Below are 115,343 nucleotides of genomic sequence, written 5' to 3' on the forward strand. Positions count from 1 at the left end.
GAAGTCACCCGGTTCGGGCAGGTCCTCTTCACGTGCCACGAACTGCCAGACGTAAGGCCACATGCGCTCGCGTTCGAGCTTCGCGAATTCCTCGCTGGTGTAGCGCTCGGCGGGGATCGGGTCCGAGCCGCGATAGGTATAGCTCTCCTCGGTCAGGAAATCCGGAACCGTGCGTGAATCGAGAGCCATCAAACCGTTCCAGTCGATGCCTTCGCTGCGCGCACTTCCGTAAGTCGGTTCGGGATCTCTCTCCGCCATTTTCCGTTGTTTCCTTGCGTCAGGCAATCTTCACAAGCTTGCGACCCTTCACCCCACCGTGGAAACCGGCGAGCGCGGCAGCGGGTACGGTCTCGAAGCCTTCCGAAACATCGAGCCATTCGCGAATGCGCCCCTCGATCAGCCAGCGGGCGAGACGCTCGCGCCCCTCCTCCCACAAGTCGACGTGATCGAAATAGAAGAAGCCGCGCATCGTCAGCGAACTCATCGCCATGTAGATGTGGTTGTAGATAGGCTCCGGCTTTGCGCCGTAATGCGCAGTGCCACCGCAGATCAGCACCTGTCCGTAGTGCCGCATGTTGACGAGCGCAGCATCAAGCAGCGGTCCGCCGACATTGTCGAAGAACAGGTCCACGCCTCCGGGGCAGGCCCGGGCGATCTGGCCGGCCAAGTCGTCCGCCTTGTAGTCGACCATGGCATCGAACCCGTTTTCGAGCGCGGCAGCGCACTTCTCCGGCCCCCCGGCGATGCCCACCGGACGCGCGCCGAATATGGGGACCAGTTGCCCGGCAATCGAGCCAATCCCGCCCGAAGCGCCCGAGACCAGAACGGTATCGCCGGGACGCGGCCGGGTGAAACGGGCCAGTCCCAGCCAGGCGCAAACCCCGCTCATTCCCAGCGTCACGAGGCCACTGGCCGTGGCCACGCCATCGGGAATGCGCTGGAGCGGCACGCCCATGTGGTCCGTCCCGTCACTGAGCGAATAGTCCGCCCAGTCGAGGAAGCCGGTCACGCGCGTGCCTTCGGGCCAATCGGCATTGCGGCTTTCGACGACCGTTCCGGCAATCCCCCCCCCGCATTGTCGTGCCGGGGGCGAGCGGATCGAACTTGCCCGGCATGCCGCGCACCCAGGCGTGGTTCATGGCATCGGGCGAAAAGTACTCGGCCCGCACCAGCACCTGCCCTTCGCCGACTTCGGGCACGTCCCCCTCGCCGCGCTCGAAGTGGCCGCGCACCAGCGCCATGCCGCCAGCGGTATCGTCGTTGGGCTTGCCCACCTGCCAGAGGCGGTTCGTGACATTGCGCATCGCTGCCTCCTAGCGATCAGGGCAGCGTGTGCATGCCGCCTTCAAGCATCATGGTCTGGCCGGTGATGTAGTCCGACCCCGGGCTCGCGAGGAACACCGCAAGCGGTCCGGCATCGCGTTCGGGATCGCCGAGCCGACGCATCGGGATCTTCTCCTTCAGGGCCTCGACGAATTCGGGCCGAGCCTGCTTCCACTTGTCGAAGGCACGCGTTTCCAGCGCGGGATTGATGATATTGACGTTGATCCCGTACTGCCCCCACTCACGCGCGGCGGTGCGGGAAAGGGCACGGATCGCCTCCTTGGTGGCGTTGTAGCAGGTATTGCCCTCGAACCCGATCTGGCCCGAACTTGACGCAAAGTTGATGACCTTGCCCCAGCCGGCCTTCTTCATGTGCGGGAAGCAGGCCTTCATGAACCACAGGCTGGCCGTCGCGCCGGTGCGGAAAGTATATTCCCACTCGTCCTCGTCGGTATCCTCGCAGGCGACGAAGACGGTCGAGGGCTGGGGATCGGCCTCGGTGCCGAACCCTTGCGAATTGTTGACGAGGATATGGACGGTGCCGAAGGTTTCGACCGCCTTGTCGACGCAGGCCATGACCTCGTCCCGGTGCCCGACATCGCAGGCGACCCCAATCGCGGTCCCGCCGGCATCGACGATTTCCCGGGCCACGCGTTCGACCGTAGCGGGCGTGCGCGAAGCCACCACGACTTTAGCCCCGGCGGCGCCATAGGCGAGCGCGATAGCCCGTCCAATTCCGCGTCCCGCGCCAGTGACGATCGCAACCTTGTCCTGAAGAACCTTGCCTTCCATCGCTTCCCTTCCCATTGCTGCGCGGCATCGACGTGCCACGCTTGCTTTTCGTGCCGGTTTCAGGAGCAGATTGCTCTTGCCCTGTACTGGACGATACTATCCTATATTATAGTTTGGCGATCTACCCTATTGGCCCCGACAGCCGAGCAGGCCATAAAGAGGAGACACGACGATAGTGACGAAAAAAAAGGACATTTTGAGTGCCTGAGGTAGCTCTGGTCGATCGGATCGGCGAATATGCGACGGATCGCAGGGGCCGGAAACTGAGCAAAAATCGTCTGCTGCGACGTGCGATGATCATGCGCCAGACGCTCCTTCTTGTCGCAGAACGCGGGTACGATGCCGTCACTGTCGACGAACTGGCCGCAGCCGGCGGCGTCACCAAGAAGACGCTTTACGACATCTACGGCAGCAAACAGGCTCTGGTCGCGCAGGCGGTTGCCCTGCGCCTCGACACGCTGATCGGCAATTTCGAGGAGATGCTGTCGGGCGACGGGCTTGCCCGCCTGATCACCATTGTCGAACAGACCTGCCGCGCCGTGCTCGACACTCCCGAGCTGTCGCGCGCGCTGGCGCCACGGCTCGTCAGTTCCGCCGACGAATTCCACCTGACGGCCTTCTTCGAACGCCTCCACCGCCAGGCCATTGCCCAGATGAAGGCGGAGAAGCTCATTCAGCCCTGGGTCAACGTGGACTTCACCGCGCGCTCGATGATGTTCGACCAGATCGCGGTGCAGAACATGTGGGCTGGCGGCAATATCAGGGACGAAGACTATACGGGCTTCGCGCTGCTGGGCGCGCTGCGCATCGTCACGCCGCTGGCGCGTGCTTCGCTTCGCAAGGATCTCGTCGAAAATGTCCGCAAGCTCCAGTCCGAGCTGAGCTACGGACAGGAGCTTGCGGCAGAGAACTGACGGGCGGCGGGGCCCAAGGGAGGAGTAACCCCGCCTTGCGCCATCAGAATTCGATGCCGAACGAAGCGCCGAAGACGCGTGGCTCGCGCGGCACCGCGTAGTGCCAGAGGTTCGGGTAAGCTGCGACCGCAAAGGAGAACGAAGGCCCGCGATCATCCAGAACATTGCGCACGAAGCCCGTCACGCGCGCTTTGGCGCCCGTTTCATTCATCGGGAAGACCGCCGAGATGCTCAGATCGACGAGGTTCTGCGGATCGGACCGGACGCGCGGGTCATTGCGGGGCACAATGAACGGCACGTCGCTCGCCCCCTCCGTCAAGAGCTGACCGTAGAGCGCCGGATCGGGCGCGATCTGCTGGTCGTAAGCCGCGATGTAACGATAGCCCGCCGACAGGGTCACATCGACCTGCCCGACCGGAATCGTGTAGTCGCCATTGACCGAAACCGTCCATTTCGGGGCGAAGATCGGATCGACGGCCGAATAATCGAGCGGGCGCAGGAACACGCTGCCATCCGCCTGGGTTATCGGCTGGCCAATGATGAAGCCCTTGAACTTGCTGTCGGTATAACCGAGCGCCGCACGCAGGTTGAGGCGGTCGATCGGCTCGATGGCCAGATCCGCCTCGATGCCCTTGATCTTGGCCCCGGCGGCATTGACCACGATCGTCTCGTTGCCCTGGGCATTGGCCGCAGTGATGACGCTGCTTTGCTGGATGTCCTTGTAGTCGGTGTAGAAGGCGGCAACGTTGAAGGTCATCCGGCCGTCCCACCACTTGGTCTTGGCGCCCACTTCGAAGCTGTCGACCGTTTCGGGGTCGTAGGGCGTGCTGGCCGAGAACGGTGTGCCGGCGCGGCCGCTGAAACCACCGGAGCGATAGCCGCGCGACCAGGTGCCATAAAGCATGACCGCGTCATTCGGACGCCAGTCGAGCGTCACCTTTGGCGTGAACTTGCTCCAGCTTTCGCTGACCGGATCGGTCAGGATCAACGGGAAACGATAGCGCTTCCTGTCATGCGTATAGCGCCCGCCGCCCGAAAGACGGACAGTGTCGAGAAGCTGCCAGTTGAAATCGACAAAGCCCGCGTAGCTTTCCGAATGACCGATCGCGTGAATGCCACCCGCTGGCGCACCGAAGACAGTCGTCGTCTGGTCCAGCTCGTAATCGCTCTCGAAGTAATAGAGACCCGCAACATAGTCGAAGCCGTTGAACAGGTCGCCGGCGAAGCGCAGCTCCTGGCTGAACTGCTTGTAGGTCTGCGGGCGGTCGGCGATGAACAGGCCGTTGGTGCCGATGTCGAAAACGACATGCTCGCGGCTCTTGCGGTAGGACGTCACCGAGGTGATGTCGACCGGCCCGGTGTTCCAGTCCACATTGAGCGTGGCCGCCTTGGCCTTGTAAAAACCGGGAGAATCGATGCCCTTGTAGACGGTGTAGATGTCATCGGTCAGGTTGCCGCCGCAGGCGCCCGCTGGCACGAAATTGCAGAAGGCATCGCCCGGGATCATCGTCGAGCCCATGTAGGATTCGAACTTCTGGTCCTGCTTTTCGAGCGTCAGGATCATGTCCAGCGAGCTGTTCGGCCTGAAGCGGATCGCCGCACCGTAATTCTCGGTATTGCTCGCGCCCAGGTTCTGGCGGGTCAGGTAGTGCTTCTGGTAGCCATCGGTCTGCTGGTGGAACTCGAACAGCTTCACACCCAGCTTGTCTTCGATCAGGGGGACGTTCAGCACGCCCTTGAATCCGAAGGTCCCGTAGCTGGACACGCTTGCCTCGCCCTTGCCGCTGAAGGTCATTGTCGGCTTGGTGCGCTGGATGGTGATGACGCCGGCAATCGTGTTGCGGCCGAACAGGGTGCCTTGTGGACCGCGCAGGACTTCGATGGAATCGATGTCGAAGAAGTCGAGGTACTGACCGGTCGATGTGCCGATATAGACATCGTCGACATAGATGCCGACGGCCGGATCGAAGCTCTTTTCGACGTCGGCAAAGGCGATGCCGCGGATCGAAATGTTGGCGGCCGAAGAACCGGTCGGCTGCTGCGTGATCAGCAGGTTGGGCGCGGTGCCCTGCAGATCGCCGATATCGAGCGTGCCCTTGGCCTCGAGCTGGGCGGGCTGGATCGCAGTGATCGCCACAGGCGTATTCTGCAACGTTTCGCTGCGACGGCGCGCCGTCACGATTATGGCGCCCAGTTCCCCGCCTGTACTGGCTTCCGAGGTCTTCGCCTGATCCCCGGCTTGATCTTGCGCGGCGGCGGGCGCAGCCCATGCGATCGCCGCAAGGGCCGCTGCTCCCGAAAGGGTTGCACGGCGAGATTTCGAGATTGTGCCAATCATCATGCCACTCCTCTTCCCATGAATTTTCTATGTTCTTCGCCCGATCGTATGTGCCGGACCGTAGAACTCTAACGCAGTTTATTTTTGATTGCGATTGTGCAATTCATGCCAGCCACCGGAAACTTGCTCATCTATTCATTTCGATAGTGGAGCCGGACGGCATCTTGAGGTTCCATCACCTCTCGTGCGCGAATTATAAAATATAATATTTTCAGTCACTTAATTTTAAGTGCAAAAAGCGCCGGATCAACGCAAGAGGAGAGATTGATGTCTGGCAGCATTTATGACGAAGTCGAAAAGGTCATCGATTTCGAGTCTGCACGCGTCGGACCGCGTTCCGATTTTCCTCCCCTCCCCGAAATTCCGGGTGGCCGCTACACCAGCCCGGACTTCCACGATTTGGAACGCGAGCACGTGCTTTCGAAAAGCTGGGTCTGTGCCGGACGCGACGAGGACTTGCGCAAGCCGGGCGACTATCGCCTGTGGGACCGGCTAGGCGTGCCGCTGCTCCTGATCCGCGGGAAGGACGACAAGCTGCGGGCCTTCTACAATACGTGCCGCCACCGCGGCGCGCCGGTGGTGCGAGACAGCAGCGGCAACACCAGACTTTTGCGCTGTCAGTACCACAGCTGGTCCTACGGCCTCGACGGCAAGCTCAAGGGCGTTCCCGATGAGCGCGACTTTCCCTGCCTCAACAAGGCCGATCGCGGCCTGATCGAAGCCTCCTGCGACACCTGGGGCGGCTGGGTATTCGTCAATCTCGATCGCGACGCACAGCCCCTGATGGACTACCTGGGCCCTATCGTGTCCGAACTCGATTGCGTGGGGATGGAAAAGCTGCGCACCATCCACGTGCAGGACTACCCGATCGCCTGCAACTGGAAGGTGGCGATGGACGCCTTCCTGGAAGTCTATCACATCAACACCATCCACCCGACCAATGCCGGCATCATGCTGGACAGCAAGGCGGCCGCGATGGGACTGTTGGAAGGCGGCCATTCGCGCATGGCGACACGCAAGAGAATGAACGAGGGCCTCAACTTCGTGGAATTCGAGGGCGCGCCTGACATCCCCTCGATGCCGGACTTCTACCGCCTCAACAACGTCGCCTACATGATGTTCCCCAACCTGATCACGCCGGTCGAGCCCACCGGCTTTCCCATCCTGCTCTTCTGGCCGGACGGGGTCGGTCACTGCACGATGCAGGCTATCTACGTCGCGCCGGACTGGGGCGAAGGCGAGCGTCCCGCCTTCTGGGATCGCTTCCTGCCGATCTTCCACGATGTCCTGCAGGAAGACATGATGAACCTCGGCCCCATCCAGCGCAGCCTGGAATCCGGGGGCTTCACCGGCATGATGATCAATTACCAGGAGCGCCGGATCTACTGGTTCCACGAAGAAGTGGACCGGTGCATCGGCCCCGGACGCGTGCCTGCGGGGCTGGCGGTCGAACAACTTCTGGAACCTTTCGTCGAGCAGCCGCTCAGCGAAGCCGCGGAGTGAAGGGAATGGGCATGAAGCGCGCTTTTTTCCAACAGGCCTATTTCGTCCGCAGCATCGACGAGGCAGCCCGCAAGTGGTCCGACGCCTTCGGTGCCGGCCCCTTCTGCATGGTGCGCCATCACCACTGCGACGAGTTCACCTATCGCGGCACAGCCGAGGAGGCGGACGTTTCCTATGCTTTCGGCTACCTTGGCGACCAGATGATCCAGTTCATCGAACAGCACGACGACCATAACTCGATCTATCGCGACATGTTCGCCAAGGGCGAGGAAGGCTTTCACCATGTCGCCTATCTCGTGTCCGACTTTGCGGCGGAGCGCCAGCGCTGGCTCGACATGGGCTTCGAACTTGCGACCGAACTCTACGCTGACGAGGTGAACGCAGCCTACTTCGATACGCGCGCGCTCAATGGCGTGTTCACCGAAATCCACGGCGACCCGCCGCACATCATGGGCCTCTTCGCCCACTGGAAACGGCTGCACGACGCGCGCAATGCGGACACGCCCGCGAGTTACGAAATGGAAGACCTCTCCTTCTTCCAGCGCGCGCCGCTGCTGCCCAAGCACGAGCCCGCCAGGGCCTGACTCCGGCAAACCTGCACATTGGGCGCCGGGTACCGGACGCTTGGCCGTCCGGCACCCGGCGTTCGTCATGCGCAGCACTCGCGCAGCTTGACCGGGCCTGACGCTGCAGGCCGGGCAGACAATCTTGAACCTTGTGCTTTCCCTGCCTCGCCCTTATTGTATCCCAGGAATACACAAAGTTACTGCCCGGACCAATGGGGGCAGACCAACGCAAGAACACAAGACAAGTAACAGGAGCCTGCCTGATGTCAGAAACCGAAAACGAAGCCGATACCGTCACCTTCACCGTCGATCACGGCATCGCATGGGTCTATTTTTCACGTCCCGCGAAGCGCAACGCGATGAGCCCCAAGCTCAACCGCCGCATGATGGCGGTGCTGGATGAACTGGAGTTCCGCGAGGACGTGGGCGTGGTCGTATTGGGCGGCGAAGGCTCGGCGTGGTCGGCCGGCATGGATCTCAAGGAATACTTTCGCGAAACCGAAGCGAACGGCCTGCGCGGTGTGCGCAAGTCGCAGAGCGAGAGCTACGGCTGGTTCCGCCGCCTGCGCTGGTTCCAGAAGCCGACGATCGCGATGGTCAACGGTTGGTGCTTCGGTGGCGGTTTCGGCCCGCTCTTCGGGTGCGACCTGGCGATCACCGCCGACGAGGCGAAGTTCGGCCTTTCCGAAATCAACTGGGGCATCCTGCCAGGTGGCGGCGTGACCAAGGTCGTGGTCGACCTTCTGCCGATGCGCGATGCCATGTGGCTGACCCTGACCGGGGAACTGATCGACGGCAAGCAGGCCGCGGCGATGCGCCTCGTCAATGAGAGCGTGCCGCTGGACCGCCTCAAGGCGCGCACCGAGGACGTCGCGCGCATGCTGCTCGAAAAGAACCCGGTCACGCTCAAGTTCGCCAAGGATGCGGTGCGCCGCGTCGGGCTGATGACCTACGACGAAGCCGAAGATTATCTCGTGCGCATGCAGGAAGCCTGCAACTTCCATGACAAGACCGAAGGCCGCAAGGAAGGCATTCGCCAGTTCATCGACGAGAAGAGCTACAAGCCAGGCCTCGGCGCCTACGACAAGTCCCGGGCAGCGGCAGCGACCGAGGGCTGACGAACCTCTCTCCGGTCGGGACCTGGCGCACCATCCTCTCGCCAATTGGCCGCCAAACGGACCGGAACTGCGTCTTGGGCGGGACTTCGATCCCTGACCACATCCCGTCCGGCGCATACTGAAAGGCCCTGCCCGGCGATGCGGGCAGGGCCTATTATCTTGCGGTCCGGGGCAAAGGGGCCGCCTGGCGGATCAGCCCGAATTCAAAGCATCCAGTGCTACCACGCCTTCACCTTCGGGCAGCACCAACACGGGATTGAGGTCGATTTCCCTTAGCGCAGGCGACCCGCGCACGATCGCAGACAGCGCCTCCAGGGTGTGCGCCAGAACTTCGAGATCGGCGCGGGGCCATGGTCTCCACCAGCAACCCATCGAGGACCGCCGGCTGCGGAATGGCCAGAACCGCCGCATCGATTCCTTCCGGGAGAGCCGAAAGGTCAGGCACGCAGGGACGTGCGTCGATCTCACCGCGCTCGGGATTGACGAGGTGGATTTCGCCGGAGAACCCGCGCTGCTCGAGGTTCGTCAGCACCGATGCCCCCAGAGACCCCGGCCGGTCGGACGCGCCGACGATTGCCACGCTGCGCGGATTCATGAGCCGGTCGGTCCCGGCCCGGTCTAGCGCAAGTGACTGTAATTCTGCGGTCGTGGACATCTGCTTCTCCCAGTTGGGCCGTATTCCTCACCCACTATGTGACGGGACCACGCATATTGCATCCATGTGATACATAGTCCGCAAGACTGGGTCGCGCCCTCGCTAACCAGCCACCCGTGAAGGCGGGAGATCGATTTCGTGCAATCGGACAGGCTCAAGCCATCGCAGCCCTTGCCCTATATGTATCTCAGGCATACGTATAGAGGTGCCACACGGCCACAGAGTCAATGCCTTACGCTGACGGAGCGAAACTCTCCGTCCGTCAGGACGCCAATCCAAGGAGAGCGATCGTGAAAACCGATTTCAAGCTGCTGGTGAACGGAAAACTGATCGACGGTGTCTCAACCTTCGATGTCATCAATCCCGCAACCGAAGAAGCCTTCGCCCAGTGCCCGCGCGCCGACGAGGCGTTGCTCAATCAGGCTGTCGCGGCAGCCAAGGCGGCCTTCCCCGCCTGGTCGGCCCTCACCGCGGATGAACGCGGCGCCTACATCAACCGCCTTGCCGACGCCATCGAAGCGCGCATCGATGAATTCGCCCGTCTGCTCACCGCCGAACAGGGCAAGCCACTCGACCAGGCCACTTATGAGATTGGCGGCAGCATCTACACGCTACGCGCTTTCGCGGCGATGCGCCTGCCCGACCAGACCCTGCGCGATGAGAACGGCAATACCGTGATAGAACACCGTACGCCGCTTGGTGTCTGCGCTTCGATTACGCCCTGGAACTTCCCCGTGATCCTGCTGGCCAACAAGATTGGCCCGTGCCTGATCGCCGGCAACACCATGGTCTCCAAGCCAGCACCAACCACACCGCTCACCACCCTGCTGTTGGGTGAAGTCGCAGCCGGGATCCTGCCGCCCGGCGTCTTCAATGTCGTATGCGACCAGAACGAGCTCGGCCCGCTGATCACCGGCCATCCGGATATCGCCAAGGTCGCATTCACCGGTTCGACCGCGACGGGCAAGAAGGTCATGGCCTCGGCAGCGGAAGGCATAAAGCGCGTCACTCTGGAACTCGGCGGCAACGACGCCGCAATCGTGCTCGACGACGTGCCGGCCAAGATCGCCGCGCAGAAGGTCTATGCCGGGGCAATGGCCAATGCCGGCCAGATCTGCGTCGCAATCAAGCGCGCCTATGTGCCCGAAGCGATGTACGAAGAATTCTGCACGGAGATTGCCGGCCTCGCCGAAACGGCCGTGGTCGATGACGGGTCGAAGCAGGGATCGACCATCGGCCCGATCCAGAACCGCATGCAGTACGAAAAGGTCCGCGACCTGATCGAGGATGCCAAGACCCGAGGCCGGGTCATCGCTGGCGGCGAGATGCCGGATCGCAAGGGCTACTTCATCCCGCCCACGGTCGTTGCCGATCTCGACGAGGACGCACCGCTCGTGCGCGAGGAACAGTTCGGCCCGGTCCTGCCGGTCCTGAAGTATGCCGACATCGACGATGTCATCGCCCGCGCCAACGATTCCCCGTATGGCCTTGGCGGCACCGTCTGGGGCATGGATCAACAGCGGGCGTTGGACGTCGCGCGTCGCATCGATGCCGGTACGGTCTGGGTCAACCAGCACCTTGCGATCGATCCGAACATTCCGTTCCGCGGATCGAAGCAGTCCGGTCTGGGTTCCGAACACGGCCTTGCCGGCCTGATGGAGTACACCCAGGCGCATGTCATCAATGCCGTGCCCCTCGCCGCCGAACCGGCCTGAGCGGCAGTCTCAGTCGATTGATAACTGACGCAAGGGGATGGACCTGTCCGGCCCCTTCGCGCTTTTCGGCATTTCGCTGCACATTGTCTTGCCGAAAAGCGCCACTTCGCAAATGCGAATCTGTACACACTTGTGAATTCGTGGCAGGCAGGACCTCGAAAGAGGAGCTGCCTGATGACCATTGCCACCACCCATGTCGGAAGCCTGCCGCGCGGCGACGAACTGACCCCGCTGCTACTCGCGCGCGACAAGGGCGAACCTTACGACTCCGCCGAATTCGACCGTCTGGTGCAGGATGCCGTCGACGAAGCCGTGCGCCGGCAGGTGGCAAGCGGCGTCAGCTGGGTCAGCGACGGCGAACTCGGGAAGGTCGGCTATTCGACCTACATGATCGAACGTCTCGAAGGTTTCGGTGGCCACATCGACCGCAAGCCTGCCGCCGATCTCGCCGAGCACCCGGAGCTGTCCCGCAAGCTGTCCGCGATCATGGGCAGCCAGGAGTTCACCCGCGCCTCGTGCATTGGCCCCGTACGGCTGCGGACTCTCGACCCGCTGCACGAAGACACTCGCCGTTTCCGCCATGCGCTCGACAAGCACGGCCAAGGCGTGCGCGGCTTCCTGAACGCCGCCTCGCCCGGCCTCATCACCGCCTTCCAGGTCAACCGACACTACCCGAGCCACGAGGCCTATCTCGCCGATCTTGTCGACGCCATGCGCCCTGAGTACGAGGCCATCGTCGCTGCCGGTTTCGACCTTCAGCTCGATTGCCCCGACCTCGCGATGTCGCGCCATACCGGCTATCAGGACCAGGACGAAGACACGTTCCTGCGCACAGCCGCCGCCAATGTCGAGGCACTCAACGCGGCAACGGCCAACATCGCTCCCGAGCGGCTGCGCATGCACATCTGCTGGGGCAACTACGAAGGCCCGCACGACCACGACATTCCACTCGAGAAGGTTGTCGATACCGTGATCGCCGCGCGCCCCGCGACAGTGCTGTTCGAAGCCGCCAACCCGCGCCACGAGCACGAATGGACGGTATGGCGCGATGCCAGGCTGCCCGACTGGAAGGTACTGGCGCCCGGCCTGATCGACACCTGCTCCAACTATGTCGAACATCCCGAGCTCATCGCCCAGCGGATCGAACGTTTCGCCGCTTTCGTCGGCAAGGACCGAGTCGTGGCAAGCACCGATTGTGGCTTCGGCACATTCGCCGGCTACGGCAAGATCGATCCCGGCGTGACCTGGAAAAAGCTGCGCGCCTTGCGCGAGGGTGCCGACATCGCGGAGGCCCGCCTGTGAGCGAAGCGCTTTCGCCCGATGAGATCCGTGCGATCGAACATGACTGCGCAAAGCTGGTAGCCCGCTATGCCAACCGCAACGATGCCGCGGACTGGGAGGCGATAGCAGCACTTTATGCCCCCGATGGGCGCATGGCGCGTCCCACGGCGCCGGACGACTGGGTCACGGGACGCGACGCCATCTTGGCTGCTTTCAAGGCCCGTCCCCCGCGCGTTACCCGTCACATCTGTTCCAACGTCGTGATCACCGTTGTTGACGCGGACACCGCTCTGGGCGAGAGCGCAATGCTGCTCTTCACCGGCGAAGGCGCGCCAAAGGTCGGATCTTTCCTCGACCGGTTCGTGCGTTTGCCCGATGGCTGGCATTTTGCCGAAAGGCGCGGGTTACTGACGTTCTGAGGGGACAATGGCGATAGCGGGGGCACCGGCAAGCACTTCACCGACGGTCAAGTCGGCGATGCGTACGCTCGACATCATCGAATATGTCGTCGCCAATCCCGACGGCGTCGTGGCCCAGGAAATCGCACAGGCGCTTGCCATTCCCGTGAGCAGCCTGTCCTATCTGCTGGCGACGCTGGTGGAGCGCGACTATCTCTCGCGCACCGGGCGCCTCTATCAACCCGGCGCCGGGCTTGAACGCCTGCGCTCAAGCCCGCGCAAGCTGCCGCTGGTCGAGCGCGTGCGCCCACTGGTACGTTCGCTGCGGGTACGCTCCAACGAAACGGCGAGCTTCTTCCTCCAGCGCGACTGGTTTCTGGAAGCGGCGATCACAGAGACCGCAGAACATACGCTACGCTACTCGATCGGGGTCGGCACCCGCACGCCGCTGCATTGCCTTGCAGCGGGCAAGGCAATGCTCGCCGCGCTCGATGCGGAAACCCTCGATCGCTATTTCCGCGAATCCTCGCGTGAGCGTTATACGGGTGCGACTATCACCGAAGAGGTCGCGCTGCGCCGCGAGATCGACATGGCGCGAGAACTCGGCTTCGCGATAACCCGCGAGGAAATGACCCCCGGCATCTGCGGCGTGGGCACGGTCCTGCGTGAAGAAGGCAAACCGGTGGGATCGCTGGCCATTGCCATCCCGACCGTGCGCTGGTCGCCGAAAGTCGAAGAGGCGAGCTGCAAGGTGCTCATCTCCGTGGCCGAGAGCTTCTCCAGCTAGATTCCAAAAGCACGAAAGAGCCCGGGTCTGCTTCTGCAGGCGAATGCGCCGTGCAGACAGGGCTGCGTTACAGACAAGAAGACAGGGCCGGGACAATGCCCCGACCCTGTCTGACTATCCAGTCGATCCTGGCCTCCTGCGCGCCACCGATGAACGCGCCGGGGGCCGGTTTCGATCACCGGTGAAGTACGGCTTCAGCCAGCCGTCTTCGTACGCCAGCCTTCGGCGTAAGAGTCGCGGGCCACTTCCGAGTAGGGAACCGGTGCAACGGTTGCGCGGATCTCGGTCTGGACGTGGCGTTCGACGGTCGGCTTGCGGGTACCGCCGTTCGGCTCACCCCACAGCAGCGAAACCTGGGTGCCCGGCTCTGCTACCGATTCATCGACCATCGCCAGAGCGAGGAAACGGCCTTCGTTCTGGGTGTAACCGATCCAGGTCGACAGGCCGACCTGCTTGCCGTCCACCAGCACGCTGTCATATGGGTGCATCGCGTAGACTGCGCTCGGGAAGTCCATGTACTTGGCGCGATCGCCCTTGGTCAGCATCGAACTGATCACGCGCATCACGTCCTCGTTGTCGAGTGCGAGGGTGACCTTGCGACGCTTGGGCTGGTCCTTCATCTTTTCCAGCGCTTCGCGGCCGATGAAGTCATGGTCGAACTTGACCATGATGCCGTAACCCAGCTCCCAGGGGTTGAGGTAGTAGTCCTCGATGTTGTCGGAGACGAAGCTGCCGCCGATCGAGGTCATGCCGCCGTAGGACTTGGACGAGAGCCACTCGCGGTATTCGCGCATGGACTCGCCGGTGTAGATGGCCGGCAGAGGAGACGGGATCCAGCCCGATTCCAGGGTGTTCGAGCTGTAGGTGCGACCGCCCGAGGGAAGCAGCCCGAAGTCCGTGCCGGCTTCGAGCAGGGCGTTGCGCACGGTATCATAGTCCTTCCAGGGACCGAAAAGCTCGTAACCCGGCTGACCGGCCATGCCGTGGCGCAGAGCGCGCACTTCGACGCCGTTGATCCGGATCGGTGCCATGTGGAAGAACTTGAGATCGGGCGGGGTCTCGCCCATCGCCTTTTCCAGCACCTTCATGGCGTTCGGGCCCTGCAGCTGGAAGCGGTAGTTGCGGCGGTAGCCCTGCTGGTCCAGCGGACGTGCGGCGGTGCGCTCGTCGCGCTCGACCTTGACGTCCCACTTGCCCGAGGCCGCGTGGAATTCAACCCACTCGATCGTCGGCGCGCGACCGACCAGCTCGAACTTCTCTTCTTCAAGATAGAACAGGATAACGTCGCCGATGACGTAACCTTCCGGGGTGACCGGAGCGAACTGCTTGGCGCGGTTGGGGACGAAACCCTTGAAGCTGTTCGGGGCTAGGTAGGACAGCATCTTGAATGCGTCGGGGCCCGTCACCAGCAGGTCGACCATGTGGAAGCTCTGGTTGAAGAGGACCGCGGTCTCCGCCCACGCACGCTGTTCATCGCGCCAGTTCGAATATTCACCCGGAACGCCCGGATAGACGTTGGGGCCGGTCTGCTGATTGCGCAGGAAGTCGACCATGTCGCCCTTCTCTTCGATCAGCTGCTGGAGGCTCTTCTCAGTCATTATATTCTGCCTTTCAGTACTTTGGTCAGGTTCTTTTCAGGTTGCAGGTCCTTCGATGCGAGCCATTCGCGAATGGCCGCATTGAAAGCGGCGGGCCTTTCGGCAGGCGCCATGTGGCCGGCCTCCGGCACGATGGAGAGCGGGCAGTCGCCAATGGCTGCCGCAATCTCGCGGTGCTGTTCGACCGGCGACCAGGCATCGTCCGATCCAACGATCAGCGAAACCGGACAGGCGATTTCAGTGAGTACATCGGTGACGTCCGGACGGTTCAGCAGCGCCTCGATCTGCGCCTCGAACACATCCTGCCCCGCGTCCAGACACATCGCGCGCAGTTCGCCGAGAAGCACTTTGTCGCTGCGCATTGCGGGGCCGACCATCGGCGGCAACCAGTCATCGACGAGCGCGGCGAAGCCCTGCTCCCGCCCTAAATCGCGCAAGGCGTAACGCTTCTCGCGCTCACCCGGGCGCGGCGGGTGAATACCGGTATCGGCAAGCACCAGTCGCGTCACACGTTCGGGCGCCTTGCGCACGATCTCAAGTGCGATGCGCGCGCCCATCGAGTGCCCAAGGACGGCGCAGCGCGAAGGCATCCGTTCCAGCGCGTAATCGGCCATCGCGCCGATGCGATCCGCACCGCCATAGAAGCCGTCGATGCTCTTGCTTCCGGCGAATTCCGCAAGCTGCCCGGCAAACATACGTCCATCGCACAAGAGCCCCGGCAGGATCACGAGGGTTTCGGCTTCGGATTCGATGTTTGAATTCGCATTCATGAATTTTCATCTATCCGAATCTTATTCGAGGCGCTAGAGAGAATTCAGCAATCGGTTCTCGAAAAGCCCATCCCCATTTCCGGCTCGCCGAAATGCGGACAGGTTGGGCGCGGGGGAGAAGGAAGTGAACATGACCACCCCAATCATCCATCCGAACTGGGCACGCCCGCCGCTCAACATGGTCGACGGCTATTCGCTGGAGATCACGGCCAAGGACGTGGAGAGCCTGCGCGCTGCCGCGCCCGGGATCCTGCCTGACACCCCGATAGCCCTGACCTTTCTGCCGGGAGAGGATTTCGATGCCCGCGTCGCTGCGGCACGCACGGTGCGCGAACTCGGATTCGAGCCGATGCCCCACTTTTCCGCACGGCGCATTACCTCGCGCGATGAGTTCGAGCGCTACCTCGCGGCCGTGACCCGCGAAGCCGGCGTAAAGCGCAGTTTCGTCATCGCCGGCGATCCTTCCGAACCCGAAGGTCCCTTTGCCGACAGTGCCGCCCTGATCGCCACCGGCGAATTCGAGCGGAACGGAATTACGGCCATCGGCATTGGCGGCCACCCCGAAGGGCATCCCAACATGTCGAACGAGGAATGCTGGCAGGTCCTCGAGGACAAGTGCAAGGCCATTGCCGCGCGCGGCATGGCCCCATTGATCGTCACCCAGTTCGCCTTCGACGCCGACGCGGTGCTCTCCTGGCTCAAGGAACTGCGTGAGCGCGGCATCGAAGCACCGGTGCGCCTGGGCGTCCCCGGCCCGGCGGGTATCAAGACACTGATGCGCTTCGCGGCGCGCTGCGGCGTCGGTGCTTCGGCCTCCGTCATGGCAAAGTACGGCATTTCCATCACCAGGCTCATCGGATCGGCCGGTCCGGACAAGCTGGTGAAAGCGCTCGAACAGGGACTGGGCAAGGAGCACGGCCCCGTCCGCCTGCACTTCTACCCCTTCGGCGGCCTCGAAAAGACGGTCGCATGGATCAACGAGTTCGCGCGCAAGAACTGACGCGGCACTCCATAAAGAGAGGAACCTTCTGAGGTGTCTGAGATCTACACCCTGCGCCTGCAATGCAACGACGCGCCCGGACTTGTCGCCAAGGTCGCGACTTATCTTGCCGAACGCGGCTGCAACATCGTGGACGCCCAGGAATTTCACGACCGGCCCGCGGGTCGTTTCTTCATGCGTGTCGAGTTCGAGCCCGGAAAACCCGGTTCTCTGGACGCGCTTAAAGCCGGCTTCGTACCGATTGCCGAGGCCGCGGGTATGGATTGGAGCCTGCGCGACAAGGCGCGACCCAAGAAGGTCATGCTCATGGTTTCCAAGTGGGACCATTGCCTGGGCGACCTGCTCTACCGTCAGCGTATCGGTGAACTGCCGATGGACGTGGTCGGCATCATTTCGAACCATCCGCGCGAAGTCCTGCATACTTCGCTGATCAATGGCCTGCCCTACACGCACTTGCCGGTCACCAAGGAGACCAAGCCGCAACAGGAAGCGCAGATCCGCGAACTGGTTGAAGAGAGCGGCGCGGAACTGGTGGTTCTGGCACGCTACATGCAGATCCTCTCGGACGAGATGGCAGGGTTCCTCTCCGGCCGCTGCATCAATATCCATCACTCCTTCCTGCCCGGATTCAAGGGGGCCAAGCCCTATCACCAGGCATTCGACCGCGGCGTGAAGATGATCGGTGCGACCGCTCATTACGTGACCGCCGATCTCGACGAAGGCCCGATCATCCATCAGGATGTGGAGTCCATCAGCCACGCCGACATGCCCGAGGAACTGGTACGCCGGGGCCGCGACATCGAACGGCGCGTTCTCGCCGAAGCGGTTCGTCTGCACCTCGACGACCGGGTCTTCGCCAATGGCGCCCGCACCGTCGTATTCCGCGACTAGGCTGCATCAGCAGCGAAAGGACAGTTTCCATGCGCGAAGCGACAGACATCGCCACATATCTGGCGGACCTTGAGGACATTCCCGGCACGCAAGTATTCACTGCGCAGCGTGCCCGCCAGGGCTATCACCTCAACCAGTGCGCCATGAGCCTGATGAAGCCGGAGAACCGCGAACGGTTCAAGGCAGACGAGCGGGCCTACATCGATGAATGGCCGATGAGCGAAGAGCAGAAAGAGGCCCTGCTTGCCCGCGATTACAACCGACTGCTCAATCTGGGCGGCAATATCTACTTTCTCGCCAAGGTCTTCTCCACCGACGGCATCAGCGTTGTCCAGGGCGTTTCGACGATGACCGGCATGAGCGTCGAGGAATACCAGGCGATGATGATGGCAGGCGGGCGCTCCCCTGTGGGGCAGCGCTCGATCCGGGAGAACAACTGATGGCACGCATTACCCACGGCATTGGCTGCAGCCACATTCCGGTGCTCGGTTATGCCCATGATCACGGCAAGGACGGCGACGACTACTTCAAGCCAGCCTTCGCCGGGTTCGACTGGACCCGCGAATGGATCACGGCACCGGACAGCCGTCCGGATGTCGTCATCCTGGTCTACAACGACCATGCCAGCGCCTTCGACATGAAAGTCATCCCGACTTTCGCCATCGGCTGCGGCGAAAGCTTCACTCCGGCCGACGAAGGCTTCGGTCCGCGTCCCGTGCCGGTGGTCGAAGGGCACCCCGACCTAGCCTGGCACATCGCGCAGAGCCTCGTCCTCGACGAGTTCGACACGACCATCATCAATGAGATGGAAGTGGACCACGGCCTGACCGTGCCGCTCACGATGATGTTCGGCGATGTCGAGAAATGGCCCGTGAAAGTGATCCCGCTGGCCGTCAATGTCGTGACCTATCCGCCGCCATCGGGCAATCGCTGCTGGGCGCTGGGTGAAGCGATCTCGCGCGCGGTTTCAAGTTTCCCTCAAGACCTCAAGGTCCAGATCTGGGGCACGGGCGGCATGAGCCACCAGTTGCAGGGGCCGCGCGCCGGCCTGATCAACAAGGAATGGGACAACCGCTTTCTCGACGGACTGACCGGGGAAGGACAGGACCTGCGCCATGTCCCCCACATCGAGTACCTGCGCGAGACCGGCTCGGAAGGGATCGAAATGGTCATGTGGCTGATCATGCGCGGCGCCCTTGGCAAGAGCACCCGGGCCCTGCATCGCCATTACCACGTGCCGGTCAGCAATACGGCCCTCGGCCACATTGTCCTCGAACCCGTCGATCCTACGGTGCCGCCTAGCCGCACCCTCGAAGGCGGCAGCCCGATCGCGCAGAAGATGATCGCCTGATCGATCGACCTGCTCGGCTGCTCCTTCACGAAAGACTATGGTGGCCGTGCGACGAACACCCGGATGAACGGACATCTGGCAGCCGTGCGCCGCCAGATGTCCGTTCCTGTTTGCAGGCCAGAAGGGCTTGGAACTTCTTAACTGTAGGGCATTGCCATAACGGGAAGAAATGAGGGCGCTGTTGCCCAGAGATCCGGCTCACGCACTTCTCCCGCAAAGCGCGCCTTGGCGAGGCATTCCTCCCATTCAAGGGCAGGCACACTATCGGCAACGATGCCGCAACCGACATCAAGACGTCCGCTGTAGCCCTCGCCGGCGCCGGTCACGTCCATGGTCCTGATCGCGACGTTGAACATTGCCCGGTTCTTGCCGAGAACGCCGAGGGCCCCCGTGTAGAGGCCGCGACCGAAGGTTTCGACGCGCGCGATGACTTCGCTGGCCCTGATCTTCGGTGCCCCAACGATCGATCCGCAGGGAAAAAGCGCCTTGAGGATGTCCATGGCTCCGACGCCCGCTCTCACGCGGCTGCGCACCGTCGATGTCATCTGCCAGACCGATGGATACCCCTCGATATCGAAGAGCGCCGGGCAGCGCACGCTACCCGGCTCGCTCACGCGCGACATGTCGTTGCGCAGGAGATCGAGGATCATCAGGTTCTCGGCGCGGTCCTTGGGACTGCCAAGCAGTTCGTCATGCAATTGCCGATCCCGAACCGGATCAAGATGGCGCGGCCGTGTGCCTTTCATCGGTCGGGCCTGCAGCTGATTTCCTTCAAACCGAAAGAAGAGTTCGGGCGAAAAGGACAGCACATGGCGCTCTCCAGTGGCGATCATGGCACCCAGCGGCGCCTTTGCGCGTGAACGAATGCGGCAATAGGTCGCCAGCGGATCGCGCAATGCCGTGCGCGTGGGGAACGTCAGGTTGGCCTGGTAGATCTCGCCAGACGCGATACTTTCGAGCACAGAGCGGGCACCTGCCTCAAAGTCGCGCTGCGTTACCAGCGATTCCAGCCGTGTTCCGCCCGCGAGGGGACATTCATGCAAGGATGCACCGAGCGGCAACGGGCCAGAGGTTTGCCGGCCAAATACGCCGAACCAGAGCAAAGGTGCGGGTCTGCCGGATGATTCAACGAAGTCGGCGCGGACCGCGAAACGATCGAAGGCAGGCGCTGCGCCGTAGGAGAGGAACCCTGCCAGGGTCCTTCCCCGGGCAATCAGCGCGTCGATCCGTAAAAGGGCGCTTTCGACCTGATCGATCCGGTCGCAGAACACTTCCTCCTCCAGGTCGGTGAGAATCGTCGCCTTGTCCCTGGCCTGATCGTCGAGCAGGACGAAGGGGCGGCCAAGCCCGAATTCCGTCAGTAGAGTGTGCTGAATATCCGCGACCTGCCCCGCCCCGATGGACCATCCTTCGGGGTAGGTCCGGCCGCTCAGGTCCACCGCACCACCCGCGTCGAGGCCAGACCGTTGAGAAGGGCAGCCGGCTTCTGAACGCAAACCTCGACCCGTACGACGAGATCGCTTTCAAGGCACCGTTCGGCCAATCTCGCCGCGAACGTCTCGATAAGGCAGATTCGCTCACAGGCGAGGTCCTGCGCATGTTCGACTATCCGGTTGTAATCGATCGTCTCTGTCAGGATGTCCTCACGCGGAGTGACGATGTCGGCAACGACGCCAATAATCAATGTCTGCTTGCGACCGATCTCATGCGAATGCACGCCAATATCGGCGGCGACACGCAAGTCGTTGACCGCAATTTGCGAAACGCAGTTCAGGCCTGCGTCCTTTCCGATGCTTGTCAGATCCATTTGCAGGTTCATCTTCACCCCTTTCTCCGGCACTTCGATCCGTCAGACTGAAAGCCTGTGCCGCGCTTCACCGAGGCTCAGAGCAGCGGCCTTAGCCGTATTCGACAGGAGGCAGGCAATCGTCATCGGACCGACTCCGCCCGGCACCGGAGTGACCGCACGCGCATGCTGCACTTCATCGAAAGCGACATCGCCCATGAGGCCGGTCGTACCATCGGGAAGGGCAACGCGCGTGATACCGACATCGATGATGACCGCGCCTTCCTTGACCCAGAAGCCCTTTACCAGTCCCGGCGCACCGGCAGCTGCCACGACAATGTCAGCCTTGCGCACGATCTCCGACAGACCCCGCGTCTCGATGTGGGTGACAGTAACGGTAGCCTCGCGCTCCAGCAGCAACATCGCCACCGGCTTGCCGACGATGTTGGACTTGCCGATCACCACCGCATCGAGCCCACGGTAGTCGGAGATGACGGTGTCGAGCAACATCATGACACCCAAGGGCGTGCATGGGACAAGCCCGCCGGTCCCGGTCGAAAGCCGACCGACGTTGACCGGATGAAACCCGTCAACATCCTTGTCCGGTGTGATCGCGTCGAGCACGAGGCCCGCATCGATGTGATCCGGAAGCGGCAATTGGACGAGAATTCCATGGACGGTCGGATCGCTATTAAGGTCTTCGATCAGGGCAAGCAGATCCGCTTCATCCGTCGCGGCCGGAAGTCGATGTTCGGTCGAACGCATGCCGACCTTACGGCATTCGCGGACCTTGCGCCCGACATAGACTTCGCTGGCCGGGTCATTGCCCACCAGAACGACCGCCAGCCCAGGCGCCTGGCCCAGCCTTTCGGTCAGTCCCCTCACCGTCTCTGCGGTCTGCTCCGAAACGCTGCGTGCGAGCGCCTTGCCGTCGATCAGCGCGCTCACTGTTCGCTCGCCGGCGCGAGATTACCTTCGGTCTTGCGATCGGGATTACGGGCGTGCGGAACCCCAGTTCGGACGATCTTCATTGTTTCCTCTCGCCAATCGCGAATGTCAGGCCCAGTGCGTCGCTATAAGACCTTTTTTCCAATATACGAATTTTCATGTCTATGAAATAGAGACCTTGATAATTCTGCGCGACGCGCTCAGCATCGCGGGGCGAGGACGCAAACCGCTCATCTTGACGCCGCGGCGGCGAATGGTCATCGTTCGATGCAAACGACGCAAAGCGTCTCAGGGTGGGGCTCGAAACTCATTGCAAGTTGAAGACAATAGCCGGTCCGACGAGACTGACCTCGACAATTCCTTCGGTTATCAACTCAAGATGCTCCAGGTCGATGTCGATGCGCGCGCACGCGAAGCACTCGCGGAATTCGACATTTCGCCAGCCAGGGTCACGGCGATGATCGTGATCAACAAGAATGCCGGCTGCACCCAGACTGCGCTGGGCGAGGCGCTGTCGATCAATCGCGCCAGTGCCATGAAACTGGTCAATATCCTCGAGGCTCGTGGGTTCGTAACACGAGCGGCAGCGCCCGATTCCCGGGCCAATGCACTCTACCTCACGAGGCTCGGCGATGCGACGCTGCGCAAGATGACTGCAGCTCTGGAAGAAGCCGACCGTGATGTCCTCTCCCCGTTGAGCCCAGCGGAACAGGAAGTTTTCCGCGCGTACATGCAACGCGTCCGCAAGGGTCTCGCCGACTGCCGCAGGGGGACTAACGAGAGCTCTGACGAAGGCTGACGCCCCGGACAGGCAGGATGACCGGGGCGTGCCACCACCACAGATCGGACACTGCCAAAGGCTGGTGGGTGCTCCGTCGAGCAGGATGGTTTTGGTTTCGACGAAGGCGTTCAGGCCTTCCGGCCCACCTTCGCGACCGTTGTCCCGTCCTCCGCCTGCTTCAGTATGAAGGCGATCTGCTGCTCACTGAACCTGGACTTCTTCATGCCGCGAATCTCCTGACTGGCACTGGCCAAACCTAACCGGGAAATTCTCAGAATGTTCGGACCAGTTTGCCGGGCCCAGGTCAGTCGCCATTGTACAATGAGGGCAAGATCTATCACTAACGGTCGTGATTATATTGACAGTGCTGCAAACCTATGCGCTAGGCTGGCTGGAAGCGAGAAACCACGCAGCGGACCGGCCATGACGCAAGACATTCCCGAGATTGAGCCGGATGAGGCAACGGGTACCCATGCGGATATCCTGCATCGTCTGCTCAAGCTCTCGAACAAGCTGCTCGCGCCTTTCTCGATGCACCTCGAGCAGCAGTACAAGATCAGCGTCAACGAGTTTCGGCTGCTCATGTTGATCGGCCGCTATCCCGGCTGCGCCAGCCACGAACTTGCGGACATGACCGGAGTGAGCGCAATGAGCGTCTCTCGTGCCGTCTTCGCGCTGGAACGCAACGACCGTATCCGCGTCGAACGCGACCCGCAGAACAAGCGGCGCAAACGCCTGACCCTGACCGAAGAGGGCGAACGGCTGTTCCGGATCATGGAGCCGCAGAGCGGCCAGGTCGCGGACTATCTCATGTCCAATCTGCTGCCCCACGAAGTCGCCATGTTCGACCACATTCTCAAGATCCTGATCGACACGCTGGAGGCAACCGACGAGGATGGCAATTCGCTGTTCCTCGAACGCACCCGCCCGCAGGAAAATGGCGAATAGCAGCCCTCCCCCGCTCGCGGATAGCTGGCCTTAGCCCGGCATATTGGTCCGGCCATTGCGGGCATGAACTGCCAAATCGGCCTCAACTGCAGATCAATGCTGCCCTCACCGTCCGTAGTTGGGGGGGGAATGTTCGCCCCCATCTGGATAGGTACCACTGTGCGCGTTCAACTCTAGCCGCTCAGCCGCTCCAAGGCCGGCGCCTCAGGAAGGCTGCTCGGTCGTGATGCCCGCCAGCGAGGATCCGAGGGAAGCCGGACCTGACTATCAGCGAGCAGGTCGCTTCGGCACAAAGTTTAGCGCACGATTGCGCGGATCACAGGATCGGCCTGCATGGGGGTAGCGTCAGGAGTTAGAGGGAATCACGATGTCGCCCTTGCATAACGTTCGCGCTTGGCGGCAACGGCACGGCGCGCTTCCTCGACCGCGCGCTCTTCTGTCGCGAATAGCAGGCTGTCGAGTACAGTGGAAAGATGCGCGCGCATCGACGCCCGCGCTGCGCGGGGATCGCGGGCACGCAGTGCATCGAGCACGGCAGTGTGCTCATCGACGACAGGCTTGATGTTGGCGCTGCGGGCCTTTTCGTGAAGCAGCGAGGCTTCGGGCGACGTGGCCCGCAAATTCCACAAGCGTTCCACGATCTCGATCAGCGCTGCATTGCGAGTAGCCGCTGCGATCGCGACATGGAATTGACGATCGGCCCTTTCAGTGCCTTTGGGATCCAGGTTTTCCCGCGCAATCTCCTCCACCAGTCGCTCAAGCCCGGCAAGTTCCTCATCGGTGATCTGAGCGGCGGCGAGCGCGGCGCATTCGGCTTCGACCAACAGCCGGGCTTCGGTAAGTTCGAAAGCGGAGATATTGAAACCTGGCTTCTCTTCGTCGCCCGGCAGCCGCACCACATATGCGCCCGAACCTACCCGCACTTCGACCAGACCCTGAACCTCGAGCGCGATGATCGCCTCGCGCACAGTGGGACGACTGACGTTGTGGAGCGCAGACAGCTCTCGCTCGGCAGGAAGACGGTCACCGACGCGGTATTTCCCTTGCGCCAGATCGACGAGTAGTTCGCGAGCAAGATCCTGATAGAGTCGCTCTTTCACACCGTCCGACATCGCTTTTTCGTCTTCCTTACCAATTGAAGAATTATGACAGACCAATAAAACAAGGTCAATCCAACATAGGGACCTTTGCAGATATTTGCGAGCAGGCACCGCATATAACGTATGCCTGCGACATCGCCATCTGCCGGAGCCTCAATGGCATGACCCCGAAAACCGCGCCCCACCTATGCACAAAAGGAATGGACGGCGCTACGCGAAATGGGTGCATACTTGAGGCAAGCCTCCAGCTTCGTGCGCGCGTCCGCATCGGTCGACGGCACATCGATGGGCTTCAGAACGAAGATTATTGCAACCAAGTAAGTCGCCATCTCCGTCTTTGTCGGCAAGCACGGATTTACGCAGGTCCTCGAACCTTCCCTTAGGCTAGCAGAACGCACCCTTTGCGAGCTTGAAATGCCTGCAGGATGGGACGTCAGTGAACGATCTGGCGATTTTCAACGCAACGGTAAACCAAGTGGCTTGACTGGTCTTACCAAAACAATCTAATCGGCTAGTCAACCGTATCAAGGTTCTTAGGGAGATGAGTTCGTGAGGCATTCTGCAATTCTTGGCGTGACAACTGGGCGTCACGCCATCGTGGCCGGCTCACTGGCTGGATTACTGGTCGCCGCACCCGCGCTCGCGCAGGACTTGAATTCGGCTGATGCAGCCGATGTGGCCCAGGATGCCGGCGTCATCATCGTCACCGCACAAAAGCGCACGCAAGACATTCTTCAAGTCCCGGCCGCCGTCTCGGCAATCAGCGAAAAGACGCTCGATGCGGCGCAGGTCAAGGATTTCACCGACATCACCAATGTCGCCCCGTCGGTTACGGTGGCCAGCGCGGGCAACTCGGCTTCGTCGACCGTGTCGCTGCGCGGCGTCGGCACGCTGTCGTTCTCCACCAGCGTCGAGCCGTCGGTTTCGATCGTTGTGGATGACGTCGCCCTGCTTCAGCAGGGTCAGGCATTCGGCAAGCTCAATGACATTGCCCGTATCGAAGTGCTGCGCGGACCGCAGGATTCGCTATTCGGCAAGAACGCTTCAGCTGGCGTGATCAACATCGTGACCAAGGATCCGACGAGCACGTTGAGTGGCTTTGTCGAAGGCTTGATGACCGACGACAACGAAGTGCGCGTGAACGGCAACCTGTCCGGTCCCATCGGTGACAGCGCAGGCTTCCGCGTCAACGCCTTCTACGGCGATCGCAAGGGCTATATTCGCAACCTGACCAACAACTCCTGGCTCAACGGCGAGGAAAGCTACGGTTTCCGCGGCAAGGTCAACTACGACAGCGGCATTCTGTCTGTCCAGCTGATCGGTGACTACAGCAACACCAAGTCGAGCGGCAACCAGCCGACCTACTACTACGTCGCTCCCGGCACTCTTCAGAACGGTCGCCCGATTAATTTGGGCGGGGTCGTCCCCGGCATGGCCAACACCGAAGTCACGGTGAACGATGACCAGCTTTCGAATACGGAACAGTGGATGGCATCGGCCAAGATCGGACTCGATCTCGGTTTTGCTTCGCTGACCTCGATCAGCAGTTACCAGGACTGGAAGCTGGACACCACGACGGACCTCGACTTCACCCCATCATTCGTCATCCGCCAGGGCGGCCCGTACCATGCGAAGCAGTACGCGCAGGAACTGCGCCTGACTTCGGCCGATACCGGTTCGTTCGACTACCTTGTGGGTCTCTATTACGCGGACGGCGAGACGGATCGCCAGTTCGCGCGCGATACCGCTTCGTTCCTGACTTTCCTGCGCCGCAACTGGGATTCGACCGCTTCGACGCGGACGCTGGCGGCCTTCGCGCAGCTCGGCTACGATCTCTCGGAACAGACCAAACTGACCGTCGGCGGACGCATCAACAACGAGAAGGTAGGTGTCTTCTACCGCGACAACATCCCGGCCACCCCGATTGTCTACGAGGGGCAGGCGAAAGATACCGCCGTCACGGGTAAAGCGTCATTGCAGCACTTCATCACCGACGAACTGATGACCTATGCCTCGATTGCGACCGGTTACAAGGGTCAGGCCTACGACATCTCGTCCGGGTTCAACCAGTCGCGCATCGACAACCTGGTGAAGCCGGAAAACTCGGTTGCTTACGAAGTCGGCGTAAAGGGCCGGTTCTGGGATAATCGCGGCTCGTTCGGCCTCACCGGCTTCTGGACCGATTACGACGACTTCCAGGCCCAGAATGTCGAATTCGTGGGAGGCGCAATCCAGCCGGTTCTTCGCAATGTCGGCAAGTTGCGCACCAAGGGTATCGAGTTCGAAGGAACGTTGCGCCCCGTGGACGGCCTCTCGCTTTTTGCATCGGCAGCCTATGTCGATGCGAAGATCCGCAAGTTCCCGAACGCGACCTGCTATCCGGGCCAGACGGCTGCTCAAGGCTGCGTCGGCGGTTCGCAGGATCTTGCCGGCGCCGGCTTGGCCAACTCGCCGAAGTTCAAGTACAACATCGGCGGCAACTTCGAAACGCCGCTGGGCAATTCGCCCATCAGCGTCTTCACTTCGGCCAACTATGTCTGGCAGGACGACGTGAACTTCGCGCTCGACGGCAACCCGCTGACCGTGCAAAAAGCTTACGGCATCGCCAATGCCACCATCGGCCTGCGCGAAACCGAGAACCGCAACTGGGAAGTCTCGCTGTTCGTCAACAACCTGTTCGACAAGTCCTATGCCGCGGTGCTGACCGACTATTCGGACAATGGCTATACCGGCACGGCGATCGTGCAGCAGGTGCCCCGCAATTACAGCCGCTATGTCGGCATCAAGTTGCGCTTCGGATTTGGCGGCGACCGCTAACGCCGTCCGGCAACCTGAAAGTCCCCGGGGTCGGCGCAATCGCGCCGGCCCCTTTTCTTATGCAATAGGCCGGGCCTTGGCCAGCGGCTCCAGCGCGCCGCGGGTCTTCACGCACAATGCTGGCAAAAATTCGTTCTGAAAGAGGCTGTGTCCTGTGATCGGCACTGCCTCGCCCCAACCGCGATGGCGATCGCACCAGCCAAATGGCCCGCACGTTCCATTCCAATGGAAGCAGCGCAGCAATAGCCGTTGGCACAATGAACCTGGCGGCGCGACAGACCGGAAATTGTCCGACTTCAGTCCGTCATTACGGATAACGGCCCGGGTTCTCATGTCGTCGACCTAGGCGGCCCCACAAGCGATAACGTTACGTCTGCGGGGGGTGTGCCGCGGAAGGAGAAGCGCCGTTACCGAATTTCGGCATCGGTGGATCAGGCGGGACCTCGCGTGAATCCCGTTCAATGGGCGGAACGCCGGTGGTCGATATATACCGATCCAACAGCCTGCGCGTGAGCGCGTCGCGCGTCCCGGCATATCGGCGATCATCGATCAGGTTAACGAGCTCCGCGGGATCCTTCTTGCGGTCGTAAAGCTCGGATTGGCCTTTCGGGCGCGAAATGAGCTTGTAGGCCGGAGTGGTGATCGCCGCCGCGCGCGTAACGGTCTGTGGGAAGTCGTTCTGGACTTCGTGCTTGGCCGTGTAGAGATTCGGCGGCCCTTCCATCCGGGGCTCGAATGCTTGCGGCTCGAAGATGTCGTAGCCGGATTCGGTGAAAGCAGCGCGTTCGGGATCCCCTGCAGCTCCGCCGAGTTGGGGCAGCAGGCTGCGGGCGAAGATCGCCTGCTTCGGCTTCACCGCGCCAAGATCGAGGAAGGTCGGCATGATGTCGAACAGCTCGGTCATCTCGGGAACGACATGACCTTGCGCACCGCCCGGCATGCGGATCACCAGTGGCACCCGCGTCAGGCAGCTTTCCAGCCCGCCAGGCCACTTCTCGACCATTCCGTAGTCCCCTGCGTAATCGCCATGATCCGAACTTGCGACGAGAACGGTATCACTGGCGCGCCCGGTTCGTTCGAGTGCTTCCATCAATTGCCCAAGCAGCCAATCGGCATAGCTCACCTGCCCGTAATAAGTGGCACGCACACGCCGGAACACAGCATCGCCAACTTCGTCGAGGTGATAGGCCTTCCTGACGGCTTCCTGATACTCCGGCTTTTTCGCCAGCCCGGGAGGAGCCAGATCGGGTAGGTCACCGGGCTTGTACATGTCGGCAAAGCCCTGAGGCGCAAAGTAAGGCGGGTGCGGCGAACCGATCGCCAGGAAAATGCAGAATGGCCGCTCCTGCTCACGCCGCTCCAGAATCTTTAGGGCCGACTGCAACAACCTGTAATCGTTCGTCTGGCGTGGATCGGGCTTGGCATCGATGAGCATCGTATTCGGGGCATCAAGATCGAACGGAGTATTCCCTCCCCCGCCTTGCCACGGAAAATCCAGCCAGTTCGTCAGACTCAGCGGGAAGCTTGCCTCCGCCAAGGCGTCATTCTTGCCGATCAGATATGTGTCGTAACCCGATTCCTTGAGATAGCGCAGCATGTTCGGTTCATCGGGCCTGATGAAGTAGTAGAGGCTACGATGCCCGGTGTTGGCCACGGGCAGCCCGGTCAAGAGGCTGCATCGCGAAGCACCGCAGACCGGGTACTGGACATGACAGTCCGCAAAGCGTGTCCCCTGTCGTGCAAGGAGATCGAAATTGGGCGTCTTGCAGACCGGGTTGCCATAGCTCGACAGGGCGTCAGCCCGGCATTCGTCCGTCATGAACAGGATCAGATTGGGGCGCGATCCGGCGGTCGGGCGTACTGCCTGAGCCAGCACCTTGGGGGCACCGAAGATCGCAGATGCGCCCGCGATCCCAGCAATCCCATCGCGAATGACCGACCGACGGTCGACCTTGCGTGCCGACATTCTCTCTTCCAATCCAATATCAGATTTTTGGCCTGGCCAATCTGGGCAGATGTGCGCTAGAGTCAATAGCGAACGACGAAATTTCCGGGTCGTAATGCTCAGGTTGGAGACCCATGCGATGCGCGCCAGACACCTCGCCACAATTCTCGCAGGGCTAATCTTAGGGTCCACTGCCGTCTCGGCCAAACCTGCAATCGACCCGGCGCCTGCAGCGATCGTGCGCACACAGAGCGGCGCGCTGTCCGGCAAGGACCGCCCGTCAGGCATTCGCACGTATCTGGGCATACCCTATGCAGCAGCGCCGGTGCGTGACTTGCGCTGGCGCGCGCCCCAGCCCGCTCCTGTCTGGTCAGGCATTCGATCGGCTGCGGAATTCGGTCCCCAGTGCTTCCAACCCCTGCGCAATGCAACAGCGAACTCGTATGCCGGTGCGGAAACGATGTCCGAGGACTGCCTTTATCTCAACGTGTGGACCAAACCCGGGACCAAAAAAGCACCGGTCATTGTCTACATTCATGGCGGGGCATTCTACACCGGTGCCGGGAGCTTTCCGATCTACGATGGCGAAACCATCGCTGAGCACGGAGCGGTTTTCGTCAACCTCAATTACCGCGTAGGACCGCTCGGCTTCCTTGCCCTTCCCGAACTCAGCGCTGAGTCCGCGCACGGCGCATCGGGAAACTATGGCCTTCTTGACCAGATCGCCGCGCTTCAGTGGATCAAGCGCAACATATCGGAATTCGGCGGTGATCCAGACAACATCATGATCGTCGGCCAATCGGCGGGTTCGATGTCCGTACTCACGCTTCAGGCCAGCCCGCTGGCCAAGGGACTGTTCCAGCGTGCAGTCGGTATGAGCGGGGCGATGATCGCAGGAGCGATCACCATGCCGTCACTCGCCGAGGCCGAAGAAGCGGGAAGCAAGCTCGAGGGGGTCTGGAAGGCGGCCAACCTGTTACAGTTGCGGGCAATGCCCGCTGATCGCCTCGTCGTGCCGCGGGTGCCCGGGGGGCCCAGCACTGGCCCCGCGATCGACGGATATGTCCTCCCCGCGCCGATCACCGAGATCTTCAAGCGCGGTCAGCAGGCCGACGTCCCCCTGATGCTCGGCTTCACGCGCGATGAAGCGCTCGGCGGCATGGGGCCGGTAGAGGGACTAACCGAATACATGGCCAAGGCGCAGGCACAATACGGCGACCGCGCGACGAAGTTTCTCGAGCTTTATCGGGCTACGAACGACGCCGAGGCGAAAGCACAGTCCCGGCTCGCAGACCGCGACAATACGGTTGCACTGGGCATGTTCGCGTGGGCATCCCTGCAGAAGGCGCACGGTCATGCGCCGGTATTCGCGTATGAGTTCGCCCGCCCCCATTCCTTTGCGCCTGGCGTTGTATTCTCGGACCTCGATCCGGCCAGCGCCGGCGCCTATCATACCTCGGAAGTTCCCTTCTGGCTCGGCACGCTCGACAGTTTCAATCGCTACCGCCATACCCGCGACTGGACCGCGAAGGACCGGCAAATCGGCGAAAAGATGGTCACGGCCCTGATCGCCTTTGCGCGGACCGGATCACCGAACGCACCCGGCGCTGTTTTCCCCCAATTCGATGCAGGCATGCCCCGGCTAACGATGATTGCGGACGATCTGCGTCCGGCGCCGTGGCCGGCCAGAGAGCGACTGCTTTTCTTCGACACCAGCAACACCATTTCCAACCCTTGAAGCTGCTTGGGCCAGCCATGGGCAGGTCGGGACAGTGCATCGGTGACGCTTGCCCGCGGGCTTATCGCGGCCTCGGGCGCACGCCCCGCTGGAGAAGGATACCGGCGCTTGCCACGTGGCAAGTCCTGTAAGATGAAGCCGATTGCCCCGAAGGGCGCCGGCCCCGTGTGTCGGGACGTTCTGCGCTGACGGTGTCGCCTTAGCTCCCCAAGGCGGTCGACGCCGGCCCCGATAGCGATCCGGACGACGCGGCAGACGCACTTGCCTGGAAGCCGAATCGGCTGTCCGCAGTCCTTTGACGCCCGATCGTATAAGGCATACCCACGTTTGCCGACTGATAGTTTGCGAGGGGCAACGCGAGCCGGTCATATGGACTGTGCAACCGCCATCGACAGATCCGCAGGAGCGCTCGAAGCGACAGCTGCGTCCAATCTGAGCCGCTCCCTTTGATCGCGCTCCGCGCAGCCTAATCTGCCATACGTGGCTCAGCCCAGTTCGGCCCTTCCGTTCGAACCGTCCGGGGACTTCGGAGAAGACCGCAGAAGGCCCCAGAGGACGCACGCCCCTACCAGGTCCAGGCAACCGAGCGCTACGAACAGGGGGGCGTACCCGAACTGGTCGGCGCTCTGGCCAATGAGGAAGGTGAACAGCATGCCCCCGATCCAGGCGATGGAACCGGCCATGCCGCTGGCGGTTCCCACAGCTCGCGTGTCGAATATATCCGCGCACAAGGTGATGAGCGCACCGTTCAACATCTGGTGGGCGAAGCCGCCGACGCAGAAGAGAGCGATCGCAAGCCCCGGGGAACCGGCGAGACCAATGCAGGCCGGCCCGATCATACACAGGGCGCCGACGGTCATCGTCACCTTGCGCGACGCAATCATTCCCGCCCCACGCCGCATCAGCGCATTGGGCAGAATACCGGCGGCCAGTGAACCGAAGTCGGCTGCCAAGAAGGGAAGCCAAGCCCAGAGCGCGATATCGCGCAAGTTCAACCCCCAGACCGAGACGAGATAGAGCGGGATGAAGAAATTGAAGGTCTGCCATGCCGGTTCGGCCAGAAACCTCGGTACGGCGATTGCCCAGAAACCGCGGCTTCGGAGAACTGCACCGCGCGTTGCCGGACGCACTTCTCCCTCGATGCCCTGTTCGTTCTTCTTCAGCTCTTCCAGCTCACCGGGCGTTATCGCGGGATGGTCTTCCGGCTTGCGGTAACCGAACCACCACAACAAGGCCCATGCGACGCTGAGACCGCCGGTAATCAGGAACGCTTCCTGCCAACCCCACCACAGGATGCAAAAGGCGACAAGCGGTGGCGCCAGCATCGAACCCACGCTTGTGCCCATCTGGAAGCAGCTGGTTGCCAGTGGGCGCTGGTGCGCGGGAAACCATTCGGAAGTCACTTTCGCCCCTGCAGGAATGGCTGCGGCTTCAGTGGCGCCAAGTGCTGCGCGGAATGCCGCCAGACTCGGCCAGCCTGTGGCTAAGGCATGCCCCATATTGGCCAGAGCCCACCCCATCGCGAAGATGAAGAAGCCAAGCCGTGTTCCCAGTGAGTCCAGCAAGGCCCCAGCCACTGTCTGCATGGCGGTATAGCTCGCCTGGAACGCCAGCACGACCCAGCTATACTGCTCCGTCGTCATGCCGAACTCATCTTTGAGCGTCGGCGCTGCGACGGAGAGCGTGGAGCGCGCCAGATAATTCATGATCGTACCCAGCGTGACCAGCCCGATCATCCACCAGCGCAGCTTACCCTTGAAGATGGCCATGATTTCCTACTTCCAATGCCAGAGAATTAGGCGCTTGGGCGCACTTCAATGGTCGAGACGATTGCATCGCCCTTGCGTGGCACGAACTGCAGATCGAGCGCGTTTCCAGTGACATCCACCGTGACCGTGCGAGCAACCAGCGTGGATGGCGCCCCTGCTTCCCTGGCCACATCCAAGCCGGCAAGAACGGTCTTTCCGTTGGCTTTCACATCGAAGACGCGCTCCCCCGGAGCAACCCTGGGCTCAACGAAACGCAGCGTTATGCTGTAGCGGCCCGGTTCGACCGGGAGACGATAACTGAAGTCGCCTTCTCGGAACGTGGCAAGCTGCGCATGCTCCTCATCGGGCACTATGGGTGCCAGAACAGCAGGTCGTCCACGCGGATGCTGGTCGGTCGACCCGGCGCTTCCACCCTTGAAGAACGTATCCGATCCGTAACCCCTTGCAGCGACAAGCGCGCCGCTATCGATATAATAGCCGCTGGCTCTCGAAGCATCGAGGTTCCAGGTAACGGCATCGCGCACGTCCTTGTCGGCAAAGCTTCCCACTGCCTCGACCCGGTTCGTGCCTGCACTCAGCCGCACGTCGGACCAGACACAGACCAGGTTGTCGCACTCGCCCTGCTCACCCAGCTCCTTGCCGTTCAGGAACAGCTTGGTGCGAGGGGCGTTGCTGTAGACGCTGATGTCGGTCGTGGGATAGGCCCGCTGAACGTAGCGGCGGCCATTCACATGAACGGTGGGCTGGCCTGACCAGTGCGCGCGGTAGTAATAGAACGCGTCCTTGCGGGTTCGTCCATCATAGCTGACCAGACCCTTGGTGTTGATGTCCTTGGCATCTCCTTCCGTTCGGGTGACCGTCGCGAAATCGAATGCGTTCCACAGCCAACTGGCGAACAGGTACGGTCGCTTCTCCAGGATCGGCCAAGTTTTCTCATGCAACCAGGATTGGTATTCCTCCGGCTGGTCGTGCCCACCCATGTCGAAGGGGCCACCAAGCGGGTTATCCGTATGGATCGAAAGCGCTCCACCCGCCCCGTATTCCGTGATCGCCTGAGGCTGCGAGGGCCGTTTTGCATGCAAGGCATCGAAATGCGGCCCCACTTCCTCGGGCTTGCCGTAGTACCATCCGAAATAACGGTTGCCCCCTGAGACTGGAACGGCATTGGCGACTATCGGCACATCCGGCATTCCACGGTCTTCACAGCACGTGGCAAGGGTCGAGGCGCGATCCGGGTCTTCATTGCGCACAATGGCCGCGAGCTCTTCCAGCATCGGGGTGGGGTCGCTCGGACTTACCTTCAGACCACGGCCGAGAAAATCCGGGCGCATCGGCCCGAAATCGACTTCGTTGGCGATGCCCCAGAGTGCGACCGAGGGATGGTTGTAATTCTGGCGGATCAGTTCGACCAATTGCTGCCGGGCCTGAGCCATGATCTCGGGCGGCGCGGCGCCCTGCGCCTTGTCCAGCGTCCAGGCCGTGACAAGCGCGATCTCGTCCCAGAGAACGAGGCCATATCGATCTGCAAGGTCATGAATGGGCTCGCCATGCTGATAGTGCGTCAGCCTGATGGTGTTCGCGCCCATGTCGCGTATGGTCGCAATACGATCGGCAATCTGCGATTTTGTCATCGCCCAGCCGGCTTCCATGCTGTCCTGGTGGAGCCCCACGCCGTGGAGCGCCACGTGCTCTCCATTTATGAAGAAGCCCTTGTCAGGATCGATCCGGAACTGCCGGATCCCAAGGGGCTGTTCGGTACGGTCAAGCAACCGTCCCTTGCCATCGCGCAGTTCGGTCTCCAGCGAATAGAGATAGGGGTCTTTCGTCCCCTGCCAAAGGTGCGCATCGGGCACCGTGAGTTCCTGGGAGACCTCTACCCTTCCACCGCTTTGCAAAAGGATCGGTGAAACCGAGCGAGCGGCAATCTTGCCGTCCGTGGCAACGAGCCGCGTCACGACACTGCCTTGCAGCGGCCCCGTACGCTCACTGGCAAGTTTGGCCACCACGGAGACCGTAGCCGTGCGGGACGCGATGCTCTTCGTCCGGGCATAGATCCCGGGTCCGCCAAAATCGTCCATGCTAAAGTGCGCAGCATCGGTAACAATCAACCGCACGGGCCGATAGAGACCGCCCTGGACGAAGAAATCCCCTGCCAGTGGGAGTGTATCCGCGGTCGCATTGCCCGACTGAGGCTCACTATTGTCTACCCGGACCGCCAGATAATTGCGGCCTCCCTTGTCGATCGCATCGGTAGCATCGAAGCGGAAACGCGAGAACCCGCCGGCATGAGCACCCAATCGCTTGCCGTTGAGCCACACTTCGGCTGTGCGGCTTGCCGCATCAAATTCGAGCCAAATTCTCTTGTCGGGTCCTGCCGCCGGAGGAACAAAGGAGAGGCGATACCACGCCACGCCCATATACTTGTCGAGCTGACGGCCCGAGGAACCGGCCACATGGGCGGCGGCATCATAATCGCCCACCCTGTTCCATGTGTGCGGAACCGTGACATTCGACCAGTCTCGATCGTCAAACTCGGGCGATTGTGCGGGAATGTCTCCCTTGCGAAAGCGCCATCCGTCCCCGAGTTCGACGACAGTACGATTGCCTTGGGCTTGCTGCGCTGGAGACGCAGCCACCGCCGGTGTTGTCGAAGGAAACAGGCAGGCTCCGGCAAGGGCCATCCAGGCCAGGCTATCGTGTTTAATCAAGACCATCTCCCTCGTCTCGTTTCTCTCGTACAGGCAGTGCGATCCGGTCCCGCTGGATCGGGGGGTTACTGCGGCACCGCTACCGGGGGATTCGGCTCGTTGCGCCCATATGGCGCCGATTGATGAAACTGCGGAATCGCCCCAGGATGCATGACACACCAGCCGGCGAGTGCATGGCCAGCCAACGCGGCATCGAGCACAGATCCACCGCCGATGCGCGCAGCCAGATAGCCGGCATTGAAGGCATCCCCTGCACCGCTCGTGTCGACAGGCGACACCGTCTTGGGCACCGGACAGGAATTCCCATCGGGCAAAAGGCATCCCCGCGCGCCCAACTTCACGATCACTTCTTCGCAGCCGAGCCCTTGCCAATGCACGGCCACTTCACCTTCGTCTCGCGCAGAACACAGCTCTGCCTCGTCGTCGAACGTCGGCAGCCCGATATTGGCGAGCGCAATGGCCTGGTCACGCCAGTACTGCGCGGCATAGCGCGATTCCCAAAGGACGGGCCGATAGTTGCTGTCGAAAGCAACAAGCCCCCCCTTCTCTCGCACCGCCTTCGCCAGAAGAATCAGGTCCCTGCGGCCCTGTGGCGGAAGGATCGCCATCGAGATCAGCGAGAAATAGAAAAGATCGGCAGCTTCGGCCTTGGCGATTGCCTCTTCGATCTCGGAAATCTCGAACATGGCCCGCGCTGCGCTGCTGTCTCGCCAATAGGTGAAGCTGCGCTCACCTTCATCGTTGGTCGAGATCGCGTAGATCCCGGGCCGACGCGTAGGGTGGGTCACGACAAGGCCGCAATCGATCCCTTCGCTCTCCCAGGCACGACGCAGGTCCTCACTGAACGGACAACTGCCCAGTGCAGTCATGTAGGACACCCGATGCCCGGACCGTGCCAGATGCACAGCCGTGTTGAGAGTGTCCCCCCCAAATCCCATGCGCCAGCCGTCTCCTCCTCCCGGATTGCGCGAGAGTTCCAGCATGCATTCGCCGAGGCAGACGATCCTGCGCACTTCAGTCATTCCCGACCAGCGACCTTACCAGTTCCACATCGTGCCATCCTCCAGCCGTGCGACCGGCAGGTAAGCTGGCTTGTAGGGATACTTCGCGGCGAGTTCCTCGTCGATGTCCACGCCATGCCCCGGGGTTTCGCCGACAAACAGTTCGCCCTTGTCGAAACGGTAATCGTGCGGGAAGACCTCGTCCGTTTCCTCGGTGTGGCGCATGTACTCCTGGATGCCGAAGTTGGGGACCCAGGTGTCGAAATGCAGCGCACATCCCATGGTAACCGGCGACAGGTCGGTGGCACCGTGGCAGCCGGTGCGGATCTGGTAAAGAGATGCCAGGTCTGCGATCCGACGCAAGTGCGTGATCCCGCCTGCCCCGACTACCGTCGTACGGATATAATCGATGAGCTGGTTCTGGATGAGGTCCTTGGCATCCCAGATCGTATTGAAGATCTCTCCCACGGCCAGTGGGGTAACGGTATGCTGACGGACGAGCTTGAAGGCTTCCTGGTTCTCGGCCGGAGTGCAATCTTCCAGCCAGAAAAGCTGGTAAGGCTCCAGCATCTTGCCAAGATTGGCCGCCTCCTGCGGCGTATAACGGTGATGACCGTCGTGCAGCAGATGGTGATCGAAGCCGTAAGTCTTGCGCAGCTCCTCGAAGAGCTTGGGCACATAGTTCAACGCCTTGCGCGTATCCCAGCCGGTCACCGACGGAAGCGCTGCGTCGGCCGGTTCGTAGTAGAGCTTCCCGCGGCCGACCCCATAGGCATCCTTGATGCCGGGAACTCCGGTTTGCGCGCGTATCGCCTTGTAGCCCATGTCGATATAGTGGCCGACCGCCTCAACTGTCTCACCAATATCGGAACCATTGGCATGACCATAGACCATCACGCCATCGCGACTGCGCCCGCCCAGCAGTTGATACAGAGGCATCCCGGCCATCTTGGCCTTGATATCCCATAGCGCCATGTCGACCGCCGCAATCGCCCGCATGGTAACCGGCCCGCGTCGCCAGTATGCTCCGCGGTACAGGTATTGCCAGATATCCTCGATCCTGCGTGGATCCATGCCGATCAGGCATGGAATGACGTGATCCTCGAGATACGCAACGACAGCAGTCTCACGTCCATTGAGGGTGCCGTCCCCGATTCCGTAAACGCCTTGGTCCGTGAATATCTTAAGCGTAACGAAGTTCCGTCCCGGGCACGTCACTATTACCCTGGCAGACTCAATTCTCATGATGGCCACTTCCCTCGGCACGGTAGACTGGTATGAACCCGATTTCTTGACATCGACACATTGGTCTGTCAATAGGATTATAACTGGTTTGACCAATATTCGAGATGGCGATATGGGCGAAATCCAGGATCGTCCCCTTCAGGGAAGCCACCTCATGATTCCTCATGTTGCATTGAGCCTGGGCGGCCCCACTCTCAACGGCTTCATTGCCACACTGGAAAACCCATTTATGGCGAACGAAGGACAGGCATGAATAGAGCGCGCCAGGCAATGACATACCGCCACATTGATGCACCATTTGTACGGTGAATGACATGACCAGAACACTCGAATTGCATCCCGACCGGTTGCTGCCTGCCGATCCGTCCACTCGCGCAATCGCCCGAGAGCTTTATCAAAGCATCGCTTCACTGCCGATTATCAGCCCACACGGGCATACGGACCCACGCTGGTTTGCCGCGAATGAGGCTTTTGGCAACGCCACGGATCTGCTCCTTGCCCCTGATCACTACGTGTTCCGGATGCTCTATTCACAAGGTGTGGGCCTGCAAGATCTTGGCATTGGCAAGTCTGATGCCGATCCGCGCGAGGCCTGGCGTCTCTTTGCTGAACGATACCACCTGTTCCGTGGGACGCCTTCGCGCATATGGCTTGACTGGGTCTTCGCAGAAGCATTCGACATCGACGTGATCCTCGATGCGCGGACCAGCGATCTGTACTTCGACACGATCACCGCCAAACTGGCCACGGATGCCTTTCGGCCCCGGGCGCTTTTCGAACGTTTCAACATCGAAGTCATCGCGACCACGGAAGGGCCGCTAGATCGGCTCGAACACCATCAGGCCATTCGCGATTCGGGCTGGTCTGGGCGCGTCATCACCGCCTATCGTCCCGACCCCGTCGTCGATCCTCAGTTCGAAGGCTTTCACGACAACCTGGCCAAGTTGTCGGAACTGACCGATGAGGATTGCCATTCCTGGACAGGATATCTCGCTGCGCACCGCAAGCGCCGGGCATTCTTTGCGAAAATGGGCGCGACGAGCACCGATCATGGACATCCGACTGCACAAACCGCTGACCTGTCGGCTGATGAAGCGCAAGCCCTGTTTGCGCGCGTTACAAGGAAGGACTGCAGTCCGGCAGACGCCGAGCTCTTCCGCGCACAGATGTTAACCGAGATGGCGGCCATGAGCGTGGAAGACGGGCTCGTCATGCAACTCCACCCCGGGGCCTATCGCAATCACAATCGAGCCCTATTCGAGGGTTTCGGACGGGACAAGGGTGCGGACATTCCTTCGCGTACCGAGTACGTGTCCGCCCTCAAACCCCTTCTCGACCGCTTCGGCAACCGGTCGGACTTCACGCTTATCGTCTTCACCCTGGACGAAAGCGTCTATTCGCGCGAACTGGCACCTCTGGCAGGACATTATCCGTGCCTGCGACTGGGCCCGGCCTGGTGGTTCCACGACAGCCCAGAGGGCATGCGACGCTTCCGCAAGGCGACGACGGAGACGGCCGGTTTCTACAATACCGTCGGCTTCAACGACGATACACGCGCTTTTCTCTCCATACCGGCCCGGCACGATCTTGCCCGCCGCATGGATTGCGGCTTCCTCGCTGAACTGGTGGCGGAGCATCGCATGAACGACTGGGAGGCGGCTGAACTGGCTCAGGACCTTGCCTACAATCTCGCCAAGAAGGCCTACAAGCTGTGAACCTCCATCCAGAAAGAGCTTGTCGCTCCACGCTGCAGCATATTCGCGTCGAGGATCGCTTCGGATACGATCGGGATGCGCAGGCGACAGGGATCGTCCATTTCGGAATCGGCGCATTCCACCGTGCGCATCAAGCCTGGTATACTGACAGGGCCATGGATGCCGGCGACAGCGACTGGATGATCCTTGGTGTCTCGCTGCGATCAGCCGGCGTTTCGCTGGAAATGAATCCTCAGGACGGCCTCTACACTGTTACCGAGCGCTCAGGAACGAGCATGAAGTCACGCCTTGTCGGCGCAGTGCGAGACGTGCTCCTGGCGGCTGGCGAGAGCGACCGATTGATCCGGCAACTCGCATCGCCCCAAACCCGTATCGTTACATTCACCGTTACCGAAAAGGGATATTGCCAGACTCAGGAGGGCACTCTCGATTTCGCACTTGCGGACGCTACCAGCTTCTATCCCTATCTCACCGCCGCCATGCGGATCCGCCATGCTACAGGCGGTGAGGGGCTTACCCTGCTCAGCTGCGACAATCTCTCGCACAATGGCCGGCAATTGAAGCGCCTTATGCGCCAATATCTCGAAGCCCGGGCGCCTGATCTGCTTGCCTGGTTCGATAACGAATGCCGCTGCCCTTCGACCATGGTCGACCGCATCGTACCTGCCTCCACCGATACCGACAAAGTGGAGCTTGCTGACCGCATTGGCGTGGAAGATCGCGCGGCCGTCTTCACGGAGCCATTCAGTCAGTGGGTCATCGAAGACGATTTTGCGAGCGGACGCCCGCGTTGGGAGAACGTCGGCGCGCAATTGGTCGCGGATGTGTCATCGTTCGAGACGGCAAAACTGCGCATGCTGAACGGTGCCCACTCTGCGCTGGCCTATTTGGGCCTGCGAGCGGGGCACGAATACGTTCATGAAGCGATCGATGATCCGAACCTCCGTCCAATTGTCGAAAGGCTCATGCGGGATGAAGCCGCACCGACGATTTGCGCATCTCCTGGCCAGGACCTGGCCGCTTATGCATCCTCGCTGCTCGACCGCTTTGCCAACTCTGCCCTCAAGCACCGCCTAATCCAGATCGCCATGGACGGCAGTCAGAAGATCCCGCAACGCTGGCTCGCAACGCTTGAAGCCAATCGTGAACTGGATCGTCCCTGCCCCTCACTCATTGCATCGCTCAAGGCGTGGTTCGATCACCTGCGCGGACAAAACGGCAAAGTCGAAGATCCATTGTCGGAACGACTGACCGAGCTTGCAAAGGACAGTTCGAACACAGCCCTGGCGCTATCGCTATTCGGATCTCGAGGTCTCTTGGCTGGTACCTGGAATATCTCGGACGACGAAGTAAGGCATCGGTTAGGTGATGCCAGCGACTCTCCGACAATCGCTCGGATTTCTTGAAGCGCTTGGTTCGCCGGCACCTGCGCCTGTTGATCGGACCATCAATCTTTCAGCCCGGCCGCCGTTGCAAGCTTGCGGCGGCCGGACGCAATGTTTGGACCAGTTAGACAGTTACCTGGTCGATGCCTCCAGCGCCTTGTCCAGCACTTCGACGAAGTGATCGACATTGTCCCTGGTGAAAATCAGCGGCGGGCGGATCTTGAGGATATTGTGATCCTCACCACAGGCGCTGATGAGGACACCGTCATCCCGCATCGCATTCACAACGCTGGCGGTGAGCGCACCGCTGCTGATCTGCATTGCCTTCTCGGCGTTGATGTCTGCAGCGACGAAGAGTCCCGCTCCACGGACGTGCCCCATGCACTCATGGCGTGAACGAAGCGCTGAGACCTTCTCCAGAAGATAGGCTCCGACCTCTCGCGCGTTGTCCATGATCTTGTCGCGCCGGATGACTTGCAGCACCGCTACTGCTGCTGCGCAAGACACGGTGTTGCCCGCAAACGTATTGAAATAACGCGAACTTCTCCCGAATTTCTCTACGACATCGTGTCGCGTCAGCAGGCCAGCGATTGGCTGTCCGTTACCCATCGGCTTGCCCAGGGTGACAATATCGGGATCGACTCCATGCCGCTGGAAGCCCCACATATGGTTGCCGGTGCGACCAAATCCGGGCTGGACTTCATCGGCGACGAAAATGCCGCCGGCGTCACGGATCGCTTCGACTGCCCCCTTCAGGAAGCCTGGCTCTTCCGGCAGGATACCGTCGCTGGTGAAAATGGAGTCCACGATCAGCATGGCAGGCTTTATGCCGTGGCGCTTGAGATCGGCGATCGCCGCCTCGACGTCACGCCGGAAACGATCGGCTACATTCGGACCGCTTCGATAAGCAGCAGGAGCCTTTACGGTGCGGACGTGGGCGCCAAGAGGAACGGCTTCGCCCAGTGTCGGCGAGAACTGCGATACGGTGTCCGTGATGCCGTGGTAGGCTGTCTCAGTGATGATAATGCCAGTGCCGCCGGTGCGAACCTTCGCGATGCGATAGGCAAGATCGTTTGCTTCGCTTCCCGAGCACGTCAGCATCATGTGCGATAGGTCGCCGCTGACGGTTGAGAGCAGTCCGTCGGCAAGTTCCAGTATGGTTTCGTGCAGGTAGCGCGTATTCGTGCAGAGCGTCGCGACCTGCTTCGTTATCGCCTCGACCACGTCGGGATGACAGTGGCCCAGCGACACGACGTTGTTGTACGTGTCGAGATAGCGGCGGCCATCGGGATCATAGAGCCAAACACCCTCGCCTCGTACAAAATGAAGAGGCTTCTGATACATAAGCCGATAGGCCGGACCCAGCAGGCGATCACGCTGCTCGATCATGCTGGCTTGATGCGCGGTCAGTTCGGCGCGCCCCGGGATGAATGCATTGACGGACGACATATCCACGATCGTCATTATTGAACTCCTGATGAGCAGAATTGCAGCAACTTTTGGCTGCCCTCGTTGCGAGAGAAGCTGGCTATATGCGTCAACCCCGTCCAGGCGAGGTCGTTGTTCCGCATGATGTAGGAACGGTTTTCCGGATAGCGCTCGGCGCGCCACTCCGTGATCAGAACGGTGACGACCAAACGAGCGACAATGAGATCGAAGATGACCTCCAGCTCCGCATTTCCCAGCGGGAGCAACTCATGATAGGCGCCGATCATCTCTGCGGCGCTGCGCATGGGATCGTCGCCATTGCCAAGCTGATAGGCGGCGGCGGTCGCAATTTCGCCAACGAGCGGTCCATAGACCACGTCGCCGAAATCGATGACTGCGACGACCTCGTCGTTCTGGACCGGATCGACCAGGACATTGCCAAGATTGAAATCGTTATGGATGACCTGCGCTCGAAGCGAAGCCAGCTTTGGCAGTGTGGTCGCTTCGTAGTGCGTCATGAACTCCTGAACCAGGGCGCGGCGCTCAGGATCGGATATCTTTTCGATCATGCCATTAAGACGATGCGCCGACGCAACGTTCCACAGCAGATCGTGTTGGGCTGCCGGGTGGCTGAAACCTTGGAGTGCCAGATCGAGCCGCGCAAGACATCGCCCAAGCTCCTGACGCTGTGTTGTCGAACGCACGGATGAACTGATCGGCATTCCCGGCAAGAAGGTCAACATGCGCAAGGTCGTTGCCCGTCCATCCGCCAACTCGATCGGCGTTTCATAGACGCCGTCGACAGTTTTTACCGGATGGGGCACATTTAGCGTCGGTGCAGTCCGGCGAAGATGATCGAGGACGCACGTCTGGAGGTTTACGATTTCCGGGGACTCAGCCGGATTGGACACCTTCAGAAGATACTGGCTGCCATCTACGGCATCCATCCGAAAATTGCGATCGCGCTCACCGGTGAGTTCGTGGGCTTTCAGGTCTTGTCCATAGATGCGCTGGGCCAATGATTCCGCATCGGCCACCGTGAGTTGCGGCGGCTGGGTCGTGAGCGTAGGATCAATGAGCATCTTTTTACCTATGTTTTTAAGCGAAGAAGCGGTCAGCAGGCCGACTTTCCGCGCTTTCGCTGACTGACCCGTAACTAGGTCGAGACGCACCCTAAGATGTGCTGAATTCGTGCTGTCAGCCGATGGGATCAGCCAAGGATCAAAGCCTGCCGGGACATTTTTTCGACTGGCAATCAATCGGCCAATTGGATGCGGTCAAGAAAGCCCCGCTCACCAAGATCGAAGCTGCGGACGACGAAGTAACTGAAATATCGATCGACCAGCCCGCTCTCCTCGACGATTTTCATAATCGTTTCGGAATAGTGCGTCACCGACCGCGTCACGAACTTGAGGATGTAGTCGCAGTCACCACTAACGCGCGCGCATTCGCAAAGCTCATCGATCGTTTTCAGCTTCTGCTCGAACCGCGACACAGTCGACCTGCTCCGGTCCTGAAGCGTGATCTCAACGAACACAGTCACCAATTCGGCGATCTTGGCAACATTGAGCCGAGCCCTGTATCCGACGATATAGCCGGCTCGCTCCAACCGACCGACGCGCGCCAAGCAAGGACTTGGTGAAAGGCCCACTTTTTCTGCAAGACGCGAATTGGTCATGCGACCGTTCTTCTCGAGTTCGGTCATGATCTGCAGATCAATCGGATCCAATCTCACTGGCCCCTCCCTGGATGATGCGCGTCGGGCGTGTCCTCAAAGTCCCAACAAGGCTGGCAATTCGCTGAAATCCTCGATGCGGGTGAAACCATAACGATCCGTTGGCGGCTCGTGTCCGCGGTCTACGAAAATCTTGGCGCCAAATCCCAGATCGTGGGCTGTCATCAAGTCGTAGCGGGGGCTGGAGGAGACATGCATCATGTCTTCGGGACCGCAGCCCAACCGATCGAGCATATATTCGAACGGCTTCATCAGGGGCTTATAGGCACCGGCTTCTTCAGCCGTCAGCACCGCGTGGAAAGGCACGCCGATGTTACGCGCGCTGTGCGGGATGAGATCGACCATGCTGTTGGAAAGGATGACGAGAGGATACTCCTCCGCAATCCGACCCAACGGACCGGGAACGTCAGCATGAGGCTGCCATGTCGGCACGGCTGCATATAGCGCCTCGATATCTCTCATCTCGTACGAGATGCCGTGCTTGCGACACGCACGATCGATCGAGTTGTCAATGACATCGAAAAAGGGCTTCCAGGCACCCAGTACCTCGTCGAGGCGATAGGCGCGGAAGGAGTCGATGAAGCTGTCCATCAGGGAGGGGGCGACCCGGTCAGAGAATATCTCGCGCGCAGTGGGCCCCATGATGAAGTTGATCATGGTGCCATAGCAGTCGAAGCTGATGAATTTAGGTCTGAACATTTGCCTTCGAACCTTGGTTGCGATTGTCTGAGAAGGCTAATGCTAATTCGCGATCAGCAGGGAATGATGCTGTCATCGCCATAATGCGTGGAATATTCTCGTCCAGCAGAGCCACTCCGCCGAATGTCAGGAGGCAATCGACAATGGCCCATTACGAATCGGCATTCCGGACACAATGAAGAGCGAATAGCTTTGCATTCCCAGATCGGCTTGCCAGAGTTCTTCCAGGATGCGTGCCGGCCCGTCATAGCCTGCCGCAACAATCTTCATGAGATAGTCGAACTTCCCGTTGACCATGTGAAACTCGACAACTTCCCGATGGCGGACAACTGCCTTTTCAAATCTTTCCGCGTCGGCCCGTCTGTGATTTTTCAGGATAATCTGGACATAGGCCGTCACGAAATCGCCGAGTTTTGCGAGATCGAACTGCGCTTCATATCCTATGATGATCCCCGCTGTTTCCAACCTCTTTACGCGCGCAAGGCAAGGACTCGGTGACAGGCCAACAGCCTCGGCCAGCTGCACGTTCGTGATCCGGCCTTCTTCTTGAAGTCTGCGAATGATCTTCAGGTCGATCCGGTCGAGTTGCATCGCGTGTACTTCCGTCATCTGCGCTTGATCAGGATACTCGATGTTTCATCCCGCGTTTTCAGGTCGCCAAATTCTGCCATAGCATTATCAAGCATCGAGCAGGATCAGGGACAGTACCGGTATTATAGACCTCGTAGCACTGGGTACAGATACGATCGAAACGCCCAGGACGATGGAAATGTCAGGCTTGCCGGTCATCAGCACTAATCTCCGCAAGGTTTGCCAAACCAGTACGATACCGTGCAGCATAAAATCCTCCCTTCGCAGCGCGATTGAAAGCGTTTTGTCATGCTTGCGCTGTCACCGGCAGCAGAAAATGCGGCAGAATTTCTGGTAGGATGATCGACACATGCTGCCGATGGTAACGAGAAGCAGACCGTCATCACGTGACGCAATGGAGAAAGATAGTGGGAAAGCTCGATCGGCTAGACTTCAAGATACTATCCTATCTTCAGAAGAATGGCCGCGCCACGAACGTTCGGCTGGCCGATGCGATCGGTCTTTCAGCCAGTCCTTGCCTCAGTCGCCTGAAAAATCTCGAGGAATTGGGATATATCAAGTCCTACGGTGCCCGCGTTGATCTCGACAGGCTGGGTGACTATCTGATGGTCTTCACGGAAGTCACTTTAACAGATCACCGCATCGCAGATTTTGAACGCTTTCTCAACTGCGTGCGAAAGATCCCGGAAGTCGTTGAATGTCATCACGTTAGTGGCGGATACGATTACCTTCTCAAAATCATCACGCGAAGCGTTAGCCATTATCAGCGGATCATTGAGGTTCTTCTCGAAAAGGACTCGGTAATAGAGAAATATTTCAGCTACATCGTTCTCGATTCCCCGATCGTTCGAGACGGTTATCCTATTGACCAAATCTTCGGTTGCGTCAGCGACTGATTGAAAACTGTAGCGAACCTCCTGATTTCACCGTGCTCGCAACGGTACCGTTCAGTGGCTGCACGGAAGGAACCTTTGTACGGGGCGGGCAGTGCCATGGAACCGATCGCACCAAACATGAAAGCAATGGGAACTCAGACCATTGGGAAATTTTGGTCCTGCGCGCAGCTTGATGCGCAAGCAGTGTTTCAGCTCACAGCTGTCCGGGGCAAGAGTTCGCCGACGCCGACGCCGTCGGCGGGATGACCTGCGGGCAATTTCGTGAGCGTCTCACCCAGCCTCACGTGCGGGTTCATACCAGAGATCGTGCCGTTCTCGATGAGCCTGGCGATGACCCCCCGGTTGCCGCAGCCTTCATCGGAGCCAGCGAACAATGCGTTCTCCCGGTTGAGCGCCAGCAGGCGGATCGAGCGTACGGGTGCTGACCGTGTAGACCCGTGAATGTCAGAACCGGCAGATATCCCTCCCGCAAAACGCTGCTTGCGGGACCGGTCTTCCCTCACGCCTATCGCCATCTCAATTGGGAGAATTGGCCTGTCCTTGCTCCGACGACGCCCTGCAAATCCCGACGACCATGGTCGCGACGTTCTATCGGCGCCCCTATATCTGCGCCGGCAACGCAACTCACAAGGAACTGGGCGGAACGGAAACTGATATCCCCAAAGCTCATCGCCTGCCGATCCGCGGGTCGTACATGTCCGGGTTTGCGTCCGCCTACCCTTCGACAGATCGGACCTCGGGACAGCAAAGAAGGGTCGCCCGCAGCGGCCATCCATCGCCACGACAGTGCCGCCTGCATGTCATACATCGATCCGATCGCAGATCTCTGGTCGCCAAGTGGGCGCTGCGCTGCTATCGCCATATGTCCCTGCATCCTGAAACGGATTCTGCGGCCTTGCGTGCTACGTTCACGCGCGAGGACGAATTTCTTCGAGCGTAGCTTAAGGTGTTTAAAAAGATGGCATTCGACAGGGGAAATCGCGGCAATGGTCGCGACCGGTTTGGTGGCGGTGATGATCGCTGGGGCGGTGGCAATGATCGCTTCGGCGGTGGCGGGGATCGCTTCGGCGGCGGCCAGCGTGGCGGTTTTGGTGGATCACGCGGTGGCGGTTTTGGCGGCGGCGGTTCGCGTGGTGGCCCAGGCCAGGTTGTCGGTCAGGGTCGTGGCACCGTGAAATTCTTCAACCCGGACAAGGGCTTCGGCTTCATCCAGCTTGAGAGTGGCGGCGACGATGCCTTCGTGCACATCAGTGCCGTGCAGTCCGCCGGTCTTGAAACGCTGGCTGAAGGCCAGCAGCTGGAATTCCAGTTGGTCGAGCGCAACGGCAAGGTTTCCGCGTCGGATTTGTCCATCGTCGGTGAGGTCATCGTCGCCGAACGTCGCGAACGGGCCCCGGCTCCACGGCAGTCGACTGGCGAGAAGGCTACCGGCACGGTCAAGTTCTTCAACGGCGCCAAGGGCTTTGGCTTTATTGTGCGTGATGATGGCCAGCCCGACGCGTTCGTACACATCAGCGCCGTCGAACGCTCCGGTCTGCATGGGCTCTCCGAAGGCGATCAACTTGAATTCGAGATCGAGATCGATCGGCGCGGCAAGGCGTCTGCCGTAAATCTGGTCCAGCGTTGACGGACTTTGCCATGGCTGCCGCAGGCGGCCATGGCCTCGCCTCGGCTTTCCCGGATCGCATCGCGATCGGTAACGGAAAGCATGTGCCTTATGTTGAAGGCCGTGATCCTGACCGCATTCGACCGGCCGCGGGCGGGCCGGCTTTGTCTTGGAACTGATGCCCGGCCACATCACTTGAACCACAGACCCGGGTTGGTTCAACTCTTGCCTGAAAGGTAGCTCCTCAGCGGCCTTGTCAGGTGACTGATCTGATAACCTAGCCTTGTCCTGACGGATCCATCGTCATGGAAAAGCTAATGAGACGACAACGGATTGCATGACTAACGACGATCACAGCGGCGACAACGACTCTCCTCTTCTCGACCTTCACAAGGGTTCGGTCCAGCGGTTCATCGCGCGCGCCAAAAGTCAGGGCGTCGTCACGGTCAAGGAATTGAATGCCGCTCTGCCGCAGGACCAGATGACCACCGATCAGATCGAGGACATCATGGCCGCGATCTCGGAAATGGGCGTCAAGATCATCGAGAACGATGCTGATGACGATGAAGAAGGCGAGCATGAAGATGGCGTAGAGGCCGTCGATGGTCGCGATGACGAGTCCGGTTCGGACTCCGAGTTCGGCGAAGGCAACTTTCGGCGCCGTCCCGGCGAGACCCGCAAGACCGACTCGCTTGCGCGTTCCGACGACCCGGTCCGCATGTACCTGCAGGAAATGGGCGCCGCCGAGATGCTCAGCCGCGAGGGTGAAGCGGCCATCGCCAAGCGTATCGAAGCTGGCCGCGACATGATGATCATGGGGCTCTGCGAAAGCCCGATGACCTTCCATGCGATCATCGGGTGGTCCGAAGCGCTCAACAACGGCGACATGCAGCTTCGCGAGATACTCGATCTCGACGCGATGCTCTCCAAAGAGCCCCAGCCGGAAAATCTGGGCGAAGACAGTGAAGGCGACGGCGAGATTTCCGCAGCCACCGCTGGTCCTTCCTTCAAGGAAGATGACGATTCCGGCGAGGACAGCTCGGATGAAGTCGACGAGGACGGCAATCCGATCCCCAAGCGCAGGGGTGAGGACGATGAGGAAGATGACAACATTCTCTCCCTCGGCCAGATGGAAGCAGCGCTTACGCCGGAAGCGCTGGAAAAGTTCGCACTCATCACCGAACTGTTCCGCACCTTCGAACGTCTGCAGAGCGAGCGGCTCGACGCTCTGGCGTTGGGTATCAATTTCCCGGCCGCGAAAGAAGACCAGTACCTGCAACTGCGCGAGGAACTGACCGCGCAAGTGGAATCGGTGCAGTTCCACGCGACCAAGATCGAGTATCTGATCGACAACCTCTACGCCTTCAACCGCCGCCTGACGACGCTGGGCGGGCAGATGCTGCGTCTGGCCGAGCGCCACAAAGTGAAGCGCGCCGATTTCCTCGAAGCCTACACGGGCAGGGAACTCGACGACATCTGGGTCGCGGAAGTGGCCAAGAAGGACAAGAAGTGGGCTGCCTTCGCCGAGAACGAGGCTGAGCCTGCCGAGCGCATCCGGCTGGAAGTCTCGGACATCGCAACCGCTACCGGCATGGCGCTTCCCGAGTTTCGCCGCATCGTCAACATGGTCCAGAAGGCGGAGCGTGAAGCGCGCATTGCCAAGAAGGAGATGGTCGAGGCGAACCTGCGTCTGGTGATCTCGATCGCCAAGAAATACACCAACCGCGGCCTGCAGTTCCTCGACCTCATCCAGGAAGGCAACATCGGCCTGATGAAGGCGGTCGACAAGTTCCAGTACCGCCGCGGCTACAAGTTCTCCACCTACGCGACCTGGTGGATCAGGCAGGCGATCACGCGATCGATCGCAGATCAGGCCCGCACGATCCGCATCCCCGTCCACATGATCGAGACGATCAACAAGCTGGTGCGCACGAGCCGCCAGTTCCTCCATGACCAGGGCCGCGAGCCCACGCCGGAGGAAATGGCAGAGAAACTGTCGATGCCGCTTGAGAAAGTGAAGCGGGTTCTGAAAATTGCCAAGGAGCCCATCTCGCTCGAAACGCCGATCGGCGACGAGGAAGACAGCAGCCTGGGCAACTTCATCCAGGACGAGAACGCCGTCATACCGGTGGACGCGGCAATCCAGGCCAACCTGAAGGAAATGATCACTCGCACGCTGGCATCGCTAACGCCTCGTGAGGAGCGTGTGCTGCGCATGCGTTTCGGCATCGGCATGCCAACAGATCACACGCTGGAAGAAGTCGGCCAGCAGTTCTCGGTTACCCGCGAACGCATCCGCCAGATCGAGGCGAAAGCGCTCCGCAAGCTCAAGCACCCAAGCCGTTCACGCATCATGCGAGCGTTCCTGGATTAGGCTCGGGCCGCCAGGCATCGCGCCTAATCCTGGCCGATCACTGCCGATGCGTTACAATACGGGGCATCGGCAGCTAGGCGCTCAAATTTCCCCTTCGGCAGCAATCGAACCGTTCCTATCAGCGGCCGGTTTAAGTCGAGAGCTGCTCGAACTGGACGGTCGCCTCATGGTGAACAGAAGTCGGCCTCGGAACGCCGTCAATGGGTCGAAAGCAACATCGGCCTGCCTTCGTTCTCGCGCTGCCAACGTTGCGGTTCTCCGTCGACGCCACCCAGCGGCGGCCTGCCCGGTCGGCAGCACCCCATTTCTGGGGTAGGACTTGCGCTTCACTTTCGCGTGAGCCAGCTTTGCTGGCGTCGGCCAGTCCGGCTATTGCCTACCCGATCGCATTCGAAACGTTCGACGATGTTGCCATCCATCTTCCACGGTTCATCGATCACATCTGCAGTCAACGCCGGTTGCGTTCCGCCTTGGGTTACAAGAGCCCAGAACAGTTCGAGGAGTTACACGCCAAATCAAGTGTCGAAACTGCAGCCTGATGACTGCCCGACCCCAGGGCCTCACTCCGCCCCGACATCCTGCTCATGGCTGAATGCGGTCGGAGGCTTCTTTGCCAAGTTAGCCAAACGCCGGCTGAAGCACGGCGTTTTTCATTCGCTGGTCGATTTTCAGGCCGCCATAAGCCGCTTCATCGCCGAGCATAGCCGCGACAACCCAAGAGCCCTTCCAATGGACCGCGGACCGCGACGAAATCATCACCGCGGTCAGGCATGGCCACTAGGTGCTAGACTTAAACATATGTAATATCTCATTTAATGCTGCATACCTTTGGCGTAACACTTGTCGTCCACTTATCCCACATATTGCATGATTAGATTTTGTGTGGGATAAACCCTCATGCCGACCGTCCGCCCCTTTTCCGCCGAGCAGTCGCGGCTGCTGGTCAACCTTCGCCAGCGCTACGAGGTGTGGCGCGACGCCGAGCGTGAACTCGCGCGCTTGCCCTATGACCTGCGCCGCAAGACCGTGAACGGCCGGGACTATCTCTACCGGATCTTCGACCGCGGCGGCAACGGAAAGAGCCTGGGTCCGATGGACGAGGCAAACACGCACCAATTCGAAGAGTACCATGCTGCCAAGACAGCCCTGAAGGCGCGCATTGCCGGTCTGCGGCCTGCTCTCGCCGAAAGCGCCGCGCTGTACCGTGCGCTACGCTTGCCGCTGCTCTCCAGTGATGCCGGTCCGATCCTGCGAGAATGCGATCGCCGCGAACTCCTCGATGGCACGCTGATGGTTGTCGGGACAAATGCCATTGCTGCCTACATGGTCGAAGCCAACGGAATGATTGCCCTGCCCGACGAGACCGAGGATTTTGATCTTGCCTGGGTGCGCGAAGCCGATTGCGCGAATGAGGACTTGGTGTGGTCGATGCTCAAAGCCGTGGACTCGACCTTCACGATCAATACCGAACGCGACTTCCAGGCCCGAAACGCCAAGGCCTACGAAGTCGAGCTGCTGGTGGCCCCTTCCCGCTATACTGCACTGGGCAATACCGACAGGCCAAGGCCGATGCCGCTTCCCGAACAGGAATGGCTCCTCCTCGGCAGGCCGGTCGACCAGGTCGTGGGCTGCCGGGACGGTTCGCCAGCCCGTATCGTTGCGCCCGATCCGCGATGGTTCGCGCTACACAAGCTCTGGATGTCGATGCAAGCCAAGCGCAATCCTCTCAAGCGTCCGAAAGACGAAGCCCAAGGCTATGCGCTGCTCGAAGCGGTGAAGATTGCCATGCCGCACTATCCGCTCGATGAAGCATTCCGATCGGAGATTCCAAACGAACTTGAGCCGATGATGCAGGCTTGGGAGCAGCGCAACACACCTATGACGAGGCCCGCATCGGATTGGTAAAGCAGGGTCTTTGTGCGCGTGGAACATCATGCACGATCACGCTGATCTGGGCTACTCTGGAAACCGTGGGGCGGGCCCACGAAAGTGCCCTTTCGCGAATTAACCTACCATAGGGCCACCCCGCTTTCGGCAGCCCGGGGGAAAGGTCGTTAAACCGATTACGGTGGTAATCATGACGGTTCGCGTCACCGAGCGAGTTGTCGCAATGACCGATTCGCCATCAATCATCTTCCCGATTCCAGACGCGTCCGCGCCATTCATCGGGCGCATCGGCATCCTCCGATGCCCCTTGCTGCTTGCTGCCTGTCAAACGAACTGAGGATTTGACCCCGCATTGCCTCAAGCAGAATGTTACCGGTAGGATTGCTGTCCCGAGGGGGATGGAGGCTGTTCCGTCATCCAGTCTCGGGGATGCCGGATGGGCAGGCGGATCAGCATGACGAGTTAGCGTCCGCGCTCGTGGTGTAATTTCTGGTGTAGATTGAGGTCGATGCAGGGAAAGGAAATGCTTCAGGCAGAGGAGGTGGCCGCGATCGATGCGGCTGCATGAACTGGGCTGGGGAGCCAAGCGGCTTTCGAAGGAGTTTGGCTGCGCGCGCAACACCGTCCGCCGCTATCTTCGTGCGGGTGGTGCGGCCCCCTTCAACAAGCCGACGCGCAAGACAGCATTCGACGGGCTCGATAACTGCCTGCGCGAACGTTTCTTCCGGCATGGCGGCAATGCCGACGTCGTGCGTCAGGAGCTGGCCAGCGAGCACGGGATCGTGATTGGCCTGCGGTCGGTCGAGCTTCGGGTTCAGCGCTGACGCCGGGAGTTGAAGGCGCAGAAGCGGGCGACGGTACGCTTCGAAACGCCTCCGGGCCATCAACTGCAAATCGATTTTCGCGAGGCCCGGGTCTGGATCGGCGACGAACGGATCCGCCTGCATATTGAGGTGTTGGCATCATGGTGTTGGGCCGGATCGTGCACACGGCGATTGGCCCGGCCGGGACGAGGCTCTCAAGTCGCAGTGCAAGCGGCACATCGCGCTGGCACGTACGATGGCATCTGGCGGCTACCGTCAGATCCTGTCCAATAGCACCATTGGCTGATCGCGATTCGCACGGACTCAGATTTCCGCACTGAGCGAGGGCATGATCAGCTTTCCGCTTCCGGTCGAGACAATCGATTTTGCGGTTTCGATGGTCTGGCGCCCTCGGATGGAAGCGGATGTCATTCACCGTTGGTTGCGAACCTGCTTGCGTTGGGCCTGCGGGCAATAACCGCCCGCAGAGCTGCCGCTTACCATCAACGATTTCTGCCCTGTTAGCTGCCAGCCGTTCATCTTGAATGCGCAGCTCCTTAATGGAACCAGACGCTTGTATTTCTTCTGATTTTCGCGAACTTCACTCACACGGAATTTAGGATCAAATCGGCGGCCCTTTCCGCGATCATGATGATAGTGGCGTTGGGATCTCCGGTAGTGATGCGAGGCATGACTGAACCGTCAACCACGCGTAACCCTTCGGTACCGTGTACCCTCAAGCGATCATCCACCACGGCAAGGTCGTCACGGCCCATTTTGCATGTGCCGACCGCCTCATAGTTCACGTTGCAGGTGCGGCGGAAAAACCTGTCTAGATCGGTATTGTTCTCACAAGCCTCTCCAGGCGTCAGTTCTTGTCCTCGGAACGGCGCGAAAGCCGGTTGATCGAGAATTTCGCGCACCTTGCGCACCCCGCGCCGCAAGGCATCTCGGTCGCGTTCATCGGCGAGATAGTTGGCGTCGATGATCGGCTGGTCCGCCGGATTGGCGGAACGCAGACGCAGCTCGCCGCGACTTTCAGGTCGAGTCAGGATGACGAGGTTAGTGAAACCATGTCCCTTCACAAGGTTCCCATCCTCTCCGAACAGGAGCGGGAGGAAGTAATACTTGAGATCGAGTTCGCCGTGTCCCGGCGCGCCTGAGCGCAAATAGGCAACGACGTCCGTACCACTATTAGCCAGTGGCCCGCTCCTGGTCGCCAGATATTGCATCAGGGCAGACGCCACCCGAATTGGGCTGGTGGCAAGCTTGTAGTCCGATACGGGTACGGGGCTCGTCATCTGGACTTGCGTGCCGATATGATCGTGCAGGTTTTGCCCCACGCCTTTGAGATCAGCAACGATGCGTATGCCGAGCCGGTTAAGGTGATCGCCATCGCCTATGCCCGAAAGCATCAGCAACTGAGGGGATTGGAATGTGCCGCCGCTGGAGATGACCTCACGGCGGGCGTGAACCTGGCGTAACTTTCCTCCTTGCAGGTATTCCACACCGATCACCTTGCATCCATCGAAGACAAGGCGCGTTGCCCGTGCCCGGGTGAGGATCGTCAGGTTGGCTCGTTTGCGGACTGGCTTGAGATAGGCGACCGCTGTGCTCATTCGGCGACCATCTCGGATCGTATGTTCGGCAGGTCCAAAGCCTTCGGGCGCAGAACCGTTGTGGTCATCGCTATAGGGGTAGCCTGCTTGCAGCGCCGCCTCGATCCAGGCCTTCTGACCAGGATTCTCGACCTTGGAGCGCGTTACCGGTAACGGGCCACTGCCGCCATGAAACTGGTTCGCGCCATGCTCGTTGCATTCGGCACGACGGAAATAGGGCAGAACGTGCTCATAAGACCAGCCCTCGTTACCGAGGCTGGCCCAAAGGTCGAAGATTTCCGGGCTTCCACGACTGTAGCACATGCCGTTGATCGAGCTGCTGCCGCCCAACACCTTGCCCCGCGCATCGTGCAAGACCCGATTGTCGAGATGCTTTTGCGGTGCCGTCTGATAGCGCCAGCAAACCGACTCGTTCTGTAGCAGCGGGAAGAATCCGGCAGGGATGTGAATGAGCGGATTGATGTCGCGCCCGCCCGCCTCGAGGAGGAGAACCTTGAAGTCGGGATCGGCTGAAAGTCGGTTGGCCAAGACACATCCGGCCGAGCCGGCGCCCACAATGATGTAATCGAATTCCATGTCTGTCGGCATGAATGCCTTCCTTTAGAGTCCGCAGGGCCTCCACAGGAGGCAATGGCTGGCTGGCGAACGGGCTGGGAGCCCGTCAGACTCCTTGGGGCAACCGGGCAATGGCCTTTATCTCAACCAGCGAACCCGGATAGCCGAGGCTTGCTGCGCCAATGGCCGTCCAGCAGCAGCTTGCGCCTGCCAAAAAGGCCGACTTGGCGACTGAGAACTCTTCCATGTGTTGCGGGTAGTCGACGTGGAAGCTCATCAGATCAACGATGTCGGCGGGCCTACAGCCATTCTGCTTCAATGTCTCGGCAAGCCCGGCAAATGCCAGGGCGAACTGGCGCGACGCGGTTTCAGGTACACTGCCATCCGCTTCCAAGCCTATCTGCCCTGAACAATACAGAAGGCCATTGGCAGCCTGCGCTTCGCAATAACCGTAGCTTTCGCCCATATCCACGTCGGTCATACATTCCTCCTTGTTGCCGAGACTGTCCCTCAGCCCAGACGCAAGAGCGAAGGATACGAAGGCTTCAGAAGCCACTCCACTAAACGCTACATAATGTCTTGTTTAATGTCGAGGCCTATGTCACAAATCCACTCGAACAAGAACGCGGCTCAAGAGAGCTGATCGACCGAGGGGGAAAATCGGGAATGCGAGTTGGACAGTTTTCACGCAGCATGTTTCTGGCTGGCGCAGCCTTGAGCTTGCCGTCGGGGATCGCCGTAGCAAAGGAAACCGCCTCAGCCGGCGACACCGAAAATTCGAGCCCCGCGCAGTTGGGAGAGATCGTCGTGACGGCACGCCGCACAAGCGAAAATCTCCAGAACACTCCGGTTTCCGTCACCGCAATGTCAGGCGAAATGCTCGACAAACTCAATGTCCGTGACGTCGTCTCGACGGCGCAATTCACGCCAAACCTGATGATCGGGCAGCAACCTGCCTCGATCACCGCCGCCTCGGTTTATATTCGCGGCATCGGCAATGCCTCACCCAGCGCAGTCTCCGAGCAAGGCGTGGGCATCTATTTGGACGGCGTCTATATAGCGCGTTCGGCGGGCGCGGTATTCGACCTCGTCGATCTGGAACGCATCGAAGTTCTGCGCGGACCACAAGGAACCCTGTTCGGCCGAAATAGCGTCGGAGGTGCGGTGCAGTTGGTGAGCCGCAAGCCCTCCGACAACCTCGGTTTCGAGGGTAAGGCCGGTTATGGCACCTTCAACGACTGGTATGCGCGTGGCCGCCTCGATACGGGCGCAATCGGCAACACGCCCTTCAAGGCTTCGCTCACCTACATGCACCGCCAACGCGACGGGTATTTCGACAACACTCTTGCCCCTTCGAAACGAGACCCGGGCTCGCTCAACAGCGATGCGGTAACCGCGGCGGTCGAGGGTGATTTCGGAGATCTCACCGCGAATTACAGCTTCGACTACAACACAAGACTGGGCGTACCGGCGTTCTTCCAGGTCATCGCCGCGACAGACGACGTGCGCAACTATTTCAGCTCTTCCGAAGCTTTCGGAGGGGCACCGTTTCAGATCGGGACTTCCACCTTGCGCCGGGCGCAGCAGCAGGCAGCTCTGGACCTGAGCGGGAACCCGACCTTCGCTGTCAGAGCCAAGGTCTATGGCCATGCACTGACGCTCAACTACGAAGTCAGCTCAATGCTCACGATCAAGTCGATCTCGGCCTATCGAGCCTACCGGCAAGACGGCGCCAACGGTTTGTCTGGCAATGGCGAACTTGAAGGCTTCACGATCAGCCCGATCGTGTTCTACGATGGCAGCGTTGTGCCGACCGGTGTGCAGTCGGTCACACCTTATGACGGATATACCACGCAGCGCCAGCACCAGTATTCGCAGGAACTTCAGACGCTGGGACAGGCCGGATCGTTCAAGTATGTCGCAGGCTTGTTCTATTTCGGCGAAAAGTCGTCCGAGGCGAACTATCAGGAGCTGACCTATGTTTTGCCTGGCGGCGAGGCGGGCGTGAACCTGTTCCCGCTTCAGGCATTTCATGGCAAGGCGCGTTCTTATGCTGCTTTCGGACAGCTCAGCTATGCACCGGGCAACGGAGCCTTCGAACTTACCGGTGGCCTGCGTTACACACACGACAAGAAGTGGCTGACACTCGCCGGTGACGTACAGCCCAACCTTAGTGGGCAGGTTTCCTACAATAATCTCTCCTGGCTGATTTCGACCAGTTACAAGTTTGCCTCTGACCTCATGGGCTATGCCCGCGTATCGAGTGGCTACCGCTCGGGAGGCATCAATCCTTCGGCCTCCGAAATCAATATCTTCGCGCCAGAGAAGGCCATTTCCTATGAAGCCGGCGTGAAGTCGGAATGGTTCGACCGGCGATTGCGCACCAACCTTTCGGTCTTCTACGTCGATTACAAGGAACTACAGATCAACCAGTTCCTTGCGGGCACCGGCGGGGCAACTTCAGTGATCGTCAACGCGGGTCGAGTGGCGTATCGCGGCGTCGAGGCGGAACTCACCGCAATTCCCGTTGGTGGCCTCACGCTGGATGGTTCGGTCGGCTACACATCGCCGAAATTCAAGGCCTACGATTATCTGGATCCTTTGACCGATACGGTGATCGATGTCGCTTCGGAAGCGCGCATGGCCCAGTCGGCCAAGGTGAACGCCCATATCGGCGCTCAGTACGAATACGGCCTCAGCTTCGGCAACCTCGTCCTGCGGGCGGACTATTCTTATCGCAGCACCGAGTACTGGTTCCCGTTAGACCGCCTGAACCCGTTCAACCGCGACATTCGTTCACGGCCCGACCATAACCTGCGCGCGCGGATTGCGCTCAACGACATTGAGGTCGGGTCAGGCAAGCTCGACCTAGGCGTCTGGGGCGACAACCTGACGAACGACCACAACATCGACTTTGGCATCGACTTCGGCAGCCTCGGCTATGGCAGCGCATCCTTCAAGAAGAAGCGTACCTTCGGCGTGGACGCGAAGTTCACCTTCTGATGCCGGGAGAAGGTGCCGGGATCTGTTCTCCTACATGATCCCAGCACCTGACGGCCCCTGCCACCTCAGGCCTCGCAACCTCCAATCAACAGGTCAACAAGTTGGACCAGATATTCATCCGAAGGCATGTCCTTGGCGAACCCGATCAGGCCCGCGATCGTGGTGAACAGCGTCGAGACCACCAGGCTAGTATCAAGGCCCTGCCGGATTTGCCCCGCTGCCTGCGCAGCGCGCAGCGGCTCGGTCATTCTCTCGGAGATCGACATCCACTGACGATGAGTTTCTTCGTTGAGAAACCCAGGCCCCATATGCGCGATCATGCCATTGATTGCGATCTCATCGGGCCGAGCCGAAAAGTCACGGAATGCAACAGCAATCGCGTGGAGGTGCTCGCGCCAGTCCGCGCGCGGTTCAACCTTAAAGATCGCGTTGTGCTCGCTCAGCGCCTCGGCGATCAGGGCTTCACGGGTTGGCCAGCGCGCATAAAGCGTGGATCGCGCCACCCCGGAACGTTCCGCAACCTCAAGCATGGTGAATTCACCGGAACCATCCTTGATCAATTGCAGGACAGTGTCGGCAACGATCTGCCTCACCTTCTCCGTGCGGCCGCCAGGTCGAATGTTTCCTCGTGTCATACCGTTCCCTTATCGGGTCGCAAACGGATGCTTCAAGTGCCAATTTTCCAAAATCACCAGCCAAATACGGCAGAAAGAAAATGCCTCCTGGCTACATATGACAAAATGAAAGCTGCCCATGCCTCCTGTACCTGACTGCATTGGCGAAAAACATCTCTCGCAGGAGCCTTGGGGCCTTCTTCTCATTATTTCAGTTATGGGGTTTCTTCTTATTGGAGGAATGCTTACCTCGCTCAGCGTCTATTCTTCCGTCATGCAGCCGGACTTTCATTGGAGCGAAGCAGCCATGGGCGCCGGGCCCGTCGCGCTATTGCTTGGCATGAGTACCGGCAACCTGATGATCGCTGGCGTGATGCAACGCCTCGGAATTCGCAGCGCCTATATCATTGGAGTAGGCGTGGCTGCGTTTGGCTGGATTTCCGCCGGGTTCGTTCAGGGCTTGGTGCAATTCATGTCAGCGATGGCACTTGCAGGCTTCGGCATTGGCATGGCCACGATTGTGCCGGGCATTGCCCTGATTTCGCAAACATTTCACAAGCGCAAGGGCCTTGCCATGGCCCTCTTCATAGGCGCTTGCGGCTTTGCCAGCGCGACCATGCCGATGCTCAGCAGCGAACTCATCGGTGCACTGGGTTGGCACAGGACCTTCTGGGCGATGGGTGTTGTGACCGCGCTCGCCTGCCTCTTCCTGCTGAGGAAGTGGCCGCGAGGCATCAAGGACGAGCCTGGCGACAGCGCTGCGCAGGACCACGCGCAGAAGCGAGGTCTTGGTCGCAAAGAGACCTTCAGGCTTCCCGCATACTGGATGCTGGCTTTCGCTCTCACGCTGAGCCAGCTTTGCATGAACGGTGTGCTCTTCAATACCATCGCATTCCTTCGCAAAGGTGGCTTCGACCAGGCTACGGCGGTACGCATCTATGGCATTGCTAATTTCATGAGCCTGCCAGGGCTGATGATTGGCGGTTATGTTTCCGACAAAGTGAACGCACGCCTTCTGCTGCCCATCATCCTGCTGCTTCAGGCCATCGGCACCGCTGGGTTGCTCGGCATCGGATCGCCCATCTGGAATCCCTATGCCGTCGTCGTGTTTGCTCTCATCTGGGGCGGGGTCGCCGGCCTGCCCGCCCAAGCCGGATCGATGCTTCTCGGCGAGATCATCGGCCAACGCGCCTACACCGCAATGCTTGGCGTGGTCTTCACCATCAATGGCTTCGTGGGTGCAATGGCCCCTGCGCTGGTCGGCTGGGCCTATGAGAAGACTCATGGTTACGCCTGGCCGATCTCAATGCTCGCCCTGTTTTGCCTGCTCGCAGCTGCGGCCTCCCTGTTCTGCCGTTCAGGCCATGAACCGAACGGGACCACTTTCGCGGCGCCCGCACATTGAACTCCAGATTTCCGGGATCACATTTCATGCAGACCAAGGAAGCATTTGAAAGAGGCGAAGTGCCCGTTTGCCTGAGCGGCTGGACGCAGCCTCAAGGGCTCGCGAAACCATGGCCGAAGCTCAGCGAGGATATCACCGCCGATGTCGCCGTAATCGGAGCCGGTCTTGCCGGTTCCTCGCTCACCCTTCATCTTGCCGAAGCAGGCGTCAAGGTTGCCGTTCTGGAAGCACGCCAGCCCGGCTGGGGCGCATCCGGACGTAACGCAGGTCATGTTCTTCCGATCCTGCGTGACATGAAGGTCTATGAACGGTTCTCGGATGGTGGCGCGCGCTTCCTTGACTTGTTTCGACAGCATCATACGATCCCGTTTGACCTCTCTGCCAAGTACGGCATTGACTGCGATGCGGCTCGCTCCGGCTACATAAACGGGATGAAAACCCGGCGAGCATTCAATGCCTTCCTGCGCGCATTTGCGTACCTGGAAGAACGCGGTCTGCAAAAGCTGACGAAAGTCTCCGGAGCGGAAATGCAACGCAGGACAGGTTCGAAAGCCTATCCCTACGGCGTGATTTTCGAGAACGGGGGACGAGTCAATCCCTACCTCTTCACGAACGGCATGATCGCAGCCGCAGCGAGGCTTGGTGCCAGAATTTTCGGTGAAACGCCGGCAATAGCAATGGAACGTTGCGACGAACGCTGGCGCGTGAAGAGCGCGCAGGCGAGCGTCCTTGCTGACAGGGTCATATTCTGCACCAATGCCTATCCCACTGATATCGAACCTGCATTCCGCAATGCGTTTTATCCGCTGACGGCCTACGGCATGACTACGAAGCAACTGCCCGCTGAAGCCCTGGACCTGATCCTGCCTGGTGGCGAAGCATTTGCGCAGGCGCCCGTGGATCTCAACCCTATGGTTAGAGACCGCCATGGCCGCCTTATCCTCTCCTCAATTCCCAAGGTTGGCGGCGCGCGAGATGCGAGATGGCATTTCCAGAGCCAATTACGCTGGCTCCATCGTACCTGGCCTGAGACGCGAGGCATGAACATCGAGATGGACGATTACTGGACAGGCAGGGTGGCGATGCGAAAAGCCCAATTCCCGGGTGTGTTCGACCTAGGCATGGGTATCTTCGGCCTCATGTACTTCAATGCCTGGGGTAATGTGATGGCTCCTCTAATGGGCAAGATTTTCGCAGGCGCCATCGCCAAGGACGACATGACATCGCTGCCTTTCCCGATCGAACGACCCGAACCGATAAGATTTCAAAGAAAATACGAAATCCTCATTCGACATCTACTTTTACCTACCGCACGCACAGCCCAGCACTCAGGAATAATCTAGGCTGGACAAACCGGTATAATAATTATCATCGTAAATATCGGTGAAATTCGCGATAATATCAGGCGCTTGAATCCATCATCATTTGAAATTTCAAATAACGTCTCAACATCTGAAATCATGGATTATTGGAATGACAAGCAATTTGAATCCCGAACTCGGAAATCCGCAAACTTCCGTAATCATTACCGGCGGAGCGTCCGGTATCGGACTTGCCTCGGCGCGTGCACTTACAGCTGTAGGTCGTGCGGTGGCTATCTGGGATATCGATCCTGAAGCCCTCAATCGCGCTGCCGCGCTTGTCCGCGACGAAAGCGGTGCCGCCTGCCACACCGAATATGTGGATATGCGTAAAATAGAGAGTTTTAACGATGCGCTCGATCGCAGTCGCGCCGCATTGCCTCCCTTGGGTGGCCTCGTCCATTGCGCGGGCATTGTCGATACCGGCTCTTTGGAAGGCATCACACCCGAGAGCTGGCAGGCAGGGATAGATATTCATTTGCGGGCGCTTGCCTTCTTGACACAGGCAATAGCGGGCGATCTGGCCAAGACCCCTGGTTCAGCGATCGTGGCCATAACCTCGATCAATGCTACACTTGGAAACGCGGTCAACCCGATCTACTCAGCGGCTAAAGGCGGTATGCTCTCCTTGGTCCGCTCGCTGGCCGACAGGCTCGCTCGCGACGGGATCAGAATCAATTCAGTCTCGCCGGGGCAGATCATGACCCCCATGATCCGCGATGCCGTCAGCAATCTTGAAAGAGGTCATTTCGAACGCCGAATTCTTCTGGAACGCTTGGGTGAACCTGAGGAGATTGGCAGGGTTGTGCGCTTTCTCCTGTCGAACGAGGCCAGCTACATTACCGCAGCCGAGCTCGTGGTCGACGGCGGGAACATTTCATCGCAGCGCGCATAAGATTCAAGGACCAGGCCAGTGCTTAGCCCCCCAGCAATGCTGCCGTTCGCTCCTTAGCGGCAAGGTCTGAGATCGACGGCCTAAGGTAAAACTTTGCCGCAATCCATGTCGCGGGGGAGGATAGGCGGAGTAAACACTCGCGAATGGGGGCGTAGGGCAACCTAGCGCGGGAAAACGGGTCGTGCCTCTCTGAATTCGCACTGTGTGCCCACAGCGCCTAGTCTGCAGAGGTAGGTGCTGCAACGTTGGAGAGGCTTGTGTGTGCTAATCAGCCATCAGTTCAGCGGGTCGAGCAATCCGCTACCGGCTGTGCCGAGAGCCAACGCAAACCAAGCAACGACACCTGACAGGCAGATTACCTTCGCCGTTTTTTCGCCTTTGGATTTCGCGAAAATTACCTTCCATTCGCAGTAAGCCGAAGCCTGTCAATCACTGGTTTGACTTCTGATCCCACTGGATCGAATCCGGATATCACGTTGGGGATAGGGGATTTCGATCCCTTCGCTCCTGAACTGCCTGGCGATCTCGAACTTCAGTTCCGACGCCGTCCCTGCGCCTGTCGTCACATCCGCCACGAAGCAATAGAGCCAGAAATCGATCGAACTTTCGCCGAATTCAGCAAATGAGACGAACGGTTCAGGGGCCGTGAGGACAAGCGGATTGGCACAGGCAATTTCCAGGAGGAGCGATTTGACCCGATCGACGTCGGCTTCATAAGTCACCCCGATGGGCACCATGATGCGTGTCGGGGCGCCGCTGAAGCTCAGATTCTTCACGCTTCCTGTGATAAACTGTGAGTTGGGTATGATGATATGATGGCGGTCGAACGTCTCAATCAGTGTCGAGCGCACGGCGATCTTTCGCACGATCCCCGAATGCTCGCCGACCTCGACCCAATCGCCTTCCTTGATCGGACGCTCAAAGAGCAGGATCACGCCGCTTGTAAAATTCTCGACGACCGATTGCAGGCCGAATCCGAGCCCGACGGACAAGGCGCCGGCGACGAAGGCGAGACTTGAAAGGTCCAGACCGGTCGACACAAACGCGACCAGAGCCGCGAGGATCACGCCAAGATAGCCAATCCCGGTGACGATCGCCGCCTGGCCACCCCGGTCGAGACCGAACTCGGGCAGAATGGAGGAACTCAAGAAGCGCTGCGCCGAGCGGGTCACGAAATAGCCGACGATGAAGACGAAGACGAAGGTAATTGCATCGCCCGCGGAGACGCGGATATCGCCGAAGGTTACTCCGGTGCGCATCAACGTAATTGCATCGTTGATCTGCTGCCATCGATAGCCCCAGATCAAGGCTATCGCGATCAGGCTTCCTGCCAACAGAAGCAATCCGGTAAGAAGCGGAATGAAATGCAGGACCTTCCGATAGGCGTACAAGGGGCCGGCAACCAGCGCTGCAAGGATCATCCTGATCGAACGGTGCAAATAGATCGCAATGGCAATGACCGCGAGCGAAGCGAGCGCAGAACCGAATATGTCCCGAGCCAGCATGAGGTAGCCGGCCAGGGCGGTCAAGACGGTGGCGAGCGACAGCAGTTTCAGCGCACGGGAAAGCGGAGTGGAAAAGTCGAACGCGACGTCCTGGCCAACTGATCCGAGGGGCGCGGCCAATTGACGTTCGTCCGCCCCCTTCTTTTGCGCAATGTGGATAAGGTTGGCCAAATGCCAGATCAGAATGCCGCCCATGATCGTCAACAAGGCGGTAAGCAGGTCGGTGATCGGCTTGGTGACAAGCGTCATTTCCTCGAACCAGGAAAGTATGACTGTTGCCCCCAGAATGGCGCCTGCATAGCGGACAGTGCCAAGCATCCGTCTCGCGGTGACCTGAGACGTGCTCACGAGCCGCAATTCCTCGAACGGCGAAGTCAGCACCGAGCTTCCGATCCAATGTGCAATGGCAAGGATCACAGCCGCAAACGCCAAGGCAATGCAAAATCGCAAGAGAGACTGAAGATCGAGGAATGGAGAGGCCAGCGCCACGATCGCCAGTTCGATCAAAACCGTCATGATCCCGAACAGCGCGGCTGATGAAAGGTCCAGCGCCAGGTTCATGCCCAATTTCGAGGCCAGACCGTTCGCTTCGCCGATCGCCCGCCTTATGCGAGTCCCGATTCCGCGCCAGAGCCGGAAGATCAGCACCGGGCCGAGGACGGCCAGCAACATGGCGACGACCAAAGGTGGCAGGAGCGATGAGATCCCTTTCGTACGCGCAGTCGCGCCTATCACCTTGGCGCTCGCCGCCAATCCATGGCCAATGTCGCGAAAGGAACCAATCCAGAGTGCAGGATCGACAGGCGTACCGGAGCGGCGCATCGTGTGTTCATGGTTGAGGGCTGCAATGCGCGCGTCGAGCTCCGCCACCAGCGCTCCGGCTTGCGCCTGGGCTTCGCGCATCCGCAATGTGGGCGCCATCACCTTCCCGAGACGATCGTCAAGGATCTCGCGCTGCTTGGTCACAGCACCCGGTTCGCTCTTGCCCTCTGCGGGTACAGGACCAAGCGAAGCGATCTGGGCCTCCAGGATCCTTTGCTCGATGGTCGCGCCGTCTGCCAGTGAGAGGGCCGTGTTCCGATCGGCGGCCAGACTGGCGCGAAGCGCCTCCAGTTGCCGCATCATTTCGTAGGAGTGCGTGAGCGTGCCATTGGTGAGCACGCTCTGCGCTTCGGCGGCATCCTTCGCGAACCGTTCAAGGAACGGCGTGCTGGCCGCTTGTGCGAGCGCCAATTTGGGCATGGCGAGGAGTAGGAACAAACAGAGGAGTACGTCGATGCCAGTCCATCTTCGGTGGCGCAATTGCCTGGCCTGGCCCCATCTGACGCACTCCCCTGTGCGTTGTCGCAGCCATATCCCCCGCATGGATCGACGGCTCCGCCAAATCACCTCAACACGGGTCGGAACGACCCGGACCCCATCGCATTTGGATGCCCCAAGATCATCCTCAATCCTTGAACAGGCTCGAGCTGTCCTGCGAATTCTGCTTCGACGTCGCGGCCTTGGCGCAGAACTCTGCCGTGTCGTGGCTGTGCAATCCCATAAAGACACCTGTCGCCATCCCGAGGTGTCCGATCAGTCTCTTTCGAAGCTTGTCCCTGTCCTCGTCACTGGCCTGATCTTCTCCGGTCAGGAAGCCCTCCTGAAGCACTTTGCCGAGCTTGGCCGGATCGAGTTCGAGCTCGTCACACATGATCGATGCCGCAGAATAATAGCCGAGATAGACGAACAGGCCGCGCTGACTGGGATCCCAATTGTCCGCCAATTCCTTGTCCAACGCGGTGAGCGCTGCTTCCTCCTGGGTGGGCGCGGGTTCAGCCTGATCTTGGGCCAGCGCAATGGATGGATATGCCAGCGCCAGGCCGAGAATGGTCGGCAAAATGGTAATTTTCATCACACACGCTCCCCCTGGTCAGTAACGAAACTCTCTCGAGGTCCAATAAGCGGAATACCCCTTGTTGCGCTCGTAACAGACGCGCTGAGCAGGGTAGCAGGTTATGTCGCGCGAAGGTGAGAAGCTCGCATCGCCGCGCCCTCCATATCCATAATTGGAACCGCTGCCGCAGGAACTGTCCGGAACGGAGACAATTGAATCGTACCTCCCGTCGCGCGTTGTAACCGCGACGCACTGATCGTCGTGCTTGTTCCACCAGTACGCCCAGCGGCTGTATGTTCCGGTGCCCGAGGACTTGAACTTGTATCCGCGCTTGCCCATCTGTCGTTCGCCCGAAGATGCCTTAATGCCTATCAGGTCGCGCAGCTCGTAAGGTGTCGTGCGCGAAGAACCGGAAGGATAGTAATCGTCGCGGTCCTTGTCCTTCTTCTTGGAGGTGGTAATGGCAAGTGCGCCGATAAGGGCTGCAGCGCCCACGACCGCTACTGCCGTTCCATTGCCGCCTCCTGACTTTCCGCAATCCTTGTTCGACGCCTTGTCGATCGCTTCGTAGCGTCCATCGAACGTCGTGACCGTGATGCACTGGCTCTTGGACTTGTTCCACCAGTAGGTCCACTTGCGGTCCGTGCCGCTCTTCGTGCTGATGTTTTCGTAGCCGCGATCCTGCAGCAGCCCTTCCCCGGAACTGGAGCGGGCACCGACGACGTCGCTCACGTCCGAAGGCGTTTTAGCCTGGGCTCCAGGGGTCATTGCAACAGCGATCAGCACGGTCCCGGCCAAGAAGGCCGTTCCACGCAATGTTGCCTTGTCTTTCATCGCCTTCGTCCTTTCTTCCCAATCCGAATTCGATGCGAACTGCTGCGCGCCGGAACCGTCAGAACGTCGGCATGCGCCGATCCGAGGGCACGCAAAGCAACTCGGTTCCGATTACGACCAATGCCGCGACGCGACAGCCGCGTCCCATCTGAATGGGTCGACTGCCTTCAGACCTTGTTCTTGAAATGATGTGGCGTCTCTTATCGGCACTGACGCCTGCTTCGGGGGCAGTATGCTCGCGCGTGGCTGACACGAGCCTGGCAAGCGCGGCCACGTTGATCCGTCGCGACCGCTGCAATCTCCCCAGGATAAATTCCTGCCTGCATCGCAAAACATAACAGCCTCCGGCCAATTGACCCCGACTCGTCTGCGAACCCGTGTTGTTATTGAATCTCCACTTTTCGGGAGATCGCTCGCCTCAACTGGGCGAATTGCATTGCGAATTTGTCCCGCGCTCACCGACCGGTTACGCCTCGATGGTCGGCTTGCCGTAGAGACCTATTTTCCTTGCCCTTAGTTTTACGGTACAGAATACCGTCCACTTGATACAGTATGTTAATGCGATTCGATAGCTTGTATGTGTTAAAAAATGGACGTAATGATCCTCGCCGATGTCGAGACCTTGGACGAGTCCTGAAGTCAAGTCGATCGCCGTGCATGATCTTCTCTAAATAATATTGCACTGCGGCAATAATCAATTTCTGATCCAGGTCGTGAAACGAAGCGTCAGCCGATAATCTCCGGCATTCCCGTTGCATGTTATGAAGCAACATTGGGGAGTTGGTCATGAAAAGCCTGTTTCTTCTGACTGCAATTTCGACCCTGTCCATCACGCTCGCGTCGGGATCGGCGGTCCTGGCCCAGTCGACGCCTCCGGGCTTGAGCGACCTGGTGGGCGCCAGGGGCGCCGGCGGAGAATCCCAGTTGGAGGCACGCGGCTACCAGCACGTCAGCACGCAAACCGGCACCGATCGCAAATGGAGCTATTGGTGGAATCCGCGGCTGCAGCAATGCATCTCGGTATCGACGGTGGATGGCCACTATGCCTCGATTGTTTCGACCCTCCCCGCCGACTGCGGGCGCTCGGGCGGTTCTGACGCCGGGCATAACGACGTCCCACAGGTCATGGTCGGAAGGAACGGACAAGGCGAAGTCATCTTCAAGGGCAACAATTGTGTCGCCTACTACGACGCCTACGGGCGCCGCAGCAAAGCCTTGCCTGCCTGTTCCGGCGGCCAGATAAGCCATGCTGACGAAGCCATGATGCGCTATCGACGCGAACAGGGAATGGATGGTCCTGCGGCGGATCACAGCCCGGACCATCCCGGCCACGGAGCAGGCGTCATCAGGTTGACTTGCTTCGGTGAAGGGCACCGCCCCCAGGCCCGGACATATCCCATCCTGCGCTGGGATCGTCGCGATCACGAATTCGACACCGACTATGCGACGATCATGTCGAAGCGCGAATTCGACACCATGGTCCAGATCGACATTCGCGGGAGCACCGGGAACATCTGGCTTCCCAAGAGCCTGATACCACCGGTCCATTCCGGCGGTGACCATGGCTGGTGGGAACTGCGCAACCTGGCGGTCACGGGATCGCAAATCACCGGGAGTTACAAGCTCAACGGTCTCAACAAGCCGAAAGTCACGATCGACCGCAGACGCGATCGCATCAGCATCAAGGGGCAGCGCGATTTCAAGGGAACGTGCGAGGCCAGTGGCGGCTGACGGACGAGCGTCAAGCCGACAAGGCTATGGGCCAAAGCAGGGCCCGGCACTCGCGTCACAATAACTACATTGCAGGTCAAGGGTCGCACCGCAGATTCGAAATTGAAATCTTGTTTTGGAGAGAGCGATGTATTTTCCCGCACCGTGCAAAAATCGCCATCCAGTTCGATCCCGTTCGGTCGGAGCCGCGGCTACGCTTTCCATTGCGGTGACGTTATCGGGATGGGGCCATGCACTGGCTAGCCAGCCCCCCACACAGATAGGCCCCGACGATCTCGCATTCTCGGTCTCCAACATGGACACCAGCATCGATCCGCGGAAAGATTTCTATCTCTTTGCGGCAGGTGGCTGGCTCAAGCGCGTCCCACGCCCCGAGGATCGCGCATCGTACAGTTTCCCGGTGATCCAGGGAAAACGGATCAAGGATCAACTCAAGGCCATTATCGCCGCCGCGGAGCGGGACGCCCCGACAGCGCCAAAGGGCACGTCCGCACAATTGGTCGGCGATTTCTACAAGGCCTTTATGGATGTCGACCGTCGGCGCGAAGAGGGCATGAAGCCGTTGCAGGAGGAATTCGCCAAAGTTGACGCGATATCCTCGATTGCCGACCTTGCTCGATATTCAGCCTATGCCGCAAAAACGGATGGCATCGCACTGCTGATAAGCTACGGCCCCTCGCCGGACCTTGCCGACAGTTCGCGCTACGCCATCTATGGCGGCCCCGGTTCGACAGCGCTCAAGGATGAGCGCGACGTCTACCGTTCGGACGAATCCGCGCCGCGCCGCATCGCCTACCGCAAATATGTCCACGAAATGCTGAGCACGGCTGGCTATGCGCCGACCGAGGCCGATCGCGTGACCAAGCTTGTGCTGGATATCGAGACCGAACTGGACAAAGCGCAACTCTCGCCTGCGGACAAGCGCGATTTCAACAAGCTGAACAATCGCATGGCGCTGGCACAAGCGCAGGCATTACTGCCCCAGATCGATGTAAAGACCTATTTCTCCGAGCTTGGCATCCCCGAACCGAAAGACGTCATCGTCACCGAACCGACTTATTTCACGGCGGTATCGAACATGCTCAAGCAGCGGCCGCTGCAGGATTTCAAGGACTACGCAAAGTTCCGGCTGATCAAGCAGTTTTCCGATTTCCTGTCCCCCGATTTCGATGAACCCAAGCGGGCGCTCAATCAGGCGTTCACCGGTGTTGCAACTTTGCGCCCACTCGACGAACGCGGGATCGCGCAAGTGCAGGGAGGGCTTGGCCAGCCACTCAGCCAACTCTATGTGCACGCCTATTACGACGAGGATACGCGCAGGAAGACCAGTGAACTTATCACGTACATTATGGCCGCGATGGAAAAGCGCATCCCTACGCGTGACTGGCTTTCCGATAAAACCAAAGTCGCGGCTCTGGAGAAACTGAAGGCATTCAACAACAAGGTTGGCTATCCGGACGAATGGATCGACTATTCGAGCGTGAAAATCGTCCCGGACAACCCGGTTGCCAATGCCAAGGCGATCATATCGTTCGGCCTGAAGCGCGAACTGGCCAAGCTCGGCGGCCCGGTCAAAAGTGACGATTTCAATGGCGAAAGCACTCTACCGATAGCGATGAACGCCGCTTACCAGATTTTTGAGAACGGCTTCCAGATCACCGCTGCCATTTCGCAGGCCCCCGCGTTCGAGCCGAATGCCGATCCCGCAGTCCGCTTTTGTCGGTTCGGCGCGTTGATTGGCCATGAAACGACCCATGGCTTCGACAGCACAGGCCGACAGTTCGATGCCAAAGGCAATCTGCGTAATTGGTGGACTCTGGAGGACACTAAGGCGTTCGTGACCGAGGCGCAGAAACTGGTCGACCAGACCGCGCATACCGAGCTTGCGCCGGGCCACGCCAATGACGGCAAGCTATGGGTGGGCGAGAACATGGCCGACGTCGGGGGCATCAAGCTCGGGTATACCGCTCTGATGGATTACCTGAAGGACCATCCGCAGGAAAACGTGAAAATAGACGGCTACACCCAGCAGCAGCGCTGCTTCATCGCGTGGGCGCAGCTATGGGCCGAAAACGCGACCGAAGCTTATCTGATCAATGTTGCCAAGAGCGCCGACCATCCGCCGAACATCTACCGCACCGTCGCACCGCTCCAGCATTTCGACGCCTTTTACGAGGCGTTTGGGATCAAGGAGGGCGACCCGATGTGGCTGCCGCCGGAGAAACGAGTCAATACCTGGTAGCCCCGCAGTGACTGGCCCACCGTGGATGTCGCAGCGATCCGCGCCAGCACCGGCCTGTCTCAAGGTGCGTTCGCGCGCAGCATTGGCGTGGCCAAGGGCACGCTGCTAAACTGGGAGCGGGGCCGCCGACGGCCCACTGGGCCTGCCCAGGTGCTGCTGGCAATGATCGCTAAGAAGCCTTCGCTGGTAAGCGAACTGCTGCGCTAGGCCAAGTCTTCCACCGGACATGTTCGGAACCAAAGGCAGTTCCAAAGGGTAGCCGATGAGACAGGCTGAACCGTCAGGATGGTTCGAACTGTGCTGATGCGTTTTACCTGTGGCCATCATGGCCATAGGAGATCTGTCATGGGATTATCAGAATTTGATCCCGCCATTCGCGAACGCGTTTCGTGGAACGCTGGGCGCAAAGTGGGACCCAAGCGTGCACTCAAACCCCGGCAGATCTAGGCGGTGCGCTTCTTCCTCGATCAACATCGACGCATTCGGGATCGGGCCCTCTTCGATCTCGCGATCGATAGCAAGCTACGCGGTTGCGACCTGGTAAGGATGAAGATCGGCGATATCGTCTGTGATCGCAAAATTCGAAACCGCGCTACCGTGGTTCAGCAAAAGACCGGAAGGCCCGTCCAGTTCGAGCTGATGGACGATGCTCGCGCAAGCCTTCCCAAATGGCTTGAACTCCGGCGCGGCTCTTTGGAAGATTTTTGTCTTCCCCCGTCGCACAAACCACGCCGCCCACATTAGCACGCGGCAGTATGCTCGCCTCGTTGACGAATGGGTCACAGGAATTGGCTTGCCCTGCGAGGACTACGGCACGCATTCTCTGAGAAGGACCAGGGCGTCCATCATTTACAGGGCCACAGGCAATCTCCGGGCGGTTCAGATCCTGCTTAGCCATACGAAGATCGAAAGCACGGTCAGATACCTAGGCGTCGATGTGGAAAACGCATTGGTTTTGGCAGAGGGCACCGAAATCTAACATCTTCTGGCTCCCCGTTTAGGCGGGGAGCCAAGTCCCTTCTGCTATCTATAAGCCGCCGGGAATTGCGACCTTCTGTACAGCGCCTACCGGCCCAGATTCCCTATACGCAGGGGATAGCGGGTGTTCCGCTCCTGGGAAATGAGAAACGACAGCTGAATGGCGACAAGGGGTCGTATTTGTTGTGAATGACCACCGGGTTCTGGGACATGGTGCTCAGTCAGTTTCGGAGTACCAAAGTAGCTATGGCTGACGTAAACTGTCGTCCAGGCACCGTCCGATGTCGCCGACAGCCTTACCATTCCCAGGCAGAATTCGATCCTCCGATAGCTGCCAATCACTAGTGCCACCTGCTGGCACGCGGAGAGGATCGCCTTATCGGTGTAAGGCGCCTTTCTGCTTCCCATGCGCCTGAATTGGGCAAGCCTGCTGCATTCTGCTGGATGGACGTTGGAAAACGGAATGATTAAGCCATAAGACAACATTGGCCTGCGCCACATGCTGACAAGATCGTAAGGTAGTTATACCAGCGCCTTGTAAAGGCTGAAGATGCTGGTTGCGGTGAGAAGGCCTCCGACGAGCGCGAGAAGCAGCTTCGCCGGGATCTTCTTCGCGATGATAGCGCCAAGCGGGGCTGCTAGAAGTCCGCCGAGGATGAGGCCGATCGAGGCGATGGTGAAGGCCTGAAGGCCCAGCGTCAGAATGAAGGTGAGCGACACGGTCACCGTCAGGAAGAATTCCGCTGTGTTGACTGTCCCGATCGTTGTGCGCGGCTCAGTGCCCTGGACCAGCAGGTTCGAGGTCACGACCGGCCCCCATCCGCCGCCGCCTGCGGCATCCAGAAATCCCCCCAGGAGGCCCAGTGGCCCTACGAAGCGGGCGGGCTTGTGCTCATGGTGGTGGCTCATTTCCCAGGCGCGCCACAGCAGGTAAAGCCCGATGCCGGTGAGGTAAGCCATAACGAAAGGTTTGGCGATCCCCGCATCGATATTGGTCAGGAGATAGGCCCCCGCCACGCCGCCAGCGACACCGGGCAACGCGAGGCGAGCAAAGAGCGTCCAGTTCACGTTGCGATGGAAGATGTGACTGATCGCCGACGCTGCCGTGGTGAAGGTCTCCACCAGATGTACGCTGGCCGACGCGCGCGCCGGGGCTAGCCCGATGACGCTGACCAGCAGCGTGTTCGTAATGACGCCGAAAGCCATGCCCAACGCGCCGTCGATGAGTTGAGCGCCGAAGCCGACCCCGATGAACGGAATCAAGGCTTCCAGATGGTCTGTCGTGAGTTCGGGAACAGAAAACACGTGCGATCCTTTCGCGATCAGAATTCGATTTTGAGGGTGAAGCCCCAAGTGCGGGGATCGCCGGGCTGGCCGACGATGAGACCGGTGTTGCCCGAGGGCACGGCAAGCTGTTCAAAGTAGCGGACGTCGAAAGCGTTGCGGACCCAGCCGTAGATGTCGAAGCCCGCGGCCGTGCGGAAACCGGCCCGCAGGTTGGTCAGCGCATAGCCCTCGACCCAGGTATTGGCCGACGGCGTGGGGTTGGACGAAAAGGCGCTGCGATAACTACCGTCGACACCAAAGTAGACTTCACCATCCTGGCCGAGCAGGGTTTGCGGGGTGTTCGCTTCCGCGCCGTATGAGAACGACCACTTCGAAACGCCGGGCAGGCGCTGGCCCGAAATGTCGCAGTTTGCGGGACTGTTGCTGCCGCCCGACATTTCGGGCGGGCAAGGTGCGTCGTTGAACTTGCGATAGGTCGCATCGGTAAAGGCGCCGTTGGCATATGCATTGAAGCGCTCGCTGGGGCGGACCGATAAGTCCCACTCGACGCCCTGCGTGCGGACCTTGCGCGCATTGGCGAGATAGCCGCGCAGGACCCCGAGCTGCCCGTTGGAGACGAGCGCCTGATAGTTGCCGATCTCCGTGCGGAACGCGGAGAGGTTCAAGGTCGCCTTGCGGTCCCACAACTGTACTTTGATCCCGGCTTCGTAGTTGTTCACCGTTTCCGGCTTCACCGTGGCGGCGGCGAGCAGCGGATTGCCGTCCGTATTGGCGGGTACGCCGTTGAGGTTGATGCCGCCCGACTTGAATGACTTGGCATAAGTCGCATAGGCAAGGACATCAGCGGCTAGCTTGTAGCTGAGCGTCAGGTCATAGCTGAAGTTCCAATCGGAGAATTTAGTCTCGAAGCGCTGCGGGGCAAGGACGCCGCGCTGCGCCGCGATCCACGGATCGTTCGCATAAGGCCCGGAGAACTGCACGAGCTGGCGCGTGCCGTCAGAGGCGGTGCCGGTCACGACCGAATCGTATAGGCCCTTCTTCTGGTCGTAGTTCACGCGAAAGCCGGGTTGCACGGTGAAGGCGTCGGTCACTTTCCAGCTGATCTGCCCGAACAGCGCCGCGCTCGTGTTGTAGAGACGGATGTCGTTTTCGGCCGTCAACCTGTCGAGTACGATGGGGTTGTTCGACAACGCACTGCTGGGATTGAGCAGCCATTTGCTGGCCGCCGGGCCCTGCTCCTGAAGGCCCTGTGTACGGACTTTCTGGTGAAAGCCGAACAGGCCGACGACAAAGTCCACTTTGTCGCCCGATTGGGCAAAGCGCAGTTCCTGCGTGAACTGGTCCTGCCTGGAAGGGTTGTTCGATGCCGTCGTGATCGGCAGGCCCGTGAAGTCGCGGTCGTTGGCAGGCCTCCAGTCCCAGAAGCGCCATGCCGTGACCGAAGTGAGCGTGCCGAGCCCGGCATCCCATTTGATCCGCAAGTTGACGCCGCCAATCCTGTTGCCCGCATTGAGGTTCGCATCGAGGTCGGTGAGCCGATCGAACGCGTTGGTGCTCGGCACCGTATAGTTCTGTGCGGTGGCGAGCGACGCGAACTGGCGATTCACCGCGCGCTGCGTGGCGCCGGTGCGGACATAGATCTGGGCACAACATTCTGGGTTCTGTGTGCTGAAATCCCCTTGCAGCGTCACGTCGAGAGCATCGCTGGGACGCCACAGAAACTGGCCGCGCAGGCCGAGGTTGTCCTGCTCGTTGACCCAGTTGTCGGTCGTGACGTTGTAGATTGTTCCACGCCGGCTGGTCGCGGAAAGCGCCACGCGTGCAGCTAGCATGTCCGAAAGCGGACCCGATACTGCCGCCTTGGCCTGCTTGAAGCCGAGGTTGCCGATCGAGACCTCCGCACGGCCTTCAAAATCGAAGGTCGGCTGGCGCGTCGTGATGTTGATCGCGCCAGCGCTGGTGTTCTTGCCGTAAAGCGTGCCCTGCGGCCCGCGCAGCACTTCGATCTGTGCGACATCAAGGAAATCGAACGTGGCCGAGGCGACGCGCGAGTAATAGACGTCGTCGACATAGATGCCGACACCTTGTTCGATGCCATCGTTGGTGAGGCCGAACGGCGCGCCGATGCCGCGTATATTGACGGCCGTGTTGCGTGGGTTCGAAGAATAGAACTGCAGGGTCGGCGTCAGCTGCTGGAGGCGGCCGACGTTGAAGGTCCCGGTATTGTCGATGTGCTCGCCCCCGATCACTGAGATCGCGAGCGGCACGTCCTGCGAAGTCTCGGCGCGGCGGCGCGCCGAGACGACGATTTCTTCGTGATCCGACTGACCGGTGCCGACCGAGGTCTGGTGTTTATCCGCGGTGCCGGCGGCAAGGGCCGGCATGGATATGAAAACGGTTGAGGCGAGCAGGACGCCCGCCAGTCGTGAATATTTGCGCATGATGCTTCCCTGGATGAAAGGGATGCGTCCGGTGGTCCGGTCAGCACCAGGCTTGTTCTGATTTGTTAGAAATAAACGGATTCGAGAACGTGGCAGTCAGACGAAGCGGTGTTTTTCCGTCACTTCCATCTGCACGAGCTTGCCTTGGTGAACAGTCAGTTGGATGCCGCCGAACCGGATTTGCGCAAGCGCTTCGCGAACGAGATGAAGTGGATCGGATTCTGCAAATTGCGCTTGCCTGCCGGTTCGATCATCTTTGCCTTCAGTCATAGGCCCCTCTGAGTTGGTCAATGGCGATGAACGATCAGCCATGGCCATCATATATTCACTACCATTTTAGTAGACAATAGGCTTGCGATGAAATTTTTGTTTGCTGCGGCGAAGCGATAGGAAGAGGTCTGGCGCCGCGCTCCGCTCACTCGGCGCCGTAGGCGGGTTCCAGCACGATGGGGTCGGCAAGTGTGATCCGGTCGAGGACAGCGGCGGTTTCGTCGCGGACTTGCAGCATCAGGCTGCGCAGGCGACAATTGCTCTCTTCCACGCAGTTCTTGCACTTCTCGTGCGAGAACCGACTGGCGCAAGGCACCAGTGCCAACGATCCGCGCATGATCCTGACGATGTCGCCATAGCGGATGTCGACCGGAGAAAGAGCAAGAGCGTAACCGCCATCCTTACCGCGCTGGGCGAGGACAACGCCCTCCCGCCCTAGCTCAGACAGGATAACTGTCAGGAACTTGGCGGGAATGTTTTGCTTCTCCACTATTTCAGAGAGCGGAACCAGGCCTTCGCCATAGCGATCCGCCAGATGCTGCAAGGCTCGGATCGTATAACGGGTTTTCTGGGAGAGCATCGCTCATTGTCGATCGAAGCGATGCGGAATTCAATACCCGATGGCCACGGTAGGTGGAGCGAAGCGGACTCGGAGGGCGATTATGACGCCGTCTTAATGTCAGGGGGACGATATCGGAGCGAGCGGTGCGGACAGCCGTTTTGTCGGGCCGAAGCCCGTTGACGGGACCCGCACCGACGATTGGAGAACTATCTCGCCCTAGCATTCCCAAATGCGACAGATCGCATCCGGCCCGTCTCGCGCCTGCGGCATGGAGAAGCTGACATTCCGGGCTTCGGGAGCGGAAATCGAAGCCTGAACGGCCCGGAAGGGTCGGCGATGGCCCCCAATTTCCTCCGGACTAATCTCAGGGTATGCGGTCAACCACATCTCGAGGAAACCCTGCGGCGAGATGATCGATCAGCGCGCGCACGGCTGGAGGCAATCCCCGGCGTGTCGTGAAGACCAGATGCACGTTTCCTTGAAGCCCGCGCCAGGCAGGCAGCACATGGACAAGCTTGCCCGCAAGCAATGCCTCGCGGCAGACATGATCGGGCAGGATAGCGACACCAAGTCCATCAATGGCTGCCTCTCGCACCGCCGCCATGTCCGTGCAGGCCATTCGAGGCTCGACCCGGAAGACATGCTCCCTGCCGTCCTCGGTCTCCAGATGCCATTCCAGATCGTCTGCCGCGTCATCGGTCGCCAGTGTTGGAATTGTCGCCAGTTGAGCTACTTCAGAAACTTGGCTTGCCAGTTGAGGACAGGCGACGAGGATACGGGTTGATCTCCCGAGCGAGCGCATAGTTAGGGCGGCATCACTGTTGAGTGTTGCGCGCACCCGCAGGGCCAGATCGATCCGCTCTTCGATAAGGTCCACTGCGCGGTCCGTTGCCACGAGTTGCAACCGCACCTTGGGATAGCGGGCGAGGAAAGAGGATATCAGGCCCGATATCGGCCCGATCATGCCGGTGGGGCAACTGAAGCGTATGCGGCCATGAGGTTCAGCCTGCGCCTGCAAGACGAGTGCCTCCGCCTGCTCCGCCTCGACCAATATGGCCCGGCAACGCTCATAGAAAGCGAGCCCTGTATCCGTTACACGGAAGCGGCGGGTCGAGCGCTCGATCAGGCGGAGGCCAACGCGTTCCTCCAGACCTGCGATGCGGCGGCTCAGCTTGGACTTGGGCTCCCGCAATGCGCGCCCCGCCGCCGCAAAGCCGCCATGGGCCACCACTTCGGCAAAATAGGCATAGTCGTTCAGATCGATACGCATCATCGTTCCTCCTACGGAACGCTAAGTGCCATATCTGCTCACTACACGCACCATCGTTCTGAGAGCATCTCATAAGGGCAACGGCGCTTCGCCGAAACCCGAAGGAGAAAGACAATGACGGACAAGTTCAACAACAAGGTGGTGGTCGTGACCGGCGGCACGAGCGGCATCGGACTGGCGACGGCGAAGGCTTTCGCTGAGGAAGGCGCCTCGGTCTTCATCACTGGGCGACGACAGGAGGCACTGGATGCTGCAGTGAAGGCGATCGGCGGCCGTGTGACGGGTGTACAGGGCGACATGGCGAGCCTGGCCGATATCGACCGGCTCTATGATGTCGTCCAGCAGAAGCATGCGCAGATCGACGTCGTGTTCGCCAACGCGGGCGGTGGCGAGATGCTTCCGCTTGGTTCGATCACCGAAGAGCATTATCAAAGTACCTTCGACACCAATGTGAAGGGCGTCCTGTTCACGGTGCAAAAGGCGCTGCCGCTGTTGAGGGACGGGGCCTCGATCGTCCTGACAAGTTCGACCACCAGCATATCGGGCACACCTGCCTTCAGTGTATATTCCGCGACCAAGGCGGCAGTCCGCAACTTCGCGCGCAACTGGATCCTCGACCTCAAGGATCGGCACATCCGTGTGAACGCCATCAGCCCCGGCGTCACGGACACCGCCGGCCTCAACCACCTATTTGGCGGCGGCGAGCAGGCGCAGGGAACAAAGGACTACCTTGCCAGCCTGATCCCGGCAGGCCACGTCGGCCAGCCCGAGGAAATTGCCAGGGCTGTGCTGTTCCTGGCCTCTGACGACGCCAGCTTCGTCAACGGTGTCGAACTTTTTGTCGACGGCGGTCAGGTGCAGATCTGATCATCAAACCCGAAGGCCGGATGGAGTGTTGCCTCGTGCAGCAGTTCATCCGGCTCTCGGAAATTGGGTCGGTGAGAAAGGGAAACCGGACTGAGCAGACCTGGGAACGCGAAATCGGCGGCTGAATGTCGTTGAAGGGTCGACGTGGGAACCGTTGCTACGTGCACCTGTCACCACTGGCACGGCAATTGGTTACCTAAAAAATCGGACCTTCATTGGCAGTGTCTGCTATTCACAGCTGTCGGATCGAGGCAGTGGTTTCTGACGGCCGAACCCTCAGCTTCGGCCACGCCCACTTGCTGCAAATCGCCTCATCAGAACCACGCCGGGGATCAGTGGCAACCACAAAGTCAGGACGCGAAGCATAAACGTAGCGGCGATCGCCCCTTCGAAGCTAACACCCAGCAAATGAAGCGTGCTGGCTGAGACCAGTTCGAAACTGCCCAGGCCAAGCGGGATCGGTCCTAGCGTTGCGGTTATCGAGGCGAGGATGAAGGCAATCAGCGGGGTCGATGGCGCGGATTCAATGCCGAGCGAACGCAGGCAGGCATAAAGTGTTGCGCTGTCGGCAGCGAAGACGGCTGCGTTGCACATCATCAGCTGCAAGAGCAGCGTGCGGTCGCGCAAGAGGTTCGCTGGTGCTTGCCCGACCGTTTCGAGCAGGCGGCGGATCGGACGGATGTTCTCGATAGTGGGAGGTAGGGGCATGCTCCCACGGGCCCGCAGCCACAGAGCCAGTGCTGGTATGGCGATCGCGACCAGAACAAAGGTCGTGATCAGTCCCACCATCAACGAAGTGGCATGTCCGTGCAGCCACAGCAGAAGCAGAGTGACGAGAGCGAACAGCATATAGGAGACATAGAAGCCTAGCATCGAGATCAGAAGCGCAGCGACGGCCGTTCCCCGACTGGCACCTAATGTCATCAATTGATCAACCAGCAGTACATTACCACCCATGCCGGCCGTCGGCAGAGCCTGATCGGCAAACAGCTTGGAGAGCGCGATGCGGATGAGTGGCATCATGCGATACCGTTTGCCTTCCGACCGGATGATGACGAGGCGCCAGCCCGTCGCGACGGCGGCATAAGTCGAAAACTGAAGGAGGAGAGCGGCAATCAGCCAGCCAGGCTCAGCCCTGCGGACCAGAGTGACAAAATTGGCAAGTTCACCCCAGTGCAGCACAGCTCCTACCAGCGCCGCCGCAATGATAAGACCTGTGAACCAGCCGCGCCAACTGGTCATGATCAAGCGCTCACGATGGACTGGCGCCGTTTGGCAATTTCCGTTCCCAGCGCGTAAACCAGAACGATCAGCATCAGCAGCGCCATCACGGCCGGCGGTAGCGGACTGAACGCAAAGGTATCACCGATTGTGCCGCTATAGGGCAGGCACACGGCGAGGATCGCAACGAACACGCTGCTCCAAAGCAGCAGCGGCGCGGGTGAACTGCTCCAGAAGTGCCTGCTCGTCCGCAGCACCAGGAGTGCTGCCAGCTCAGTGAGCAAGGACACGGTGAACCAACCCGTGCGGAACAGGGCGGGATCGGCGCGCACAGCCCAGTGCAGCAGCCCGAAGGTCAAAAGGTCGAACAGCGTGCTGATAAGCCCGAAGGTGATCATGAAATGGCGAATGCGGCCAATGTCCCACCGCTGCGCATGAGCGAGCCGCTCCGGATCGACGGAGTCGCTGGCGATGGTGACGGCGGGCAGATCAGAAAGGAAATTGTTGAGCAAGATTTGTACCGGCAGCATCGGCAGGAAGGGCAACAGCACCGTTGCCACGGCCATGCTGACCATGTTGCCGAAATTGGCACTGGTGGTGATTGCGACATATTTGAGCGTGTTTGCGAAAGTGCGGCGGCCATCTTCCACACCGAGCCGGATGGCGTTGAGATCGGGGCGCAGCAAGACAATGTCTGCACTCTCGCGCGCGACGTCGACGGCGCTGTCGACCGAGATCCCGACATCGGCCGCGCGCAATGCCGGGGCATCATTGATGCCATCGCCCATGTAGCCGACCGCATGGCCAGCCTTCTGGAAAGCCCGAACGATCCGCTCCTTTTGCTGGGGCTCGACTTCGGCGAAGACATGGGCGTCTCTGCATCGCGCCGCCAACGCATCGTCATCGAGGGACGCTATTTCATCGCCTGTCATCACCTGGCCGGAGGGCAGGCCGATAAGATCGGCCATATGCGCACTGACGTAACGGTTGTCGCCGCTGACGATGCGCACGGAAATGGCGCGATGTCCCAACGCCGCCACGGTCTTTTCAATTTCCGGTTTCGGGGGGTCGAAGAAGAGCAGGAAGCCTTGAAGGCAAGCCGCGCCATCCTCTCCGCTGGACAGGGCCAGCACGCGGAAGCCCTGACCGGCGCTGTCGCGGACAAAGGCATCAATGGCTGAGCGCCGCTCGCGGTCGAGCGGCTTAGGACTGCCGCAAGACCACACGGCCATGCAATCTGCCAGCACTTGGGCAACAGCGCCTTTGGTAATGGTGATCCGGCCGCCATCGGGCTGTGAGACCGAGACACTGAACCGCCGCCGTGCGAAATCATAAGGCCTGTCACTCATCCGGCCGAAGCCAGTCAGGTCCAGACCGGCAGCTGTGGCGCTGGCCAATACGGCCTCATCCAGGGGACTTGTCATCCCGGTCTGGAAGGTAGCGTTAATTGCGGCCAGCCGGAGCACCTCCGTCGATGTTGCGCCATCAAAATCAACGGCGGCGGAAAGCGCTATCGCGCCCTTGGTCAGCGTGCCGGTCTTGTCGGTGCACAACAGGTCCATGCCGCCCAGGTTCTCGATGGCCTGCAACCGTCGGACGAGCACCCCGCTCTGCGTCATCCGGCGCGCACCGGCAGCCAGCGTCACGCTAACGATCGCAGGGAGAAGTTGCGGCGAGATCGCCACGGCAAGCGCCATGGCAAACAGGAGTGAATCCATAAGGTCGCGCCCGAGAGCCATCGACCCCATCAGTACCAGGGCAACGACTACCAGCATCACACGCATCAGCATCAGGCCGAAGCCAGCGAGGCCGCGAGCAAATTCTGTTGCCTGCTCGGCCTTCTCCAGATCCTGTTCAATGGCGCCGAATAGCGTATCCTTGCCAGTGCGCACAATCAGCATGCACCCCGAGCCGCTGCGGATCGATGTCCCGGCAAAGAGAGCACCGGTGCGTTCAGTGATCGGCGCATCGACGAGTGCTGCGCCAGGCCGCTTCTCTACCGGAAAGGGCTCGCCGGTCAGTACGGCCTCATCGGCCAGCAATCCGTCGCTCTGCAGCACCCGGCCATCTCCGGGGACCAGATCGCCAGCCTTGAGCAGCGCGATGTCGCCTGGCACGACGCGATCAATGGCCAGTTCGACTTCCTGTCCGCCTCTCCGCAATCGCACCTTGCGCACCAGTCGCGAGCGCAACTCGGCAATAGCCTGTGACGCGCGATATTCCTGAGTGAACCCCAATATGCCGCTGCCGCCGATGATTAGCAGTATGATTGCTGCATCGGTCCATTCCCGCAATGTGATCGAGAGCACTGCCCCGACAATAAGAATTAGCACCAACGGGCTGGTGAACTGGGTGAGAAACAGGCGCAAAGCGCCGGAATGACTGACGCGTGTGTCTGCATCGGCTTTGAGCGCGCCGGTCGAGACAAAAGGCAAGCCCTGCACGGGATCGCTTTCCAAACGCCGCACCAGCAACGAGAGATCATCACTCCACCAAGGATATTCCTTCGCTATAGCGCGGCATCCTGATTCCAGCGGGGAATTCGTGATATATCGCGCCTGAAAAGCTGTGTGTAGCGTGCTTGATGGCGTTGGCTGCCAAAAGGTTCGCATTGAATAGCAGCCGTTATTCCCGTTACTCAGCTCAGAACCTGCCATTTTGAAGTTGGTCGGGCGTTGCCACAATAGCAGACAGGCCGCACCTGAGAGCGGGAAGTTGGCGGTTAACGGGTCGACGGCCGAAGGGAGTGTCATGCGCAAGAGGGCCTTTTCCTGCCCGCCGTTGATCTTGCCGCGCAAGCGATCGAACAGGCGTGCCTTGGCGATGAGGAAGGCAACGTGTTCACGGCACCATTCTTGCGCTGCCAGGGTAATTTCTGCGAACCAGTTGAGCCAGGCGCGGATCTCGTTGGATCGGCTCGCGCGCTGCAGCTGCTCGTAATAGGCCTTGCGATGGCGCTGGATCGTCTCGGCTATGGCCCTAATGGCGGGAGCATCGAGGGATTGCGCCAGAGCCTTCTCAGCCAAGGCTCGGCCGAGGCGTCCGTTGCCGTCCTCGAAGGCATGGATTGATTCAATCCAGAGATGGACGAGCCCAGCACGAAGCAAGGCGCCGGCAGGCGTTGCGCCCAACGGCCCGGTCTCATTGAACCACTCGATGAGCTTGGCCATTTCACGGGGAACACGTTCAGAAGGCGGCGCTTCAAATTGGACCTTGGGGGTATGGATGGCTCCCGAGACGATCTGCATCGGGTCGGCATGCGTTCGATAGTTTCCGATTTCCCGCAGGTCTCGCCGTCCGTTCATCAGCATGGCATGCCAGCGGCAAAGCATCTCGTCGGTAAGAGGGGCCGCGTAGGTCCGATAGAGGTCGGCCATGAGTTCGGCCGCGCCGGCTTCAGCCGCGCTGGCACGCGGCGCATCGGCCTTGATACCAAGATGTCTGGCAATCGACGATTGCACACTGGCCCTATCGAGGACCTCGCCCTCGATCGACGAGCTATCGACCGCTTCCTGGGCGATCATTGCAATCGTCAGCTGCTCGCGGTCTTGCTGTTCGAGGTGCTCCATCGCTCCGATGACGACACCGGCACCTTTGAGGAAACGGTCTTCCTGACCCCGCAAATCGTCGGGATTGTAGCTAAACTCCGACTAATCAGGCTGCTGCCAGTTCCATCGCATGATCGACAACATGGCTATCTATAGATCATCATGCGATAAAAAGTGATCTATAGGACTGCTGTCTATCCATCGTTCAACGCGACAGGAACGCGATCACGGTCGCTCTGTCGAGGAACGGGGCCATAAAGTCCTTGTCACCGGCGGCCTGAAATCAAGCCAGGGCGAGCCCGTCATTCTCCAAAGGATCATCCCCGACGATGGAGGTGCTCGCCTTGCTCACAACGTTCAGGGCCCGGCCTGTTTTGCACGCCGCAGTTCGATTAGCTGACCGTCTGAACCTTGGGGGACGGAGATCGAAGCTTGAACGGCACGGAAAGGTCAAAATTGAGGGCGGTAACTAAATTCTTACGGTCACGGACACTTGCTTGACCTCGAAACGGCAGTTCGTAGGCTGACCCGCCTTTGCACATCGGCAATGACCATGGCGGAAATAGTTTGGAGGCCTCGAGGCACTGAATCGTCCAGCGCTCGGGTGCAGTTGTAGACGCGAGCCAAAGATTCTCATTCAACAACTGTTATGATTCGAAGCACATAGGCTTTCGAAAATTGCAGGCTCTAAATGAAGATCGCATCATCCATGGCTGCAGTTTTGCCAAGCATGTGCTCCATAAAAAGAGAACTCGTGCCCATTGTCCTTGGTGGCACTGTCTCACACCCAGACAGATTCAGGAACGGGACACTAATCTAGGCCTGCGAATTGCGCCACATGAGCGCAGAAGCCACGGCATTGCATTCCGAGAGGAAGCCTTCCTCAACTGATTTATCATTTGCTTTCGTAGGCGATATTCGCAGGGATTGTGAGACTGATCGCGGTACCGCCATTGGAGGAGACGGAGATGTTTAGAGAGCCTGACAGCCGGCCTGCCCGTTCGCGCATTCCAATGAGCCCGTAGTGTCCTTCCCGCCCTCCAGCGGCAAGGATCTCCAAAGGCATGCCAACGCCATCATCCTCTACAACCACCATCACGTGGGTCGTGCGGTATCGGACAAGCAGCACAATGCTGGCTGCCTTGGCGTGACGCACCGCGTTGCTCAGAGCCTCGCGCACGATGCTCGCGATCTCTTCCGCGACAGGCGCGCACACCAGCCGCGGCGTGCCGAACGTCTCCAAGCGCCATTCGATCGAAGAAGGAAGCATGTCGTCAGCCAACACGGAAAGTCGATCAGATAGTTCGACAGGACGTAGATCCTGGCGGATCGAGTGGACTCGGTCTCGGCCTTCGATCAGCATGCTCTCGGCGCGGTCCAGCGCACTTTCCATCTCGAGGCGCGACCTTTCCCCCCGTGGCAACAGTTCGACTACGGTCTGAAAGCGCAGCATCAGACCCTGGAAACCCTGCAACAATGTGTCATGCAATTCTCGGGCTATTCGCTCACGTTCCGCAAGTTGTGCCTCGACCCGGCTGCGCGCCCGCTCTGTAATGATAGAGAGTCGCCTTCGGTAAAGAAACCAGGCCAGTGCAAGTACTATGGCAGCGCAGACAAAGTAGAACCAGAGAGCCTGATAGAAGGCGGGTGCGATGATGAAGCGCAATTTCGCCCCCTCACTGTTCCAAATGCCGGCGTTGTTGGCGGCGACGACCTGGAACTCGTAGGGTCCCGGTCCCAAGTTGGTAAACAGCGCCTGTCGCTCCGGCCCCGCCTCGTACCAGCCCCCCTGACCGCCGATCAGCCTGTAACGGAAACGATTGGCAGTTGCATCGGTCAGGCTGAGCGCAGTGTATTGAATCTCGATGCGACCTACGTTCGGAGTTAAATGCCGGGGTGCGCCCGACAGAGGGTATTTGGTGCCGTCGGCGCTCATCGACAGTATCGCGACGGGCGGCACGACGCGATTTCGGACAATACTGGACGGATCGACCCATGCAACGCCGCCGTCGGTAGCAAACCAAAGTGTTCCGCTGGAATCGCGCGCTATGTCGTTCGCTTCGAATATGTTGGACCTGCCGCGATAGTCGCTATCCTCGCCGATGCGCTGGAAAGGAACTGGTGTGCCGGGCTTACGAAATGCCTGCGCGAGCGCCTGGGTCTTGACCCGCACGATGCCGGAGCTACCGATCATCCAGATCCAGCCATCGGGCGTTCGAAGAATGCCCGTCATTCCGGCCAGAAAAGGATAGTCCCGCTCGGACAGCTGGAAAACCCTGTCCTTCGAAACCAGCGCCAGCCCTTTCTGCCCACCGACCAGCAATCCTTCGCGAACCTGAGCCAGAGTGGTGATGGAGCCAATCGCGAGCGATGCACTCGGCACAAGGATGCGTGTGCCGAGTGCCTTGAACTCAAGGAGCCCTACACGGCTGCGTGCGGCAAAGAGCCCATCCTTTGGGGCCTGCCTGAGCATGGTGATGGTCCCACCGGGTTTCCCGGCCTCGGTCAACAGACCGTTTTCGACCCGGTAAAGACGGTCCATGCCGGTCCAGAAGTTACCTTCCGCATCCTGCGCGCAGGTCACCGACAAAGGCCCATTGACCTCTCTCACACGCTTCAACGCCCCATTGCCCTTAAGTTCAAGCAGGAAGGCTCCTTCGAGGCTAATCGCCAACATCCGGTCAGGACTTCCGCACAAAACACCTATGTTCTTTTTACTAAAGATCAGTCTAGCAACAGTATCACCACGACCGATTCTATAGACGCCAGCCGGGCCAGCAAAGAACACGTGTGGCGAAGCCGGACCGCTGACAAACCCGGTGACTGGCGCTGGCGCATCTTTGGCTAGCACCATTGTAGTCGGCGCAAAGCGGTCGAGGCCCGAAGCCGTCCCAACCCAGACATTACCTTCACGATCTTCCAGGACCGACAATGAGAGTTTCGCCGACATTCCAGTCGCCGTCTCGCCGACCAACTTCTCACCTGAATAACGGTAGCGAACCAACCCATCGTCCTGTCCGGTGACCCAGATTCCACTATCGCGATCGACCAGAATATGACGGGTTACGTAGGGCGTACCGAGATGCGCGAGTCTCGCCTGGACCCCTGTCCTATCCAACCTTCGCAAACCGCTGTCGTCAGCGAGCCAGACCACCCCATCGCGACCTTCGGCGAATGCTGCGAAACTCCCCACCGTTCCCATGTCGCGCTGAAAATACGATCCACTCGGTGCAAGACGCAGAAGCGCGGGGGGCAGCGCCACATAAACCGTCCCGTCGCTGACCGGGAGGACCGGCCCCATCAACCCGTCGACCAGACCTTTCTTGCTATCGAAACGAGTCCAGTGCCCTGCTTGGTAGCGCGCAAGTTGCATCGCGCCGCGAGCCTCGCTCGCGATCCATATCGCGCCATCGCGCGCCTGGACGATGGAGGCCACTCCCCCTTTCGGCGGCCACGGGTTGGCTGCGCGAAGATGGCCGTTGCGATAGACAGCGATACCTCCGAAATCATAACCTACCCAGATTTCTCCATTGTTAGCGGCCAGCAGCGCGGTAACCTGGAGCGATCGTTTAGGATCGTCATGCTCGGGTACGATCCGATGGAAGCGGATCCCGTCGAAACGGTAAAGACCAGTCGAACTGCCTAGCCAGAGGAAGCCGTTCTTGGTCTGCGCCAGAGCACGGATGTTACCCGGTGCACCATCGCGCAAGGTCCAGGCGGTATGGTGCAACTGGTCGAGACTGCGATCAGAACTCAGGGCATTTCCGGGCCCAGACGCCAAGCAGAGGCCAAGTGCCACCAAAAAGAGCCGGCCCATGCAGGCTACAGCGCGACTTGCTGAAATCAACGATGCAATGTCCTGAATAAGCCTCGTTCGGCAATGGCCTAGCCGAACTCTATCGAGCCGAACTGGCGTGTTTGCAAGCCTCCTTGGGGGGTAGGCTTCGCCCCCCCATCGAGGCTTTACGACAATCCTGCGCAGCCATATCGTACTGGCATGTTTCATACGCTTCGTCCCCGTCGAGCCCACAGGGCACCCAAGCCATTCGACTCGGAGCTGGGCGGCCAAGCACAACTGATTCATGAGCATTTGGGCCCCGCGGGACAGAGCCCGAACTCCAGTTCCGAATTGCCGGACGATCAAAAACGGGTTGGACCGATAGACATGGCCCGAATGCTTGCCCTCCTGTTCGAAGCACAAAAAGCGCTCCCAAGCGAACCAGATCTAGCGAAGCTTCTTCTCGACAATCTTGGTCGGCTTATTAGACAAACAAGCGTCAGAAGCACCGCTGAGCTCACGCTCTTGCCCAGTCAACCGGCGCACGAACCGCCTCCAACCGGCGGCCTTGCTGCCTGGCAGATGCACAAAGTTATCGGTCATGTTTCCAGAAACCTCGCCGGAAACATCAGAACCGAGGAACTCGCCAATGAAGTGAACCTCAGCACGGGCCATTTTTTTCGCGCCTTCAAGGCTACAATGGGTGAAACCCCACACAGTTTCGTCGTGCGCCAAAGAGTTCGGCGCGCCCAGCAGATGATGCTGGAAACCGGCGATACGCTTTCTGAGATCGCGAGTGCATGCGGCCTGACGGACCAAGCCCATCTCACACGCCTTTTCAAGCGGATGGTCGGCACCACGCCGCTTGTGTGGCGGCGTCGCTGGCAAGATGACGGCGCGGCTGACCTCGCCTGCGGAGCCCGAGCGTGAACGCCCGTCGGCTGGAAGCACTTACGGATGGAGTGATCGCGATTGTGATCACTATCATGGTTCTGGAATTGCATGTGCCAGCAGGCAGTGCGCTGGCAGACGTTGGACAGGCATTGCCGCTGCTGGTCGCTTATGCCTTGAGCTTCGTCAACGTGGGGCTCTACTGGAACAATCATCACCATCTCTTCCAACTCGACCCACGTGTCGACGGACGAGTGCTGTGGGCAAATCTGTTCCTCCTATTCTGGTTAAGCCTCGTGCCTTTCGTCATCCGTTGGCTGGACGCGAGCGCCTATTCGGTTGGCGCGACCGCCGCATACGGCATCGTGCTGGGTGGGGCCGCAATTGGGTTTTTCCTCACGGAGCGAGCCATTATCGCCTGCAATGGACCCCAATCGAAACTCGCCCTCGCCATCGGCCGGGACCACAAGGGATGGGGCACCCTGGCGATCTATGCTGCGGCGGTCCCACTCAGCTTCGTCAGCCGTTGGATTGCGCTCGCGCTCTATATCCTGGTGATAGCCCTATGGCTGGTGCCCGACCGGCGGCTTTCGCGATTGGCGCGCCCATAGGGCCTGCCAGTCGCCAGCGGCCGTTTAGGGCAATCCTGTCCAACTTGTGTCAGTCCCCTCCACGACCCGGCCCATTGATGGCTCTATTGTCCACCGTGCGTTGATGGGCAGGCCAGCCCGGTCGATACGAACGTCGGCGCAGAGAGAAGCCGGGAATGGACAAGACAGAAGCCGACGAGTTAGGCACTTATCGCGCGGTGCACCTCACCGCCCGTCCGATAGATGCCTTGCTCACCGACGTTGAACTGTTGATTGTGGGCTTGCCAGCAGCTCCGGACACGACGGATGAAGTCACCGCCCGACTGGATGATGCTCTCAAAAACACACTGGTACAATTGCGCGACGCAGGCCTTTTCCTCGGGCGCTTCGGAGAGACGCTTGTCCTCGATCGGTTGCCGCCGCCTTATATGGCCTGCTCACTTCTTGTCGTTGGGATGGGCGAAATTTCCCGTCTCGATGCACCTGCCATGGGAATTCTGAGCGAATTGGCCATGCGATCGGCTTTGAAACTTGGACGGTGCGCGGTCGGATACATGGTCAAGCCGCCAATGCTTAACCCTCTGCCTGACAATGTCGCGCTGATCTCCCGTGAAGTCATGGCAGGGGTGCTGCGAGCGATTGAGGCCCATCCAGCGATCATGCGCTGCGCTGTGCTGGAATGGATCGTCGACGACTACCATGTACATTCAGAGATCGCCAAGGCGGCTATGCGGCGGGAATTGGCCGAATGGAAAGGATGACCTGCATCTCGGCAATGGACTTCAGAATTCGATGCATCTAGTTCCCGATCATGCCCCCAAGTTCGTACACCACTCCATGCCGGACTGACCTGTCAGCGCCAATCCGGATTCTACTGGTTGATGACCACGTACTGTTCCGAGAAGGTGTGCGAGCTGTCCTTTCGACGCAGGAAGACATGCAAGTCGTGGGCGAGGCGGACGATGGCGCAGGTGCGATCGCCGAATACGCCCGACTACGCCCCGACATCGTGCTCATGGATCTCCAAATGGCGGAAATTCAGGGCCTGGAGGCAATTTCCGCAATCCGGGAAAGTGATCCCGATGCACGCATCATCGTTCTCACGACCTACTCAGGCGATTCGCGCGCGATCAAGGCCTTGCGTGCTGGTGCAGTAGGTTATCTGCTCAAGGCCAGTCTGCGCAAGCAATTGCTCGACGCCGTCCGCTCAGTCCATCTCGGCGGCAAACACCTTGATGCTTCGGTCGCCACCTCCATCGCCATGCATGTCCTCGACGATCCGTTGACCGAACGAGAGATTGAAGTGTTGAGCCTGGCCTCCAAGGGCAATTCGAATCGCCAGGTGGCCAGCCATTTGCGTCTTTCGGAGGAAACCGTGAAAGGGCACATGAAGTCGATCTTTTCAAAACTCGACGCCGCAGACCGAACACATGCAGTAACCATTGCGATCAAGCGTGGCCTGATCGAGATTTAGCCAAAGCCGAACAGTTGCCCGTCGCGTAGCCGAACCCGGCGAGTCTGCGACCGAAACGTCATAAAGCCATCAGCCTTATCCAATACACTGCGATCCTCGGGGCCTATTATGCCGCCCGTCAGGACGTCATCGGGCCTGCGCAAACGGCGTTGCGCCCGTGCGCTACGCCAACATTTCAATTTCATAGAACATTTTGCCGCATTTTATCCATGTAGTTCGAACATCTCACTCCGCATAAGTTGCATCCACCGGCAGCGCGACGCGCTCCACATGCAAGGAACGACCATGACAATTACCGCCACCGCGACCCCCGGAAAGTCCCTCATTTCGCCCTCCAACCATATGTTGGTCCTGATAGACTTTCAGTCGCAAATGAGCTTTGCGACCAAATCAATCGCTCCCGAACTGCTGCGCAATAACGCAGCGCTGATCTCGCGCGGAGCCAAGTCATTCGACGTTCCCACCATTCTTACCACGGTTGCTGAAAAGAGCTTCTCGGGCCCGATGTTCGACGAGATCGTCGATGCCTTCGAAGGTCAGCCCATGCTCGACCGGACCTCGATGAACACCTGGGAGGACGAAGCTGTCATTGGCGAAGTCAATCGCATCGGCAAGTCGCGCGTCGTCTTCGCCGGCCTGTGGACCTCGGTCTGCATCGTTGGCCCCGTCGCTTCGGCCATTGACCAAGGTTTCGAGGCCTATGTGATCACCGACGCTTGCGGCGACATTTCGGAAGAAGCACACGAGCGCGCGGTGCAGCGGATGATCCAGTTGGGTGCCGTGCCGATGACCTCGCTCCAGTACCTTCTTGAACTGCAGCGCGACTGGGCCCGCACCGAAACCTACGACAGCACCACCGGCATCGCCCGCAAGTGGGGCGGCGCCTACGGCATCGGCATCAACTACGCCAAGACCATGTTCGGCGCGTCCGAAGGCGGACACTGACCTCAGTTCGGGACTGGCAGCCGATCCCCCTGCCCGGCCCTCGTCGAAGGCCGCCGGTCCCACCCCCTCTCCCCTGACTTTCACGCAAGGATCAGCAACATGGCCTATGTAACCACTGAAGACGGTACTGAGATCTTTTACAAGGACTGGGGCCCGAAGGACGCCCAACCCATCGTTTTCCATCACGGTTGGCCTCTGTCATCGGACGATTGGGATGCGCAGATGTTGTTCTTCCTTGCTGAAGGATACCGCGTCGTCGCACATGACCGGCGTGGCCACGGTCGCTCGGCGCAAGTCAGCGAGGGGCATGACATGACTCACTACGCCGCGGATGCCGCCGCGGTAATGGACCACCTCGATCTCAGGAACGCGGTCCACATCGGCCACTCAACCGGCGGCGGCGAAGTGGCGGCCTATGTCGCCCGCTTCGGCATCCCCCGGGGCCGCGTCGCCAAGGCCGTGCTGGTCAGCGCCGTGCCACCGATCATGCTGCAAACCGAAGCCTATCCCGATGGTCTTCCGATCGAGGTCTTCGATGGGCTGCGCGCCGGCCTTGCCGCCAACCGCGCGCAGTTCTTCCGCGACGTTGCCGCCGGGCCCTTCTACGGCTTCAACCGCGAGGGCGCCGATGTGAAGAGCGCCGTCATCGACAACTGGTGGCGCCAGGGCATGATGGGCAGCGCCAAGGCCCACTACGACGGGATCAAGGCCTTCTCGGAAACCGACCAGACAGACGACCTGAAGGCGATGTCCGTCCCTACGCTCGTCCTGCATGGCGATGACGACCAAGTCGTGCCTTACAGGAACGCTGGCGTACTACAGGCCGAAATCCTGCCGAACGCCACGCTCAAGATCTACGAGGGCTTCTCGCACGGCATGCTCACCGTGAACGCCGAGACCATCAATCCCGATCTGCTCGCCTTCGTAAAGGCCTGATCCGAACGCCTTCCCTCCGGCTTTTCCCGGCATTTGCGCCCCCCCGTGCGCACTTGCCGGGAACAAGGGACACCCGGAGCGAAGAACGCACGCCGAGGAGACCACACATGAAAGCCTACCTTCTCTCCATCGCCGCCGGGTTGCTGGTTGGCGTCGTCTACAGTCTCCTTGGCGTGCGTTCGCCTGCGCCACCGATGATCGCCCTTTTGGGACTGCTGGGCATCCTGCTCGGCGAGCAGATCATTCCATTGGCGAGCCGGATCATGACAAAGAAAGACGTAGCGGAATTCGTCATGACCGATTGTCGCGAACTTGTACTCGGTCGGCTGCCGGGCGACGACACAGACGAACGCGAGGCATGATAACCCGCCGCCACACATTACTGGGAGCCGCTGCTGCGTCGCTTCTGCCCACAACCCTCGCGGCCCGAACGGGTCGAAGCAAGGACGAAATTCGCATGTCCCAACCCACCGACACGATCATCATCAACGCGAAGGTTTCGACCCTGGATCGCGAAAACCCTGTGGCCGAAGCCGTGGCGATCCGCAACGGTAAGTTCCTCGCGGTGGGCAGCGAACAGGAAGCGCGCGAGGCTGCCGCACCCGGCGCAATCGTGATCGATGCCAAGGGCCGCCGCCTGATCCCTGGCCTGATCGACAGCCACATGCATATCATCCGAGGTGGCCTCAATTTCAACATGGAACTGCGCTGGGATGGCGTAACATCGCTGGCAGAGGCGATGGCGATGCTGAAGCAGCAGGTCGACAATACCCCCGCGCCGCAATGGGTCCGCGTCGTCGGCGGCTTTACCGAACATCAGTTTGCTGAAAAGCGCCTGCCGACGATCGAGGAACTGAACGCCGTCGCTCCCGATACGCCGGTCTTCATCCTGCACCTCTACGACCGCGCGCTGCTCAACGCCGCAGCGCTGCGCGTCGTAGGCTACACCAAGGACACGCCGAACCCGCCGGGCGGTGAGATCGTGCGCGATGCCGCCGGCAATCCCACCGGCCTGCTGCTAGCTCAACCAAACGCGACGATCCTCTATTCGACGCTGGCCAAGGGCCCCAAGCTGCCGCAGGACTACCAGCTCAATTCCACCCGCCACTTCATGCGCGAAGTCAACGCGCTGGGTGTGACGGGAGTGATCGATGCGGGCGGCGGTTTCCAGAATTATCCCGACGATTACGAAATCATCGAAAAGCTCCACGCCGAAGATCAGCTGACCGTGCGGATCAGCTACAACCTCTTCACGCAGAAGCCGAAGGAGGAACTTGCGGACTTCTCGGGCTGGGTGAAGCAAGTCAGCCCCGGACAGGGCGACGACACCTATCGTCACAACGGCGCGGGCGAGATGCTGGTCTATTCTGCCGCCGATTTCGAGGACTTTCGCGTCGAGCGCCCCGACATGCCGCCAAGCATGGAAGGCGATCTGGAACCCGTCATCCGCCTGCTCGCCGAGCACCGCTGGCCCTGGCGGCTTCACGCCACTTATGACGAGACGATCGGCCGCGCGCTCGATGTCTACGAGAAGGTCAACCGTGACATCCCGCTCGAAGGCATCAACTGGTTCTTCGACCACGCCGAGACGATTTCCGACCGCAATATCGACCGCATCGCCGCGCTCGGCGGTGGCATAGCCGTGCAGCACCGCATGGCCTATCAGGGCGAATACTTTGTCGAGCGCTATGGCGCCAAGGCCGCCGAACGCACGCCGCCGATCTCCAGGATGCTTTCTGCCGGCATTCCGGTGGGCGCGGGGACCGACGCCACCCGCGTCGCCAGCTATAACCCGTGGGTCTCGCTCTCGTGGCTGGTCTCTGGCCGCACGGTTGGCGGCATGCGCCTCTACCCGAACGCCAATCGCGTCAGCCGCGAGAAGGCGCTGGCCATGTGGACGCACGAAAACACCTGGTTCTCGAACGAAGTGGGCAAGAAGGGCCAGATCAAGGCGGGTCAACTGGCCGACCTCGCGCTACTGTCGGACGACTACTTCGCGGTGCCCGAGCACGACATCGTCCACATCCGCTCGGTGTTGACCGTGCTCGGCGGCAAGGTTGTGCATGGCGAGGGCGACTACCGCCCGCTCGCCCCCGAACTGCCCCGCCCGATGCCCGACTGGTCGCCGGTCGCGACCTTCGGCGGCTATTACCAGACGCCCGAAGCCAAGCAGAAGCTGGCCTCTGCCTGCGGCTGCGCCAGCGCCTGCAGTGTTCACGGCCACGACCATGCAGCAGCGCTCGGCGCCAATGTTCCCGCTGCCGATGTCCAGACCTTCTGGGGATCGCTGGGCTGCGGCTGCTGGGCGGTCTGATCACATGTGCCCCCTCCCGGCGAGGAGGGGCCGCTTCATCTCTGTTATTTCGAGAATATCAGTCGACTTTATCCAGATCGATAGCCCCGCAAGCACCGCCTGGCCAGGTCTTGCCCCATCGACTGCGCGGCATCGCCCTCCCCTCACCGGAGCCACAGACATGAAACGCTTCACTCTGATCATCGCGACCGCCATTCTGGTCGCGAATCCTGCCCTTGCACCTGTGTTCGCCACCGAAAAGGCCTCGGCTGACTACGCGGTAGGCGCGCAATACGACACCACCCACGTCTACGTGCCACAGGATCAGTTCGACACGTTCGTTACCAGCTTCGTCGCAACTTTCGGCGGCACTACCAGCAAACAGGGCCAATTTCAGGTGACGCCCACCAAGAGCCTCACCAAGTCGCAACTGGTGCTGACCCCGGCGGGCACCGTTTCTGTTTTCGGCTTCCGGACGCCGATCCCCTACCCCTTCGGCGATGAACGCACCGGCTATCTGGTCACCGACCTGGATACCGCCGTGAAATCCGCAGTAAGCCATGGCGCAGTGCGTCGTCTGGCCACTTTCCCAGATCCGATCGGCCGGGATTCCGTGATACAGTGGCCGGGCGGCGTAAACATGCAGCTTTACTGGCACACCACAAAGCCCAGCTACGCCCCGCTTCAAAACGCACCCGAAAACCGCATCTATCTGACCGCCGATGCGGCCGACAGCTTCATCAGGAGCTGGACCGGCTTCGCTCACGGCAAGATCGTCTCGGATGACGAGGCTGCTCAGGGAGCGGAAATCGGGCAAGCCGGCAAGACCATTCGCCGGGTCGAAATAAGGAGCGGCTATGGCGACATGGTCGTCTTCGTCTCTGACGGGCATTTGCCCTGGCCATATGGCCGCGACATGACCGGTTATGACGTCAGCAATCTCGCTGACACGCTGGCCAAGGCGAGTGCAGCGGGCGTAGAAACCCTGGTTGCGCCATTCTCCGTCGGCCATCGCGAAAGTGCAATCGTGCGTTTCCCCGGTGGCTACATCGCCGAAATCCATCAGAAGATCTGATCGTGAAGAACACGACACGCGATCCCCGTTTCGTTGACGCCATTCTCAACTGGCGCCCGACCTGGTTCTTGGCCAGGCTGGCGCTGGTCTGTGCCTATCTTGTGGGCGGACTGGTCAAACTGGCAGACTTCTCCTCCGCTGTCGCCGAACAGGCGCACTTCGGGATGAGCCCACCTGCCTTGTGGGCCGCACTAACCATCGCGGTGGAACTTGTCGGGTCGCTCCTCATCCTCTCGGGGCGGCTCGTCTGGCTCGGGGCAGGCATGCTCGGCGTTTTCACAATTCTGGCGGCGATCACCGCCAATGCTTTCTGGTCGATGCCGGCAGGGCCGGAACGCTTTGCCGCCACAAACGCCTTCTTCGAGCATCTCGGCCTGATCGGCGGGTTCGTCATGGCGGCCCTGGTTGCCGAACTGGAACACCGCCGTGTATAAAGCGGCAATCCTGGGCAGCGTAATCGGTGCGATTTTCGCACCGGGCACGGCCCAGGCCGATCCGCACGAAGCCTGGCAAGCCCCGACCCTTACCATTACCCGTGCCGATGAAGACTGGTCGGACCTGTCCGACGCGGAAAAGCGCGACCACCACTGGACCGGCTCCTTCAAGTACATTCCTCTTGGCGCCAATGGCGAGGTCTGGCTTTCGACCGGGATCGAACTGCGGGCACGTACGGAAGGATACGACAACAACGCGTGGGGCAGCGCACCGGAGCCGGACGACAGCTACGTCTGGTTTCGCGCCCTGCCCTATGCCGATCTCCATGTCGGCAAATTGCGCGCCTTCATCCAACCGATCGCCACGACTTCAGTCAGCGTCGCGCCGAGACCGGGACCGATCGACGAGACCGGGATCGACCTGCTGCAGGGCTTCGTCGAGGCAGACCTCGGCCCCGTAACCGTGCGCGGCGGACGACAGATGCTTTCACTTGGCACCGAGCGGCTGATCGGCACACGCTATGGCCCCAACGTGCCGCTCGCCTTTGACGGCCTGCGCGTCAACCTGCCGCTGGGCATGGCCAAAATAAACTTGCTGGCGGTAAGGCCCGTGCAAGCCCGCGAAGGCGACTTCAACGACCGCCCCTCGCACGACAAGTCGTTATGGGGCGCCTATGCCGTGCTGCCCGAACTCGATCTCTATTATCTCGGCTATCGTAACGATGGTGCCCATTGGGGCGACCGCGAAGGCAGTGAAACCCGCCACAGTCTGGGCATCCGCTGGCACAGCACGCAGGACGGCTGGCACTGGAACATCGAAGGCGTCTACCAGTTCGGACGCTTCGCCGGCGGCCCCATCTCCGCATGGACGGTGGGAAGCGAGATCGGCCGCAGTTTTCCCACCTTGCCAATGGAGCCCGACCTCACGCTGCGTGCCAACCTCGTCAGCGGCGACGGCAATACCAGCGATGACCGCCTCGGCACATTCAATGCGCTGTTTCCCAAGGGCAAATATTTCGGCGAACTTTCACCGATCGGTCCTTACAATCTGGTCAACGTTCACCCCTCGCTCGGCCTCAGGCTTTCCCCAAAAGTTTCCGCCAGCCTCGCAGGGGCAGCCTATTGGCGTTATTCGACGGCGGACGGCATTTACGATATTCCCGGGAACCTGGTTCGCGCCGCCGGCGGTACCCGCGCGCGTTTTATCGGAACCCTTATCGAAGGCGCAGTCTCATGGCAGGCCACTTCCGAACTTGAACTGTCTGCCTCCGTTTCAACCTTTTCCGCAGGGCCTTTCATCCGCGCAACGGGGAGCGCTCGCCCCATTCGCATGCTCGGCCTGGAGAGCAATTTCCGCTTCTGAGCCCCCTTTCGCCGTTCCGCGCTGGAGAATCCCATGGCCCCGCCCCAACCCGCCTCTCCCTCACCCTCGTCCTCGAATGCCCTGCCCCGTTTGCTGCTATTGCTTTCCGCAACGACTGGCCTCGTTGATGCAGCCTCCGTCCTTGGCCTGGGGAAGGTCTTCACCGCGAATATGACAGGCAATGTCGTGTTTCTGGGTTTCGCAGCTGCCGGGACGAGCGGGTTTCGGTTCGGGCCAGCGCTTCTGGCTCTGGCTGCCTTCATGACCGGAGCCTGGGGGGCCGGGAAACTGGGCCGGGTTCAATCCGCCAGGCCGCTGGGCCAGTGGTTAATCCGCGCGGCAATCACCGAAGCGACGCTCCTGTGGGCAGCAGCTCTGGTCGCTCTGACTATCGATGTCGAGGCTCAGGCGCCGGAACCGGCCGTGCTTACGGTGATCGCCCTGACGGGATTTGCCATGGGGCTGAGGAACGCGACGGTCCGGCAGCTCAAGGTGCCGGACCTGACGACAACCGTCCTAACCCTCACCATAACGGGCATCGCCGCGGACCAGACCGGCCGCGGCACGCCCAACTTCCCGAGGCGCTTCGGCGCAGTACTGGCGATTTTCGCCGGTGCGGCCATCGGGGCGCTGCTTCTGCGAACCGGGGGACTGGCCTGCCCGCTCGCCTTGGCCGGCCTGATAGTGCTGGGCGCGACGATAGCCTTCCTGCGCTCCCCCGCCGCAGCCGCCCCGCACGGCCAATAAGGCTTCGATCGCACCCCAGTCAAAAACTCAATGCCACTCCGCAGGACCTTAACCGACATGACCAACGAGAACCAATGCCCCTTCAGCGCCACCCCCACGCGAACGCTCACCGGAAGAAGCAACCGCGACTGGTGGCCTAAGCAGCTCGATCTCTCGATCCTTGCCCAGGCTGGCAAGAGCACCAGCCCGATGAGTGCGGAATTCGATTATGCGGCCGAATTCAAGTCGCTGGACCTTGCAGGTGTGAAATCGGACCTTGCCGACCTGATGACCGACAGCCAGTCTTGGTGGCCGGCGGACTATGGACATTATGGCCCGTTCTTCATCCGCATGGCATGGCACTCTGCTGGGACATATCGCTCCGGTGACGGACGCGGCGGCGCCGGGGCCGGACAGCAGCGCTTTGCTCCACTCAATTCCTGGCCCGACAACGGCAATCTCGACAAGGCGCGTCGATTGCTCTGGCCGATCAAGGCAAAGTACGGCGCGAAATTGTCCTGGGCGGATCTCATGATCCTCGCCGGCAACGTCGCGATCGAATCGATGGGCGGGCCCATCTTCGGTTTCGGCGGCGGGCGCGAGGACGTCTATGCGCCGCAAACCGACGTCTATTGGGGCACCGAAGAGCAATGGGTCGGGCAAGGCGCCGAAACCCGCATCCAGCCGGAAAAGCAGATGGACCTCGAGAACCCGCTGGCTTCGATCCAGATGGGGCTGATTTACGTCAACCCGGAAGGTCCGGGAGGCAACAGCGATCCGGTGGGTTCCGCGCGCGATGTGCGCGAGACTTTCGCCCGTATGGGCATGAACGACGAGGAGACCGTCGCTCTGACCGCAGGCGGTCACACGTTCGGCAAGACCCATGGCGGCGGCGATGCCTCAAAAGTCGGTCCCGAGCCGGAAGGCGCGGACATTGCGCAAATGGGCCTTGGCTGGATCTCCACCCATGGTACCGGCATGGGCGATGATGCGATCACTTCCGGTCTGGAAGGATCGTGGACGCCCACGCCCATCACTTGGGACATGAGCTATTTCGATATGCTCCTCGACCACGAATACGAGATCGTCACCAGCCCGGCTGGCGCCCACCAGTGGCAACCGGTCGGCAATCCGGACAAGACGCTGGCTCCAGGCGCACATAGCCCGGAGCGACGTGTTCCTACCATGATGACCACCGCCGACATGGCGATGAAGATCGACCCTGAATATCGCCGTATCATGGAAGAATTCCGGGCAGACCCGGCAAGGTTCGCCGATGCATTTGCCCGGGCCTGGTTCAAGCTCACCCACCGCGACATGGGGCCCAAGGCGCGCTATCTTGGTGCGGAAGTGCCGACTGAGGACCTTCTATGGCAGGATCCGCTTCCCGCTGCCGCCTTTGCGCCGCTGGACCATTCAGATATCGTCACCCTCAAAGGCATGATCGCGGCAAGCGGTCTTTCCGTCGCCGACCTTGTCCGCACCGCCTGGGCATCAGCCTCCACCCACCGCGTGTCGGATCATCGCGGCGGTGCGAACGGTGCCCGCATCCGGCTTGCTCCCCAAAACAGCTGGGCAGCCAACGAACCTTCGAAACTCGCACACGTCCTTGCCATTTACGAGGATATTGCCGCTGACTTCGGGCGCGTTTCGATGGCGGACCTCATCGTTCTGGGGGGTGGTGTCGGCATCGAATTGGCCGCTAAGGCTGCCGGCCGCGACCTGGAGGTCCCATTTACGCCCGGACGCGTCGATGCCAGCGCAGAGCAGACCGATGCGGAGAACTTCGCATGGCTAGAACCGAAGGCTGACGGCTTCCGTAATTTTCTTGGAGCAAGCTATCCGGTTCCGACGGATGCCCTGCTGGTCGACAAATCGCAGCTTCTTGGCCTGTCCGTGCCGGAAATGACCGCACTCCTGGGAGGTCTTCGCGTCCTGGGCATCAATCATGGAGACGACCAGCGCGGCGTCCTGACCGACCGTGCAGGCACGCTATCGAACGACTTCTTCGTCAACCTGCTCGACATGGCAACGACGTGGACCAAAGTCGAGGACATCGCAGATCGCTATATCGGCATCGATCGCGCAACTGGCGCACAAAAGTGGACGGCAAGCAGAGTGGATCTGAGCTTCGGCTCGAATTCGCAGCTTCGCGCCATATGCGAAGTTTATGCCGCCAGTGACGGCGAAGAGCGTTTCCTTGCCGATTTCATCTCGGTTTGGACCAAGATCATGAACGCAGATCGCTATGACATCGCCTGACCAAGGCTGAGGGCCCTGCAGCACATTACGGGCTGCAGGGCACCTTCAAATCGCAGAATATTCGCCAACCGAATGTCATCGGCGAGCGAGTTGCGGACCGGGCACTTGTCCGCAACCTGTCTAAGATGAATGGCTCTTCGCTTTCAGGACCGCTACGAGGACACATGGACATGTTTGCGGCGATCAGGGCTTTCGTAGTGGTGGTTGACGAGGGCGGTTTCGCCCCTGCTGCAAGGCGGGTCGGGCAAGCCGCTTCTTCCTTTACCCGCCATGTCGATGCGCTCGAAGGTGAACTGGGCGTGACATTGCTCAACCGTTCCACCCGGCACGTGTCGCTCACGGATGCCGGAGAAACCTATTACGTCCGGGCGGTTGCCATCCTCGCAAGCCTGGAAGAAGCCAACCGTAGCTTGCGCGAGCGCGACGGGCCACCGCGCGGGCTTCTGCGGGTCAGTTTGCCAGCCTCCTTCGCACGAATGCATATCGCACCCTTCCTGCCGCGTTTCATGGCGGAATATCCGGAGGTCGAGCTGGAATTGCTGATGAGCGACGAAATCATCAATCTGGTTGAACGACGGATCGATATCGCCATACGCTTGGGGGCGCTGGAATCCTCCAGCCTGATCGCGCGGCGCCTGGCCCCGCATCGCCGGATCGTCTGCGCCAGCCCAGCTTATTTGCACCAATGGGGCACGCCTGCCGTGCCGGCCGATCTGGCAAGGCACGCCTGCCTCACTTTTGCCTTTGCCGACGGTGAACGGCGCTGGCGCTTCACCGATAGCGCGAAGCAGGTAGAGCAAATTCGCATCAAGGGACCGCTTCGTGCCAATCAAGCCGAAGCTCTGAAAGAAGCGGCCCTCGCGGGTTTTGGTGTGGTGATGCTACCGACATGGTTGGTGGGTGAAGAGATCGAGCAGGACAGTTTGCGGCCAATTCTGACCGAATGGCAGGCCGACATCGGCCGCCTCGGCAAGCCGCCACAAGCGAACAGTGGCATCCATGCGCTCTACCTGCCGGACCGGCGAGGATCGCCCAAGGTGCGCGCCTTCGTCGATTTTCTCGCGCAGCGCTTTGGCAGCCCACCCTATTGGGATCGCGCACTCTGATCTTTGCAGAATACGCAAAAACCCTCTCGAAAATGAGCAGATTATCAAGAGATCCGAATGGGCGCAGTTCCCAGGCACCCCACCGGACAACTTCGTCCCTCAGGAGTGCCCCACATGACCGACCTGTTGTTTGAACCCATTCGTCTTGGCTCGCTCGATCTGCCCAATCGGATCGTGATGGCTCCCCTCACCCGTTCCCGAGCCGCCGCCGGAAATGTGCCATCCGATCTCGCACTAGAGTATTACTGCCAGCGCGCCTCGGCCGGGCTTATCATCAGCGAAGGAACGCAAATCTCGCCTCAGGGCCAGGGCTATGCCTGGACTCCTGGCATCCATACGCAGGACCAAATCGATGGCTGGGCCAAAGTGGTTCGCAGCGTGCATGCACATGGTGGACGCATGGTGATGCAACTCTGGCACGTGGGCCGCGTTTCGCATCCCGTGTTCCAACCGGGTGGAGCGCGGCCCGTGGCTCCCACCGCGATGCCGGTTCCCGCCAAGGCATTCGTTCCTGGCGATGATGGCCGTGGCACTTTTGCCGATGTCCCCGAACCTCAGGAATTGACCATCACGGGCATTCAATTGATCGTTGCCGACTATGTGCGGGCTGCCCGCAATGCCATCGACGCAGGCCTGGACGGGGTCGAGATCCACGGAGCCAATGGCTATCTGCTTGATCAATTCCTCAACAGTGCCAGCAATTGGCGGTCAGACCGCTACGGTGGCTCATATCATAACCGTGCCAGGCTAACGCTGGAAGTTTTGGATGCCGTGTGCGCAGCAATAGGCAGCGACAGGGTTGGCCTGCGCTTGGCGCCCATGGGCAAAAGTTTCGGCATGAACGAAAGCGAGCCCGAAGCGCTCTTCCACTATCTTGCGGGCGAACTGGAGGGCCGCAATCTGGCCTACCTCCATCTGGTGGAACCTAGTGTGCAGGGCCGCGAAATTGCCGCCATCGATCCGCGCGCCGATGCCCTTATGCGCGATATTCGAGATATTTTTTCAGGGCCGATCATTCTGGCTGGTGGCTATACGCGCTGGAGTGCCGAACAGGCCTTGGCTGATAAGCGAGGCGATGCGATCGCCTTTGGGCGCCCTTTTATCGCCAACCCCGATCTGCCCGCACGTCTGCGCACCGACGCGCCACTCAACGAGCCGGATACCGCGACCTTTTATGGCGGGGATGCGCGCGGCTACACAGATTATCCCACACTCGCCGCGACGGAGATCGTGTCGTGACCAATTCCACCAAACCGCTCTCCGCTGCGGTGATCTATGCAATGGCAGCGGCTACGGGCCTTGCTGTCGCCAATATCTATTATAACCAACCAATGCTGGCCCTGATCCAGCAGGACCTGCCTGGAACTCTGCCCGCGTTAGTACCCACGGTCACGCAACTGGGCTATGCAATTGGTCTGTTTCTATTGGTGCCGCTGGGCGACCTTGTCGAACGGCGAGGAATGATCCTTGTCCAATTTCTTGGTTTGGCGGCGGCATCGATGATGGCTGCCGCAGCCCCGGACGGGGCCGCACTGTTACTGGCTTCGCTGCTTGTCGGTGCGCTGGCGACTGTCGCTCAGCAGATCGTCCCGCTCGCCGCGCATATGTCGCCCGACCAAAAGCGCGGAGCGGTCATCGGCAAGGTGATGGCCGGGTTGCTGGCCGGTATCTTGCTCAGCCGCACGCTGGCAGGGATAGTGGCACAGCATGAGGGTTGGCGCAGCATGTTCTGGCTGGGCTCGCCGCTGGCTTTGGCCGCAGGCTGGCTGATGTGGAGGGTGCTGCCCGTTTCGCGACCTGAGAAAGGCCCGTCCTATCCAGAGTTGCTCGGCTCTCTCTGGCACCTGTGGCGCGACTTTCCAGCCCTGCGCCGGGCGACCTTCACTCAAGGCCTGTTATTTGCTGCTTTCAGCGCCTTCTGGACCGTCCTTGCTCTCTACCTCAAGCAGTTGGGACAGGGCCCACAGGTGGCGGGACTGTTCGGCGTAATTGGCGCAACAGGAATTCTGGCTGCGCCTTTGGCCGGGCATTTGGCCGACCGACGCGGGCCTCGTGCAGCGATTACCGCAGGTACGGTACTCGTCATGGCAGGCTGGGCTGTTTCGGGCAGCGCAAGCGGCATATTTGGACTGGCTCTGGGCTGCGTCCTGCTTGATTTGGCCGTACAGGGGGCACTGATCTCACACCAGCATATCGTTTATACGCTGCGCCCCGACGCTCGCGCTCGGCTCAATACGCTCTTCATGGGCGGCATGTTTCTCGGCGGTTCATTCGGCTCAGCGTCGGCCATGGTGATCTGGCAGATTGCAGGCTGGCATGGTGTAGGACTATTGGGCGTTACGTTTGGCGGGCTGGCTCTGGCCTTGCAGGCATTCAGACGGATGGATCCCAGCACAAGGCAAAATTAAGGAGGTTTCGGCGACCGAGGCGCCAAGACAAATTCTACGGTCACATTGACGCGAAATCGCGGCCCAATCCAGGGATTGGTCGCCCCAGCGGCGACGAGCCGGGTGCTGCAGGGGCGAATTGGGGCTTCGCATTACCTGGTGCAGTGAGGACGCCGCAGTTCAGTCACCCTATCCCGATGCAGCACTCCGGCGCTTAACTGCTCAAGGACCGAACAGCCAATATCTGGCCATCGGATCACGGCTCACAATACAACAAAAAGGGCCGTGTCCCGCCGATGTCCTCTGGCGTGCCAAGACATTCGGGAGGAAGCTTCTTGACCATGTGGTCGATCAGCTCAGGTGGCTTGTCGTCAAGGAACTGCTCGTTGGCGGTCGGCTCCAGGGCTTCGGCAACACGGAATGCCTTAGCGACATCACGAAGTCGGGGCATCGGCAGGCACCCCGACTTTCCTCAAAACGAGCATTCCGACTCAATGCCATATGGCGCCCAGACGCGAAATGGGCAGGCCGGGCGGCTGCCGGCTCATTACCGCAATTTTTGGAGATGGAGCTCAAGCAATGGTGGGAATGATACCGCCTTCGACCCGGATTGCAGCGCCATTGGTGATCGCGCCCCACGGGCTCGATAGCAGTGCGACCTGCGCCGCAATCTCGTCTGCCTCGATCAGCCTCCGAATCAACGACAACGGGCGGTATTCGCGGAAGAACTCTGCCTCCCGGTCGGCTTCCGGCGCGTCCTTGTTGTCCACAACCGAACGGATGAAATCGACAATACCTTCCGAGCGCGTCGGGCCGGGCAGCACGGAATTGACGGTCACGCCTGTACCACGCGTCTGCTCGGCCAGGCCCCGCGCAATGGCGAGTTGCGCCGTCTTGGTCATACCGTAGTGGATCATTTCGCCGGGCACGACGAGCGCGCTCTCGCTGGCGATGAAAACGATCCTGCCCCAGTCCTTTGCCGGCATGCGCGGAAAATAATGGCGGGCGAGCCGCGCACCGCTAATCACGTTGACCTCGAACATATGATGCCAGTCCGCGTCGGAAATCTCCGCGAAAGGCTTGGCCTCATAGATGCCCAGGTTGTTGACGAGGATATCGGCGTCCGGCGCCGCATCGATCAGTGTCGCGGCGCCTTCGGCCGTCGCGGCGTCCGCCAGAATGGCCTTTACCGAACCGATCTTGGCGATGCGCTCGGCGGCAGCGTCCAGCTTGTCCTGATTGCGGCCACTGATGATGGCGGTCGCGCCTTCGGCCGCCATCCGTTCTGCGATCGCAAAGCCGATCCCTGCGGTCGATCCCGTCACCAGCGCGGTTTTGCCTTTGAGTTGCAGATCCATCGTATGTCACTCCGTTAATCCATCGATGGCACAGCAATTAGGCGATAAGGCTATTGATGATTAGATATCATCTCTGCACTTTAGAAGTGCCTTAAAATCATGAGTGGGCTATGGACAATCGTTTCGGGGAGATGGAGATTTTTCTCAGCGTCGCCCAAACCGGCAGCTTCGCGGGCGCAGCGCGGATGCTGCGCGTCACGCCTTCTGCGGTCAGCCGGTCAATTTCGCGGTTGGAGGCGCGGCTCGGCGTTCAGCTCGTCGCCCGCACGACCCGTGCGCTGGCGCTGACTGCTGACGGAGAAACCTACCGTGACCGCGTGACTGCATTGATGGACGAACTGAGGGATGTCGATCACAGCTTCGGCGGTGAGGAGTACGAGGCGAGAGGGTTGCTCCGCGTCAATGCCTCCGTCCCGTTCGGCACCCATTGCCTGTTACCGATCCTGCCACGCTTTCTCGACCGTTTTCCGGCAGTGACGGTGGACCTCGCCCTGTCGGACGCATTGGTCGAGCTGGTCGCGGAACGGGCGGATATTGCGATTCGAATTGGGCCGCTGCGGGATGCGAGCCTCAAGGCGAAGAAACTCGGACGCAGCCGCATGGTGGTGGTCGCCAGTCCAGATTATCTTGCACGCCATGGCGAGCCGACCGAGCCCCGCGATCTCGATCGCCATCCCTGCCTGCGCTTCAGCTTTCGGCGCTCAGTGGACAGTTGGCCCTTCAAGATCGACGGCCGGGTCGTTTCGCGGACGGTTGATGGGCCTTTCCTGGGCAATTCCGGTGAGGTGGTACGTCTGATGGCACTGGCGAGCGGGGGGATCGCGCGGCTCGCCCATTTCCACATCGCCAAGGACCTTGCGTCCGGGCAGCTGTTAGAATTGCTGCCCACATTTCATCCCGGTGACGGGGAGGATATCCACGCGCTATATCTGGGCGAACAATACCCATCACGCACCGTTCGGGCTTTCCTCGATTTTCTAGGGAGCGAGTTGGTCCTGCCGCAGTGATAGCTAGCCGTATTGCAGGGAGGCTCAGATCAAATAGCAGAAGGACCGCAACTGGGAACCGGGATCGATAGCCGATCATCCGCATGGTTCCCTCTTGAAGAAAAATCTCGCGGACGATGTCACATTGACCCAAGCTGGCTCGTCATGTCGGCATCTCCATCAGAAAAGGATGATCCTCATGACACCTCGCGCCGATTTAGCCGCTGTTGCACCCGACCTGTTCAAGACCTGGTATACCTTTTCAATGCAAGTCGAGAAATGCGGCCTTGAGAAGTCGTTGCTCGAATTGGTCAAGATCCGCGCGTCGCAGATTAACGGCTGTGCCAATTGCCTCAACATGCACACCGCCGACGCTCGCCGGGCCGGCGAGACCGAGCAACGCATCCATTTGTTGGCGGCCTGGCAGGAGGCGCCGTGCTATACTGAGCGCGAGCGCGCGGCGCTGGTCTGGGTCGAGCACCTGACCGAGGTTGCTATCCGTCGCGCGCCTGATGCCGTATACGCGATCCTGGATGACCAGTTCAGCAAGGAAGAGCAGGTCAACCTCACCATGTTGATCAACGTCATCAACGGCTGGAACCGGCTCGCGGTGGGATTCAATCTCTATGCACCCGAACTGGGCTGGCAATGACTGACTCCGCTTCCACGTTTGACCTTCATCGCCCGGGCCTGCTGCGCGTTGCCTATCGCATGCTGGGTTCCATGAGCGATGCAGAAGATGTGATACAGGAGGCCTACATCCGTTGGGCGCAGGCGGAAAGGGCAGCGGTGCGCGTTCCCGCCGCCTTTCTCCGCCGGATCGTTACGCGCCTGTGCCTCGATCATCTGAAGTCGGCACGGGTGCGACGAGAGGCTTATGATGGCCCCTGGCTTCCCGAGCCGGTCGTCGAGGAGGAACCGGTGGAGGATGTGACCTTGCCGCTGATGCTGGCGCTTGAGCGGCTATCGCCGCTGGAGCGCGCCGCCTTCCTCCTCCACGACGTTTTCGGGGAGAGCTTTGAAGACATCGCCGCCTCGATCGACCGGGACGCCGCAGCCTGCCGTCAGCTTGCCAGCCGGGCACGGACCAATGTGCGGAAGGAGCGGGCTCGCTACACCGTCGATCACGAGCATGGGCTCGAGATCGCCTCTGCCTTCTTCCAGGCTTCGCAGGGTCAGGGAACCGGACATCTCGGCGCGCTCCTCGCCGAGGATGTCCGATTCCACGCCGACGGCGGTGGCAAGCGACCCGCGGTCGCGCGCATATTGGAAGGCGCCCATGTGGTGAGACGGGCACTCATCGCGATAACCCGGCTCCGCGAGGGACGACCGAAACTGGTGCGCTATGGCTTCGTCAACGGGCTTCCCGGCTTCGTCACGCGCGAGCCGGACGGGATGCTGCAGACGACGGCGCTATTGATCGAAGATGGGCTGATCCGGGCCATCTACGTGACGCGCAATCCCGACAAACTGCGCCATCTCGAGAGAACCATGCATTAACCTGAGGTGCCCTACTGTCTGCCCGCGCCGACTATGCGGCCGTCGACCGCTCGGGATTGGGCAGTCGATAGCGGACGTCGGTTCACCGTTTCCAGAGCCAGCATTGACACCCCAATTGCAGACTCTTGCTGGGTCAGGTAGATGGACGAATTCCGACCGTTAGTCGGACCACACGCAGGAGGATGAGATGGACCGGAAGACGCGCTGAGATCGCCCGTCCCTTCGTTTTTCCGGTACCAGTATGTCATCGTTCCTCACGCTCGAAGCCGTGGCTTTGGCCACGCCTTCAGGACACCCACTGTTTTCTAACCTGTCGCTAAACGTCGGGCGCGAATGCGTCGGCGTGGTCGGCCGCAACGGCGCCGGCAAGTCTACGCTGTTGCGTGCAATCGTCGGCGGGGTCGCGCTGCAATCCGGCACGATCACCCTGAGTGGAACAGCCGGAATGCTCGAACAGGTGGTCACGCCGGGCGACGAATCCGCGGCTGTAGCGCTCGGCGTCTCCGCAGACCTGGCTAGGCTCGAGCGCATTGAATCGGGTGGGGGTACCGAACAGGATTTTGCCGAAGCGAACTGGACCTTGCCTCAAACGCTGGAGGCAACGCTTGCGCGCACTGGTCTTCCGCCAATCGACCTTGCTCGCACCTTGGTCAGTTTCAGCGGCGGGGAACGGACCCGGCTTGCCATAGCCCGGCTCCTGCTTGATCCGCCGGACCTGCTGCTGCTGGACGAGCCGACCAACAACCTCGATGACGATGGCAGGTCAGCCATCGCCAGTCTCCTTGCGAGCTGGCGGGGTGGGGCGCTCGTGGTCAGCCATGACAGAGAGCTGCTCGAAAGTGTGGACCGGATCGTAGCGCTTTCGCCGGTCGGTGTTTCGATCCACGGCGGCGGCTGGTCGTCGTGGATTTCGGAGCGCGAGGCGATGAGGGACCGAGCGGAGGCCGATCGCGAAGCAGCCGAGCGGCGCGTGCGGGCGGCCAATCGGGACGCCAAGGCTGCACGGGAACGGCAGGCACGGCGCGACCGCGCCGGGCACATGTATTCCGCCAGCGGCAGCGCGCCGAAAATCCTGATGGGCCGTCAGCGCGAGCGCGCCGAGAACAGCGGCGGCTGCAGCCGCGCGTTTACCGAGAAGCGGATCGAAACCGGAGTGGCCGAGCTCGAAGCGGCCCGAACGCGGGTCGAGGTGGCAACGCCGTTCAACGTCACCCTGCCTTCATGCGGCCTTCCACCCAATCGCCTGGTGCTCACGTTCGACGAGGTTACATGGTGCACTGGTGAGCGCAGGGTCATCGATCGCTTGTCATTCTCTCTGCGAGGCCCCGAACGGATAGCCCTAACGGGCCGCAATGGCGCTGGTAAGACCACCGTACTGAGGCTGGCCGCCGGCCTTGCCGCGCCTGACGGGGGTGAGATCCAGCGCCCATTGCCGCACGCCTTGCTCGACCAGACAGTCAGTTTGCTCGATCGCAATTCCACACTGGTCGACAACATGCGCCGCCTAAATCCATTACTGGATGACAATAGCGTCCGGGTGGCGCTCGCGCGATTTGCTTTCCGCAATGTCGCGGGCGAGAAGATGGTCAGAGAGCTCAGTGGCGGTGAACGCCTTCGTGCTGGCTTGGCCTCCGTATTGTCAGCAGCGACGGTGCCGCAGTTGCTGATGCTTGATGAGCCTACCAACCACCTGGACCTCGAGTCGATCGAGGTGATCGAATCCGTTTTGCGCGGCTACGACGGCGCCTTGCTGCTCGTAAGTCACGACACGTCGTTCACGCGTGCGGTCGGCATTTCTCGGAACATCCAGCTATGACGCAGATCGCCTGAAGAGCTGCCATTCCCGTCGAAGGATCAACATTTCGAAATCTGTCGTTCAGGACCAGCAATTCAGCCGCCGTCAGGTCTGCCGAGTTGAACAATTCTCCAATTGGTCGAGCGCATTGCGGATATGGGCTGCTTCGGCAGCCGTCCCAGCCAGCGTGACGGCTGCCGCAAATGCATCGCGCGCCTCATTGTTGCGACCCAACTGACGCAGAAACGTCCCGCGCACCCCATGAAAATAGAAGTATCCGTCCAGAGCGTCGGAAAGCGGCGCGATCATGTCCAGAGCGGCTTGTGGCCCCTTGAGCTTCCAGATCGCCACTGCCCGGTTCAGCGTGACGACCGGTGATGGTGCGCGCCGTTCAAGCGCTGCATAGAGCTGATCGATACCCGCCCAGTCGGTATCTTCAGGCTTGCCGGCACGGGCATGCAGCGCCGCGATCGCTGCCTGAATCTGATAAGGGCCGGGCTGGTGGTGGAGCATGGCCTTGTCGATCATCGCCAAGGCTTCCGCGATCATGGAGCGGTTCCAGAGCGAACGGTCCTGATCATCCAGCAGTATCGGCACGCCGGTTTCGTCGAAGCGGGCGCCTTGCCGCGAATGCTGAAGGAGCATCAACGCCAAAAGCCCCATCATTTCAGGCTCGGACGGAAACATGCGCAGCATCAGCCTCGCCAGGCGGATCGCCTCGCCGCACAGGCTTGCGCGCTCACTTGCTGGATTGGCGTCCGTATAGCCTTCATTGAAGACGAGATAGATCATTGCCGAGACAGCCGCGAAACGCTCCGCGCGTTCGACCGGGCCCGGCGTTTCGAACGGTACGCCAGCCTTGGCGACGCGTGCCTTTGCCCGCGTGATGCGTTGTTCCATCGCCCGTTCATTGACGAGGAATGTACGCGCGATCTCCTGAACGGAAAGGCCGGAGACGATGCGCAGCGCCAGTGCGACCTGCTGCGTGGCCGGCAATTCAGGATGGCAACAGACGAAGAGAAGGCGCAGGATATCGTCCCGATAGTCGGCCGCATCCAGACGCTCGGCGAGATCCGGCTCGACATCCCCTTTGTCCGAGATGGCATCTTCCGGCGGCAGCTCGGTAAGCTTCGCCTGTCGCCGCACATGATCGATCGCGGCATTGCGCCCCACCATGATCAGCCAGCCTTCCGCATCGCGAGGCGGACCATTCTTGGGCCAGGACTTCAGCGCCCGAAGGCAGGCATCCTGGAAGGCTTCCTCGGCCAGGTCGAGATCACGGAAGTAACGCAGCAGCGCGGCCATCGCGCGTGGGCGTGCGCCGACGAGCCGCGCTTCAATCCAGTCGTGTTCAGGCGGCTGGGGCATCGTCGATTGCCGATCCGTCAGGATAGTAGAGCATCACCGGCCTGATCTCGTAGGCACCGCCGGGATTGGCAACTGCGAGTTCCCGGGCGATGGCGTGCGCCTGGTCGAGATTGTCGACATCGACCACGTAAAACCCGAGCAGTTGCTCCTTGGTTTCTGCGTATGGCCCGTCAACGACCAGATTTTCCGACTTGCGCAGCGTCGTCGCAGCGCTCGTCGGCATTAGCCGCAGCATCGGTTTGAAATTGCCGGCCCATTTGCGATGGACTTGATCGAGACGCGCCATGACGGCCGCGTCCTCTTCCTTCGTCCAGGCGGACGTTACCATCTCGTCATTGTAGCACAGCAATGTGTAGAGCACTTTGGGCCTCCGTTGACCAAGGACGCTGCCGCCCACCGCGATCCGACATCCGATGCAAATAGATTGCCGCCGGGATTTTGTGCGTACCGGTAGTCCAGCGTCATCGAAAAGAGCATACTCTTGCGTCTGGCGGCGTCGAGGCTTGTTTCCAATCAGGGGAAGCAGACCGCCGTCGTTCCGTTGGCCCACCTCCCCATCGGCAGCAACTGCCGAAAAAGTTGTGGTGCATGTCGGAACGACGCGCCGTCCTTCGTCCTCGGACTGACTTCAATGTCCAAGTGGAAGAACGAGATGATCCCTAACTCAATGACGTGGGCGGGCCGCATGCTGACAGGCCTGTTTGCGCTTTTCATGCTCGGCGCTTCGATTTCGCCCAAGCTGCTCGGAATGCCGGTTGCGGAGGAGACCATGGCGCAGCTCGGCTGGCCGGCAGGCTATGCGCTGGCGATCGGTGTCCTCGAGCTCGTGTGCTTCGTGCTTTATCTGATCCCGCGCACCAGTCTCCTTGGCGCCATGCTGATGACCGGACTGCTTGGCGGTGCCATCGCGACCCAGATCCGCGCGGAGAGCCCCCTCTTCAGCCATATCCTGTTTGGGCTCTATCTCGGCGTCGTCATGTGGGGTGGGCTGTGGCTGCGTGATCCCCGGCTCAGAACCCTGTTTCCCTTCGCGCGTGAGGCGGCGGAAAAAAGTTAGACCCGATGTCGGGACGGCAACGGGTCACTCGTCCTTGGAACGTCAACTTGCAAGAGGAGAGAAAAATGCCAAATTCCATTCGCCTGCATCGCGTCATCGCGGCCAAGCCGGAGAAAGTTTTTCGGGCTTTCATCGAACCGGATGCGGTCGCCAGCTGGCTTCCGCCTTATGGCTTCATCTGCACAGTCCACGAGTTGGCGGCCAAGGTCGGCGGCAAGCATAGAATGTCGTTCCGCAACTTCACGACCGGCAACAGCCATTCCTTCGGCGGCGAGTATCTCGAACTCATCACAGGCGAGAAGCTAGTCTATACCGACCGGTTCGACGACCCCAATCTCCCCGGCGAGATGACAGTGACGGTGGATCTGAAAGCCGTGTCGTGCGGCACGGAAATGACCATCGTCCAAGAAGGCCTACCGGACATGATCCCGCCCGAGAGCTGCTATCTTGGCTGGCAGGAATGTCTCGAGAAGTTCGCCAAGCTCGTGGAACCCGAAATCGAGATGTAGCGCCGGACGCTAACCGATCTCACCCCAACTTTGTACAGAGTAACCATCATGAGCCCCCAAGCTATCAAAGTCGAAACGATCATTGCGGCACCTATCGAAAAAGTCTGGCAAGCGTACACAACGCCGGAAGATATCGTGCAGTGGAATGCGGCGTCCGATGACTGGCATACGCCGTCAGCCACTGTCGATTTGCGCGAAGGCGGGATCTTTTCCTCCCGCATGGAAGCAAAGGACGGCAGCATGGGTTTTGACTTCGCCGGAACCTACACCAGGATCGCAACGAACAGACTGATCGAGTACGAATTTGGCGGCCGTCACGCCCGGATCGAATTCACGCCGGCAACAGAAGGCGTGCGCGTCAGAGTGACGTTCGATCCAGAAGCCGAAAATTCGATCGAGATGCAGCGCGGCGGCTGGCAGGCCATCCTCGACAATTTCAAGCACCATGTGGAAGCGAACACGGCCGGTTAGGCTTTGTCCACCGATTGGCCAGGAACCTATGGAGAACCGTTATGGCGAACATGATTACATGCCTGTGGTTTGACCACGGCGAAGCCAGCAAGGCAGCAGAATTCTATGCCGCCACTTTCCCGGACAGCCGTATCGACCGGGTGAACATGGCCCCCGGCGATTATCCCGGCGGCGATGAAGGCAATGAACTGACCGTCGAATTCACCGTTCTGGGGCAGCGGTTCGTTGGCCTCAATGGTGGACCGAATTTCAAACCGAATGAGGCCGCCAGCTTCATGATCGTAACTGAGAGTCAGGAAGAGACAGACCGCTACTGGGATGCGATCGTCAACAAAGGTGGCGTCGAAAGCGCCTGTGGCTGGTGTAAGGATCGCTGGGGCTTCTCCTGGCAGATTACGCCGAAACGGCTTCTCGAACTGACAACGAGTTCCGATCGGGCCGAAGCGCAGCGCGCCTTCGCGGCAATGATGACGATGACGAAGATCGACATCGTCGCAATCGAAGCGGCCGCGGCATCGCAAAGCTGACACGCGCAATCGAAGTTGGAGCCCCCTCATGCCCCCAGTCATCACTGCCTTTGCGACCTCGCCGGATCGCGGTCAGGGCCTCGCGCGCGATATGCGAGTACGGTGGGCACTGGAAGAAGTGAGCCAGCCATACGACGTCCGCCTGCTTTCCTCTGCCGAGATGAAAGAGCCGGCGCATCTTGCCCTTCATCCCTTCGGGCAGATTCCGACTTATGAGGAAGGCGACCTCTCCCTGTTTGAGACAGGAGCGATCGTCCTCCACATCGCGGAACATCATGCCGGACTACTTCCCATTGACGCCAAGGTCAGAGCGCGCGCGATCAACTGGATGTTCGCCGCGCTCAACACGGTAGAGCCACCGATCCTCGAACTTGCGAACGCCATGCTACTGGAGAGCGACAAGCCCTGGAGCAAGGAACGCCTGCCTCTGGTCATGGATCGCGTGCGTGACCGGCTGGAACAGCTTTCCGCCCACCTGGGCGATACCGATTGGGTCGACGGGAAATTCAGCGCGGGTGACCTTATGATGGTCCACGCACTGCAACGACTGAAGCCGTCAGGTTTACTGGACGAATATCCGAACCTCTCAGCCTATGTAGCCCGAGGCGAAGCTCGACATGCATACATGCGCGCCTTTGCGGCACAACTGGAAGTCTTCCAGATGTCAGAACACCCTAAATCAATCTGTGCCCAACTCGGTCATTGAAGGGCGAATGTCGCGCCTTGTATGCAGTACACGCCAAACGTCATTGTGCGCTTCCAACTCGATGCAGAAGAGTGGACGAGTTCGATGCCATCGAGAATGATCGCGGCGCGGACCTTGGACTTGAAGCCGAGCATAGGCCGGATACCGCGCTTGATCCGCCGATGGTCCTGTTCGATGCGGTTGTTCATGTACCGGTTCTGACGGACTTTCAGCGGCTCGTCGCCCGACCGGGGCCGCATCCGTACTTCGGCATGGCATATCCGGGCGGCTTCGAGGTTGGTCCGACTACCGTCGTTGGTCAGCTGCACCTGCAGACCTTGACGCTTGCAGGCCCTGCGGAAGAAGTGCTGATCAACCAATGCTGCGCGGCTGCCGTCAGCAGGACCGACGATGCAAGACTGGCACGAAGAAATTATGGCCCTTGGTTGTGGAGCAACGGGTCGAGGACCACGGCTTCGAAAACATCGACCCCGCGTGGAACATGGCTGACCGGCAAGCCGGGAACAACCAAAAGACACGGCATGACCAACCCGGCACTACCAGTGGCCATGTCGCAACCGCATCACAGTTCATATGAGATGGGACTTAGGAACAATATCCTGTAGACTGCGAAAGGTTCAAGGATTTGGGCTCACCAAACTTCAACCGTTCGGAGAGTCGGATATGCCACAGTTCGTAATCGAGAGGGAAATGCCGGGTGTCGGCAACCTGTGTGCCGGCGACCTTCAGGAGGCGTCCCAGAAGTCCTGCCATGTCCTCAAGGATCTTGGCCCCGACATCCAGTGGGTCAACAGCTACGTGACGGACGATAAGATCTACTGCGTATATCGCGCGCCCAGTGCGGATCTGATCAGGCAGCATGCAGAAAAGGCAGGCTTTCCCGCCAACAGCATCGCCCAGGTCCGCGCGGTCATCGACCCCACCACGGCCGAATAGCTTCAGCATCGCTTCCGCCTTGCCCAACGCGCAGGGCGGGGGCTGTTACGGCACAGTCTGGGCCTCGGCTATCGCCTGCTGAGCAGCCTTCGTGCCGTTGGCAAGGGCACGCGTCACGCAATCCTGATCCGGATTGAACGGATAGATCCGGTCAAGTTCATCGCACACGGCACGGGCGACGCTGCGTACGCGAGTCATCAACCTGTCCTGATCGTGAGGCTGGCTGAGGTCCAGGTCATTGTAGAGCACCGGAATGCGCACGGTCGTCGTGACGATCGGTGCACCGGTCGTGCTGGAACGCTCGATCCGTGCCGGCACCGAGCGCGGAGCCTCGACAACGATTTCCTCAGGCGCGGTCGGCTCCTGCCCATCGACGGGCCCCTGTTCCTGCGCGCCTGCCACAGCCGCCCAAAGCGCCAGGCACATGCTGCCAAGGGCTGCCGTGCCGATGATCCGTGTCCAATAATCCATAATTTCAGAAACCTCCGCCCGTCGCTCTTGCGGGAGCAAGTATCGCAAATCATTGATCCGTCGCAATCCTTAGCCGATTGCAGACGAAGTTTCGATCAGCGGCTCATCGGTGACGTGCGCCTCACCATCGATGACAAGATTCTGCCCGGTCATGAAATTGCCCTCTTGCCGGAGAGATAAGGCACGCGGCGATCAGACCTCGTCAATGACCACATTGCTAACGGGATCGACCTGCTCGGGCTTGGCTTCGTCGAGTGGCACCCCGTCGTGCAGGTAAGCCGGCGCCTCGATCAGGATGAAGGCGATACGGCAGACTTCATCGGTCGTATTGCGCCAGAGGTGGTTGGTACCCCGCTGAACGATAATCCCGCCCTCGCGGATCGTCTTCTTGCGCCCGTCCTCCAGTTCCA

At 60.3% G+C, this 115,343-nt stretch carries 100 protein-coding genes and 8 pseudogenes (1 of these 108 running past the window's edge); 60 read left to right on the forward strand and 48 right to left on the reverse strand.

The window, feature by feature from the left end:
* The 4 genes and pseudogenes from B5483_RS11090 to B5483_RS11105 form a co-directional block, all read right to left on the reverse strand.
* Nucleotides 1-258, reverse strand: a pseudogene (locus tag B5483_RS11090) (aromatic ring-hydroxylating oxygenase subunit alpha); the annotation flags it as partial.
* A gap of 19 nt (nt 259-277) precedes the next feature.
* Complete coding sequence (locus B5483_RS11095) at nt 278-1,009, reverse strand: MDR family NADP-dependent oxidoreductase (protein ID WP_079730398.1); 732 nt, start codon at nt 1,007-1,009, stop codon at nt 278-280.
* Nucleotides 969-1,304: an MDR/zinc-dependent alcohol dehydrogenase-like family protein gene (locus B5483_RS11100; protein ID WP_079730399.1), complete on the reverse strand. Its 336-nt coding sequence runs from the start codon at nt 1,302-1,304 to the stop codon at nt 969-971. The genes B5483_RS11095 and B5483_RS11100 overlap by 41 nt, the downstream gene beginning before the upstream one ends.
* A 16-nt stretch (nt 1,305-1,320) precedes the next feature.
* Nucleotides 1,321-2,115, reverse strand: a complete 795-nt coding sequence (locus B5483_RS11105) for an SDR family NAD(P)-dependent oxidoreductase (protein WP_079730400.1) — start codon at nt 2,113-2,115, stop codon at nt 1,321-1,323.
* Nucleotides 2,116-2,315: 200 nt separating this feature from the next.
* Between B5483_RS11105 and B5483_RS11110 the strand changes: the two genes are divergently transcribed.
* Nucleotides 2,316-3,029, forward strand: coding sequence for a TetR/AcrR family transcriptional regulator (locus tag B5483_RS11110; protein ID WP_054948297.1), 714 nt, complete (start codon nt 2,316-2,318; stop codon nt 3,027-3,029).
* Nucleotides 3,030-3,072: 43 nt separating this feature from the next.
* On the opposite strand, the gene B5483_RS11115 is transcribed toward B5483_RS11110, so the two are convergent.
* The gene (locus tag B5483_RS11115; protein ID WP_245829011.1) at nt 3,073-5,370 is read right to left on the reverse strand and encodes a TonB-dependent receptor; all 2,298 of its coding nucleotides are present in this window, start codon (nt 5,368-5,370) and stop codon (nt 3,073-3,075) included.
* 264 nt (nt 5,371-5,634) lie between these two features.
* On the opposite strand from B5483_RS11115, the gene B5483_RS11120 reads away from it, so the two are divergent.
* The 3 genes from B5483_RS11120 to B5483_RS11130 all read left to right on the forward strand — a co-directional run bounded on the left by B5483_RS11120 (nt 5,635) and on the right by B5483_RS11130 (nt 8,554).
* Nucleotides 5,635-6,870, forward strand: a complete 1,236-nt coding sequence (locus tag B5483_RS11120) for an aromatic ring-hydroxylating oxygenase subunit alpha (RefSeq protein ID WP_079730401.1) — start codon at nt 5,635-5,637, stop codon at nt 6,868-6,870.
* A gap of 11 nt (nt 6,871-6,881) precedes the next feature.
* Complete coding sequence (locus B5483_RS11125; protein ID WP_079730677.1) at nt 6,882-7,454, forward strand: VOC family protein; 573 nt, start codon at nt 6,882-6,884, stop codon at nt 7,452-7,454.
* 245 nt (nt 7,455-7,699) lie between these two features.
* Nucleotides 7,700-8,554: a p-hydroxycinnamoyl CoA hydratase/lyase gene (locus B5483_RS11130; protein ID WP_079730402.1), complete on the forward strand. Its 855-nt coding sequence runs from the start codon at nt 7,700-7,702 to the stop codon at nt 8,552-8,554.
* A gap of 192 nt (nt 8,555-8,746) precedes the next feature.
* Here the strand turns inward: B5483_RS11130 and B5483_RS22835 are convergent, their stop codons facing one another.
* Nucleotides 8,747-8,965: an acetate--CoA ligase family protein gene (locus tag B5483_RS22835; protein ID WP_139383966.1), complete on the reverse strand. Its 219-nt coding sequence runs from the start codon at nt 8,963-8,965 to the stop codon at nt 8,747-8,749.
* A 19-nt stretch (nt 8,966-8,984) separates the two neighbouring features.
* Nucleotides 8,985-9,209: pseudogene (locus B5483_RS23490) on the reverse strand (CoA-binding protein); the annotation flags it as partial.
* Between the two features lie 290 nt (nt 9,210-9,499).
* On the opposite strand from B5483_RS23490, the gene B5483_RS11140 reads away from it, so the two are divergent.
* The 4 genes from B5483_RS11140 (at nt 9,500) to B5483_RS11155 (ending at nt 13,390) form a co-directional block, all read left to right on the forward strand.
* Entirely contained in the window at nt 9,500-10,924 is a 1,425-nt protein-coding gene (locus B5483_RS11140) for an aldehyde dehydrogenase family protein (RefSeq protein ID WP_079730403.1), read from the forward strand.
* A gap of 174 nt (nt 10,925-11,098) precedes the next feature.
* A complete protein-coding gene (locus tag B5483_RS11145) occupies nt 11,099-12,226 on the forward strand; it encodes a cobalamin-independent methionine synthase II family protein (RefSeq protein ID WP_079730404.1) in 1,128 nt (375 codons plus the stop codon).
* Entirely contained in the window at nt 12,223-12,624 is a 402-nt protein-coding gene (locus B5483_RS11150) for a nuclear transport factor 2 family protein (protein WP_176168013.1), read from the forward strand. Before B5483_RS11145 ends, B5483_RS11150 begins: the two co-directional genes overlap by 4 nt.
* Before the next feature lie 7 nt (nt 12,625-12,631).
* Nucleotides 12,632-13,390, forward strand: a complete 759-nt coding sequence (locus B5483_RS11155) for an IclR family transcriptional regulator (protein ID WP_079730405.1) — start codon at nt 12,632-12,634, stop codon at nt 13,388-13,390.
* A 194-nt stretch (nt 13,391-13,584) separates the two neighbouring features.
* Here B5483_RS11155 and desA read toward each other — a convergent pair whose 3' ends face one another.
* Nucleotides 13,585-14,988, reverse strand: a complete 1,404-nt coding sequence (gene desA, locus B5483_RS11160) for a syringate O-demethylase (RefSeq protein WP_079730406.1) — start codon at nt 14,986-14,988, stop codon at nt 13,585-13,587.
* Nucleotides 14,988-15,758 (reverse strand): alpha/beta fold hydrolase, encoded by a 771-nt coding sequence (locus tag B5483_RS11165; RefSeq protein ID WP_079730407.1) that lies wholly within the window; start codon nt 15,756-15,758, stop codon nt 14,988-14,990. Before B5483_RS11165 ends, desA begins: the two co-directional genes overlap by 1 nt.
* Before the next feature lie 130 nt (nt 15,759-15,888).
* Here B5483_RS11165 and B5483_RS11170 point away from each other — a divergent pair, with 130 nt between their 5' ends.
* The 4 genes from B5483_RS11170 to B5483_RS11185 are packed head-to-tail and all read left to right on the forward strand — an operon-like array spanning nt 15,889 to nt 19,000.
* Nucleotides 15,889-16,758: a methylenetetrahydrofolate reductase gene (locus tag B5483_RS11170; RefSeq protein ID WP_079730679.1), complete on the forward strand. Its 870-nt coding sequence runs from the start codon at nt 15,889-15,891 to the stop codon at nt 16,756-16,758.
* A gap of 33 nt (nt 16,759-16,791) precedes the next feature.
* Complete coding sequence (purU, locus tag B5483_RS11175; RefSeq protein ID WP_079730408.1) at nt 16,792-17,649, forward strand: formyltetrahydrofolate deformylase; 858 nt, start codon at nt 16,792-16,794, stop codon at nt 17,647-17,649.
* A gap of 29 nt (nt 17,650-17,678) precedes the next feature.
* On the forward strand, nt 17,679-18,089 hold the full coding sequence (ligA, locus tag B5483_RS11180; protein WP_054948286.1) for a protocatechuate 4,5-dioxygenase subunit alpha: 411 nt from the start codon (nt 17,679-17,681) through the stop codon (nt 18,087-18,089).
* Nucleotides 18,089-19,000: a class III extradiol dioxygenase subunit beta gene (locus B5483_RS11185; protein ID WP_079730409.1), complete on the forward strand. Its 912-nt coding sequence runs from the start codon at nt 18,089-18,091 to the stop codon at nt 18,998-19,000. The genes ligA and B5483_RS11185 overlap by 1 nt, the downstream gene beginning before the upstream one ends.
* Before the next feature lie 137 nt (nt 19,001-19,137).
* Here the strand turns inward: B5483_RS11185 and B5483_RS11190 are convergent, their stop codons facing one another.
* The 3 genes from B5483_RS11190 to B5483_RS11200 are packed head-to-tail and all read right to left on the reverse strand — an operon-like array spanning nt 19,138 to nt 21,734.
* Complete coding sequence (locus B5483_RS11190) at nt 19,138-20,439, reverse strand: chorismate-binding protein (RefSeq protein WP_176168014.1); 1,302 nt, start codon at nt 20,437-20,439, stop codon at nt 19,138-19,140.
* Nucleotides 20,430-20,807: a dihydroneopterin aldolase gene (locus tag B5483_RS11195; RefSeq protein WP_245829014.1), complete on the reverse strand. Its 378-nt coding sequence runs from the start codon at nt 20,805-20,807 to the stop codon at nt 20,430-20,432. The genes B5483_RS11190 and B5483_RS11195 overlap by 10 nt, the downstream gene beginning before the upstream one ends.
* Nucleotides 20,808-20,849: 42 nt before the next feature.
* Entirely contained in the window at nt 20,850-21,734 is an 885-nt protein-coding gene (locus B5483_RS11200; protein ID WP_054948283.1) for a bifunctional 5,10-methylenetetrahydrofolate dehydrogenase/5,10-methenyltetrahydrofolate cyclohydrolase, read from the reverse strand.
* A gap of 310 nt (nt 21,735-22,044) precedes the next feature.
* Between B5483_RS11200 and B5483_RS11205 the strand changes: the two genes are divergently transcribed.
* Complete coding sequence (locus tag B5483_RS11205; protein WP_245829019.1) at nt 22,045-22,533, forward strand: MarR family winged helix-turn-helix transcriptional regulator; 489 nt, start codon at nt 22,045-22,047, stop codon at nt 22,531-22,533.
* Nucleotides 22,534-22,649: 116 nt separating this feature from the next.
* On the opposite strand, the pseudogene B5483_RS23495 reads toward B5483_RS11205, so the two are convergent.
* Nucleotides 22,650-22,739, reverse strand: a pseudogene (locus tag B5483_RS23495) (transposase); the annotation flags it as partial.
* Nucleotides 22,740-22,938: 199 nt separating this feature from the next.
* Here B5483_RS23495 and B5483_RS11210 point away from each other — a divergent pair.
* Nucleotides 22,939-23,463 carry a MarR family winged helix-turn-helix transcriptional regulator gene (locus tag B5483_RS11210; protein WP_079730411.1) on the forward strand — a complete coding sequence of 175 codons (525 nt, stop codon included), beginning with the start codon at nt 22,939-22,941 and terminating at the stop codon, nt 23,461-23,463.
* A 362-nt stretch (nt 23,464-23,825) separates the two neighbouring features.
* Here the strand turns inward: B5483_RS11210 and B5483_RS11215 are convergent, their stop codons facing one another.
* Nucleotides 23,826-24,575, reverse strand: a complete 750-nt coding sequence (locus B5483_RS11215; protein ID WP_054944692.1) for a FadR/GntR family transcriptional regulator — start codon at nt 24,573-24,575, stop codon at nt 23,826-23,828.
* A 537-nt stretch (nt 24,576-25,112) separates the two neighbouring features.
* Here B5483_RS11215 and B5483_RS11220 point away from each other — a divergent pair.
* On the forward strand, nt 25,113-27,380 hold the full coding sequence (locus B5483_RS11220; RefSeq protein ID WP_245829022.1) for a TonB-dependent receptor: 2,268 nt from the start codon (nt 25,113-25,115) through the stop codon (nt 27,378-27,380).
* Nucleotides 27,381-27,747: 367 nt separating this feature from the next.
* Here B5483_RS11220 and B5483_RS11225 read toward each other — a convergent pair whose 3' ends face one another.
* Nucleotides 27,748-29,346 carry a sulfatase-like hydrolase/transferase gene (locus tag B5483_RS11225; RefSeq protein ID WP_079730413.1) on the reverse strand — a complete coding sequence of 533 codons (1,599 nt, stop codon included), beginning with the start codon at nt 29,344-29,346 and terminating at the stop codon, nt 27,748-27,750.
* A 217-nt stretch (nt 29,347-29,563) separates the two neighbouring features.
* Here B5483_RS11225 and B5483_RS11230 point away from each other — a divergent pair, with 217 nt between their 5' ends.
* Nucleotides 29,564-31,063: a carboxylesterase/lipase family protein gene (locus B5483_RS11230; protein WP_245829025.1), complete on the forward strand. Its 1,500-nt coding sequence runs from the start codon at nt 29,564-29,566 to the stop codon at nt 31,061-31,063.
* Between the two features lie 485 nt (nt 31,064-31,548).
* Here the strand turns inward: B5483_RS11230 and B5483_RS11235 are convergent, their stop codons facing one another.
* From B5483_RS11235 to manD, 4 genes are all read right to left on the reverse strand, one after another.
* Nucleotides 31,549-32,832 (reverse strand): MFS transporter, encoded by a 1,284-nt coding sequence (locus B5483_RS11235; protein ID WP_079730414.1) that lies wholly within the window; start codon nt 32,830-32,832, stop codon nt 31,549-31,551.
* A 26-nt stretch (nt 32,833-32,858) separates the two neighbouring features.
* A complete protein-coding gene (locus tag B5483_RS11240; protein ID WP_245829028.1) occupies nt 32,859-35,468 on the reverse strand; it encodes a glycoside hydrolase family 2 TIM barrel-domain containing protein in 2,610 nt (869 codons plus the stop codon).
* A gap of 137 nt (nt 35,469-35,605) precedes the next feature.
* The gene (locus tag B5483_RS11245; RefSeq protein WP_079730416.1) at nt 35,606-36,562 is read right to left on the reverse strand and encodes a sugar kinase; all 957 of its coding nucleotides are present in this window, start codon (nt 36,560-36,562) and stop codon (nt 35,606-35,608) included.
* A gap of 15 nt (nt 36,563-36,577) precedes the next feature.
* Nucleotides 36,578-37,786: a D-mannonate dehydratase ManD gene (manD, locus tag B5483_RS11250; RefSeq protein WP_079730417.1), complete on the reverse strand. Its 1,209-nt coding sequence runs from the start codon at nt 37,784-37,786 to the stop codon at nt 36,578-36,580.
* Between manD and B5483_RS11255 the strand changes: the two genes are divergently transcribed.
* The 3 genes from B5483_RS11255 (at nt 37,716) to B5483_RS11265 (ending at nt 40,907) form a co-directional block, all read left to right on the forward strand.
* Nucleotides 37,716-38,039, forward strand: coding sequence for a hypothetical protein (locus B5483_RS11255; RefSeq protein WP_176168010.1), 324 nt, complete (start codon nt 37,716-37,718; stop codon nt 38,037-38,039). The genes manD and B5483_RS11255 overlap by 71 nt on opposite strands.
* A gap of 61 nt (nt 38,040-38,100) precedes the next feature.
* Nucleotides 38,101-39,501 (forward strand): glucuronate isomerase, encoded by a 1,401-nt coding sequence (gene uxaC, locus B5483_RS11260; protein ID WP_079730419.1) that lies wholly within the window; start codon nt 38,101-38,103, stop codon nt 39,499-39,501.
* Nucleotides 39,498-40,907: a mannitol dehydrogenase family protein gene (locus tag B5483_RS11265; protein WP_245829031.1), complete on the forward strand. Its 1,410-nt coding sequence runs from the start codon at nt 39,498-39,500 to the stop codon at nt 40,905-40,907. Before uxaC ends, B5483_RS11265 begins: the two co-directional genes overlap by 4 nt.
* A gap of 111 nt (nt 40,908-41,018) precedes the next feature.
* On the opposite strand, the gene B5483_RS11270 is transcribed toward B5483_RS11265, so the two are convergent.
* From B5483_RS11270 to B5483_RS11290, 5 genes are all read right to left on the reverse strand, one after another.
* Nucleotides 41,019-42,350: an aspartate aminotransferase family protein gene (locus B5483_RS11270; RefSeq protein WP_217698203.1), complete on the reverse strand. Its 1,332-nt coding sequence runs from the start codon at nt 42,348-42,350 to the stop codon at nt 41,019-41,021.
* On the reverse strand, nt 42,350-43,396 hold the full coding sequence (locus B5483_RS11275; protein WP_079730420.1) for a phosphotransferase: 1,047 nt from the start codon (nt 43,394-43,396) through the stop codon (nt 42,350-42,352). Before B5483_RS11275 ends, B5483_RS11270 begins: the two co-directional genes overlap by 1 nt.
* A gap of 173 nt (nt 43,397-43,569) precedes the next feature.
* The gene (locus B5483_RS11280; protein ID WP_255352250.1) at nt 43,570-44,049 is read right to left on the reverse strand and encodes an Lrp/AsnC family transcriptional regulator; all 480 of its coding nucleotides are present in this window, start codon (nt 44,047-44,049) and stop codon (nt 43,570-43,572) included.
* Nucleotides 44,050-44,085: 36 nt separating this feature from the next.
* Nucleotides 44,086-44,748 (reverse strand): haloacid dehalogenase type II, encoded by a 663-nt coding sequence (locus B5483_RS11285; protein WP_079730421.1) that lies wholly within the window; start codon nt 44,746-44,748, stop codon nt 44,086-44,088.
* 126 nt (nt 44,749-44,874) lie between these two features.
* On the reverse strand, nt 44,875-45,357 hold the full coding sequence (locus B5483_RS11290) for an Lrp/AsnC family transcriptional regulator (protein WP_197277631.1): 483 nt from the start codon (nt 45,355-45,357) through the stop codon (nt 44,875-44,877).
* A gap of 389 nt (nt 45,358-45,746) precedes the next feature.
* Between B5483_RS11290 and B5483_RS11295 the strand changes: the two genes are divergently transcribed.
* The gene (locus tag B5483_RS11295) at nt 45,747-46,235 is read left to right on the forward strand and encodes an Lrp/AsnC family transcriptional regulator (RefSeq protein ID WP_139383968.1); all 489 of its coding nucleotides are present in this window, start codon (nt 45,747-45,749) and stop codon (nt 46,233-46,235) included.
* Between the two features lie 188 nt (nt 46,236-46,423).
* Here B5483_RS11295 and B5483_RS22840 read toward each other — a convergent pair whose 3' ends face one another.
* Nucleotides 46,424-46,609, reverse strand: coding sequence for a transposase domain-containing protein (locus B5483_RS22840; RefSeq protein ID WP_139383969.1), 186 nt, complete (start codon nt 46,607-46,609; stop codon nt 46,424-46,426).
* 584 nt (nt 46,610-47,193) lie between these two features.
* On the opposite strand from B5483_RS22840, the gene B5483_RS23675 reads away from it, so the two are divergent.
* The 5 genes and pseudogenes from B5483_RS23675 to B5483_RS11325 form a co-directional block, all read left to right on the forward strand.
* On the forward strand, nt 47,194-47,862 hold the full coding sequence (locus B5483_RS23675) for a cold-shock protein (protein ID WP_079730423.1): 669 nt from the start codon (nt 47,194-47,196) through the stop codon (nt 47,860-47,862).
* A 316-nt stretch (nt 47,863-48,178) separates the two neighbouring features.
* Nucleotides 48,179-50,215: an RNA polymerase sigma factor RpoD gene (gene rpoD / locus B5483_RS11310; protein ID WP_079730424.1), complete on the forward strand. Its 2,037-nt coding sequence runs from the start codon at nt 48,179-48,181 to the stop codon at nt 50,213-50,215.
* A 561-nt stretch (nt 50,216-50,776) separates the two neighbouring features.
* A pseudogene (locus tag B5483_RS11315) lies at nt 50,777-50,996 on the forward strand (IS630 family transposase); the annotation flags it as partial.
* 116 nt (nt 50,997-51,112) lie between these two features.
* Complete coding sequence (locus tag B5483_RS11320) at nt 51,113-52,120, forward strand: GSU2403 family nucleotidyltransferase fold protein (RefSeq protein ID WP_079730425.1); 1,008 nt, start codon at nt 51,113-51,115, stop codon at nt 52,118-52,120.
* A gap of 490 nt (nt 52,121-52,610) precedes the next feature.
* Nucleotides 52,611-53,058, forward strand: a pseudogene (locus B5483_RS11325) (IS21 family transposase); the annotation flags it as partial.
* Between the two features lie 279 nt (nt 53,059-53,337).
* Here the strand turns inward: B5483_RS11325 and B5483_RS23365 are convergent.
* The 3 genes from B5483_RS23365 to B5483_RS11335 all read right to left on the reverse strand — a co-directional run bounded on the left by B5483_RS23365 (nt 53,338) and on the right by B5483_RS11335 (nt 55,560).
* The gene (locus tag B5483_RS23365; protein ID WP_217698204.1) at nt 53,338-53,514 is read right to left on the reverse strand and encodes a hypothetical protein; all 177 of its coding nucleotides are present in this window, start codon (nt 53,512-53,514) and stop codon (nt 53,338-53,340) included.
* Nucleotides 53,511-55,112 (reverse strand): GMC family oxidoreductase, encoded by a 1,602-nt coding sequence (locus tag B5483_RS11330; protein ID WP_079730426.1) that lies wholly within the window; start codon nt 55,110-55,112, stop codon nt 53,511-53,513. The genes B5483_RS23365 and B5483_RS11330 overlap by 4 nt, the downstream gene beginning before the upstream one ends.
* 73 nt (nt 55,113-55,185) lie before the next feature.
* Nucleotides 55,186-55,560, reverse strand: coding sequence for a RidA family protein (locus B5483_RS11335; RefSeq protein WP_079730685.1), 375 nt, complete (start codon nt 55,558-55,560; stop codon nt 55,186-55,188).
* Between the two features lie 185 nt (nt 55,561-55,745).
* Between B5483_RS11335 and B5483_RS11340 the strand changes: the two genes are divergently transcribed.
* Complete coding sequence (locus B5483_RS11340; RefSeq protein ID WP_245829036.1) at nt 55,746-58,082, forward strand: TonB-dependent receptor; 2,337 nt, start codon at nt 55,746-55,748, stop codon at nt 58,080-58,082.
* Between the two features lie 65 nt (nt 58,083-58,147).
* Here B5483_RS11340 and B5483_RS11345 read toward each other — a convergent pair whose 3' ends face one another.
* Nucleotides 58,148-58,717, reverse strand: coding sequence for a TetR/AcrR family transcriptional regulator (locus tag B5483_RS11345; RefSeq protein ID WP_079730427.1), 570 nt, complete (start codon nt 58,715-58,717; stop codon nt 58,148-58,150).
* Between the two features lie 118 nt (nt 58,718-58,835).
* Here B5483_RS11345 and B5483_RS11350 point away from each other — a divergent pair, with 118 nt between their 5' ends.
* The 3 genes from B5483_RS11350 to B5483_RS11360 all read left to right on the forward strand — a co-directional run bounded on the left by B5483_RS11350 (nt 58,836) and on the right by B5483_RS11360 (nt 62,357).
* A complete protein-coding gene (locus B5483_RS11350; protein WP_079730428.1) occupies nt 58,836-60,101 on the forward strand; it encodes an MFS transporter in 1,266 nt (421 codons plus the stop codon).
* 26 nt (nt 60,102-60,127) lie between these two features.
* Nucleotides 60,128-61,444, forward strand: coding sequence for an NAD(P)/FAD-dependent oxidoreductase (locus tag B5483_RS11355; RefSeq protein ID WP_079730429.1), 1,317 nt, complete (start codon nt 60,128-60,130; stop codon nt 61,442-61,444).
* A gap of 130 nt (nt 61,445-61,574) precedes the next feature.
* Entirely contained in the window at nt 61,575-62,357 is a 783-nt protein-coding gene (locus B5483_RS11360; protein WP_079730430.1) for an SDR family NAD(P)-dependent oxidoreductase, read from the forward strand.
* Between the two features lie 425 nt (nt 62,358-62,782).
* On the opposite strand, the gene B5483_RS11365 is transcribed toward B5483_RS11360, so the two are convergent.
* The 3 genes from B5483_RS11365 to B5483_RS11375 form a co-directional block, all read right to left on the reverse strand.
* Nucleotides 62,783-65,104 (reverse strand): mechanosensitive ion channel family protein, encoded by a 2,322-nt coding sequence (locus B5483_RS11365; RefSeq protein ID WP_176168015.1) that lies wholly within the window; start codon nt 65,102-65,104, stop codon nt 62,783-62,785.
* A 205-nt stretch (nt 65,105-65,309) separates the two neighbouring features.
* Nucleotides 65,310-65,759 (reverse strand): hypothetical protein, encoded by a 450-nt coding sequence (locus B5483_RS11370; RefSeq protein WP_139383970.1) that lies wholly within the window; start codon nt 65,757-65,759, stop codon nt 65,310-65,312.
* Nucleotides 65,760-65,774: 15 nt separating this feature from the next.
* Nucleotides 65,775-66,470 (reverse strand): hypothetical protein, encoded by a 696-nt coding sequence (locus B5483_RS11375; RefSeq protein WP_176168016.1) that lies wholly within the window; start codon nt 66,468-66,470, stop codon nt 65,775-65,777.
* A gap of 888 nt (nt 66,471-67,358) precedes the next feature.
* Here B5483_RS11375 and B5483_RS23510 point away from each other — a divergent pair.
* The 4 genes and pseudogenes from B5483_RS23510 (at nt 67,359) to B5483_RS11395 (ending at nt 71,524) form a co-directional block, all read left to right on the forward strand.
* On the forward strand, nt 67,359-68,303 hold the full coding sequence (locus tag B5483_RS23510; RefSeq protein ID WP_245829039.1) for a hypothetical protein: 945 nt from the start codon (nt 67,359-67,361) through the stop codon (nt 68,301-68,303).
* Nucleotides 68,304-68,598: 295 nt separating this feature from the next.
* The gene (locus B5483_RS11385) at nt 68,599-70,545 is read left to right on the forward strand and encodes a M13 family metallopeptidase (RefSeq protein ID WP_176168017.1); all 1,947 of its coding nucleotides are present in this window, start codon (nt 68,599-68,601) and stop codon (nt 70,543-70,545) included.
* 21 nt (nt 70,546-70,566) lie between these two features.
* Nucleotides 70,567-70,752, forward strand: a complete 186-nt coding sequence (locus tag B5483_RS11390) for a helix-turn-helix domain-containing protein (RefSeq protein WP_245829042.1) — start codon at nt 70,567-70,569, stop codon at nt 70,750-70,752.
* 138 nt (nt 70,753-70,890) lie between these two features.
* A pseudogene (locus B5483_RS11395) lies at nt 70,891-71,524 on the forward strand (tyrosine-type recombinase/integrase).
* Between the two features lie 521 nt (nt 71,525-72,045).
* Here the strand turns inward: B5483_RS11395 and B5483_RS11405 are convergent.
* The 5 genes from B5483_RS11405 to B5483_RS11425 form a co-directional block, all read right to left on the reverse strand.
* The gene (locus B5483_RS11405) at nt 72,046-72,828 is read right to left on the reverse strand and encodes a sulfite exporter TauE/SafE family protein (RefSeq protein WP_079730436.1); all 783 of its coding nucleotides are present in this window, start codon (nt 72,826-72,828) and stop codon (nt 72,046-72,048) included.
* A 17-nt stretch (nt 72,829-72,845) separates the two neighbouring features.
* Nucleotides 72,846-75,251, reverse strand: a complete 2,406-nt coding sequence (locus tag B5483_RS11410) for a TonB-dependent receptor (RefSeq protein ID WP_139383971.1) — start codon at nt 75,249-75,251, stop codon at nt 72,846-72,848.
* 96 nt (nt 75,252-75,347) lie between these two features.
* The gene (locus tag B5483_RS11415) at nt 75,348-75,563 is read right to left on the reverse strand and encodes a YezD family protein (RefSeq protein WP_245829045.1); all 216 of its coding nucleotides are present in this window, start codon (nt 75,561-75,563) and stop codon (nt 75,348-75,350) included.
* Between the two features lie 103 nt (nt 75,564-75,666).
* Nucleotides 75,667-76,101 (reverse strand): RrF2 family transcriptional regulator, encoded by a 435-nt coding sequence (locus tag B5483_RS11420; RefSeq protein ID WP_079730439.1) that lies wholly within the window; start codon nt 76,099-76,101, stop codon nt 75,667-75,669.
* Between the two features lie 346 nt (nt 76,102-76,447).
* Nucleotides 76,448-77,356: a LysR family transcriptional regulator gene (locus B5483_RS11425; RefSeq protein ID WP_245829048.1), complete on the reverse strand. Its 909-nt coding sequence runs from the start codon at nt 77,354-77,356 to the stop codon at nt 76,448-76,450.
* Between the two features lie 111 nt (nt 77,357-77,467).
* On the opposite strand from B5483_RS11425, the gene B5483_RS11430 reads away from it, so the two are divergent.
* Entirely contained in the window at nt 77,468-78,220 is a 753-nt protein-coding gene (locus tag B5483_RS11430; RefSeq protein WP_079730440.1) for an SDR family NAD(P)-dependent oxidoreductase, read from the forward strand.
* 276 nt (nt 78,221-78,496) lie between these two features.
* On the opposite strand, the gene B5483_RS11435 is transcribed toward B5483_RS11430, so the two are convergent.
* The 4 genes and pseudogenes from B5483_RS11435 to B5483_RS11445 form a co-directional block, all read right to left on the reverse strand.
* A complete protein-coding gene (locus B5483_RS11435; protein WP_079730441.1) occupies nt 78,497-79,462 on the reverse strand; it encodes a lysylphosphatidylglycerol synthase transmembrane domain-containing protein in 966 nt (321 codons plus the stop codon).
* A 2-nt stretch (nt 79,463-79,464) separates the two neighbouring features.
* Nucleotides 79,465-82,818 (reverse strand): magnesium-translocating P-type ATPase, encoded by a 3,354-nt coding sequence (mgtA, locus tag B5483_RS11440; RefSeq protein ID WP_281251243.1) that lies wholly within the window; start codon nt 82,816-82,818, stop codon nt 79,465-79,467.
* Nucleotides 82,819-82,881: 63 nt separating this feature from the next.
* Nucleotides 82,882-83,076: pseudogene (locus B5483_RS23680) on the reverse strand (DUF4172 domain-containing protein); the annotation flags it as partial.
* A gap of 808 nt (nt 83,077-83,884) precedes the next feature.
* Nucleotides 83,885-86,698 (reverse strand): sensor histidine kinase, encoded by a 2,814-nt coding sequence (locus B5483_RS11445; protein WP_176168018.1) that lies wholly within the window; start codon nt 86,696-86,698, stop codon nt 83,885-83,887.
* A gap of 456 nt (nt 86,699-87,154) precedes the next feature.
* Between B5483_RS11445 and B5483_RS11450 the strand changes: the two genes are divergently transcribed.
* The 16 genes from B5483_RS11450 to B5483_RS11525 all read left to right on the forward strand — a co-directional run bounded on the left by B5483_RS11450 (nt 87,155) and on the right by B5483_RS11525 (nt 103,270).
* Nucleotides 87,155-87,697: a helix-turn-helix domain-containing protein gene (locus B5483_RS11450; protein WP_079730444.1), complete on the forward strand. Its 543-nt coding sequence runs from the start codon at nt 87,155-87,157 to the stop codon at nt 87,695-87,697.
* A complete protein-coding gene (locus tag B5483_RS11455; RefSeq protein WP_054944910.1) occupies nt 87,694-88,269 on the forward strand; it encodes a TMEM175 family protein in 576 nt (191 codons plus the stop codon). The genes B5483_RS11450 and B5483_RS11455 overlap by 4 nt, the downstream gene beginning before the upstream one ends.
* A gap of 155 nt (nt 88,270-88,424) precedes the next feature.
* Nucleotides 88,425-89,009, forward strand: coding sequence for a macro domain-containing protein (locus B5483_RS11460; RefSeq protein WP_079730445.1), 585 nt, complete (start codon nt 88,425-88,427; stop codon nt 89,007-89,009).
* 50 nt (nt 89,010-89,059) lie between these two features.
* Nucleotides 89,060-89,722 carry a response regulator transcription factor gene (locus tag B5483_RS11465; RefSeq protein WP_079730446.1) on the forward strand — a complete coding sequence of 221 codons (663 nt, stop codon included), beginning with the start codon at nt 89,060-89,062 and terminating at the stop codon, nt 89,720-89,722.
* Nucleotides 89,723-90,007: 285 nt separating this feature from the next.
* Complete coding sequence (locus tag B5483_RS11470) at nt 90,008-90,667, forward strand: hydrolase (RefSeq protein ID WP_054944955.1); 660 nt, start codon at nt 90,008-90,010, stop codon at nt 90,665-90,667.
* 99 nt (nt 90,668-90,766) lie between these two features.
* On the forward strand, nt 90,767-91,603 hold the full coding sequence (locus tag B5483_RS11475) for an alpha/beta fold hydrolase (RefSeq protein WP_079730447.1): 837 nt from the start codon (nt 90,767-90,769) through the stop codon (nt 91,601-91,603).
* A 107-nt stretch (nt 91,604-91,710) separates the two neighbouring features.
* Nucleotides 91,711-91,965, forward strand: a complete 255-nt coding sequence (locus tag B5483_RS11480) for a DUF1427 family protein (protein WP_079730448.1) — start codon at nt 91,711-91,713, stop codon at nt 91,963-91,965.
* Nucleotides 91,966-92,060: 95 nt separating this feature from the next.
* Nucleotides 92,061-93,917 carry an amidohydrolase gene (locus tag B5483_RS11485; protein WP_079730449.1) on the forward strand — a complete coding sequence of 619 codons (1,857 nt, stop codon included), beginning with the start codon at nt 92,061-92,063 and terminating at the stop codon, nt 93,915-93,917.
* Nucleotides 93,918-94,077: 160 nt separating this feature from the next.
* Nucleotides 94,078-94,971 carry a glyoxalase gene (locus B5483_RS11490; RefSeq protein ID WP_079730450.1) on the forward strand — a complete coding sequence of 298 codons (894 nt, stop codon included), beginning with the start codon at nt 94,078-94,080 and terminating at the stop codon, nt 94,969-94,971.
* 2 nt (nt 94,972-94,973) lie between these two features.
* Nucleotides 94,974-95,405 (forward strand): DoxX family protein, encoded by a 432-nt coding sequence (locus B5483_RS11495; protein ID WP_079730451.1) that lies wholly within the window; start codon nt 94,974-94,976, stop codon nt 95,403-95,405.
* A 7-nt stretch (nt 95,406-95,412) separates the two neighbouring features.
* Complete coding sequence (locus tag B5483_RS11500; RefSeq protein WP_139383992.1) at nt 95,413-96,768, forward strand: alginate export family protein; 1,356 nt, start codon at nt 95,413-95,415, stop codon at nt 96,766-96,768.
* A gap of 33 nt (nt 96,769-96,801) precedes the next feature.
* Nucleotides 96,802-97,515 carry a YoaK family protein gene (locus tag B5483_RS11505; RefSeq protein ID WP_079730453.1) on the forward strand — a complete coding sequence of 238 codons (714 nt, stop codon included), beginning with the start codon at nt 96,802-96,804 and terminating at the stop codon, nt 97,513-97,515.
* A gap of 57 nt (nt 97,516-97,572) precedes the next feature.
* The gene (katG, locus tag B5483_RS11510) at nt 97,573-99,756 is read left to right on the forward strand and encodes a catalase/peroxidase HPI (RefSeq protein ID WP_139383973.1); all 2,184 of its coding nucleotides are present in this window, start codon (nt 97,573-97,575) and stop codon (nt 99,754-99,756) included.
* 170 nt (nt 99,757-99,926) lie between these two features.
* On the forward strand, nt 99,927-100,862 hold the full coding sequence (locus tag B5483_RS11515; protein ID WP_245829051.1) for a LysR family transcriptional regulator: 936 nt from the start codon (nt 99,927-99,929) through the stop codon (nt 100,860-100,862).
* Nucleotides 100,863-100,976: 114 nt separating this feature from the next.
* Nucleotides 100,977-102,101, forward strand: coding sequence for an alkene reductase (locus B5483_RS11520; RefSeq protein ID WP_079730456.1), 1,125 nt, complete (start codon nt 100,977-100,979; stop codon nt 102,099-102,101).
* The gene (locus B5483_RS11525) at nt 102,098-103,270 is read left to right on the forward strand and encodes an MFS transporter (protein ID WP_342743666.1); all 1,173 of its coding nucleotides are present in this window, start codon (nt 102,098-102,100) and stop codon (nt 103,268-103,270) included. Before B5483_RS11520 ends, B5483_RS11525 begins: the two co-directional genes overlap by 4 nt.
* Nucleotides 103,271-103,505: 235 nt before the next feature.
* Here B5483_RS11525 and B5483_RS11530 read toward each other — a convergent pair whose 3' ends face one another.
* Both B5483_RS11530 and B5483_RS11535 read right to left on the reverse strand, forming a co-directional pair.
* A complete protein-coding gene (locus tag B5483_RS11530; RefSeq protein ID WP_079730458.1) occupies nt 103,506-103,700 on the reverse strand; it encodes a hypothetical protein in 195 nt (64 codons plus the stop codon).
* A 121-nt stretch (nt 103,701-103,821) separates the two neighbouring features.
* Complete coding sequence (locus B5483_RS11535; RefSeq protein WP_079730459.1) at nt 103,822-104,607, reverse strand: SDR family NAD(P)-dependent oxidoreductase; 786 nt, start codon at nt 104,605-104,607, stop codon at nt 103,822-103,824.
* A 110-nt stretch (nt 104,608-104,717) separates the two neighbouring features.
* Here B5483_RS11535 and B5483_RS11540 point away from each other — a divergent pair, with 110 nt between their 5' ends.
* The 4 genes from B5483_RS11540 to B5483_RS11555 all read left to right on the forward strand — a co-directional run bounded on the left by B5483_RS11540 (nt 104,718) and on the right by B5483_RS11555 (nt 108,909).
* A complete protein-coding gene (locus tag B5483_RS11540; protein WP_079730460.1) occupies nt 104,718-105,614 on the forward strand; it encodes a LysR family transcriptional regulator in 897 nt (298 codons plus the stop codon).
* A gap of 178 nt (nt 105,615-105,792) precedes the next feature.
* The gene (locus tag B5483_RS11545; protein WP_079730689.1) at nt 105,793-106,245 is read left to right on the forward strand and encodes a carboxymuconolactone decarboxylase family protein; all 453 of its coding nucleotides are present in this window, start codon (nt 105,793-105,795) and stop codon (nt 106,243-106,245) included.
* Nucleotides 106,242-107,093, forward strand: a complete 852-nt coding sequence (locus tag B5483_RS11550; RefSeq protein ID WP_079730461.1) for a sigma-70 family RNA polymerase sigma factor — start codon at nt 106,242-106,244, stop codon at nt 107,091-107,093. Before B5483_RS11545 ends, B5483_RS11550 begins: the two co-directional genes overlap by 4 nt.
* 241 nt (nt 107,094-107,334) lie before the next feature.
* Nucleotides 107,335-108,909: an ABC-F family ATP-binding cassette domain-containing protein gene (locus B5483_RS11555; protein ID WP_079730462.1), complete on the forward strand. Its 1,575-nt coding sequence runs from the start codon at nt 107,335-107,337 to the stop codon at nt 108,907-108,909.
* Between the two features lie 84 nt (nt 108,910-108,993).
* Here the strand turns inward: B5483_RS11555 and B5483_RS11560 are convergent, their stop codons facing one another.
* Both B5483_RS11560 and B5483_RS22855 read right to left on the reverse strand, forming a co-directional pair.
* Nucleotides 108,994-110,256, reverse strand: a complete 1,263-nt coding sequence (locus tag B5483_RS11560; protein ID WP_139383974.1) for an RNA polymerase sigma factor — start codon at nt 110,254-110,256, stop codon at nt 108,994-108,996.
* Complete coding sequence (locus B5483_RS22855; RefSeq protein ID WP_054944957.1) at nt 110,240-110,617, reverse strand: YciI family protein; 378 nt, start codon at nt 110,615-110,617, stop codon at nt 110,240-110,242. Before B5483_RS22855 ends, B5483_RS11560 begins: the two co-directional genes overlap by 17 nt.
* A gap of 270 nt (nt 110,618-110,887) precedes the next feature.
* Here B5483_RS22855 and B5483_RS11565 point away from each other — a divergent pair, with 270 nt between their 5' ends.
* From B5483_RS11565 to B5483_RS11585, 5 genes are all read left to right on the forward strand, one after another.
* Entirely contained in the window at nt 110,888-111,313 is a 426-nt protein-coding gene (locus B5483_RS11565; protein WP_079730463.1) for a DoxX family protein, read from the forward strand.
* A gap of 65 nt (nt 111,314-111,378) precedes the next feature.
* The gene (locus B5483_RS11570; RefSeq protein ID WP_079730464.1) at nt 111,379-111,822 is read left to right on the forward strand and encodes an SRPBCC family protein; all 444 of its coding nucleotides are present in this window, start codon (nt 111,379-111,381) and stop codon (nt 111,820-111,822) included.
* 30 nt (nt 111,823-111,852) lie between these two features.
* A complete protein-coding gene (locus tag B5483_RS11575) occupies nt 111,853-112,293 on the forward strand; it encodes an SRPBCC family protein (RefSeq protein ID WP_217698205.1) in 441 nt (146 codons plus the stop codon).
* Nucleotides 112,294-112,334: 41 nt separating this feature from the next.
* Nucleotides 112,335-112,820: a VOC family protein gene (locus B5483_RS11580; protein WP_079730466.1), complete on the forward strand. Its 486-nt coding sequence runs from the start codon at nt 112,335-112,337 to the stop codon at nt 112,818-112,820.
* Nucleotides 112,821-112,848: 28 nt separating this feature from the next.
* Entirely contained in the window at nt 112,849-113,526 is a 678-nt protein-coding gene (locus B5483_RS11585; RefSeq protein WP_079730467.1) for a glutathione S-transferase family protein, read from the forward strand.
* Nucleotides 113,527-113,597: 71 nt separating this feature from the next.
* Here the strand turns inward: B5483_RS11585 and B5483_RS11590 are convergent.
* A pseudogene (locus B5483_RS11590) lies at nt 113,598-113,876 on the reverse strand (DDE-type integrase/transposase/recombinase); the annotation flags it as partial.
* A gap of 313 nt (nt 113,877-114,189) precedes the next feature.
* On the opposite strand from B5483_RS11590, the gene B5483_RS11600 reads away from it, so the two are divergent.
* Nucleotides 114,190-114,462: a DUF4242 domain-containing protein gene (locus B5483_RS11600; protein WP_079730469.1), complete on the forward strand. Its 273-nt coding sequence runs from the start codon at nt 114,190-114,192 to the stop codon at nt 114,460-114,462.
* Nucleotides 114,463-114,507: 45 nt separating this feature from the next.
* On the opposite strand, the gene B5483_RS11605 is transcribed toward B5483_RS11600, so the two are convergent.
* Entirely contained in the window at nt 114,508-114,933 is a 426-nt protein-coding gene (locus B5483_RS11605; protein ID WP_079730470.1) for a UrcA family protein, read from the reverse strand.
* A 192-nt stretch (nt 114,934-115,125) separates the two neighbouring features.
* On the reverse strand, nt 115,126-115,343 hold the 3' portion of the coding sequence (locus tag B5483_RS11610) for a cupin domain-containing protein (protein ID WP_054947540.1). Its footprint extends 331 nt past the window's final position; the window shows 218 of its 549 coding nt (coding positions 332-549); its start codon lies beyond the right edge, outside the window; its stop codon occupies nt 115,126-115,128.

This window comes from Novosphingobium mathurense (assembly GCF_900168325.1).
Lineage (GTDB): Bacteria > Pseudomonadota > Alphaproteobacteria > Sphingomonadales > Sphingomonadaceae > Novosphingobium > Novosphingobium mathurense.

What these genes read in the sequence shown, in the direction of transcription:
- B5483_RS11100 (WP_079730399.1), bottom strand. Translation starts at nt 1,304, where the DNA reads ATGCGCAATGTCACGAACCGCCTCTGGCAGGTGGGCAAGCCCAACGAC.
- B5483_RS11105 (WP_079730400.1), bottom strand. Translation starts at nt 2,115, where the DNA reads ATGGAAGGCAAGGTTCTTCAGGACAAGGTTGCGATCGTCACTGGCGCG.
- B5483_RS11115 (WP_245829011.1), bottom strand. Translation starts at nt 5,370, where the DNA reads ATGATGATTGGCACAATCTCGAAATCTCGCCGTGCAACCCTTTCGGGA.
- B5483_RS11120 (WP_079730401.1), top strand. Translation starts at nt 5,635, where the DNA reads ATGTCTGGCAGCATTTATGACGAAGTCGAAAAGGTCATCGATTTCGAG.
- B5483_RS11125 (WP_079730677.1), top strand. Translation starts at nt 6,882, where the DNA reads ATGAAGCGCGCTTTTTTCCAACAGGCCTATTTCGTCCGCAGCATCGAC.
- B5483_RS11130 (WP_079730402.1), top strand. Translation starts at nt 7,700, where the DNA reads ATGTCAGAAACCGAAAACGAAGCCGATACCGTCACCTTCACCGTCGAT.
- B5483_RS22835 (WP_139383966.1), bottom strand. Translation starts at nt 8,965, where the DNA reads ATGCGGCGGTTCTGGCCATTCCGCAGCCGGCGGTCCTCGATGGGTTGC.
- B5483_RS11145 (WP_079730404.1), top strand. Translation starts at nt 11,099, where the DNA reads ATGACCATTGCCACCACCCATGTCGGAAGCCTGCCGCGCGGCGACGAA.
- B5483_RS11155 (WP_079730405.1), top strand. Translation starts at nt 12,632, where the DNA reads ATGGCGATAGCGGGGGCACCGGCAAGCACTTCACCGACGGTCAAGTCG.
- desA (WP_079730406.1), bottom strand. Translation starts at nt 14,988, where the DNA reads ATGACTGAGAAGAGCCTCCAGCAGCTGATCGAAGAGAAGGGCGACATG.
- B5483_RS11165 (WP_079730407.1), bottom strand. Translation starts at nt 15,758, where the DNA reads ATGAATGCGAATTCAAACATCGAATCCGAAGCCGAAACCCTCGTGATC.
- B5483_RS11170 (WP_079730679.1), top strand. Translation starts at nt 15,889, where the DNA reads ATGACCACCCCAATCATCCATCCGAACTGGGCACGCCCGCCGCTCAAC.
- ligA (WP_054948286.1), top strand. Translation starts at nt 17,679, where the DNA reads ATGCGCGAAGCGACAGACATCGCCACATATCTGGCGGACCTTGAGGAC.
- B5483_RS11185 (WP_079730409.1), top strand. Translation starts at nt 18,089, where the DNA reads ATGGCACGCATTACCCACGGCATTGGCTGCAGCCACATTCCGGTGCTC.
- B5483_RS11195 (WP_245829014.1), bottom strand. Translation starts at nt 20,807, where the DNA reads ATGGATCTGACAAGCATCGGAAAGGACGCAGGCCTGAACTGCGTTTCG.
- B5483_RS11210 (WP_079730411.1), top strand. Translation starts at nt 22,939, where the DNA reads ATGACGCAAGACATTCCCGAGATTGAGCCGGATGAGGCAACGGGTACC.
- B5483_RS11215 (WP_054944692.1), bottom strand. Translation starts at nt 24,575, where the DNA reads ATGTCGGACGGTGTGAAAGAGCGACTCTATCAGGATCTTGCTCGCGAA.
- B5483_RS11225 (WP_079730413.1), bottom strand. Translation starts at nt 29,346, where the DNA reads ATGTCGGCACGCAAGGTCGACCGTCGGTCGGTCATTCGCGATGGGATT.
- B5483_RS11235 (WP_079730414.1), bottom strand. Translation starts at nt 32,832, where the DNA reads ATGGCCATCTTCAAGGGTAAGCTGCGCTGGTGGATGATCGGGCTGGTC.
- B5483_RS11245 (WP_079730416.1), bottom strand. Translation starts at nt 36,562, where the DNA reads ATGACTGAAGTGCGCAGGATCGTCTGCCTCGGCGAATGCATGCTGGAA.
- manD (WP_079730417.1), bottom strand. Translation starts at nt 37,786, where the DNA reads ATGAGAATTGAGTCTGCCAGGGTAATAGTGACGTGCCCGGGACGGAAC.
- uxaC (WP_079730419.1), top strand. Translation starts at nt 38,101, where the DNA reads ATGACCAGAACACTCGAATTGCATCCCGACCGGTTGCTGCCTGCCGAT.
- B5483_RS11270 (WP_217698203.1), bottom strand. Translation starts at nt 42,350, where the DNA reads ATGACGATCGTGGATATGTCGTCCGTCAATGCATTCATCCCGGGGCGC.
- B5483_RS11275 (WP_079730420.1), bottom strand. Translation starts at nt 43,396, where the DNA reads ATGCTCATTGATCCTACGCTCACGACCCAGCCGCCGCAACTCACGGTG.
- B5483_RS11285 (WP_079730421.1), bottom strand. Translation starts at nt 44,748, where the DNA reads ATGTTCAGACCTAAATTCATCAGCTTCGACTGCTATGGCACCATGATC.
- B5483_RS11290 (WP_197277631.1), bottom strand. Translation starts at nt 45,357, where the DNA reads ATGACGGAAGTACACGCGATGCAACTCGACCGGATCGACCTGAAGATC.
- B5483_RS23675 (WP_079730423.1), top strand. Translation starts at nt 47,194, where the DNA reads ATGGCATTCGACAGGGGAAATCGCGGCAATGGTCGCGACCGGTTTGGT.
- rpoD (WP_079730424.1), top strand. Translation starts at nt 48,179, where the DNA reads ATGACTAACGACGATCACAGCGGCGACAACGACTCTCCTCTTCTCGAC.
- B5483_RS11320 (WP_079730425.1), top strand. Translation starts at nt 51,113, where the DNA reads ATGCCGACCGTCCGCCCCTTTTCCGCCGAGCAGTCGCGGCTGCTGGTC.
- B5483_RS11330 (WP_079730426.1), bottom strand. Translation starts at nt 55,112, where the DNA reads ATGCCGACAGACATGGAATTCGATTACATCATTGTGGGCGCCGGCTCG.
- B5483_RS11335 (WP_079730685.1), bottom strand. Translation starts at nt 55,560, where the DNA reads ATGACCGACGTGGATATGGGCGAAAGCTACGGTTATTGCGAAGCGCAG.
- B5483_RS11340 (WP_245829036.1), top strand. Translation starts at nt 55,746, where the DNA reads ATGCGAGTTGGACAGTTTTCACGCAGCATGTTTCTGGCTGGCGCAGCC.
- B5483_RS11345 (WP_079730427.1), bottom strand. Translation starts at nt 58,717, where the DNA reads ATGACACGAGGAAACATTCGACCTGGCGGCCGCACGGAGAAGGTGAGG.
- B5483_RS11350 (WP_079730428.1), top strand. Translation starts at nt 58,836, where the DNA reads ATGCCTCCTGTACCTGACTGCATTGGCGAAAAACATCTCTCGCAGGAG.
- B5483_RS11355 (WP_079730429.1), top strand. Translation starts at nt 60,128, where the DNA reads ATGCAGACCAAGGAAGCATTTGAAAGAGGCGAAGTGCCCGTTTGCCTG.
- B5483_RS11360 (WP_079730430.1), top strand. Translation starts at nt 61,575, where the DNA reads ATGACAAGCAATTTGAATCCCGAACTCGGAAATCCGCAAACTTCCGTA.
- B5483_RS11365 (WP_176168015.1), bottom strand. Translation starts at nt 65,104, where the DNA reads ATGCCCAAATTGGCGCTCGCACAAGCGGCCAGCACGCCGTTCCTTGAA.
- B5483_RS23510 (WP_245829039.1), top strand. Translation starts at nt 67,359, where the DNA reads ATGAAAAGCCTGTTTCTTCTGACTGCAATTTCGACCCTGTCCATCACG.
- B5483_RS11385 (WP_176168017.1), top strand. Translation starts at nt 68,599, where the DNA reads ATGGACACCAGCATCGATCCGCGGAAAGATTTCTATCTCTTTGCGGCA.
- B5483_RS11410 (WP_139383971.1), bottom strand. Translation starts at nt 75,251, where the DNA reads ATGCGCAAATATTCACGACTGGCGGGCGTCCTGCTCGCCTCAACCGTT.
- B5483_RS11415 (WP_245829045.1), bottom strand. Translation starts at nt 75,563, where the DNA reads ATGGCTGATCGTTCATCGCCATTGACCAACTCAGAGGGGCCTATGACT.
- B5483_RS11420 (WP_079730439.1), bottom strand. Translation starts at nt 76,101, where the DNA reads ATGCTCTCCCAGAAAACCCGTTATACGATCCGAGCCTTGCAGCATCTG.
- B5483_RS11425 (WP_245829048.1), bottom strand. Translation starts at nt 77,356, where the DNA reads ATGATGCGTATCGATCTGAACGACTATGCCTATTTTGCCGAAGTGGTG.
- B5483_RS11430 (WP_079730440.1), top strand. Translation starts at nt 77,468, where the DNA reads ATGACGGACAAGTTCAACAACAAGGTGGTGGTCGTGACCGGCGGCACG.
- B5483_RS11435 (WP_079730441.1), bottom strand. Translation starts at nt 79,462, where the DNA reads ATGACCAGTTGGCGCGGCTGGTTCACAGGTCTTATCATTGCGGCGGCG.
- mgtA (WP_281251243.1), bottom strand. Translation starts at nt 82,818, where the DNA reads ATGGCCGACCTCTATCGGACCTACGCGGCCCCTCTTACCGACGAGATG.
- B5483_RS11450 (WP_079730444.1), top strand. Translation starts at nt 87,155, where the DNA reads ATGGCCCGAATGCTTGCCCTCCTGTTCGAAGCACAAAAAGCGCTCCCA.
- B5483_RS11460 (WP_079730445.1), top strand. Translation starts at nt 88,425, where the DNA reads ATGGACAAGACAGAAGCCGACGAGTTAGGCACTTATCGCGCGGTGCAC.
- B5483_RS11465 (WP_079730446.1), top strand. Translation starts at nt 89,060, where the DNA reads ATGCCCCCAAGTTCGTACACCACTCCATGCCGGACTGACCTGTCAGCG.
- B5483_RS11470 (WP_054944955.1), top strand. Translation starts at nt 90,008, where the DNA reads ATGACAATTACCGCCACCGCGACCCCCGGAAAGTCCCTCATTTCGCCC.
- B5483_RS11475 (WP_079730447.1), top strand. Translation starts at nt 90,767, where the DNA reads ATGGCCTATGTAACCACTGAAGACGGTACTGAGATCTTTTACAAGGAC.
- B5483_RS11480 (WP_079730448.1), top strand. Translation starts at nt 91,711, where the DNA reads ATGAAAGCCTACCTTCTCTCCATCGCCGCCGGGTTGCTGGTTGGCGTC.
- B5483_RS11485 (WP_079730449.1), top strand. Translation starts at nt 92,061, where the DNA reads ATGTCCCAACCCACCGACACGATCATCATCAACGCGAAGGTTTCGACC.
- B5483_RS11490 (WP_079730450.1), top strand. Translation starts at nt 94,078, where the DNA reads ATGAAACGCTTCACTCTGATCATCGCGACCGCCATTCTGGTCGCGAAT.
- B5483_RS11505 (WP_079730453.1), top strand. Translation starts at nt 96,802, where the DNA reads ATGGCCCCGCCCCAACCCGCCTCTCCCTCACCCTCGTCCTCGAATGCC.
- katG (WP_139383973.1), top strand. Translation starts at nt 97,573, where the DNA reads ATGACCAACGAGAACCAATGCCCCTTCAGCGCCACCCCCACGCGAACG.
- B5483_RS11515 (WP_245829051.1), top strand. Translation starts at nt 99,927, where the DNA reads ATGTTTGCGGCGATCAGGGCTTTCGTAGTGGTGGTTGACGAGGGCGGT.
- B5483_RS11520 (WP_079730456.1), top strand. Translation starts at nt 100,977, where the DNA reads ATGACCGACCTGTTGTTTGAACCCATTCGTCTTGGCTCGCTCGATCTG.
- B5483_RS11530 (WP_079730458.1), bottom strand. Translation starts at nt 103,700, where the DNA reads ATGCCCCGACTTCGTGATGTCGCTAAGGCATTCCGTGTTGCCGAAGCC.
- B5483_RS11535 (WP_079730459.1), bottom strand. Translation starts at nt 104,607, where the DNA reads ATGGATCTGCAACTCAAAGGCAAAACCGCGCTGGTGACGGGATCGACC.
- B5483_RS11540 (WP_079730460.1), top strand. Translation starts at nt 104,718, where the DNA reads ATGGACAATCGTTTCGGGGAGATGGAGATTTTTCTCAGCGTCGCCCAA.
- B5483_RS11545 (WP_079730689.1), top strand. Translation starts at nt 105,793, where the DNA reads ATGACACCTCGCGCCGATTTAGCCGCTGTTGCACCCGACCTGTTCAAG.
- B5483_RS11550 (WP_079730461.1), top strand. Translation starts at nt 106,242, where the DNA reads ATGACTGACTCCGCTTCCACGTTTGACCTTCATCGCCCGGGCCTGCTG.
- B5483_RS11555 (WP_079730462.1), top strand. Translation starts at nt 107,335, where the DNA reads ATGTCATCGTTCCTCACGCTCGAAGCCGTGGCTTTGGCCACGCCTTCA.
- B5483_RS11560 (WP_139383974.1), bottom strand. Translation starts at nt 110,256, where the DNA reads ATGCCCCAGCCGCCTGAACACGACTGGATTGAAGCGCGGCTCGTCGGC.
- B5483_RS11565 (WP_079730463.1), top strand. Translation starts at nt 110,888, where the DNA reads ATGTCCAAGTGGAAGAACGAGATGATCCCTAACTCAATGACGTGGGCG.
- B5483_RS11570 (WP_079730464.1), top strand. Translation starts at nt 111,379, where the DNA reads ATGCCAAATTCCATTCGCCTGCATCGCGTCATCGCGGCCAAGCCGGAG.
- B5483_RS11580 (WP_079730466.1), top strand. Translation starts at nt 112,335, where the DNA reads ATGGCGAACATGATTACATGCCTGTGGTTTGACCACGGCGAAGCCAGC.
- B5483_RS11585 (WP_079730467.1), top strand. Translation starts at nt 112,849, where the DNA reads ATGCCCCCAGTCATCACTGCCTTTGCGACCTCGCCGGATCGCGGTCAG.
- B5483_RS11600 (WP_079730469.1), top strand. Translation starts at nt 114,190, where the DNA reads ATGCCACAGTTCGTAATCGAGAGGGAAATGCCGGGTGTCGGCAACCTG.
- B5483_RS11605 (WP_079730470.1), bottom strand. Translation starts at nt 114,933, where the DNA reads ATGGATTATTGGACACGGATCATCGGCACGGCAGCCCTTGGCAGCATG.